Raw genomic sequence first — 99,489 nt, 5'->3', positions numbered from 1 at the left:
CTAGCGAAAGCATAAGCAAAAGTTTAGTATTTGTTTGAAATTAAGCACTTTAAATATACTAACTTTTGCTTTTTTGTACAATTATTTTTACGTATTTATTACGTGATTATATCGAACTCACGTTAAAATAGTTAATTGTAAGTAGGAAAAGTTGTGTTCTTAATTCGGAACTATAAAGCATAAAAAAACCTCGTTTTATCTCAAACTTAAATTGAGAAAAACGAGGTTTATTATTTTAAGAGAATTTATCTCTTTTAATTTATTCAGATATTATAAATCATATTTCAAAACAGCACCATTACTGGCATTGGTTACTAATGAACGGTATTGTCCTAACCATTTTGAGTTTAGTACTTTTTTAAGAGGAACAAATTCCGCTTTTCTTTTTGCGATTTCTTCATCACTTAAATTAACTGATAAGATGTATTGATCTACGTCAATATGGATTTCGTCACCATCTTTAAGTAATCCAATCATTCCGCCTTCGGCAGCTTCCGGAGATACGTGACCAATTGACGCTCCTCTTGTAGCACCACTAAAACGACCATCGGTAATTAATGCAACTGAATTTCCAAGTCCCATTCCCATGATTAATGAAGTTGGTGCCAACATTTCCTGCATTCCCGGACCTCCTTTAGGGCCTTCGTAACGAATAACAACTACATTACCCGCTTTTACTTTTCCTCCTAAAATACCTTCAATGGCTTCCGGTTGACCGTCAAAACAAACAGCCTTACCAGTGAATACTCGGTCTCCGGTAATACCAGCCGTTTTAATAACAGCACCTTGTTCGGCTAAATTACCATATAAAACAGCCAAACCACCTACTTGAGAATACGGATTGTCTATAGTGTGGATAATATTCGTGTCTTTAATATAGGCATCTTTGATTTTTTCTAATATTGTTTCTCCTGTAATAGTAAGGTTGTCTAATAGAATATCATCGCCTCTTTTAGTCATTTCTTTCATCACCGCATTTACACCACCAGCAGTATTGATGTCTTCCATGTGAACGGTTGATAAACTTGGAGAAATTTTAGCAATATGAGAAACTCTTTTTGATATTTTATTGATGTCTTCCAAGTTAAAATTAACATCTGCTTCTTTAGCAATAGCAAGCATGTGCAACACTGTATTCGAACTTCCACCCATTGCCATATCTACTGCAAAAGCATTTCTTACTGCATTTTCGTTAAGGATATTTCTCAGTTTGAATTTTTCTGTTTGTGCGCTGTCTTTTGCAATTTCGCAGATTCTTCTAGCCGCTTGTCTGTACAATTCTTCACGCTCTTTAGTTAATGCTAGAATAGTTCCGTTTCCAGGAAGTGCGATTCCCATAGCTTCCATTAAGGTATTCATGGAGTTTGCTGTAAACATTCCAGAACAGCTTCCTCCACTAGGACAGGCGTTACATTCAATGTCTTTTAATTCTTCATCGGTAATTTCGCCTAATTCGTGTTTTCCAACTGCTTCAAAAGCCGTAGCAAGGTCAATAGGAACTCCATCTTTAGTGTGTCCTTTTTTCATTGGTCCACCACTTACAAAAATGGTAGGAACATCTACTCTTAAAGCTCCCATAATCATTCCGGGAACAATTTTATCACAGTTAGGAATGGCAATCATTGCATCTAACTTATGAGCATTCATTACGGTTTCGATAGAGTTGGCAATAATTTCTCTTGAAGGCAAAGAAAAAAGCATTCCATCATGACCCATTGCAATACCGTCATCTACACCAATTGTATTGAATTCAAATGGCACACAACCATTGGCTTTAATTTCTTCTTTGATTACTCTTGATACTCTGTCCAGAAAAAAGTGTCCAGGAATAATTTCGATATAAGAATTGGCAACTCCAATAAATGGTTTATCAAAATCTTCATCAACTAATCCTGTTGCTCTAAACAATGATCTATGCGGGGTTCTTTGATGTCCTTTTTTTACTTCATCACTTCTCATGCTATGTCTTTTTGTATAATTAAAATTTTGGGCGCAAAGATAGGTATTCTTATACTTTATTAAAAAGTATGTTAGATTATATCGGATAAGAAATACTACCATTTACATTTTATCGGAAGTAAAAAAATAGAGGCTTACTAATTTTCTTTTTTGCTTGATCAAAAAAGAAACAAAAAAATATTCATTAGTTATTATTGTTTTTTGGTATTCATGAATCTTCGATTTCAAGTCTTACGCTTCCTCGTCGGTCAAATTAGTTTTCGAATACTGAAAGAAAAGAACTCGCTACGCTCAAACAGCTTTTCTTTCTACGTATTCTTCAAACATTTGACACTCGATTGCGGAAGCTAAGGACAGTTGAGTCTCGGAAATAACAGTATTTTGATTTATAGTTGATGCAAAAATAAACGTGATTTGATGTTCCTTTTTTTGTAAAAAATTATCATCAAAAACTAATTATATCTAACACATTCATTTTAATAATTTATTGATAATCCTGTGCCAAATCCCATATCACTGTCGTAATGGGTACGAATGCCGATATTTTTGTTAATGATATAGCGCAAATCCAACATGTATTCTTTATCGGTATTTACCATAAAGCCCGCTCTTAATCTCTTAGAAACAGGAATGTCTTCACGCATTAAGGATAAGCGTATAATTCCGTCCTGGTATACCTCTGTTTGGAAGTTAATTAACATCGGAAGTGTGTACATAACCCCCAGACTTATAGCGCTTCGATTGTCTTTTTTGTTGACTTGTTTAAATAAATTGGTTTCTTGTTCGTCGATTCCCATTTTGCGGTAACGCCAGTCAAAACCTATGAAAGGCATTAACCACTGCATTTTTCCAATGTATCTCCCCAGATGTGTTTCTACTTCATAACCATGCATTTTGTTGTAACCCAAACGCCATTCGGTACCTAGACTCCATCGTGATTTTTGGAGCATTGCTTCGCCGTCGATACCATTGTTTGCAAAATCACTAGTTGCCATTAAGTGAGGCATGTCACTTTCTTTTTGAAGCATTTTATAGGCTTCTTTTTTGTTGGTCAATAGTGGATTTTTGTAATCGCCCACTTCAAATACTCTGTTCATTCCGGCCATCATGTGATACAAAATGTGACAATGAAAGAACCAATCGCCTTCTTCATTTGCCAGAAATTCGATAGTATCCGTTTCCATTGGCATGATGTCCAGTACATTTTTGAGTGGTGCGTTTTCTCCATGACCATTTAAAAGTCTGAAATCAAAACCGTGTAAATGTATGGGATGGCGCATCATCGAGTTGTTGTAGAGCGTAATGCGGAGTATTTCGTCTTTTTTTACAGGAATCTTATCAGTCTCAGAAAGTATTTTATTATCCATACTCCAAACGTATCGGTTCATGTTTCCCGTAAGAGTAAATTTCAATTCTTTTACCGCAGCCGATTTTGGTAGTGTAGTGTTTTGAGGAGATTGAAGCATGGCATAGTTTAATGTCACTGTTTTTCCTAAGGCATTTGCATTGTATCGATTGGAATTATCGTCCGATTCTTCAGCCGGTGTTTTCTTTTTTTGCTTGGCTGTTTCCCCTGTTATTTCGGGATACATAACCACATTCATATCCATTTTGTTGAGACTCATATTCATTCCCATGTCATCAAGATCTCCGTTCATTTTCATCATGTCATTCATCATCTTCATCCCTTCAAAGTATTTGAGGTGAGGCAAAGCTCCAACGGACTCTTTAATTCCGTTTCCTATAAAGTAACTGGCTGAGTTGGTACGGTCTTCGGTGGTAGCCATAAATTCATAGGACTTCCCATCTTCGGGAATGCTTACAACTACATCATAAGTTTCTGAAACCGCAATAAGCAATCGGTCAACTTCAACGGGTTCCACATCATTTCCATCATTGGCAACCACAGTTATTTTTCCACCGGCATAGCGAAGCCAGAAATAAGAAGAAGCGCCTCCATTAGCAATGCGTAACCTCACTTTATCACCGGCTTTAAGAGGTTTTCCGTTGATGGTTTTTAGAAAAATTTCAGGACTACCGTTCATCAATATTTTTTCGTAGTACACATCACTTACGTCCATGGCTAACATTCGTTTCCATTCGTTGGTTAGTTTTGTTTTAAAATGTCCTCCGCTGATGGCTTCGGCATAACTTTGTGTAGCTCCTTTTTTGATTGCAGCCCAGTCATTGGCATTGCGTAACATTCTCTGAATATTATCCGGTTTTAGGTTTGTCCATTCGCTTAGGATTATCGGAACAGCTGGTAAATCGTCAATAGCTTTTCGGAAGGTTTTATCATCTGCTTTTTTCAGCATTATAAAATTTCCATATAGACCTATTTGTTCCTGAAATCCGGAATGGGAATGGTACCAATGTGTTCCGTTTTGGATAATAGGGAAGCGGTAAGTATGCGTTTCACCGGGTTTAATAGGCATTTGGGTAAGATAAGGAACACCGTCTTCTTTATTTGGCAAAAATACACCGTGCCAATGCAAGGAGGTATTTTCTTTTAGCTGGTTATGGACAACAATTTCGGCAGTGTCTCCTTCGGTAAAAGTCAGAGTAGGCATGGGAATTTGTCCATTTACAGCAATAGCTTTTTTGTTTTTCCCGGCATAGTTTACGATGGTGTCTTTTACATTCAGCTCATAGCGAACTACTTTTTGGGAAAAGGCCAATTGTATTGTAAACAATAGTAACACTGTTATAAAGAGCTGTTTTTGTAAAGAATAAATGGTGTTCATAATCTTGTTTTAATAGAATTGATATGCCAATTAGGATTATATTTTAGTTTCATTTTTCTTTTTTGCTTGATCAAAAAAGAAACAAAAAAATCAAGTCTTCGCTTCCTCGTCGGTCAAATTAGTTTTCGAATGCTAAAAGAAAAGAACTCGCTACGCTCAAACAGCTTTTCTTTTTACGCATTCTTCAAACATTTGACACTCGACTGCGAAAGCTAAGGACATTTGAAGCCGGGAAATAATAGTAATTTGTTTTTTATAAAATTATAAGCTTTGAACCGGCTAAAGTTATTATCAAAATGAGGTCAAATTATTTTGTTTCTACAACTGAACCACAGCTCAGCATAGCCGCACCGTAATAGGGATTTTCGATTTCTTTTTCAGTGCTTAACCAATAGGCTTTTTTCATAGGACAGTATTGATAGTAAACCGTTTTGTTGATTTTTTTAGTGTTTTTAACGATGTCCCATAATGTGGTTGATACTTCATTAAAGACCGCTCTTTGTTTTTCAATGTTAGATGCTTTAAGCAGCTTTTCAGTAGATTTTAGCAATGTTTCTTTCTGTTTAAAATTGCCATCTTCTTTAATACTTTGGTATAATGAGCTGATTGCCTGGTTAGCCAATTTAGTATTGCTGTTTACCAGGGCGTTTTTCACACTGATGTAATTATTCAAAAGTGTATTTGTATTTTGAGCAAAGACTGAATATCCAAACAGTAACATTGCTAATAGTGATAAGTTCTTTTTCATGGTTTTTGAGTTTAAGAGTTTAAAGGTTCAATTTTAAAGCCTGCTTTTTGGACTGTTTCTATAATTTTTTGTTCGCTAAATTCCTCTGTTTTCACAGTCAGAATTTTGTCTTTGTTGGCGGTGTCTACTTCCCAGTGATATAGGCCTTCTATTTCGTTTAGAAAAGGAGTTACTGTTGCTACACAACCCCCACAATTAATGTTCGTTTTGAACTTGAGTGTTTTATGTTTGTTTTCCATTTGGTTTAAAAATTAAATGTGATTTACTTATACAAAGTTGGATAAATTAGCGTTCGTGTTTATTGCGCTATTTCCTGTTTTATTTGTGACATTTACGGTTTTTATTTTTTCCATTTCAGCCTTAGGCTGTTGCTTACCACACTTACGCTACTCATTGCCATTGCTGCTCCAGCAAGCATCGGATTGAGTAAAAATCCGTTTATGGGATAGAGAATTCCTGCGGCTATTGGGATTCCAATACAATTGTAAATGAATGCCCAAAAAAGGTTTTGTTTAATAGTAGCCACAGTTTGTTTAGACAATTTGATGGCCTGTGGAATTTTGATAAGGTCTGATGAAATTAGCGTCATTTTAGCAACGTCCATCGCAATATCGCTTCCTTTACCCATTGCAATACTTACATCGGCGGTTGCCAGAGCGGTACTGTCATTAATTCCGTCGCCTACCATGGCTACTATCTTTCCTTTGCTTTGTAATTCTTTTATAAAATCGGCTTTGTGTTGAGGTAAAACTTCTGCTTTATAATGCTGGATACCTGTTTGGGCTGCAATTGCTTTGGCAGTAGCTTCATTATCACCGGTAAGCATGTAGATTTCAATATCCATTTCTTTCAATTTTTGGATAGCGATAACCGATGTTTCTTTTATCTTGTCTGAAATGGCAATTACAGCTAATACTTTGTTGCTGTTTGCAAACCAAATTACTGTTTGGGACTCATTACTCCATTTATTGGCTTGTTGTTGTAATTCGTCAGCAATAGTGATATTGTTACTTTTTATTAAGTTTTTGTTCCCTACAAAATAAGTTTCATCAGCATAAGTAGCTTTGGCGCCTTTTCCTGTAATACTTTCGAAAGAATGAATTAGAATATTTTGTTCTTCAGTAAAATAATCTACAACTGCTTCTGCTGATGGATGTTCCGATTGTTTTTCGATGCTTAATAAAACTTGTTTGCTTGTAGTATCTTCTTTTAGCCATTTTATGTTTGTTACTTTGGGTTTGCCTTCGGTTATGGTTCCTGTTTTGTCTAATACGATGGCATTGATTTTTTTAGCGAGTTCGAGACTTTCGGCATCTTTAATCAAAATTCCCTGTTCGGCGGCTTTACCTACGCCTACCATAATAGCAGTAGGAGTGGCTAATCCCAAAGCACAGGGACAGGCAATTACTAATACTGTCACTGCGGCTAAAAGTCCATGAACGATGCCGTTATCGCCACCAAGTATTAGCCAAATTATAAAAGTGAGAATTGCAATTCCTATTACAATTGGCACAAAAATGCCGGCAATTTTATCGACTAATTTTTGCACAGGAGCCTTACTACCCTGGGCATCTTGTACCATTTTGATTATTTGGGCCAGCATGGTTTCTTTGCCTACTTTCAGGGCTTTAAACTGGAAGCTTCCTTTTTGATTGATAGTTCCTGCAAAGACTTTTTCGTTGGTCGTTTTTAATACAGGAATGGGTTCACCGCTTAGCATGCTTTCATCTACATAAGAATTGCCCGAGAGTACTATTCCATCAACAGCTATTTTCTCACCCGGTTTTACCAGAATTGTATCTCCAGCGTTGACTTCTTCTATGGCTATTTCTTTTTGCTGTCCATCCGGCAAGATTAAAACGACTGTTTTGGGTTGTAATCCCATTAGTTTTTTAATAGCAGATGAGGTGTTGCCTTTGGCTTTTTCTTCCAATAATTTCCCCAAAAGAATAAAAGCAATTACTACCGAAGCCGCTTCAAAATACACATGAGCGTGTAAACCTCTTTTGTGCCAGAAATCAGGGTAAAGCATATTTAGTACACTAAAAATATAAGCAATACCGGTGCTCAATGCCACAAGGGTATCCATGTTAGCCGAGCGGTGTTTTGCCTGTTTCCAGGCGTTGATGAAAAAATCTTTTCCTAACCAAAGCACCACTGGAGTAGTAAGCAGCCACATGATTTCATTGGCATAAGGAATATCCATGGCAAACATTCCAATTACAACCACAGGAAATGATAGTATAGTAGCCCATAGCGTTTTTTGTTTTAGCAGGTAGAACTTTTCCTCGTGAATGGCTTCGAGTGTTACCTGCTGTGTTGATTCGCTTTCTATCAATAAATCATAACCTATCGATTGTACTGCTTTTTGCAAAGCTAAAGGATTGGTCATATTAGGAAGGTATTCAACCGTTAGAGTTGCAGTGGCAAAATTGACGCTGGCATTTACAACGCCATCAATTGGTTTTACGATACTTTCGGCACTAACAGCGCAGGAAGCACAAGACATATTGAGTACAGGGATGTTTTTTTTCATGGTGGTCACACCATAGCCCAAATCTTTGATGACTTTTATAGCTTCGGAAACCACATCATTATTGCTAACTGTAATAACCGCTCTGTTATTGTTGAGTTCTACCTTATGGCTTTCAATACCTTTAATTTGGGCAAGACCTTTGTCTACAATTAGCGCACAATGTTCGCTTTCTACGTTTTCTAAGGGCAGGTATAGTATTGGTTTCGAATTTGTTGCCATGATGTGTAATTTAAATTATACATACAAAGTTGGCGATAAAATCAAAGAGGACTGTTGTGGAATTTTGGAATTGATTTGTAAGATTTACAATTGATCCAAAGGTTTTCTTTTGTCTTCCTTGATTTGTTTGAAATGACTAGGGGTAAGCCCGGTTACTTTTTTGAATTGGTTACTCAAATAAGCAACGCTCGAATAATTAAGTTGGAATGCAATTTCGCTTAAAGACAATTCATTATAGACTAATAATTCTTTTACCCGCTCTATTTTTTGAGTGATAAAATATTTTTCGATAGTAGTTCCTTCAATTTCCGAAAACAGATTGGATAAATAATTGTAATCGTGATGCAGTTCGCTGCTGAGTACTTCAGAGAGATTGTTTTTTAGTTCGTTATTCTGATGATGTACCAGCCTGATAATTGTGTTTTTTATTTTTTCAATAATCTGGCTCTTTTTGTCGTCAATGAGTTCGAATCCCAATGGGGATAAGGCTTTATCGATTGCTTTTTTTTGCTCTTCAGATAATTCATTTTCGAATACTACTTCTCCTAATTGAATATGTTTAACGCTTAGATTTAATTTATCCATTTCATTTTGAACCACCATGATACAGCGGTTGCAAACCATATTTTTAATAAAGAGTTTATTCATTTTTTGATTTTTTTTATGCAATCGAACAATTAGCACTGGAAAAACGAAGTTATGAAAATTAGAGTTTGTATTTACAGTAAAAGCGGAAATGGTTTGAAATGGTTGATGCTATTGTTTTTCCATTCAACAATTTTTACAGTTTCAGCGATTCTTTTTTTATTCAATTTTAGGAAAAGATATTTTGTACAAACTAAAACAACCTACATTCCAGGCCAATATAAAACATTAAACTTATGTCCGTCGGGATCAGAAAAACCAAAAGTGTATCCTTGTTCATAGTTTGTTGGTTCGAGGAAAATTGTTCCTCCTGCTTTTCTAACTTCAGCAGCCCAGTTGTCAACTTCTTCTTTGGTTTTTGCCGATAAACTAAATATAATTTCGTTTCCTTTGGATAAGTCAGCTATTCCGGGCATGAATTTTTCAAGCTGTTCTTTTATGAAGAAGTGTATAACAAAATTGTTATCACCAAAAAAGAAACTGCTCAGTTCTTCCGAATTGCCATTGGGTTTAAAACCCAATGTTGTGTAGAATTTAGTTGTTCGCTCAAGATCTTTTACAGCTAAATTTCCCCATATTTGATTCGTTTTCATAAGCTTTCTTTTGATGTTCTTATAAAATTAGGAATTTATTTTTGCATTAAATAATAGTCATTGTTCTTATAAATAGTTTTGATTCAGCTTTCTAGCGTTTTGTTTTCTGTTTAAGTGGGGACCTGATGCAATTTCTATAGGACTGTCATTAGAAAATTAATAAAATATTGGCATTTAAAAAAAAGATAATTTTTATTTTTAAGATACGGTTATTGTTAAAATATAATGTTTAAAGCTTTTTGTTTTACTACAATAATTTAGTTTAGTATTAATTAAATTTTTACAATTATGACAGAAGAATTCACAATCATTGAAAAAGAAGACATAGCTTCTCTTAAGTTTCCTGCAACAGATGTTCTGGAGGATACTGGCGAAATAAAAACGAGAATAAGTGAAATAAACCGGGCTTTGTCATTGGGGAATTTAGAGCATTCAAAAATTAAAATTTTCTTTGAAGACAATGAATCTAAGAAGATAGTTAATACTACCGTCTGGGCTGTTACCGACAAAAATGTTATTTTAAAACAAGGAGTAATGATCCCAATTCACAGAATATATAAGTTGTTTTAGTAACTTTTCCTTTTATCAGGAATTGATTTTTCTTTGTGTTCAAGGATAAAAAACGGCGCAAGTCTCTATAGAGTTTGCGCCGTTTTTTATTGGTTTTTATTTAAAAGCAAAATTATTCCATCCAGGATGTGTTAGTGAATTTTACTTTATAAGGGAAATTTTCGTCGTTGTCAGGCTTGTTATCCCATACATGGTTAAGGTGTTCAGTAGGAGCTCCAGTTACCACTAACCAAAGTTCTTTGGCATTTTCGGGTATTGTGATTATGGATCTGCCTTTTTTTGCTTTTTTCATGGTGCCATAAATGACTGTATCATTTTCTTTTATCACAAGCAAACCATAACGCCATCCTTCAATAGAAGACCATTGTCCTTTTAGACCTTCAAAATCAACAGTTACCTTAGTTTCTAATGCCGGAACATTAAGTTGTATTGCATTATAACCATAGATTTGAGGAGTTTGGGTGTCAGATATTTTATAATACCCATTATCTGCAACTTCCAGCGCAGTATGATGCCTGAATTTTTTTTGCTCAGCTATAGCTAAGTTTTTAATGAATGATTTATTGTAGATTCCTAAAGGATAATCCCAAGCGATATTTTTACAGGCATATTCAAAAAACTCATCATTTAACTGATTTTGATTAATTCCAGTAATTCTTTTATAGGTTTGTAGCGGATGTTCCGGAACGTTAGCTCCTCGCCAAAGTTTTCCTAAAAAATCTACTCCATGTTTTTGTTTCCAAAATTCCATTAAGTACATAGACTGATACCTGTAATCTTCATGCGAGAAATTTTTATGCACATTTTTTAAGAAATGAGGTATTTCATGAGTGAAACTGCTATTGTTTATTTGCCATGACATGTATTGTGCACATTGCTCCCAAAATTGGCCTACATAATTTTGATCTCTAAAACCATAATTTCCATCACAGGCTGTTTGATATTGAAAAGTATGTCCAAACTCATGAGCTAATGCCGAATCGGTTCTTGATGCCCAGGGATTAACCCATAAAGCCCCAATCACATTGTCATAGCCCGCTCCGGTGGCCAACCATTCTTCCTGATAACGGAGTATTATAATCATTCGGTATTGATCTGTTTTTGATTTTCCTTTTACCACAAATTTCATCGTGTCACGATAATAGGAATAATAATTTTCGGCTTTTGCCAATGTATTATTAATATCTACGCAAAGTTTCGGATTAGGGGCTTTGTCAGGATATTGCCCAAATCCTTTTGCCCAAAAAATAATGATATTATCGGAAGAAGCACTTCTTTGATAGCTCCATTCACTATCGTTAGAATTGAAATCATTATTCTTTAATTCAATTGGGATGTAAATTTCTTTTCCTCCGATGGGTTTTTCGCCAAAAGTATAGTTAAAATTTGCAGGAGCTGTTGTTTTTGAGTTAGAAGGGATGCTTACAGCAGCAGTACTAGAAAAACTTAAAGCAATATAAAATAAAAAGGCTTTGAAATATTTAAGTTGGTTCATGGTTGTATTAATGTTGATTGCTAATAGAGTAAACGTAATAGAGCAAAATCTTGTTATTACGAACTCGGTGAAATTAAGGTTTTTCTCCAACGGCTACAACCATTTCGCAGGGTCCGGTAAAACCTTTTTCAGATTCGAAGGTTTGAAGTTCTCTTTCAATTTCGTCCCAGACAGCTTCTCTTTCTGCGCTAGATAAATTACTCATCATTTGATGCAAGGCGCCAAATGATTCTTTTTCAAATCGCAAGCACTCACTTGCTGACGAAAGTTGTAAAGGCGAGTCTACAAGTTCTGATTTTACATTTATAAATCCAGCCTGCTCAAACGCTTTTTCAATAATACCTTCAGCACCTAAGCTAAAAGGGCCAGGCTGACCTGGTAGAGGTGGTGGCAGTTTTGCCCGATTGCGAATAATAGAAACAGGAATCGAGAAAAATTTGTTTTTTTCAGGAGTCGAATAAACAATGGCAGCAACTTTTCCGCCTGGCTTAAGTACCCGTAACATCTCTTTTAATGCCTGTTGTTGGTCAGGAAAATAGATTAGTCCAACTCTGGAAATAACGGCATCAAATGTTCCATCTTCAAGACTTAGGTTTTCACCATCCATTACTTTTGTTTTGATATTACTGCAGCCATTTTGTTCGGCCATTTTTTGGGCATATTCCAAAATATTTGAAGAAATGTCAGTAGCTAAGACCTCGCCTGAAGAACCCACTTTTTTAGCTGTGGTGATGGATTGTTCACCCGCTCCCGCAGCGATATCAAGAACGCGATATCCGGTGGTGATTCCAGCCATATCAAGCATTTTTTCAGTGGCATTACCAAGCCATTGGTTAAGTGTAGGACTCCAACGAAACCAAGCATCAGCTGTTTCTTGCCACTGGTCGCGAGTCGTATTTTTGTACTTAACAGGATCAAATTGAGGTGCTGTTGGTTCCATAAGCTTGATTTTGATGTTCTTATAAAGATAAGAATTTATTCTTGTATTAAATCATAGTCATTGCTGTTCTAAATAGTTTTGGTTTAGATTAATAGTGTTTGACTTTTTATCATAGAATGCACCAGTTTGGGTGTGAATACACCAGTTGGGGATATTCGATGAAATCGAGCCAGTGAGGGGTGCAATTACCTGAAAAATTAGGCAATTATTTTTGCTTGCTGTTATAACCAGTTTTAACTTAAATTTGAAACTTTTAAAATATTTGATTTTGGTAAATTTAAGCCATACTTGATTCTTAAAACCTCAGTAATAACATCAATTCTAGTTCCTATCCAACATTTTCGATTTTCTTTAGGCCAATCAGTCATGACGGCTACAAGTTGTTTTGAATTATTACCACTTACAATTTCTTTAGGATCTGAAAACCACAGTCCACATCCACTCATTCCATATGTATCAGGACCATTCGAAATTGTTGAGTTTGTGTGATTAAATACTCTGTTTTTATCATAATTAACTATTATGTTCGAATGGAAATCCCTGTTTAGTTGCGCGTAAAATTTTGCGTCAGTTGGCATTGTTGTATAGAAAAATGGTTTTGTAATAAATTTATCTTCTTTGTATTTTATTTTAGACTTTGAAGTGGGAAAGCCAACGGCTGAATACATTGGAAGATTCAAAAACTCATGACTTACTCCAAGTTGCGACTGAGATAGAAATTTATAAATTGGCGGTATTTTAGAAACTGTTTCGGGATATAATTTAAAGATTGCAATGTCAATTTTATCCTTTTCTCGGTTTTGTGTTAATGCCGTAAAAGTAACGTCTCCACCAGGTGAAAGCAAGTTGTGTTCCCCAACTGGAATAAATAGATTGTCGGTTTTATTGTCAATAACATGAGCAGCTGTTACAAGAAATTTTTCTGCATCAACTTCAATAAATATTCCAGTGCCATGAGATTTGGGGTTATCATCCTTAATAGTTATAAGTTGACAAGTACACGAATAAGCTTCAGCAATATCTTTAAGTTGTAAGTTTTTGTAATGGTTAAGGATTTCGTTCATAAAAATTAGCTATAACTTGTGTATACTACTGAAGTAGTCAGACTTATACCCGTATTTGGGAGGCTAAGTCAGACAAACGTCAGACTTTATTAGTTGTCAAATATATAAAAATAATCTTATTATTTTTGTAAAACACTACCATTCAAAAACAAAAAAATACCGCAAATTCACAAAATTTTAATTTGCGAATTTGCGGTATAATAAATTTTAATTGAAAGATAAACTATCGAATCGCTTTTACAAAATCTGCAATTTTTCCACTGCCGTTTTCTTTTAAGTGAGTAATAAACGCACTACCAATAATAGCGCCTTTGGCATATTGAGTAGCCTGGTTGAAGGTTTCGGTATTGTTGATTCCGAATCCTACGATTTGTGGATTTTTTAAATTCAAATTGGCAATGCGTTTGAAATAATCTTCCTGTACGTTGCCAAATCCTGCCTGCGAACCCGTAACACTTGCCGAGCTTACCATATAGATAAATCCGCTGGAAACGCTGTCTATAAAACGAATGCGCTCGTCAGAAGTTTGTGGTGTAATTAAAAACACGTTAATTAAACCGTATTTGTCAAAAGTAGCTTTGTATTGTTCAGCATACACATCTACCGGTAAATCAGGAATGATTAAACCATCAATACCAATTTCGGCACATTTAGCGCAAAAAGCATCTACGCCATATTGCAACATTGGGTTAAAATAGCCCATGATTACCAGTGGAATCGACACCGTTTTACGGATATCTTTTAGTTGGTCAAATAAAATTTGGGAGGTCATCCCGTTGTGTAAAGCAGTTGTAGAACTTGCCTGGATAATAGGGCCGTCGGCTAACGGATCGCTAAATGGCAAGCCAATTTCGATCATGTCAATACCGCTTTTTTCTAAGTCCTGGATAATTTGTACCGTATCGTTCAAGTTGGGATATCCCGCCGAAAAGTAGATGGAAAGTATCTTTTTGTCTTCTTGTAATTTTTGTTCGATTCTGTTCATTGTAAAGTTTCGATTTTTACCACAAATTGAGTTATCAATTTAAGCTTGTTTTTTGATGAACCATTAAGGAATTAAGATAAGTTAAGTCTAAATTCTCTTAATTTCTTAATGTTTAAAATATTTCAAATGGTAAATTTAAAAGTTAGTGCTATCAGTTTGTTTTTAATTGGTAACAATATATGCCCAGGCAGTTTGAAGGGATTCTAAGGTTACTTCGATGCGTCTGTAATGCAAACCTTCGTAGGTGTCGGCAAGATAAACGTCTTGTTCGGTGATGTCATATACTAATCCGGTAACAATGTCTTCGGGATTTCTGGTAGCAACAATAATAGGATATCTTTCTATGCCAAATTCCTCTTCAATTTCGATATAGTTAATTACAAAACCTACTAATCTGTCTGGAACTCCTTTTAGTGAGCGACCGAAAATGTTTTCTTGAATGTCTTTGTCTTTTAAAGTTCCGTAAGCGAATAACTTTTCCATTTGTACTGTTTTGAAATTAGACTTTCTTTATTGTTTGCGTTAGGGATGGTAGTGGAGCTCTTTTTTGAGGCATTTTTTTTGCCTCAAAAAAAGCGGGAACGTACAGCCCGACCCCGTCTCGTTTTTTTTGACGAGACGGGGTAACGCCCTATTAGTATTTAAAATAATCGATATAGGTATTTAGATCTTTATCGCCACGACCTGAAAGGCAAATAACCACCACATCTTCGGGTTTGAATTTTTTGTCGTTCAACACCGCCAAAGCGTGCGAAGATTCAATTGCAGGAATGATACCTTCGAGTTTGCAAAGTTCCAGACCGGCTTTCATAGCCTCATCATCGGTTACAGAGAAAAACTCGGCGCGACCTGATTCGGCTAAATGTGCGTGCATAGGTCCTACACCCGGATAATCCAATCCGGCCGAAATAGAATAAGGCTCGGTAATTTGTCCGTCAGGCGTTTGCATCAACAGGGTTTTACAACCGTGGATGATACCTACTTTCCCTAATTTGCTCGTTGCAGCACTGTGTCCTGAATTCACTCCTTTTCCGGCAGCTTCAACGGCTACGATGCCTACTTCAGGCTCATGTAAAAAGTGGTAAAAAGTACCGGCAGCATTACTACCACCTCCAATACAAGCCACTACATAATCAGGATTTTCACGTCCTTCTTTTTCTTTTAACTGCCATTTGATTTCCTCAGAAATAACGCTTTGAAAACGCGTTACCATATCAGGATAAGGATGTGGTCCAATGGCTGAGCCAATGATATAATGCGTATCAACAGGATTGTTAATCCAGTCGCGAATGGCCTCGTTAGTGGCGTCTTTTAGTGTTCTTGAACCAGAAAGCGCAGCACGAACTTCGGCACCCAGCATTTTCATTCTGGCCACGTTTGGTGCTTGACGTTTGATGTCGATTTCGCCCATATACACAATGCATTCCAGTCCCATTAAAGCACAAACTGTTGCCGTAGCCACACCGTGTTGACCGGCACCAGTTTCGGCAATAATACGTTTTTTGCCTAGTTTTTTTGCTACTAAAATCTGTCCAATAGTATTGTTGATTTTGTGTGCTCCGGTATGATTTAAATCTTCTCTTTTCAGATAGATTTTAGTATTGTATTTTTCAGAAAGTCTTTTTGCAAAATACAATGGGCTGGGACGTCCTACATAATCTTTTAGTAATTGGTCAAACTCAGCTTTAAATTCCGGTTCAGCTGTAATTTTTAGGTATTGTTGGCGTAACTCCTCCACATTAGGATATAACATTTCAGGAATGTAAGCTCCTCCAAACTGGCCATAATAGCCTTTTTCATCAACGTTGTATGACATTTTATATGTTTTAATTGGTATCAATGCGTTTTAGTGCATCTTTACATAATTGTACGTTTTTTAATCCCGGTTCTATTTCAAATCTACTGTTTACATCAATGGCATAAACGGGTAAATTGGTCTTTAATATTGCATTGACGGCATCCATTTCTTCTATTCCTATTCCGCCACTTAGGAAGAAAGGTTTGGTCGAAGGGTAGTTTTCTAAGACTTTCCAGTCAAATGTGGTTCCGTTTCCTCCGGGTAATTTTCCTTTGGTATCAAAAAGAAAATAATCACATACGGCTTCAAATGGTGCCAGCACTGAGAAATCAAAATCATCAGCAACCGAAAATACTTTTATGATTTCAATCTGAACTAATTTCAGATTCTGAAATTCAGTTTTCAAATTTAAACAAAATTCTACAGATTCTTTTCCGTGTAATTGTACGGCCTGTAAATCGTGTTTTTGAACTTTTTCGACAATATTCTCGACGGTTTCATTGACAAAAACCCCTACTTTTTTAATAGATTGAGGCAAATTAGGAATATAGCCGTCAAAAAATCGAGCCGATTTCTCCCAAAATATAAATCCCATATAATCGGGTAGGAGCGAGCCTACTTCGAGTATATTATCGGGATATTTCATGCCGCAGATTTTGGTTTTCATTTTGTTCTATTTTTTTTTTAACCACAAAGTGCACTAAGTAGGCGCAAAGTTCACAAAGCTTTGTGTTCTTTGTGCTTTCTCCGTGTTCTTTGTGTTTAAATTAATTTTGAAATAAATTCCGTCGCTGCTTTTCCGGCATTGTCGGTTTTCATAAAGTTTTCACCTATCAGGAAACCTTTGTAACCATAAGGTTTTAGTTCGTTGATAGCGTCAATTGAGCTGATTCCGCTTTCAGAAACTTTTACAAATTCATCCGGGATTTGGTGAGCCAATTGCTTGCTGAAATCCAGACTTACTTCGAAAGTTTTTAGGTTTCGATTATTTACTCCAATCATATCCAATGTAGGCATGATCGATTTTTCTAATTCTTCCTGGTTGTGAACTTCCAATAAAACTTCTAATCCAAGGCTTTTTGCAAATTCAGATAACGATTTGATTTCTTCGCGGGTTAAAACCGCTGCGATTAGCAAAATCAAATCGGCTCCATGTGCTTTGGCCTCTAAGATTTGATATTCATCTACAATGAATTCTTTTCGTAATAATGGAATATTTACCGATGCTCTGGCTAATAATAAATCGTCTAAAGAACCACCAAAGTATTTTCCGTCTGTTAGAACCGAAATCCCACAGGCACCGGCACTTTCGTAACCTTTTACCACTTCTTCTACCGTAAAACCATAATTGATTTCGGCTTTAGAAGGCGAACGACGTTTATGCTCGGCAATGATTCCAGAGTTGCTGTTTCTTAAATTGTTGCTTAAAGAAATGGTCTTTTTTCCAAAGAATACCGAAGCTTCCAGTTGGGAAACCGGAATGATTGATTTTTTAAGAATGACTTCTCTTTTTTTGTCAACTATGATTCTATCTAATATATTCATTTTTTTTAAAGATGCTAAGTTGCTAAGATACTGAGGTACTTAGTTTTTTATTTTAAAGAGATAACTCTTGTAATTTTTTCAAAGCTGTCAATCCTTTTCCGGAGAATAAACTTTCTTTGGCTTGTTCAAACCCTTCTAATGCTGTGCATCCTGTAACGGTAGCAATTGCCATAGCAGCATTGGCACAAACCACATTGTTTTGTGCTTCAGTACCTTTTCCGGAAATAATATTAAGAAACATTTGAGCCGATTCGGCAACGGTTTTTCCGCCTTCAATTTCGCTTTGTTGTATTAATCGAACACCAAAATCTTCTGGATTGATCATTCCTTCGGTACTATGAGTAATCACTTTTGTAGCCCCTGTTAAAGATACTTCGTCATAACCGTCTAATGCATGAACAATGGTGAAATTGCTATCGGTATTTTGATACAGATAAGCATACATTCTGGCCAGTTCAAGGTTGAAAACCCCTAACAATTGGTTTTTTGGAAATGACGGATTAATCATTGGCCCCAAAATATTGAAAATGGTTCTTACCCCTAATTCTTTTCGAATAGGTCCCACGTTTTTCATGGCAGGATGAAATAGTGGAGCGTGCAGAATACAAATTCCGGCCTGGTCCACACATTTCTTTAGAAAATCAGAATCATTACTGAATTTGATACCTAGACTTTCCATCACATTACTCGAACCCGTAATAGAAGAAACTCCATAATTTCCATGTTTGGTCACTTTTATTCCTGCTCCGGCAGTTATAAAAGAAGCTAAAGTAGAAATGTTGAAAGTATCCTTTCCATCTCCTCCGGTACCTACTAAATCAATAGTGTTGTAATCGGATAAATCAATACGAACACACAATTCCTGAAGCGCTTCCCTAAAACCGGACAGCTCATCAATGCTGATGCTTCGCATCATGTATACGGTTAAAAAAGCTGCAATTTGGCTTGGGTTGTAACTTCCGTTAGAAATATTAACCAAGACGTTTTTAGCCTCTTCTTTAGAAAGCAATTCGTTATTGATTAATCTGTTTAATATGTTTTTCATTATAAAGTTTTTTTGCCACAAGGGCATAAAGGCACAATGTTTTTTATAACTGATTACTGAAATCTGCTAACTGAATACTATGAATTTACCCAGTTCTCAAGCATTTTCTTTCCATTAGGAGTCAACACACTTTCCGGATGAAATTGTACCCCACGAACATCCAATGTTTTGTGACGTAAAGACATAACCTGACCATTTTCGTCAAAAGAAGTAGCTTCTAAAACATCTGGTAGAGTTGCATCAACAACCCATGAATGATAACGACCCACTTCGAATTCTTTTTCCAATCCTTGAAATAAAATTTCGTCGTCCACCACCGTTTTTACCAGGGTTGCCACTCCGTGATACACTTTGTCTAAGTTAGAAAGCGTTCCTCCATATACTTCTCCGATAGCCTGTTGACCAAGGCAAACACCAAAAATACTTTTGGTAGCACCATATTTTGCGATAACCGGTTTTAATAAACCAGCTTCGTCAGGAATTCCAGGTCCAGGAGAAAGAAGAATTTTGTCGAAATGAGCAATTTCGTCTAATTCAAATTCGTCGTTTCTATACACCGTTACTTCACAATTTAAATCTTCCAGATAATGCACCAGATTGTAAGTGAAGCTATCGTAATTATCTATAACTAATATTTTTTTCATTTTAATTAAAGTTGAGTGTTATGAGTTTTTTTGCTTAATATTTAACTCTTAACTTTTTCGCTGTTATTAATTCTAAATCGTTTCCGCCAAATCCAAAGCCGTATTCAAGGCTCTCAACTTGTTATACACTTCCTGCATTTCGCTTTCTTCATCTGAACTGGCTACAATTCCCGCTCCGGCCTGAGAGTGTAATTGATGATTTTTACTTAAGAAAGTACGAATCATGATGGCATGGTTAAAGTTGCCTTCAAAATCCATAAAACCGATGGCACCACCATAAAAATTACGATTTGTTTTTTCGTAATCTTCAATTAATTGCATTGCTCTGTGTTTTGGCGCACCACTTAACGTTCCGGCCGGGAAAGTATCGGCAACTACCTGCATAGTGGTAGCATCCTCATGTAAATGTCCGGTTACCTTAGAAACCAAATGGATAACGTGAGAGAAAAACTGAACTTCTCTGTATCTTTCCACATTAACATTGTGTCCATTTCTACTCAAATCATTTCGAGCCAAATCAACCAACATTACGTGTTCGCTATTTTCTTTTTTGTCTTCTGATAATTGTTTTGCCAAAACAGCATCTTTTTCATCATCACCTGTTCTTTTGAAAGTTCCTGCAATAGGATGAATTTCGGCTTTTCTGTTTTTTACGATAATTTGGGCTTCAGGCGAAGAACCAAATATTTTGAAATCACCATAATCAAAAAAGAATAGGTAAGGCGATGGATTGATGCTTCTCAATGCTCTGTACACATTGAATTCATCTCCTTTGAAACCCTGAGTGAATCGTCTGGAAAGTACTAATTGGAACACATCTCCGCGGAAACAATGTTTTTTAGCCAAGGCTACATTGTGCTTGAATTCTTCATCAGTCAAATTAGAGAAACCTTCTCCTTCTTTCGAAAATTTATAGGAAGGAATGTTTCGGGATTGCATCAATTGTTCGATTTCGGCAATGTTGTTTCTATCGTCTAAACTATGACAGAAAATATAAGCCTCATTTTTAAAATGATTGATGGCAATGATATTTTGGTAAACTGCATAATAGACATCAGGAATGGTATTGCTGTTTTCTTTTTTAGCGATGGTCACTTTTTCAAAATAACGAACGGCATCATAAGAAATGTATCCAAACAAACCATTATTGATGAATTTGAAATTGTTTTTCTCCGACTTGAATTGCCCTGAGAATTCCTGTATCACTTCAGGGATATTCGTTTGGGCATCGATAGCTATTGTTTCAGTACTTCCGTCAGGGAAATGTTTGAAAATAGTTTCATTTTCAATTTTAATTGAAGCAATAGGATTGCAACAGATGTAGGAGAAACTATTGTCGTTTCCGTGGTAATCACTACTTTCCAGCAATAGACTATTAGGGAATTTATCTCTTATTTTAAAATACACACTAACAGGAGTTATGGTGTCAGCCAGTATTTGCTTGAATTTTGTATTTAGTTTAAATTGTTTCAATTGGAATAAATTTAAAATTTGTATGCATTTATTTTAATCTCGTTTGGCATAAAAAAAGGCCTGTCGTGATGACAAGCCTTTTTATATTTATAGATAATAATACCATAGGAGCTTAGTTCACGACTATTGACGTAAATTGTTCCACCACCAAGTATTATTTGCAATTGTTTTCATATTGCAAATATATAAATGTAATTTGAGTTTACAAACCAATTTTATTTAAAATTTGATTTTAATTCATTTTTTGAAATAATGTTTTAGAAACTTATTCAGAAACGAATTATTTATTAGCCAATGCTACATTTTTGAATCTAAAATCGGGATAGTTTTTTATGTTTGGATTGATAAATAAATCGTTTATTGTCTTGTTAAAAAATTCCAATTTTCCGTCATTGGAGAACCAGTTTTTTAAATCAGTATTTAATTCGTTTTTTTCGCTAACAAAGGCATTGTCAATATTAGTGCTATTAATTAATACTTTTTCTAAAACTATTTTTTTTAAGTTTTCCGGATTGTTTCCAATTTTTGATCCTAATAAAGCAATGGTATTAAATCCTGAAATGATGCTGTTTTTTAAACTGATAGCACTATTTTCTTTGATATAAATGGACTCTCTGATTAATCCCTGATCGTTGTTTTCCATATTTACCAAGGTCATGTTTTCTGCTATGATGTTGGTCCCTTTTTGCGTGAAATCAGTGTTTTCTACTTTGTCATAAGAGTCGATTTCAAAACATCTGGACCCTGAAACATCTGAAGTATATGGATAACGAATAGCGATACTATTGTTGATATTGGCTTGAACACCTTGTGTGAAATCAAAATCATCATCGGTTGTGCGATATGATATTAGATGGTTTAAGTTTGTACTCCCACCATAACATTCAAATGAATCATCATTTGAATAGCTAATTTGAATATAATCCAGTGTTGTTTTGTTGCCAATCCCGGCCATAGAAAGACCATTTAATTCTTTTAAAGAATTGAGCTTCCTTCCGGCATATTCAATGCGTATGTATTTTAAAATTCCAGAATTGTCTTCCGGATTTTGCCCACCGTAAAAGCCATATTGCGGGTCTAAGTTAAAATCTAAAAATGATATTCCTCCCAATTTGTTTATTGGAGCATTTCCTAATAATAGAATTCCTCCCCAATCTCCGGGTCTTCTGGTTCCAATTTCTTTATTTGAGGTAAAAACAATAGGATCTGTTTCTGTTCCTTCAGCAATAATTTTGGCACCTTTGGTAATTACGAGTGTGCCACAAGTTTTATCGTCTCCTCTAATTACTGTTCCCGGTTCGATAGTTAGGGTAGCGTTTTGGGTTACGTAAACTACGCCTGTAAGAATGTAGGAGTTTCTTTTGAGTAGTTTGGTGTCTTTGTCTATTATGCCGTTTAGTATATAATTAGCCTCATTATAATTGGCTGAGGCAGGTTTGAAATTGGTCCAATTTGCCATCCAATTAGATGTCGATTCTATACCTTTGGCTTTTTGAGCAAAACTTATCATACTTATCAAAAAGTAGATAAATGTTAATGGTAATTTTTTTTTCATAATCTTCGTTTTTTTGTTAAGCAATTATTGATTTGGCGGCTGCTTTTTAAAATACAAATTTAGATACGAAGTGCTAAGCCAATAAACGAGAGAGGTTACGAGATTGTTACCTTTATGTTAACGGTTTTTTGTTTTTATTAATTTGTAATTTATAATAAAAAAGCCCGATAGAAGGAAGTTCTATCGGGCTTTAAGGTGTTTATGATGTTGTTAGAATTTCAAAGCTACAGCTAATTCAAATTCGTCATAAATGGTTTTGTCTCCTAAATCATCAAAATAACTTCCCGAACCATATTTGATATCATATTTTGTTCGGTCAATTTTTAAATTAGCAGTTGCTGTATTTCCTTTAATGTTTAAATCAAAAATTACAGGATTAGAAATACCTTTAATTATTAAGGTTGCAATTATGGTATAAGTATTATTTCCTTTGTAAGTGATATTTTTGAAAGTTAAAATAGAGGTTTTGAAATTGTTAATACCAAAAAAATCATCGGATTTTAAATGTCCTTCCAGTTTAGCTTTTGAACTGCCTGTTTGGTCAGTATTGTTTAAAGTTGTCATGTCAGCAACAAAATTTCCTCCAGTGATTTTGTTATCTTTAAAAATAAGTTCCCCTTCTTTAAACTTGATTGTCCCTTCATGCTCTCCCGTTATTTTTTTCCCTGTCCAGGTTATGAGACTTTTAGAAACATCTATTTTTTTAGATTGTGCTTCTGCTGCAGTAAAAGAGCATAAGAAAATAAAAGCCAGGAATAATAGTTTCAAATTTTTCATTTTATATATGGTTTAGGTTAATACTGTTTTTGGTTTATTATGCTTAAAAATAAACGTTCTTTATCTCAAAGTTACAATAAATGCATAAGATTTAGAAGCAAAAAAACAATAATAACATTGTAGTAAATGGAAAAAAATGAAAAAAAATAACCCCAACAAAAATGCTGGGGTTATAAAAGTAAAATGGGGATATGATTAGAATTTCAAAGCAACAGCTAATTCAAATTCGTCATTGATAGTTTTGTCTCCTAAACCTTGGAAGAAGTTTCCTGAACCGTATTTAATGTCATATTTAGTTCTGTCAACTTTGAATGCAGTTGTAGCAGTATTTCCTTTTACAGCAAGTTCAAAATTAATTGGTTTAGTGATTCCTTTGATAGTTAAATCAGCAGTTACAGCATAAACATCTTTAGCTTTTGCACCTATTTTTTTGATTACCAAAGTAGAGGTTGGGAATTTATCAGTTCCAAAGAAATCGTCAGCTTTCAAGTGACCATTCAATTTTCCTTGGTATTCTCCAGTTAAGTCAGTAGATGTTAAAGAAGTCATGTCAACAGTAAAAGTACCACCAACTAATTTTTTTCCTTTTAATACTACAGCTCCGTCTTTGAAGTTTACAGTTCCAGAGTGCTCTCCAGTTACTTTTTTACCTACCCATTTGATAGAAGATGCTTTTGTGTCAATTTTTTTAGTTTGTGCGTTTACTGAAATACCAGATGCTACTACGAATAATGCTATTGCAATTGTTTTTAAATTTTTCATTTTTGTTTGATTTAAATTTGATTAATAATTATAGAGTGATAAATAATTCGTCTTGTGATTTTCTAACTTTTTTATAATGTTGGGTGGCATCTTCCTCGTGTCTGTAACCTAAAGTTGCAATAAGCGAAGTGTTCAATCCCAATTTTTCTAATCCTAAAATTTCGTTTACCTGTTCAGGAACAAATCCTTCCATAGGGGTAACATCAATTTTTAATTCGGCAGCTGCATTCAACAAATTTCCTAAGGCTAAATAGGTTTGCTTGGCTGTCCAAATATTTTTAGTGTCTTCAGGAAGTGTAAGAATTTTTGATTTCATAAAATCAGAATATCCGGCTAATGAATCAACAGGGATGTTTCTGGTTTCACTAATATTGGCTATATAATCGTCAATGTGTTGTTCGTCAAGTTGGGTTTCATTTGCAAAAATGATAAGGTGAGAAGCTTCAACAATTTGCGATTGTCCCCAGGCAGCTGGTTGAATTTTAGCTCTTAATTCAGGATTCTCCACTATGATTACTTTGTAAGGTTGTAATCCATAAGAAGAAGAACTCAAGCGGATAGCTTCTTTTAAAGTGTTTAAATCTTCGTTTGAGATTTTTTTTGTAGCATCAAATTTCTTTGTTGCATATCTCCAGTTTTGGTGTTCTATAAATTTGCTCATGATATTATTTTTATTGTTGATTTCTGTATTTTTCTAATAAGTTGTTTAATTGTTCTAATTCTTCAGCGTTTAAATTGCTGGTTAAGGCATTTTCATGTTCAATTACTTTAGGATCTAATTCGCTTAAAACATTCAATCCTTTTTGTGTAATCAGCACTTCTATTTTTCTTCTGTTATCAGGACAGACATTTCGCGTTACTAATTCCTTTAATAATAATTTATCAACTAATCGAGTAGTATTGCTTGTTTTGGCAACCATCCGTTCCTGAATAACACACATATTGGCCGGATTCCCTTTTTGGCCTCTTAGAATTCGCAATACATTGTATTGTTCTCCTGATAGCTCATAAGGTTTTAAAACCTCGTTAAATTTCTCACTCAAAATATTCTGTGTATACATGATATTGAGAATAATTTTTTTAGAAAGGTTTAATTCAACCGTACTTTTTATTTCATCTTCAATTTTCATTCCACTACTTGTTTTGTTTGTTGGTACAAATGTAACACTTTTTTTATTTGTATATACAAATATTTCAAATGTTTTTTTAGAATGTTTTTCTTGGAACAGGGTGAATCCTTGTTTTTACTAGGGTTCGCATTGTTTTTATAAACAAAAAAAGTTGTGGTTTTTCTTTTAAAAACGATTTGAATTCAAAAAAGTATTTTTGGAAAGGTTAATTTCGGCCTTTGTTTTATCCAATACGTTCAAATCATTCAACCATTCTTCGCATAAATTAGTCCATAAATTGATAGATTTAGGATTGTTTTTCAGGGCAATCGAATGTCCGCCTTCAGGGAAAACGTGCAAACTCCCTGAAATATTATGTTCTAACATGGCCTGATAAAAGAGAATACCGTTAATAGGATTTACAACGGGATCATTTTGTGCCAAAACGATAAAAGTGGGTGGAGTGGTGGAAGTAACATGTTTTTCATTTGAAAAATAATCAATCAATTGCTCAGTAGGGTTATTGCCTAAAAAATTATTCAGACTGCCTTTATGCGCATATTTCCCCATGCTTATCACCGGCGAAATTAAAATCATAAAGTTGGGTTGGAATGAAAACTGGTCTACGGTATCATTAATGACCGAGTAATCTTCGGAGTGTGTTCCCAGGGTTGTGGCTAAGTGACCTCCTGCCGAAGCACCCATTACCCCAATCTTGGCAGTGTTGATGTTCCAGTTTACAGCATTGGAACGGATTATTTTCATGGCTCTTTGAGCATCCTGAATAGGTGCTTTTTCTCTTTCGACTAAATCAGGGGAAGTTGGCAAGCGATGAATTAAAACAAAAGCATTTATTCCCATGGTGTTTAGCCATTTGGCAAACTGAAATCCGGCAATAGTATAGGTTAATTTTGCATAACCACCCGGAGGACAAATTAACACGGCACTTCCATTATTTTCTTCTTTTGAGGTAAAGAAAGCATACATACCAGGCTGGGCAACCTGAGTAATTCGTTCTCTTTCTTCAATAAGTTCTAATTTCATTCCTTTAGTATTAGGCATTTTACCTACAGGCCATAAAGGAATAAATTGTTGCGATTGCATGCTGCTGAAATAGAAAAAGAATAGAATAAGCGCTTTAACTTTCATTTTGGTGTTTTTAAGTTTAATTCTTGTATTTTTTAGAAGTATCAATAGCTATTGTTTGTGCTGCTTTTTTAAAATTAATGTATTTGTTTAAGTCTTTTAAAGCAATTACTTTAAAATGATTTTTATCTAAATAATCAAGGTATTCTTTGAATAAATCAACAGGAGTGTTTACCCATGGATGTTCAATATCAGGAACTCCGTGAATAGTTAAGATTACAATTTTTCCGTTTTTGGCTTCCTGAAGAGCGGTGATAATTTGGTCTTTATTAGTAGCATTTGTAGCCCAACTAGGAATTAAAAACGGATTATCTTCTAAGGGATTATAGGTTCTGCTGCCTCCGGCACGGGCTAAAATATAGCCTTGTTCCTGTAATGTAGTAATGGCATTAACGCTGTAATCATAGCCAGGATAAGCAAAACTGAGAGGCTTTTTAATTTTAAGAGAATCACATTTGTTTTCGATATACTGTAATTGCTGGATAAATTTTTCCTTGGAAAGTTTGTTTACATGTGCATGCGATTGGGTGTGATTGCCAATTTCGAAACCCATTTGGTCTAATTTTTTAATTTGCTGCCAATTCATATATTTAGAATTGTCTCTGAAATTAGGCGGAAATTCGCAGACAAAAAAAGTCGCTTTAAAACCATATTTTTTTAATAATGGAGCCACAATGATGTAATGACTCACAGGAGCATCGTCAAAAGTTAGTACGACCAATTTATCAGGAATTGGTCGTTTTAAAATTTGGGCTGAAGCCAAAGAAAATGTCAAAAGAAAGAAAAACAAAACCATTGATTTTGATTTTATAATGTGGCTCGCTTTCCTTTCTTTTGACATTATGCTTTTGTTTTTTCGAAAATAAATTATCTCTCAAAATGATGTTCTCCTGAGCCAATTGCGTCAAGATAAAGATAGTTTCCTTCTTCGGTAGCGGTTACATCTTTATTATCCAATTTAATTGTGTTTCCTGTTTTTCCACATTTTGGAAGATACACTTTTGCGGTACAGTTAGCAGGAACAGTTATTTTTAAATGATAATTGTTGTTAGAGTAGTTCCAGTCTACTTTAATATCGCCTTTGTCTGTTGGATAAGTTCCTTTGGCATAGGTTAGTTTGTCTCCAAACCATAATGGTTTGATTTGGATTTTTTCGTGTTGTGGGGCTAAGGCTTTTATTCCTAAAATATAATTTTGTATAGCCAGTAAACCTACCGTTCCCCAAGGATGTGACATACTTTGATCGCTTACATTGGCATCCCAGGATTCCCAGGTAGCTGTCCCTCCAAGAGCAATGGTTTTAGCCCAGCCATCCCATTCGGTATTGGTATATAAATCGATTAGATGTTTTCCTTCATCAGCTAAACCAAGTGATTCTGGTAACCAGCGAAGACATACCATTCCAACACTCATTTTAAGTTTTTTAATTTCTTCAATTACCTGTTTTTTGTTGGTTTCAGGAACAATATTCAGTGCATAAGGAATAATGTTAGCATGTTGCGAAACATGGGGGCTCACATTTTGATTGTTGTTCATGCCATCAATATATACGCCATTTTGGTTAATTAGATGTGTATTGATAGCTTTTTTGATGGCTTCGGCTTTGTTTGTGTAAAGTGTTTTATCAGCAGTATTGCCCAGAAGATCGGCAATTTTTGCAATAATATTGTAGTCTTCAAAAGCGTAGGCATCAATAACAGTTCTGGAATCAACAGCAGTGTCGTAACCATAGCGCATGCTAGGTGGCCAATCGACAATACCATATTCATAAGGGCCTTTTCCACCTTTAAGTTGGTGAATTAATCCTGTGCTGTTGTTTTTATAAGCATCCACATAATCGGCTATTTTTTTCAAACGCAAATAGTTGGATTTCAGGAATTCGATATTTCCTGTTTGCGTGTAATAATCCCAAACCCAAAAAAGGTAGGCTTGTGTAAAATCAGGAATGTCCCTTCCGCCATCAACGTTTGGATATACAGCATTCAAGCGACCATCAGGCCAGTATTGATCTTGAGATTCTAAGAATTCGTTTAATGCACGCATGTTCATCGTTCGGTCATACATCACACTCATACAAGGAACGGCTTGTGCCCAGCTATCCAATAAGAAAGCTCCTTTTTCTCTGGTAGGTGTGTCTACAAAGTTTTCCTGTGCACCCAGAATTAGAGTATGAGCCATCAATTCCCAGGTTTTATTCAGCATTTCATTTGAAGATTCGAATGAAGAACGGGAAGGATCTAATTCGAAATGACGACTAATAAAACTAACATTGTTCTGATTCAATTCGTTCGGAGCATTGTCAATCTGTAAATAACGCATTCCGAGATACACATTAGGATTAAAAACAGAATTAGTACCATTAGGGATGAATTTGAAACTTAAATTGGTAGATTGTTTTATTTTGGATGAAACAGTACCGTCATCGTTTAAAACATATCCGCCAAGCATTTTAATGGTGTCTCCTGGAGTACGCTCATTAAATGCAATTTTAAAACTTCCGGCATATATTTTCCCTAAATCAATAACATATTTACCGTTTCCTAAGTTTTGTATGGATTTAGCTTTGATTTCTTTTTCGATAACTCTGGTAAGGTCAGATTGTAAGCTACCTGTCCAGGGAGCGGTAGGCTGTGGACCAATTTCGGTAGCGTTTTTCCAATTGGAGTCGTTTAAATTTGCCTTGTTCCAATCAGCAATGTTTTTTCGGCTATCAATAAATTCGATTCTTCCTATACCTTCGCCATTGCGTTGAGGTTGTCCTTGAATCCATTGTGCTGCCTGCGTTTGTTTCCAGGATTTGTCCGAAGCAATAACGGTTTGCGTGCCGTCATTATATTCGATTATGGTTTTTAGAATCATGCCGCGACTTCCTGTTGCGCGACCCTGACCACCGCCATACCAGTGCGTAAGACAGGCCAAAAGATTTTCGGAATTTTTATTTAAAAAAGCAGTAATATCCCAGGCGTTATAATAGCTGTATTGCGGATAATGGTGATTGAATCCTTTGCCAACGAATTTTCCGTTTACGTGCAATTCATAACTATGACAGGCAGAAATATAGGTGATTGCTTTTTTGATGGTTTTGTTAGGAAGATTGGCTTTTTTTCTAAAATAAGTATAATCGTCGTTGTCTTTAGATTCTCTTTTAATCCATTGTGCCGATGCCCAGTCTTTGTTAGTTAGTAAACCCGTGGTGAAATTTGCAGCAGCCGAATAAGAACTCGCATTTCCGTCTTTGTCCCAACAACGAACTTTCCAATAATAAGTAGTTGCTGCTTTAAGGGTAGCACCGTTTAAGTAAATATAATTTTGCTTTCTGGAATTGGTCTTTTTGCTATCCCAAATATCAGCTTTGTTTACTTTCAGATTAGCCAGACTTGAGGAAATAATGATTTGATAAGCCGATTGAATTTCGTTAGTATCGGGATCACTTAGATACCATCCAAAGTAGGGTTTGTCGTTTGTTCCAATAGGATTTTGTTTGTCAAAACTTCTTAAACTAAAAGGAGCATTTGGGTTGGCAGCATTGATTTGGGTAAACGAAAAAACTAGGAATAATAGAATCAAAGATTGTTTTATAGGTTTCATTAATAGCTGTTTGGTTATTTTTTAATTGGATGCCAAAATATAAAAAATAATCGATTTAGCTTTCCTGTTAACTTTCCTGCTTTTCGGGTTTTTTAGCTTGATTGGTTTGTTAAGACCAATTTAGTTTTCGTATAACAATAAACGGTTCCTAACATTGTGTAATTCTGTTTGTAAGGCATCTATTTTTTGAAGTAAATTAAGAACAATATCAATCCCTTCAATGTTTACATCCAGTTCTTTGTGCATGCGTACCATTTTTTCTATTTCATAAATAGAATCTTTATGTACATATTGAATGTTATCCACCAGCTGAATCTCGATTAAGTCATTTTCATTGAGATTATTGAAAAAACTAATTTCAAGTTTGTAATGCTGGCATAGCGTATTTATGGGAATGAAGTTTTCGGTATTCATGATGTTCTTAATTTAGATAGTTCGGTGAATAATTCAAGTTCTTTAGAAGAAAGCTTTGTTGGTATTTTTATTTGGAATGTAATGTATAAATCGCCAAAATGACCTTCTTCTTTGTAAACGGGAAAACCTTTTCCTTTAAGTTTCACTTTGGTGCCATTTTGCGTTCCCGGAGCTATGTTTAATTTTACTTTTCCATCAAAAGTATTTACTGTGATTTCGCCTCCTAATACTGCTTTGTATAAATCTATTGTCACGGTAGTGTATAGGTTGTTTTTATCTCTTTTAAAATCCGGATGGTTTTTTATGGAGAAAGTAATGTATAAATCGCCTTTAGGACCTCCACCGATGCCGTCTCCACCATGTCCGGCTATTTTAATGGTTTGTCCGTTTTCTATCCCAGCCGGAATTGTAAAACGAATATTGTGACCGTTGATAGTAACGGTGCGTTTATGAGTGGTGTACGCTTCCTGCAAATCCAGATTTAATTCGGTGCTGAAATCAGATCCTTTGTACTGATGTCTTTTGCTGTGACTTCGACTTCTGTTTCCAAAAAGGGACTCAAAAAAATCCGAATAATCATCGGCATCTCTTCCATAAGAGGTAAAATCTTCATGAGGCTGACTTTGATTGTAATAGGTTTGACCTTGATTGGCTTTTTCATATTCGGCTATGTGTTTCCAGTTTTCGCCATAAGCATCATATTTTTTTCTGTTTTCGGGATTACCAAGTACTTCATTAGCTTCGTTAATTTCTTTGAATTTTTTTTCTGCTTCCTTGTCATTCGGATTAACATCAGGATGGTACTTGCGGGCCAATTTGCGGAAAGCCTTTTTTATCTCGGCATCCGTGGCTTTTTTGTCTATTTCTAATACTTTGTAATAGTCTATAAATGCCATGTTGAATTGTTTTTTGAATTACTATTCCGTTAGTGCTATTATAGAATTCCCTATGGAAAATCTTAAGATAAAACGATGAGATTGTACTATCTTGATAGTATAAATATACTCAAATTTTAATTGAAAAAAGAGATATAAAGACTTTATTTTATAAGGTTTTAAAGTTGGTACTAAAAAAAATCAAGATAAAAAGACAAATTGTTTAAAGTTGATTTAATTTCGAATATGTGAGGGTTTAAAATCTAAAATAATATTTATGCCTTGAATAATTGGGCTATTAATTTTTTGTCTCCCACAATCCATAATAAATCATTTTTTTCTAAGATAATATTTGATTCGGGGTTGAGAATACGTTGTCCTTTTCGTTCAATTCCTACTAATAATCCATGTGTACGCTCTCTTAATTTAGATTGGCCTACGCTAAGACCAATAAAATCTTCATTGGTCAATTCGACCTGACGTAACATAATTTCGTTAGTTACTTTTTCAGGAACTTCAATATCATGTTGATTTAAAAAGTTCGAAAATTCTTTGACTTGTGCATCTGAACCAATAACGCAAATTTCATCACCAGGAAATAAACGTTCATTTTTATTGGGAATTTGGATTATGATTTCTCCACGTTTGATATAGGTGATATTTACGCCAACTAATTCCCTCATTTTTATTTCACGAAGCGTTTTCCCTACCAAATTAGATTCTTTTGAAATTTCAAAAGTAGTCATGTGTCCGTCCCAGGGATGTAAATTGGCATAACGTCGGTCTATTCTCTTTTCCTCTCTATCGTTGAGATTTGTCAGGAAATGATTTTCAATTTTATGGTATTGTTCGTGTAATTGTTTTGGAAATAACAAATAGATTACAATCGCCATTACTAAAGCAAACATGGCGATCAGAGGAGAGAAAAAGATATTCAATAAAAATCCAATATAAAACACGGCTAATCCCATACGGAAAAAGAATAGCATCAAAATAGGTCCCCGGTATTTTCGCTCTTCAAATAATTGATCCACTTCTTTTACTGCCACCCTGCGCAATGAAAGTGCCCATAAAAAAGGGGAAATAACAACCATAGTGATTAATGCTGCTATAGCATTTCCAAATTTAGAATCTGCAACCAATGGCAAAACAAATTTGGAAGACAACAAAATAACCGAAGTAATAATGATGGTATGGAGAAGAATCTGTAGTAAGTGTGCTCTAATAACGACCTGCCAGGTGCTTACTGAGCGAATAGCTTGGGCATTGGCACTATATCGGTCAATTCTTCGTATCCATTTTCGGGGTAATTTTTTTTCTAAATAACCAGAGAATGGAACCGCCATCTTGACCATGAAAGGAGTGGTAAATGTAGTTACTGCCGATACTGCAACAACTACAGGATATAGAAAATTACTCGTTACATTCATCGACATTCCTAAGGTTGCAATGATAAAAGAGAATTCACCTATTTGTGCCAAACTCATTCCTGTTTGTACCGATTGTTTTAAAGGTTGTCCCGAAATGATTGCACCAAGTGTAGAACTGATGGATTGCCCAAAAATAGTAACAAAGGTTAATATCATTACAGGAAGCGCATATTCGTATAAAGTATGAGGATTGATTAACATTCCAACAGATACAAAGAAAACCGCACCAAATAAATCTTTTACTGGTTTTACCAAATGTTCGATATGCTCTGCTTGGGTAGTTTCGGCAATAATAGACCCCATAATAAAGGCGCCTAAAGCAGGAGAAAAACCAGCATTGGACGCTAAAATTACCATCATCAAACACAAGGCTAATGATAGGATAAGCATCATTTCATCAGTAAGTAAGTGTTTGGTCTTTTTTAATAAGGTAGGAATGAAAAAGATTCCACCCACAAACCATGCAATCAGGAAAAAAACTAATTTAAGTACTGATAGCATCAATTCACTTCCTGAAAATTGCTGACTCACAGCCACTGTTGATAATAATACCATCATTAAAATAGCTATAATATCCTGAACGATAAGAGAGCCAATTACAATTCCGGCAAATTGCTGGGCTTTTACCCCCAATTCATCAAAGGTTTTAAGAATGATGGTTGTGGATGAAATGGAGAGAATAACACCTAAGAAAATACAATCCATGTTTTTCCATCCCATCCATTTACCTACCAGATAGCCCACGAGAACCATGGTTATAATTTGAGTGATGGCGGTTATTGACGCAGTGCCGCCCACTTTCATTAACTTTTTGAAACTGAATTCGAGTCCTAAACTGAATAATAAAATAATAACGCCTATTTCAGCCCAGATTTCAACACTATGGACATCTTTTACCGAAGGGAAAAAATCAAAATGGTTACCTGCCAAAAAGCCTGCAATTAAATACCCAAGTACCAGAGGCTGTTTTATTTTTTTAAACAGCAAAACAGCAATACCTGCTGTCATCAGGATTAATCCTAAATCACTAATTAAGGGCTTTAAATGTTGCGATACTTGTGCAACTTCGGCTACCGTACTCATATATTGTTTGTTGTTTTATTACAATTCTGCTAAATATACTAAAAGCACTTTTGATGTGCAATTTTCAGCTTTAATTAGGGAGTATTTATACAAAAAAAGCTATCGATTAGGATAGCTTTTTTTAAAATGATATGTAGTTGTTGAAACTATATTCCTAAAAAGTTGCTAGGAGTGATTTTTAATAACTCTGCTTTAATTTCAGCTGAAACTTCTAAAGTACCTATAAACTCATGTATTGATTTCTTAGTAATTGCTTCGTTAGTTCTTGTTAAACCTTTTAAAGCCTCATAAGGATTTGGATAAGCCTCACGACGTAAAATCGTTTGAATCGCCTCAGCTACTACAGCCCAGTTGTTTTCTAAATCTTCGTGGAATTTAGCTTCGTTCAATAACAATTTATTCAATCCTTTTAAAGTAGCTTCAAAAGCAATGATAGTATGTCCCATTGGAACACCAATATTTCTTAAAACAGTACTGTCAGTCAAATCACGTTGCAATCTTGAAATAGGCAATTTAGCTGATAAATGTTCGAAAATAGCGTTGGCAATTCCTAAGTTTCCTTCTGAGTTTTCAAAATCAATAGGGTTTACTTTATGTGGCATAGCCGATGAACCAATTTCTCCTGCTTTGATTTTTTGTTTGAAATATTCCATCGAAACATATGTCCAGATATCACGATCTAAATCGATGATGATGGTGTTGATTCTTTTTAAAGCATCAAAAAAAGCTGCAAAATGATCATAATGTTCAATTTGAGTAGTTGGGAACGAATGGTGTAATCCAAGATTTTCTTCTACGAATTTAGTTCCAAATTGTTTCCAGTCAATTTGTGGATAAGCCACGTGATGGGCATTGTAATTTCCAGTTGCACCACCAAACTTAGCTCCAAAAGGAATATTGAACAACAAACGCATTTGCTCTTCGATACGCTCCACAAAAACCGCAATTTCTTTTCCTAAACGGGTAGGAGAAGCCGGTTGTCCGTGGGTACGGGCTAACAATGGAATGTCTTTCCATTCTGTGCTTAATTCTTTTAATTTTGAAATTACAGAAATTAATGATGGCATGTATACTTTCTCAAAAGCTTCTTTTGTCGAAAGTGGAATAGCTGTATTATTGATATCCTGAGAAGTCAACCCAAAGTGGATGAACTCTTTGTATTCTGATAAACCTAATTTTTCAAAGGCATCTTTGATAAAATATTCAACGGCTTTAACATCGTGATTTGTTACTTTTTCAGTTTCTTTAATCCAAAGCGCATCTGCAGTAGAGAAATTTTTGTAGATGTCACGTAAGCTTTCGAACAGATTAGGGTTTACATTTTTTAATTGTGGCAAAGGCACTTCGCACAAAGCAATAAAATATTCGATTTCTACCAATACACGGTATTTGATTAAAGCTTCTTCAGAGAAAAAAGGGGCTAATGAAAGGGTTTTATTTCTATATCTTCCATCAATTGGAGAAATAGCATTCAATTCGTTTAAAGTCGTCATTGTGTTGTTATTTTTTCGAAAGGCACAAATATAGGCAGAATTTTAAGAATTTAGCATTCATTTTTGACTTCTTTTCGAATTTTTGACTACTGAAATTCGGCTAATAATCTATTTTTTAAAAATGGAATTCCCTCTGTGGCCTGCAAGGGAATTGTTTCCAGATGATTTCTTAAATTCGGAATTTGGATTGGGTTTGGATCAATATAAAAAATAGGAATGTTTGCGGGTACAAAATCCACTAAGCCGGCTGCGGGATATACTTGCAATGAAGTGCCAATAACGGCAAAATAATCGGCGGTTTTAGTTATGGCAATAGCTTCGTCAAAAGCAGGAACGGCCTCGCCAAACCACACAATATGAGGGCGTAATTGGTGTTTTTGACTATCTACGTCGCCTAATTTTAAATCGCCTTCCCATTCTAAAATGAATTTAGAGTTTTTAGTGCTTCTCACTTTTAAAAGTTCACCATGTAAGTGCAACACTTTTTTGCTGCCGGCACGTTCGTGTAAATCGTCTACATTTTGGGTAATGATATGAACGTCAAAATGAATTTGAAGCTGGGATAATTCTTTATGACCTAAATTAGGTTTTACTTCCTTGAGTTGGCGTCTTCTTTGATTGTAAAAATCCAAAACCAGTTCGGGATTTTTTCGCCATCCTTCCGGCGAAGCTACATCCATAACATCATGCCCTTCCCAGAGTCCATTGCTGTCTCTAAAAGTTTTTAAGCCACTTTCGGCACTGATTCCCGCTCCGGTTAAAACGACTAATTTTTTTTTCATTGTATTTATTTCAACATTAATTTCATAAGTAAATCGGTTTGTTCGTCATTGCCCAATCTAAAAATATGTTTGTCAAATTCTACAAAACCATTCTTTTTATAAAAATTTAAAGCTCTATGGTTTTCTTCCCAAACTCCTAACCAAAGATAATTTAAATCATGTTTTTTAGCTACTTGTAATGCTCGATCATATAACAATTGTCCAACTTTACTTCCGTGGAATTCCTTTAAAACATAAATACGTTCTATTTCTAATCCATTTTTATCTTTGAGTTCAGTTTGTTCTTCTCCAAAATTTAATTTTAGATACCCAAGAATTTCATTGCCGCGAATAGCAAAATAGAATTCAGAATTTGGATTTGTTAATTCAGATGTAAGTTTGTCATTCGAAAAATTAGTCTTTAAATATTTCTTCATGTTTTCTTCAGAATTTACTTCAGCAAAAGTTTCAAAAAATGTTTGTCTGCCTATTTGTTGCAGTTTTTCTATCTCTTCAACTCCTATTTTTTTAATTTCTACTGTTTCCATGTTCTGATATTTTTTACGAATTTAACCAAACTTTTTTTGATGACAGAAAGGATTCATTACTTTTAGTTGAAATAAAATAAAGGATAAAAAATGTATTTTTGCGAAAAATTACAAATAGAATGATTGATATTGATTACCTGAATTTCCTTGAAAATATATTGACTGATAATCGCAAAGAACGCTTTTTAGAAGTATTGGAAAAGCGAACCAAACATTTTACTGTAGCTGTTGAAGATGTTTTTCAATTGCATAATACCTCTGCGGTGATGCGTAGTTGCGAGGTTTTTGGAATTCAGGAATTGAATGTCATTGAACAACGTTTTGGAAAAAGAATCGATAAGCAAATTGCTATGGGAGCTCAAAAATGGGTCGATATTAACAGACATGATTCGGTTTCCGGTTGTATTGCTTCTTTGAAAGAGCAGGGCTACCAAATTATCGCCACAACCCCACATGAACAGGATTGTACTTTAGAAAAATTTGATATTTCAAAACCCAGTGCCATATTTTTTGGAACCGAAAAAGAGGGATTGTCAGAAGAAGTGATGCAAAAAGCGGATGGTTTTTTGAAGATTCCAATGGTTGGTTTTACCGAGAGTTTGAATATTTCAGTTTCGGCTGCGATTATCATTCAGGATTTAACCAATAGATTGAGACGCTCGGATATCGACTGGAAATTGACCGATACCGAAATTTTAGAGAAACGTTTGGATTGGACTCGAAAATCGATAAAAGATATTAAGCGAATTGAAGCGAGATACTACGAAGAAAACCCTAAAGTGTAGTTTTTTAAACAGCAAAGGTTACAAAGAAATAGCAAAGATTTAGAAGAAATAAATACCTCAAATTCGCAAATTTATTTAGCTCAAAAGACTAAAAAATAATTTGCGAATTTGCGGTAATTTTTAAGAAAACAGTTTTGTTTTTATTTTCTCAAAAACATAATTAATCCAAGTACACTAACGATTAAAATACAAAGTGCAGCCAAAACCATCGTCAAATCACGCACGTTTTTTCCTGCCCAGTCCATAAACAAAAATTTGTGTAAGATGGCAAAGGAATAACCTTCCACCATGTCTGAGTTTTTTACGATGGCGGCTAATCTTGAAGTAGCGGTTTCTATAAAATAAGTCGTTTTTTCAGGAGTGTCATAAGCCAGTTTTACCACAGGCAAGCGTTTGTTTACAAAACCGTATTCCCTGTTTTCAAAATTAGTAATCACTTTAGATTCTAATAATTTTACATTTTCTAAAGAAGTTTCAGCTTCTTCGGGAATTTCAGGACTCATCATTTCGCAACAAGGAGCTTTTGGAGCGCCATCAGTAAAATAATAGGCCAGGAATTCGGCGTATTGTAAATCCAGATTTGGTGTGGTTTTGTTAGTTGTAGCATTAATATAAACCACTTCCGATTTTGGGTCTTCTTTTTTATTCCATTTCGAATTCGAATCCGATTTTGGTTTTTTGAATTTCCCGGTTTCTTTTTCTTCTAATTGGCAACGGTAATAAGTGCTGTCATTAAAGCTTATAAGACTTGCATTTTGAAAACGATTCCAGTCTAAATCGAGTTTGTTATTCCCCAATCCAATTTCCTTGGTTTTAAAAGTAGGTTCGTACATCATTTGATCCAGAGTGTAAGGATTCCATTTGGTTGTAGCGTGATAAGCCCCACTAAAAGCAAAGGTCAGTGTGAATAATGAAATCCAAATCCCAATTTGGCGATGGTATTTCCTGATTCCTTTTTTAGGTTCTAAATCATCCGATTTTTTAAATTGTTTCCACAAAAAGCCATAAATCACAATGCCGCTAACGGCAGAAAATCCAATGATAGACAACAAGAAAATCATTGTGATGATGCGAATACTATTGTTGCTGATAGCGTCTATAAAAGACCAGTTGTGAAAAACATCAAAAAACCAGATGAAAAATTGTCTCGATGTTGGGTTGTAAGTCGCTAATTTACTGGATGAAGTTTCTACATAAACTTCCATAGTATCCGGACGGTCCAAAGTTACCTTGTAAACAGGCAAATAACGATTGACATATTTGTACTGATTGTCAAATTCGGTGATGATTTCGCTATTTTTTACACTGCTTTTTTGGTCGTCTAAGAAATAACGCGACAACCATTCGGCGTAAATTTTATCTCCGTTTTGGAGTTCTTTTCCGTTTGAAGTATCAAAATACAATAAATCGCCAACGATATTTTTTATCTGATAGAAAGTCGCATTGTTGAAAGAAACGATTCGGAAGTTTTTAAACTGCTGAATATCGTTTTTCTCCAAAACTTCCTGAATGGAAAGCGGTAATTGTTTTTGATTGACGGTGTTGATTTCCAGTTTTTCATGGGCAATTTCAGGTTTGAAAAAATGCGCCATAAACGGATGCATTAAGCCCGATAAAGTCCAGAAAATAACAGGAATGATGGTGATGACTCCAATGGTTCGATGCCATTGGTACATATTCTGTTTGATTTTCTTGACGAATTTCGAATCCTTCTTTTTGGTGTTTTTCTTGCTCATTTTTGAGAACTTAAGATTTTGCTTTTTTCACCATTAAGAAATTTAAGTTTGTTAAGCGCAAAACCTAAATTTCTTAATGGTTCAATTTTTTAAACTGTGGCTAAAATTATTTTTTTAAAGAAAGATTGTATTGTATTCCTAATAAAAAAGTTCTGGGAGCGGCAGCTAAATAGGTGGTTTGTGCGTTAGCGGCATTTCCTCTGGATAAATTATAAGCATATAATTTATCGGTCAGGTTCATCACATTTCCATAGATTTCGATGTTGTGGTATTTATAACCTACACGGGCATTAAAAATGTTATAACCGTCATATTTTACCGAATTGATTTGGTTTTGGTAATAACTCCCTACCGATTGCCATTCGACTGAGGTTCTAAAATTAGGCAGCCAATTTGGATAATAACTCAATTCTGAATTTCCTGACCATCTTGGTGCCTGCGGCATTTCGTAACCACCTAAATTTTGTAATACATCTGCTGAATTGTCTGATAGTTGAAAGTCAATATAACGGTGTTTTGCCACTGTTCCTCCCATGCGAATGTTCCATTGTGCATTTGGACGGTAATTGAAACCAAATTCTATTCCTTTGTGATTTGTTTCTCCTGCCGAACGATAATCGGTAGAGCTGTCTTCCAGACGAACATTTAGTAATTCGTTTTTTCCATCCATGTAATAAATGGCATAATCGAATATCAATTTATTCTCAAGTAAGCTAATCCATCCGCCGAATTCATAATTTTCGAATGTGGCAGGTTTTAGATTATAATAAAATTCAGCCGGGATTCCAGTATTTCCTCCTGTTCCTGTTCTGGCTCTGAAAATAGAAGTAATACTCGGTGGTGAAAAGCCTTGCGAATAGTTCGCATAAAATCCGGCGTTTTTTACAGGATTGTAATTAGCACCTACTTTAAAAGTGAATTTGTTGTAACTTTTATTTCCTGTCGAATTGTCTAAGGCATTGTTGTAGTCAATTTTCATAGCATCATATCGCCCGCCAACAGTAACAGTTAATTTGTCGATAGGAGTGAAACTTATTTGTTTAAAAACAGCAGTATTGTAAATGTCAGCGGTATAATCAGCCAGTTTAACTTCAGGGTGTTCGGCTACGATTTCGTATTTATTTACCGTTTGTGTTCCTGGATTACCCGGATTTAAAGTCGCTTTCAGGTTGATTAAATAAGCCCAATAAGTTACCGGAGAGTAATCGTATAAGGCACCACTGACCATGGTAGTGTTCCAAAAGTCAAATTTTTGGGTGTGTTGCCCGATAACGCCATAGCTTTTAAAATTGTTCGAATTGACCTCTCCCAGTGCTGTTGTCGGATTGTTTGTTGCGCTCCAACGAATTCCATAAGAAGGATTTTGCCCTAGCTTGTTGTCCCGGTGATATACTGTTAAATAACTACTTGCGTTTAGATTCCAGTCGTGTTCCAGAGTCAATCGGGTACGTAAAGCATCAGATTTTCTATAGGTAAAATCAGAACTGCTTTTGTAACTTCTGTTGTTAAAATCGCTTTCATTTACACCACCACTCATGTCCGAGTAATATTTTCCAATCATGGTATTGCTAATCAAACGGGTTTTGTCATTGATGGCATAATCCACTCTAACGTTCAGATTGTCTTTGGTATAATCAGAATAGGTCATCCAGGAGTTTTCCTGAATACTGGAAATACCCGAAATATGAAATCCTATTTTTCCAACTGTGGCACTACCGGCAGCCTGAATTCTTTTGTATCCCCATTGATCGGCCTGAACGCCAAACTTAAACTCAGGATAGAAAGATGGTTTTTGCGAAATTAAATTAATCGTTCCGCCCACAGCTTCCGGCCCATATAAAGAAGAAGTTGGTCCTTTTACCACTTCAATACTTTCCAAGTTGAACTGATTGATTTCTAATAAAGCATTGTGGTTGAAAATTCCTAATGGACGGATAGGCAATCCATCTTCAAGATATAAATAATAGGCATTAGTAGTCATGGGTTGGCGAATGGTCATCATGTTTTGCTCGTTGCCAAGGTTTACCATCAAAACACCTGGAGTTTTGTTGACAATTTCATACATGGCAACAGCCTTGCTTTCGTCGATAGTTTTAGCAGTTAATTTACTAATGGCAACAGGAGTTTCTTTACGTAAAGTGGCAGTACGATTGGCAGTTACAAAAACACTTTCAAGTTCGTGGATAGTAGTGGTGTCTTTTTGTGTTTTGTTTTGTTTATTTTGAGCTATAGCAAATTGGCTTATTATGGCTAAAGCCAAGAATATATTTTTCATTTTAATTTATATAAATTTTATAAATAGCGATGTTTCCTTGGTTAAAACCAAGAAAAAGCAATTCAATATCCATTGAAAAGCGATATTAGAATTTATATAAAATAGGAGGGTGGTCTAAAGGAAGAAAGAGCTACCGAAACGGTTTTCTTTTCTAAAATATAGAAATTAGGTTTTTCTATAGGTGCAACTGTGATTGCGTTGAAATCAGCGAAAACGGTATTTTGAATGAAAACTAAATCTACTTTGTTATCCAGATTGTTTTGCATCTTTTTTTCGTTGTCCTCGTATTTTTTAAGGCTTTTTTGAAGTTCGCATCGACCATTACAACTATTGTTTACCAATTTTCGTTGCACACAAATGGTTTTTGCAATTTCGTCCTGATTTAATTTGAATGAAGTATAAACAAAGAAACTACCAAAAGAAGGTAGTAATAAAAGTATAGAAAGTACTATGCTAAATAATGACTTCAAAAAGTGCTTTTTTGTTTTCGAATGCAAAAGTACAGATAAATATTTTTTTACTGCATTTTTTTAACAGAAAATCCTTGAGTGAAACAAACCGCTTGTTATGCTGCACTATTTGCTGCCGGCTTTATATTTTCGAATTCTTTTTTCTTGGAATTATTTTCTTCCTCTAAATCAAAATCATCTTGAAGACCAAGCCAGAATTTTGCGCTTGTTCCAAAATATTTTGACAACCTCAAAGCTGTATCGGCAGTGATTCTGCGGTTTCCTTTTAGGATTTCTCCAATTCTGGTTTGCGGAATAAAGGTTTCCTTGGACAAACGGTAAGCCGTAATTCCTAATGGTTCAAGAAATTCTTCTTTTAAAATTTCGCCTGGATGAATATTTTTTAAAGTTTCCATAATTCCCTTTTTAATGATAATCTATAATTTCTACTTCAGAAGCATTATCATTTTCCCATTTGAAAATTATTCGCCACTGATTATTAATTCGGATGCTATAAAATTCAGATAAATTCCCACTGAGTTTTTCTAAACGATTTGCTGGCGGAATTCTAAGATCATTAATATTTTGTGAATTGTTAATCATTCTTAGTTTTCGTCTGGCTACATTTTGAATATCTGACGGTAATTTTCTTGATTGAATACCATTCCAAATTTTCTCAGTTTCTTTATTTCCAAAATCTATTATCACGAACTAAATTTAGATACTAACGTCAAAGGTAAGTAGTTTTTTGAAGAATGCCAAATTATGGTGTTTTATCCTTTTTATGGAAGATAAGTTTTTGGATATTAGGTAATTAATGTGTTTGAAAAACCGCGTTGCAAACGCTACGATTTATCTTTTAATTTATGTAGGTACTCGTCGCAGACAAGCACCAGATGGTGTGCATAAACGAGGACGAGTAGGAGCTTTAACCTTTAAGTTTTAATAAATTTGATATACTTTCCACAAAATCATAAATTTTTGCAATCAATTTTTTAATTGATTCTTCGTCTATATTAACTTCTTCTCCTTCTTTTGTTTTACCATTTCTATGTACAAGATCGTGTCTTTGAGCAACGGCTTTTGAAAGTTCTTGAATATCAGGAAAATCAATTTTAAAAGTTGCTCTATACATATTTTCTACTTTATCAAGATTATGATAAATTACATCTAACATTTCTTTGCGTGCAATTTTATTTAATTTTTCAAAATGCTCATAGATCTGATTTAAATTCAACCTTTTGTTTGTAAAAACCGGAAAAGTTTCAACGAAATTACGCAAGTATGTTTCGTTTTCATTTGTTTGATTTACAAAAGTATCAGAAAGAAAAGTTTCAAGACAAGTAATAGCAGAAATATAGATTTGACGTTTTAGAATTTTATTCAAGTTGGTATCATCTAAATCAATTTTGTTGAGTTTTATAAGATTATTTATTTCGGTTTGAAAACTATCGTAGTAATGACTATTTGCAATAATTGTCTCAAAATAATCTTCATAGTTATCATTGTAATAATCTTCGTAATCATAGTTATGCTCTAAATAAACTTGATTGTCACCATCTAAACCAATAATTTTTTTTCTGATACGTTTAGGAATTTCTACAAAGTATATAATATTTCCATAAATAATACCTTCTTTACTTTCATCAGTTTCGATATGCCAATCAGTTTCCATTAGCTCATCGTAAGTAAGTCCTAGCCTTTTAGCAAGTTTTTTATTTGATTCTTCTTCTTGTTTTTCCATCCAAGAATTCTTAGTCATCCCCATATTTAGTCATTTAGTGCTCATTGCTCGCAGGTAACTAGTTTATTGGCGCATAAACTAAACTAGTTTTATTCTAAAATGGTATGTTATGCGCAAGTTTTATTAATTATTGATGCGTATTATATTTTTTCTCAAATGTATACAAATTATCTTAATAAAAATAAAAGTTTTAACTAGCCCCGATAGAGCCGATATCCTCGTAGTCCCGACCTTTCGGGACGAAGAGATAAAGGCGAAAGCGGGAGGAATGCTCATTGAAAACACAAAAAGTACTGCTCCTAAAATAGAAAAGATTCTGAAACAAATTCAGAATAAAAAAAATCCCCAACTACTTTCGTAATCGGGGACTCCTTTATTTCATACGTCTGCTAACTGCCGACTGAATACTGTAAACTGTTTACTCGTTAACAATAACCCATTCTCCAGTTGCTAATAAAGCTTCTGCTTTTTTGTATTTCATAGATTCCGTTTTTCCGGTAGCTATTTGTTGTACTGTTACGGTATCGTTGCGATTGATTTTTGGCATCTCTCTTACGATAGTTTCCGTTACCTGACGTTGTTGCGTTTCACCAGCTTCGCGGTTAGCGCTTTCGCTATTCGGAATTTCGTCTCTCGTTAGTTGTAATTTTTCTTTTGGACGAACTACTTCTCTCGCTTCTTCAATTTCAGGAACTGATTGTTGAGGTAAATCGCCTTTGAACAAGAATGAAATTACTTCTTTGTTGATTCCGTTCAACATGCTGTTGAATAAATTGAAAGCTTCGAATTTATAGATAAGCAATGGATCTTTTTGTTCGTGAACAGCTAATTGAACTGATTGTTTCAATTCGTCCATTTTACGTAAGTGTTTTTTCCAAGCTTCATCCACAATAGACAAAGTAATGTTTTTCTCGAAATCGGCCACTAATTGTCTTCCTTCAGTTTCGTAAGCTTTTTTCAAATCAGTCACTACACTTAGTGATTTTACACCATCGGTAAACGGAACTACAATGCGCTCAAACTGATTGTTTGGATCTTCGAAAATGTTTTTCACGATAGGGAAAGCTTCTCTGGCGCTACGCTCACATTTTTCGTTGTAGAATTTCAACGCTTCTTTATATACTTTTCCAGTTAATTCGATTTCTGTTAATTTGGCAAATTCAGCTTCAGTTACAGGAGAAGTGATAGAGAAATAACGGATTAAATCAAATTCGAAAGTTTTATAATCATTTGCGGCTTTAGTATTTTGAACAAAAAGTTCGCAAGTATCATACAACATATTAGCGATATCCAGTTTCAAACGCTCTCCGAACAAAGCATGACGACGACGTTTGTAAACTACTTCACGTTGCGCGTTCATTACGTCATCATATTCCAATAAACGTTTACGAACACCAAAGTTGTTTTCTTCTACTTTTTTCTGAGCACGTTCGATAGATTTAGTCATCATCGAATGTTGGATTACTTCACCTTCTTCAAGTCCCATTCTGTCCATTACTTTAGCTACTCTTTCAGAACCAAATAAACGCATCAGGTTATCTTCAAGAGAAACATAAAATTGAGAACTTCCCGGATCTCCCTGACGACCGGCACGACCACGTAACTGACGGTCTACACGACGAGAATCATGACGTTCTGTACCAACGATTGCTAAACCTCCTGCTGCTTTTACTTCGGCAGTTAATTTAATATCGGTACCACGACCAGCCATGTTGGTAGCAATTGTTACCACACCTGCTTTTCCTGCTTCTTCAACAATTTGAGCTTCCTGTTTGTGCATTTTAGCATTTAATACGTTGTGGGTTACACCACGCATTTTCAGCATTCGGCTTAATAATTCAGAAATCTCAACAGAAGTTGTTCCAATAAGAACCGGACGACCTGCTTTAGATAATTCAGTTACATCTTCGATAACGGCATTGAATTTCTCACGGGTCGTTTTGTAGATGAAATCTTCTTTATCATGTCTTGCAATTCCTCTGTTAGTAGGGATTTCAACAACATCTAATTTGTAGATTTCCCAAAGTTCTCCAGCTTCTGTAACTGCAGTACCGGTCATTCCACCCAGTTTGTTGTACATTCTGAAGTAGTTTTGCAAAGTTACCGTTGCAAAAGTTTGGGTAGCAGCCTCGATTTTTACATTTTCTTTGGCTTCAATAGCCTGGTGCAATCCGTCAGAATAACGACGACCATCCATGATACGTCCTGTTTGTTCATCGACAATCAAAATTTTGTTGTCCATGATCACATATTCTACATCTTTTTCGAATAAAGCATAGGCTTTTAAAAGTTGGGTCAGCGTATGGATACGCTCGCTTTTGATACCGAAATCCTGGAATAATCTTTCTTTTTCTTCAGCTTCAGCGTCTTTTTCCAGTTTTTTCTTTTCGATATTGGCAATTTCAGTTCCAATATCTGGTAAAATGAAAAAGTCAGCATCAGTATCTCCTGAAAGGAATTTGATTCCGTTATCAGTCAATTCTACCTGATTGTTTTTTTCTTCGATAACAAAATACAATGCTTCGTCAACCTTTGGCATTTCGCGGTTGTTGTCTTGCATATATTGGTTTTCAGTTTTTTGAAGTAATTGTTTGATTCCTTCTTCACTTAAAAACTTAATCAAAGCTTTGTTTTTAGGTAAACTTCTGTAAGCTCTTAAAAGCATGAATCCACCGTCTTTAGTGTTTCCTTCTTTGATTAATCTTTTAGCTTCAGTTAAGAAACCTGTTGCTAATTGACGTTGCAATCCAACAAGCGTTTCAATTTTTGGTTTTAATTCGTTGAACTCGTGACGATCTCCTTGCGGAACCGGACCAGAGATAATCAATGGTGTTCTGGCATCATCAATCAATACAGAATCCACCTCATCGACAATAGCGTAGTTGTGTTTTCTTTGTACCAAATCAGATGGCGAATGTGCCATGTTGTCTCTTAGGTAATCAAAACCAAATTCGTTATTAGTTCCATAAGTAATATCGGAATCATAGGCTTTTTTTCTGCCTTCAGAATTCGGTTGGTGATTGTCGATACAATCTACAGTCATACCGTGGAATTCAAATAAAGGCGCTTTCCATGTACTATCACGTTTAGCTAAGTAGTCATTCACGGTTACTAAATGCACTCCGTTTCCAGTTAAAGCGTTTAAGTAAAGAGGAAGTGTAGCAACCAAAGTTTTTCCTTCCCCTGTTTGCATTTCGGCAACTTTACCTTGGTGTAAAACCATACCACCAATTAATTGCACGTCATAGTGAATCATATCCCAGGTAATTTCTTTACCTGCAGCGTTCCATTTGTTTAACCAAATAGCCTTGTCTCCTTCAATAGATACATAGGTTTTTGTAGCCGAAAATTCACGATCTTTTGCAGTTGCAGCAACCGTGATTTCATTGTTTTCTTTGAAACGTCTTGCTGTTTCTTTTACCACAGCAAAAGCTTCAGGAAGAATATCCATTAAGGTTTTCTCTGAAATAGCATAGGCTTCTTTTTCAAGATTGTCAATCTCTACATAGATATCTTCTCTTTTGTCAATGTCTTCAATGCCTTCCACTTCAGCTTTTAAAGCTTCTATCTTAGTGTCGGCAGCAGCGCGGGCTTGCTTTATAGTTTCTTTAAAATAAGCTGTTCTTTCTCTAAGTTCATCGTGAGATAAAGCACTTAATTGACTTTCGAAAGTTTTTATTTTATTGATATAAGGTTGTAAAGCTTTAACATCTTTCTCCGATTTGTCTCCGACAAAAGCTTTAATAATGCTGTTTATAAAACTCATAATGGGTTTGTATTTCTAAATTAATTGTCTCTCTATGTTGAACCAAAAAAAAAGCCTCTTTTGAGACTTTTTCTTAGTTTTTTTAATATTCATCCTCATTCCAAAGATAATCTTCGTCAGTAGGGTAATCCGGCCAAATTTCTTCCATTGACTCATATATTTCGCCTTCATCTTCAATAGATTGTAGATTTTCTACTACTTCTAATGGAGCTCCTGCACGTATAGCGTAATCAATAAGTTCGTCTTTGTTAGCAGGCCATGGGGCATCACTAAGGTAGGATGCTAATTCTAATGTCCAATACATCTTTTGTCGATTTAGTTTTGTGCAAAAATAAATTTTTTACTGAAAAAGACAAGTAAAAAACCATTTATTTTTAGTTAAATTTAAGAACGTGTTTTTTTAATTCCAAAAAAGGAATAGTAAATCCCAATATTTAAATTCCAAATTCCAAAAATTGTCTTAGAAGGATTGGGATTTGGGATTTCAAAAAATTGGAATTTCAAGAAAGCTTTTACTTTCTGGGAATCCATTTTACCTCCTCGGCGTTTAAATCATGGGACAACTTTCGTGCCAACACAAAAAGATAGTCAGAAAGTCGGTTTAAATAGCTAATAACTATTTCGGAGACAGTCTCGTTATGACTTAAATGTACCGTTAGGCGTTCGGCACGGCGACAAATGCATCGTGCAATATGACAATGTGACACAGTAGGATGTCCTCCTGGCAAAACAAAATGAGTCATTTGAGGTAACTCCATTTCCATAGCGTCGATTTCTTTTTCCAGTAATTCGATATCAGTTGCTATAATTCCTAATTTTTGCAAACGGGGAGCACCATTTTTTAAAATTTCTTTTTCAGCCGGTGTGGCCAGAATAGCTCCAACTGTAAAAAGACGGTCTTGAATTTCAATCAGGATTTCTTTGTAATGAGCATTTATATCCTGGTCACGAATCAAACCTATATAAGAATTCAATTCGTCAACAGTTCCGTAGCTTTCTATTCGGATATCATCTTTAGGAACGCGGGTTCCTCCAAAAAGCGAGGTTGTTCCTTTGTCTCCTGTTTTAGTGTATATTTTCATTTTTTATGTTTTAGAAAATCAAATCAAATAATAATTATGCCAATTGCTACTTTTAAATAGATTAATTGTATTTTCTTTGTTTGATTGAATTCTGGAATAGGAAGTGATTCAATATTTGCAACAATATTATTGGTTTTTAAAATCAAGTCAATTAATTCAGAATCTTTAGATAGAAAAAAGTATCTAAAATTTATAATACTCTTTTCATCTCTATAATAATCAATGTTTTTATTGATTAATTCATTTTCAAAAATAATATTGTCTTTGAATTCAATATATAATTTGAAATTATTTTGTGTTAATATTTCAGTTTTATTTGACATAGAACTTTGTTTTGGTTTTAAAAGGACCAACAGCTTTCTAATTATGCTGACTGACTACTGCCTTCTGAACACTGCTTACTTCGTATTGTCGCTTTCAATCAATCCGTCACGCAAACGAATAACTCTGTGCGCATAGGCAGCAATTTCTTCTTCGTGGGTTACTAAAATTACCGTATTTCCATTGGCATGAATCTCATTAAAAAGTTTCATGATTTCCACTGATGTTTTACTGTCTAAATTTCCTGTGGGCTCATCGGCAAGGATAATCGAAGGTCTGTTGACTAAAGCTCTGGCTACGGCCACACGCTGGCGTTGTCCACCTGAAAGTTGGTTGGGCTGGTGATCCATTCGGTCAGCAAGATTCACTTGTTCCAAGACTTCAACAGCTCTTTTATTGCGTTCCGGTTTTGGATATCCGGCATAAATCATCGGTAATGCCACATTGTCTAAGGCAGTGGTTCGGGGTAATAAATTGAAAGTTTGAAAAACAAAACCAATTTCTTTATTGCGAATTTCGGCCAGTTCGTCATCTCTCATTTTGCTGACATCTTTTCCGTTTAAGATATAAGTCCCTGAAGTGGGAGTGTCCAAACAGCCTAAAAGATTCATCAATGTAGATTTTCCGGAACCAGAAGGTCCCATCAATGCTACATATTCGCCTTTGTTGATTTCTAAATTAATTCCTTTTAAAACATAAACAATTTCGTTTCCCAGCACAAAATCCCGTTTTATATCCGATATTTTTATCAATGGCTTGCTCATAATTTATGATTCGGTTTTAGAATTTATTTTCGAAAAACCAAAGCTAAAAAATCCTTTACTAATAAGTAGGTATTATTGTGAAAATCTTATGATTTAGAGTTCAAAAATGAGCTAAAAAATGGTGTTATACGCGAATGATAAAATGCTCTTTGGGTTGTTCTCTTCTAAAGAAAACGAATCCCAACTGGAAAGTATCAATGGTTACGGAAACTTTTGGGTGTTTTTTAATGATTTCCCAGGCTTCTTGCATTTCGGCTGACCAATGAATATCGTCAAAAATCCAAACCGAATCGTTGGTAATTGTGGGTAATAAAAGTTCGAAATAATCTAAAGTAGCAGTTTTGGAGTGATTGCCGTCGAAGTAGATTAAGTCGTGAGTTGTGAGTTGTGAGTTATGAGTTGTGAGATATTCTGAAAATTCAGTTGTAATGCATTCTACATTATTGATATTGTCCCTCGACTCCGCTCGGGATGACAGTTTTGTTAATTGCAATTGATTTTTTGCAATTGCCATTGTATTCGGACAACCTTCTAATGTTGTGATGGCAGCTTTTGGGTTGCCCAACGCCAGGGCAGAAGTAGCTAATCCCAGCGAAGTGCCTAATTCTAAAATGTTTGCCGGTTGAAAATAATGAGTAATCCGGTAAAGCAATCGGGAGCGTTTGGGTGAAATCCCCGCTGTTTTTGCTATTTGGGCAATTACTCTGGTGTTTGATTTGAAAACTTTAGAGCCTGCTCCAAAATCAGTGACTTCAATACTGTTTTTATTCTTTAATAGTGCATTGCGATACTCTTGTAAAAGAGAATATTCAGGCTTTGATTTTTTGTCATAAAAGCATTTAGTAATCAAAGTGAATACAAAAGGGGAGTGTACCGCATGTTCGTTTTTAGAATGCCAAAGGAATTTTAGATAAGCTTTAATTTGGAAAAACATAGATTAATAAAGGATTTTGCTTTTTTGCTTTTAAAAAATTAGCCACAGATTATAAGATTTACACAGATTAATCCGTGCTAATCTTTTAATCTGTGGCAAAAATAAAAGAATTTAAATCGTGTAAACTTTTAGTCAGCTAATTAAATCTATTATTTAGACTTTTTAATATTTACTTTTCTAAAATCGATTGGGAAACCTTCGTATTGCAATAGAATTCTACCTTCAAGAACGGTAGATTCGATGCCTTGGTTAACTAGTTTTCCGTTTAGTTTTTGGGTGATTTTGCCATTTCTTGAAATCACTACTATTTTATTCCATTCTCCAATAGGTTTTTCAGCATCTAAAAAACGTTTGGAAACGACACTTTTTCCTGCTTCTGTTTTCTTTCCGTTGATGTTTAAGGTTACTTCCTGAAGAAAAACGAAATCGCCGGTAGCACCTTCTTTTATTTGAAACTGAATTCCCTTTGGCCATAAAACATCAGGAGTTTCTGCTGGCACAAGGTACATTACACCGCTATTTTTGCTGTTGTTTTTTTTGACAAAATTAGCATCGGTATTCCATCGGTATTCTACTGTTAGTTCAAAATTACGAAACGATTGTTCCGACATCAGGTAGCCCGCTTTGGCTCCGTACATTCGAATCATATTATTTTCTACCGAAAAAAGCTCAGCTGCATTGTTGTGTTTACCTGCTTCTTCACCAAAGGCATACCATCCTTTTAAATCTTTTTGGTTAAAAAGAGCAATGCGTTTTTGAGCGTTATTGTTTTGGGAAAATAAAAATAGAACGATAATTAGTAAACGATAAATAGTATTCATAGGACGATTATTTTATTTGTAAAACTTTGGGATTATAAAAATTCTTCACGTAACGGAGTAAAGCTATCCACCAGTTTTACATATTCGGTTAGGGTTTGAATGCTGTGATTCAGGTTTGATTGTACTTTAAATACATCTCCTTCGTTTAAAAGATATTCACGGTCTTCAATAAAAAACTTCAACGAACCTGCAGCGACATAGGTAATTTGTTCGTGAACATGTTTATGCGGAGGATCGGGAGTTTCCATTGGTCCGTTAAGGAATTCCATTATGGTAACCATCAAATGGTCAAGATGGACTACTTTTCGCATTAGAGAAGGATTTGAATTTACAGCTTCAAAGCCTTCGTTATTTTTAATTACTTCCATGATTATTCTAAAATTGGATTCAAAGTACTTAAATAAATTTTTATTACACAATTCATCTGGTCTTTATGTGTAACCTTTTTGGTTTATGAATCGAAATAGTAATTATTTAATATGAACATTTTTAGTGTCTTCCTGAATTAACCAAGGTCTTTTATCTTCGGATTTTGCAGTTATTTTACAACTTGTAAAAGTAATAGAATCGGCATGTCTCACAAAAAAGCCAAACGCATTCGTATTCCCAAAATAACTGCCTTCTGGATATTTACCATCGTATTCCATAACAGTTTGATTGGTTGTTTGAATTCCTCCTTTCAATTCGAAATTTAGATTTTCAAAAGTTACATTCTGGATGTTATGTCCTTTTATTCCTGTAATAATGGAAGGATATTGTTGGGTGAAATTAGTTCCATTTATATTTTTAAAATAAATATTTGAAATGGTTCCAATACGGGGTTTTCTATTAGGAACCGTTCTTTTTCTATCAGCTAAAAGGATAAAAATGGCTTGTCCACAATTTGAAATTTGGCAATCGCGAAAATTTAAATTATCAATTACCGCTCCATCCATGGATTCTATACAGAAAGCTGAATTTTGATATGCATTTTTTAGCGTTAGTTCAGAAACATCAAAATTCATAAAACTACCTAAACCATCGGTACCTAATTTAAAGCAATTTCCAGCTTTTACATTCAGTTTGTCTAAGGTACATCGTCTTACAATGATGTCTTTACAGCCGTATTCGCTACCGCTTTTAAAACAAATCCCATCGTCCTCTGATTCAATATAGCTGTCTTCAATAAGTACTTTATGACAATCAACAATGTCTATACCGTCACGATTAGGAGTAAGTTGTCCTGTGTTTACTTTTATTTTTTGAATAATAATATTTTCAGATTCAATATAAACCTGAGTCCAACAAGCAGGTTTAATAAGAGTTACATTGGATACAGTAATGGTATTACAACCTACAAAGGCCAGAATAGAAGGACGGTCTTTTTCGGTACCTATTTCTTTTACATGCATCCAGGGTTCAAAATCACCTTGCCCGTTAATAGTTCCACCTCCGCTTATTGTTACATTCTGAACTTTGTTACCATAAATTAATCTTCTTTGACAATCTTCGAGCATTCTATTAGGATATTTTGTGCCAATAAGATGATGTGGGTAATCTTTTTCATCATCCGATTTTATACCTAAAATAGTTGCTGAAGTATCAATCTTTAACGTTAAATCGTTTACTAATAGCAGTTGTCCAGTTAAAAAAACACCTTTTTCTAAAAGCACTGTACCTCCTGTTTTTTTGCAGGCATCTATGGCTTTTTGGATGGCAGCTTGATCATTTGTTATTCCGTCTCCTTTTGCACCAAAAGCATAAACATTATATACTGATTTGTTGCTTTGTGAATAGATGAATATGAAAGAGAGTAAAAATAAAAGTGTTATGCTGTTTTTTTTCATGGTTTATAGAAATAGAGGTAATGATTTTAAGAAAATAAAAAAAAGGAGTCAGTTATTTAGGGCCGTCATAATTGTAATGAAAAAAATTAAATGCTGCAGAACCTCCATCATTTAATTCATTATAACTAAATAATGCTACCCGACTGCCTTTCCAATAGCCAAATTCGGCATTGAAATCAGGTCCAATAGCTTTGAAATTTTTATTATCCATACTATAAAAGAAATGATTTTTTTGCTGTATCAAGTCAAGTTTCAGTTTAAAGTAAATAGTTTTATTGGGAATGATAACTTCTTCGTACTTTTTGTCTTTTCCTTCAAAAAACACATATAATTTTCCTTGATGATTTTTAACTCCCACTGAATTGTAAACTTTAGACATACTGCTTAAACCTGCTTTTTGTCCAGAAATCATATCTTTTATATCCATTTGAACCGTAACTTCTCCAGTATTTCCCATTACTTTTTGAGTTAAAGTATTGTAAGCTTCCATGATATTCGATGCTTTTTTAGCTTTTAATACCAAGTATCCTTTTTTATCGGTTAAAGACCAATGCGAATCTATTGGATTATGATTCCATTGCCATTGAAGGCTTAAGTTTTTTGTGTTAAATTCATCATCCGATTGTGGAGCAATTATTGGAAATGTGCTGCCTATATTAGGTTTTTTCCACACCGATACAGGTTCACCAATACCATTTCGATCAATGTCAATTCCAATAACAGGCCAGTCATCATACCAAAACATAGGTTGTAAATGTAATACACGACCTAAAGCACCTGCTGATTGAAAATGATAAAACCACCATTCACCATTTGGAGTATCTACAATTGATCCTTGGTGTGGACCATTAATATTCGTGCTTCCTTTTTCTAAAACTACTTTTTTCTCATAAGGTCCATAAATGTTTTTTGAACGTAAAATAGTCTGCCATCCTTCGGAAACGCCACCTTCAGGTATACTTATGTAATAATAGTTATTGCGTTTGTATATTTTAGTTCCTTCGGCGACAGGCCCTGTATAAACTGTTTTGCCTTCATCAAGTAATTTTGTTCCGTCAGCGCTCATTTTGTGAATAATGATGGGACCAGCACCATGTACACTATGTCCCAAATAAGTTTGACCATCATCATCCCAAAAAGGACAAGGATCTTCCCATTTTTCAATGTTTTTTACGAGTAGGAGTGGAGACCACGGTCCTTCAGGATTACTTGCACTGGTCATAAATAAACCTTCATTGATAGTACAAAAATAAATCCAAAATTTATTTTCGTGAAAACGAATTGCTGGAGCCCAACTGCCTCCAGCATATCTTTTAAAACTATCATAAGCTGGGAAGTCTAATCGATTGTATATTCGCCCAATAATTTTCCAATTAACCATATCCTCTGATTCTTGAATAGTCATACCCATGTAATGAAATTCAGAGCAAATCATATAGTATTTATTTCCAACCCGAATCACATCCGGGTCGGAATAATCAGCATTTATAATGGGATTAATATATGTGCCATTTCCCTGATCTCCCCAAGAACCTCTTTTTTGACAATAGGTTAGTGTTGAAATAAGTATAATGAAATATAAAGCAAGTATGTTGTTTCGCATTTATTAGAACGTTATTTCATTCTGTTAGGCATCGGTGTCAAATCGGTTAAATCCTCAATTTTAATTGGTTTTCCTGATTCAATACTATTTCGGGCTGCGATACCGATTAGAACAGACATAGCACCGTCCCTGCTTCCGGCAGATCTTTCAAATGGATCAGCGGTACCAGCTGTTCGGAATATTTTATCATGTAGGCGTTGATCTCCTCCTCCGTGTCCGCCTTTCTCTGTTGGGACAGTCACTTTTTCAAAATCTTTCCAAAGTTTATGCACTATAATGGTTTCATGGTTTGCTTCTTCTAAAGCAGATTGTTCCATTTCTTTGGCATGCATTTCAGCCTGATCAACCTTTGTTTTTTTATCGTACGGAATATCTAAAGAGGCTTCAATTCGTCCTTCGGTACCGTTAAAGGCTAATCTCCAGCCTTCAAAAGGGGAATAAGTGGTAAGCGAATAGTTTACAGTGGCGTTGTTGGCATATTTTATTTGAGCCGACATTTTATCATAAATATCAATTTCTTCTCTGAAAAGGCAGTTGTCCCGGATGTAACCATCGTATTTTTCATTGGCTACATAAAGATCCATTAATTGTTGGTCTTTAGTGATGTCAAAATAGTAATTGCAAGTTGTTTTATGATCGCAATTTCTACAGTTTTCACCTCTAAAAGGATTGTTTTTTCCATAATGTTCTAAATCACCAAGGGCAAAAACTTCCACAGGATCTGAATCAAGCCACCAATTGAGAAGATCAAAATGGTGTGTAGCTTTGTGTACCCAAAGTGAACCTCCACTTTCTTTTAGACCATGCCATCTTCTGAAATAGGAAGCGCCATGATAGGTGTTTAGATACCAATGGAAATCAACAGAAGTGATTTTTCCAATTGTATTATTGGCTAATAGTTCTTTTATTTTGGTGCTATAAGGACTCCATCTGTAATTAAAGCCTACAATCAAATTTTTACCTGATTTTTTTTCGGCATTTAGAATTTCCTGGCATTTATTTTCGTCGGTAGTAAGTGGTTTTTCGGTAAGTACATCATAACCTGATTCTAATCCTTTGATGATGAAATGATGGTGTGTTGAATCTTTTGTGGTAACAATAATTAAATCAGGTTTGGTCTTTTTTAGCATATCGTCAAAATTCGCAAATGTAGGACAGTTAACACCTATGAATTTTTTTGCATATTCTAATCTTCCCGGATTAATGTCGCTGAGACCTACAAATTCAAGAATGTCTGAATATTCCTGCACTAATCTTTTTCCCCAGAAACTAATGCCCCTGACTCCGGTTCCAACAAGGACAATTCGAAGTTTTTTAGTGTTATCAAAATCAAAAGAACTGAGAGGAAATGCTGTATAAGCTGCAAGCATGCTTATAGACGTTAAAAATTTTCTTCTTGTGACATCCATAAATTTTGGTTTTAATTAAGGTTGGTTAATAGATTTGATTTGTGTTTTTTTTAAAGGTTTTTAAATATAATCAATTTATAGTTAAAGTCTTATGAAGTATTCTTGATTTTCTTTTAGAATTAAAAAATCATCTTGTATAAAATAACCCGTCTTGTTCTGAAACGAGACGGGTTATTATACTTATAAATGTTTTTTAATTAATTATTGGTTTGGAAAACCATAATTGTTAGAGACATTTCCTCCTGAAGCCTGAATAGTTGCAGCAGGGATGGCAATTAAATATAGAGGAGAATAATTAGCTGTATAATCAGCCGGAAGATAACCTCCAAATACTCCATTGGTATTTACTTCCCAAGGTTTAGAAACATCATTTATAAGATCAATACCATAAGCTACTTTTGCATAACCGGCTGTTGTGGCTGCAGTGATTTCTGGAGCTGTTAATGGTTTAAATAATCCTTTTATAGCTAACATTGATTTTTTTAAGGTAACGGTAGCTGGAGCAACCCAATCAGTAGCAGTACCTCTCCAGGCTGGAAATAATAAAGGATACAATGGATCTGATTCAGTAACATAATTATTACCTGTTAAGATGTCATTTAAACCTAAAGCTTGTGCTTGTGCAAGAGTATAGGTTTTAGTGTAAATATAGCTGGAAATTACGTTGCCATTTGGAAAAGTGTAAGAACCAGTAGCACGAAGCGCATCTGCCATTAAAGTCATTTGCATTTGAAGTTCATTTACTTTTTTTCCTAATAATCCCCAACGTACTAAATCCATTTTACGTTGTCCTTCCCCACCTAGCTCAAATGCACGTTCATCTTGAATAGCAGCTAAAAGAGAAGCTCCTGATTTACTATTGACATAAGTTGTAGTTTTTAAAGCATATTCAGAATCACCAGGGTTAAAGGCACGTTGACGAATTTTTAATAATTCAGTTCTGGCATTAGTATCATCTCCAAGGACTGAGTAAGTTTCGGCTAATAATAATATCATGTCTCCCATACGCATTACAGGTGCATTGATACCTGCTACTCTTTGTACGGTTGCATATTTTTTATCTGACATACGTGAATAATCCCATTTGTTTAAAGCAAGTCCTCCCGATGTAGTACTTCCTTTTTTAAATAGAAGCATTTTTTCGTCAGCAACACCACCTAGTCCTGTTGTGGTAACAGTAACATCACGTCTTAAGTCTTTATTGTCAAACATACCAAAATAGTAGGTTGGAAAAAAACGTATTTGTCCATAAGCTTTTGGAGGGTAAGCCGTGCTACCTCCACCAGAAGGACGACCAAAAGCATAAGGGCGTTCTGTCGAACTTCCTGCAGTCTGACTAACCTCAAAAATCATTTCAGGACTTATTTTATAGTCCATTCCGTTTTGGAAAATAGATTGAAAAGGGTTGCTGAATTTTTGTACAGGTGTTCTTGTATCTGTCGTTACCAATTTTGCATTTCCTTCATATACTAACTTTTTTAAATAGGTGTTTGCCAACGTGTAATACTTTAAATAATCGGCTCTACGCACCATTTTTCCTCTAGTACTATGTGATTGAATGACATCTCCGTCACCTGTATAGCTAGGAGGTCTAAGTGCATAACCTCCTCTTATTAAGGCTAAACGTCCTATTAATCCCTGAACATATTCTTTAGTCATACGAACAGCTGTGGTAGCATTACCTCCTGAATTTAATCGAAACATTAATGGTTCTACCTTAATTAGATTGTCTAATTCTGATTCCTGAATAGTATTTCTATCAGTTAAAGTTGCATTTTTATAATCGGCCTCGGATAAAATTGGTTTTGTAAAATAAATTACTTCACCCCAGTTTCTTGTTAATTCAAAATACATTGTGGCACGAATGGCAACTGCTTCACCATACAAATGAGTTAGTGTTGAGGCTTTTGTTTTATCGGTAGCAATATAAGCCGCGTTTTTTTCGAAAGCCGCAATAATAACATTACAACGGTTAATTGTTTTGTACATTCCATTCCAGGCATCAGGTGTATAGTCGGATAATACAGGTGTTTTATAATATAAATTTTGCCCATTATAACGTCCGGTATTAGACACGTATTCAGGCCCTAACTCGATGTCTGAACCAACAGATGTTACATCATAAAATAATCTAAGGGAATGTATTCCAGATTCGGAACTTACTAATTGATAGGCTCCTAATAATGCTTTATCTGCTTCAGATGGGGATTGAAATACAAATTCAGAGTCAAAATTGGAATCCGATTGGGTTTCAAGATATTCCTGACATGAGGTAAACATCAAGGCAGATAAAAGTCCTAAGTATATTATTTTTCTTTTCATTTTTATATATTTTAATTATTACCAACTTAGAATTTAGCACTTAATCCAAGAGTAAAAGTACGTGCTTTAGGATATGCTCCAAAGTCCATTCCAGGAGTAGGGTAAGTGTTGTTTCTACCATTACCAGCGTCAACCTCAGGATCGTATCCAGAGTATTTGGTCCAGATCCAGGCATTTACAACAGTTGCATATACTCTTAAGTTTTGAATAGCTACTTTTTTTGATATTTCTGTTGGCAGAGTATATCCTAAAGTTACATTGTTTAATCTTAGAAATGATCCGTCTTCAATTCCGCCTGAATGTATCACTGCAATTTCATGAAATGGCATATAAGTCTTAGCATTTGCATTTAATGCATTTAATGCAGCTGGATCGTAGATTCTTACTAAATCACCACTTGAATTTACATCAAATAGGGTATAGGCATTTTGTACAGATGTGTTGAAATTTCGAAATGGCAATTTGTTTCCATAAGAATTTCCTAATTTATTAGCATTGTATATGTCATTACCGTAAGAACCATTAAATCCTAACAATAAATCAAAAGCTTTATAAGAGGCATTAATATTGAATCCTCCTGTAAATTTAGCATTAGTATTACCAATGATGGTAGCATCATCTGTTTCGTTAATTTTAGTAGTACTAATTGTTGAATCTACTTTTGAAAGTTTTATTGTACCAGGATAAGGTGAGTTAGCCGGAAGACCAGGGAAAGTTCCCAGAACTCCACTTGAATCAGCTATTCCTGATTTAAGGGTATATGTTTTTGTGGTAGCGTTATAATCAAAATCATCAGTGGTATAGAATCCGTCGTATTTATAACCACGAATCAATCCTACAGGATCTCCTACTTTAAAAGCATAATCTCCACCAATAGGTGCAAATTGGGTTGATGCCCATCCGCTGGTGTAATAATTGTAATTTATTCCTTCTGAAAGTGATTCAACCTTATTTCTATTGAAAGAAATATTCATATTAGCAGATAATTTAAAATCTCCATCTCTAAGGATATCTCCTCCCAAAGAAAGCTCAAGACCAATATTACGTGTTTGACCAATATTATCCATTTGATTTAAATAACCTGTGTAAGGAGGTAGGTTTTTTGGTAATAAAAGATCTTTGGTTGTATTCCAATAGGCATCAACAGTTCCGTATAATCTATTGTCAAATAATCCATAATCAACACCAAAATTTCTTGTTATGGTTGTTTCCCATTTTAAATCAGGATTTATTAGCATAGAAGTGGAAGGGATGTAGATACCATTGTTAACTTCATTATATGCATATCCGGTACTTCCTGTCCAATTTTCTTTCCATAGACCAGAAGAGATTTGATCATTACCTACTTGTCCGTAACTTAAACGAAATTTAAGATTATTAATTACTTTTGAATTTTGTAAGAATGATTCATCTGATGCTCTCCAGGCAAAGGCTGCTGCCGGAAAATACCCCCATCTGTTAGCAGGTGCAAAGTTACTAGAGCCATCTGCACGCAATGTTGCGGTAAATATATATTTCTCTTTAAAAGCATAGTTTACACGTCCAAAGAATGAGGCTAAGTGCCCTGGAACATCATAAGTATTCTCAATTTTTATATTAGCTTGATCTCCATATTGACTCATTAAAGCAAATGCTCTTTCAGCATCAAATGAAATCGGATAATTAGTACCGGACATTTTTGTGTTTTCACTTTCTTTACTGTTTATCTCTTGTCCTATTAATACATTTAAACTATGATTGTCTCCTAGTTTTAAGAATTTATAATTAAGAGTATTTACTAAACGATATCCTGTATCATAAGTTTTGCTAATTGTAGCATCACCACCCTGGACCCCCACTGTGTTTTTAGCAACTGCTCCGGTAAATTGATAGCGTGTACTGTAATTTTTAGTTGCACCATAATCAGTTCGTAAAGTTAAGGCATCATTAATTTTCCAATTTAAGGCAAGGTTGGCTCTGTATTTTTGACGGTCTGTTTTGTCGTAAATATCCTTGATAATTGGAATTGGGTCATACTGTGGTTTAACATAGGTTTCAAAAAGCCCAAGATCAGTGGTAGGATCTCCTAAAGGAGTAACAGGAGTATAGCGTGAAGCATTAGTTAATCGGGACCCTATTGAACTAGTTTGTGATTCACTTCCAAAAACTTCTTGATTACTGTAATATATATCACCTTCAAAATCAAGGTTTTTTGCTATTTCGCTTTTTATTTTTGCTAATACATTTGTTCTTTTATAATAAGACTCGATTTTTAAACCATTATCGTCTAGTTTATCAAAAGAAACACTGTATTTAGTTTTGTCATTACCACCACTTATGGTAATATTATGATTTTGTGCTGTTGTACTTCTGACAACTTCTCTTTCCAGATCTCTGTATGCAGCAGTTTTGTATGCATTTATACCAGCTGGATTTAAGCTGCTGTTTGCAGTTCCAAGCCCATATTCACTTGCCCAGGCAGTAGCATTACCGAAGAGAGTTGCATAGTCCCAATTTAGTTTTACAAAATCATAGCCATCTAATGCTCCCAGATATTTTGCAGGAGATTTAATTTGCGTACTACCAGTGTAAGTAACGCTAACTTTTCCGCTGGTTGGCGCTTTTGTTGTAACAAGAATAACTCCATTAGCACCACGAGCTCCATAAATAGCTGTTGAAGAGGCGTCTTTTAATACATCGATACTTGCAATTTGAGATGCAGGAATATCATTGATATTACTTACAGGAAAACCATCAACAATAAATAATGGATCGTTACTTTGTGTGATAGAACCACCACCACGTACTCTGATTGAAACTTTAGAATCTGGACGACCATCTAAAGCTGTTACAGTAACTCCGGGCATTTTTCCTTGCATGGCTGAAGCAACGTTTGCTACCGGATAAGCTGCAAGGTCTTTACCTTTTACTGATACAACTGATCCCGTAAGGTCTTTTCTTTTTGCAGTACCATATCCAACAACTACAATTTCTTCAAGCTGGTTGCTTTCTTCGTTTAAACTAATGTTGATTGTGTTTTTTCCATTTACTGATAATTCTGTTGTTTTGTAACCAATATAACTAAATTGTAGAGTCCCTTTAGAATCAACATTGATGTTATATTTTCCGTCGAAATCGGTAGAAGTACCTTTAGTCGTACTTTTAATAAGTACAGTAACTCCCGGTAAAGGTATTCCGGTTTTAGCGTCTTTGACAACACCTTTGATGTTTGTTTGTTGTCCAAACATTGGTAAATAAAATAGTATTCCAAGTAGAATGAAGTAATACTTCCTGTTTATTGTATCCATATTTTTTTGGTAGTTGAAATTTTTAATTTAATGAGTAATTAGTGAGTGATGTAATTTTTTAGTTTTTCTGCATATTGTTTTAATTTTTGGTTAGTAAAAATTTTCATTTGTAATAATAAGATGTTTAGGTAATCGATTACATTGGTTGAGAAATTTTTTTGCTGTTTTTTAGAAATCGATTACATTTTTAAAGTTAGGGGTTAGTAAAATTTTTATTAGGGAATAATAAGATATTTAGGTAATCGATTACATTGTTTAGTAAATTTTTTTCGCTGTTTTTTAGAAATCGATTACATTTTTAAAGTTAGGGGTTAGTAAAAATTTTTATTAGTGAATAATAAGATATTTAGGTAATCGATTACATTGGTTAGTAAATTTTTTTCGCTGTTTACTAGGTAATCGATTACATTTTTAGTTAAGGGTTAAGGGATTTAACATTAAGAACAAGGCTAAAGTAATAAAAAGAAATTAATATCAAAATAAATTTTAGTTAAAAATAATTTTATTAATATAAAAAGCAAATTATAAATGCATATAATATAAAAAATAGTATTTATTTTTTTGTTATTCTTAAAAGTGGATTTTTGCTTGGAATTGTTAGTTTAAAGTTAAAATTTAACAATTTTCAAGTGCTTAAAATTGTAATTAATTGATTTTATTAAAAAAAAATAAAAAATTTAAAAGAGGAGAGAGTATTGCTTTTAAATAAGATAAAAGTTTGCTTCGGAAAAGGTTTATAAAAGAGATTTTGCAAAAAAAAAAAATCATCTGATATTTTGAAATAATACCAGATGATTTTTTGTATCAGCAGAAATGAGAACTTCTTTAGGAGCTAACTAAACTAGTTTGCGTTGTTTCCTCAACCTCTGCTTTTTTTCTCCAATAATTGGCTAATAAAGAACCTGAAACATTCATCCAAGGACTAAAAACAGCAGATGCCAAACCTACGGTGGCTAATTTTCCCATGGCGCCGGCTAATCCGGAAGCCATTCCTCCGTTTTGTAAACCTACTTCGAAGGCAATGGTGCGGCTGCTGTTTTTGTCTAAACCGCAAATACGACTTAGATAATAACCAAAGAAATAACCCGCTCCATTGTGGAGAATTGCTACTATGAAAAGCAAAAATCCTATCTGTAATAAATTATCTCTACCAGCAGCAGTGGTTACTAAGGTGAAATAAATGATTCCAAACATCGAAAAATACGGCATTAGGCTGTCGATTTTAGGGTAAGCCTTATAAGCTAAATGATATAATTTACCCACTAAAAAAGCTCCGGCTATGAAACAACTGATTTCGATTAAATGACCAACAGCACTATCGTTTTCATAGCTAAATGAATTGCTGAAAAAGAATACCGTCACTAACCAAATTGCTGACAGTATAGTTAAGAGATCAATCCTTTTTCGGGCTGTTTCCCCGTAGTTTTTAAGAACATCATGAATCATGGCTGCCGATAACGGAACCAGTACAATCTTGATAATTTCCATCATCATATTAAAAAACTGCACTTCGACCATAGTTCCGGCAAAGATTTTCATTAAAAACGGAGTCATAATAGGAGCTGCCAAGGTAGAAATAGCAGTTACTGTAACGGATAAAACCAGGTTTCCTTTGGCAATATAAGTCATTACATTCGAAGCTAAACCGCTGCTGCAAGAACCAATAAGTATGATTCCTGCTGCAATTTCGGGTTCAAAATGGAAGGTTTTTGCCAGGATAAAACCGGTAATGGGCATAATCGTAAAATGACCTAAAAGGCCAATGATGACTCCTTTTCCTGATTTTCGAATGCCTGTAAAATCCTCAATACTCATTTGGGTTCCCATCCCAAACATTACCAACTGGATGATGATTAGGATGAGCCATTTGTTGCGTAAATCTATCGAACCAATATGTAAAAAGGTTTGCGGGTAAATCAATCCTGCACAAACCGCAGTAATAATCCAAAAAGTGTATTGGTAACCACTCAACAGTTTGCTGTGTCCAATACCAATGGCTAAACTCGAAAAAGCAGTAATTAAACTAATTTTCCAAATGCTGTCCATTTGTAAAGACCAACCAATAGCAGCAAGGATAAATAAGATAGGACTGGCCCAAAGAAAAAATTTACACATATAGAATGGTATTAAAAGTAAATTTCGGCTAATTTTTTCATCGCAATTCCCGGACTGGCTAAGATAGGAACTACTTTTTCAGCATCACTTAAACCATCAACCACACGAGCCATTGAAGCCTGTGCCAAAACAATAACACCTACTTCCTGCATCAGTTCTTTTAAGGCTTTGGCAACCATTTCGTCATGTTTTGCCGCATCACCACTCATCAGGGCTTCGAAAGCGCCATCGCATAATTTAGAAACAATAGTTACATTTTTTCCTGCTGCCAAGGCTCTTCTGCGTACCAAATCACTCGTTGGTTCCAGTGTAGTAGGCAAGGTCGCAATTACACCTATCTTATCACTTATTTGTACGGCTTCGTCAGCCATGGCCTGATCTACTCTAATTACAGGAACAGTACATAAAGTAGCTGCAGTTTCTATGGCTACGCCAATGGAAGAACAGGTTACTAAAATCACATCGGCTCCCGCTTCTTCGGCTGCTTTTACGTGGTTCACCACTCTGGCTGCCGTATTAGGCATTAGTTTTCCTTTTTTGATTACATCTTTAATCAGGCTGTCATCTACTATGTTGAAGGTTTCTACGCCACTTAAATGCTCCGAACTCAGTTGTTGAAATAAGGGTACTAATGTTGCTGAGGTGTGGACGAATCCTAATGTTTTTGCTTTCATGTATAGCTGTTCTTTTATTTGAGTTATATTAATTTTTCTCCTTTTAATACTTTTATAAAATAGTCTGAGGCGCCTACCTGGCCTCCTTTAAAATTTAATTCTAATCCGTTTACGTGTTCATCTTCCGAAATGGCTTTGCAAAGCGGTGCTCCGGGTGCTAATGGCGCAATCATTTCTAAGGCAAAAATTCCTAATTCGGATGCGGCATAACTCGAAGTATCGCCACCGGCAAAAAGGATTCTTTGCACTTTTACAGACTTTAAAACTTCTTTGATAATCTGTCCTAAAACACGACCGTAGATTTTACTGCTTTGTTTTTGGATTTCTTTATGGTTAAGCCCGCTGTGTTTTAAATAATCTTCGGTTTCAGCAATTCTGGGGTCATTAGTTCCAATACTGGTATGTAAAATGGTATTTCGACCTTCTTTTAGTTTGCCAATAATTGCTGCCGCTACATCGGCAATGCTTTGTTCCTGATGGTCGTGATGCATGACTTTGCTTTCTAAGGCAATGCCTTCAAAACCATTTGTCAGGGCATATTCTATTTGGCTTCCGGTTACAGGCGAACAACTACCCGAAATAACAAGTAGGGGAGCGGCCTCACCGGGATGCTTGAATTCAAATTGCTTATTAATTATTTTTTCATCTTTCCAGGCTAATCCTAATGCCATTTCGACTCCCGATGAACCTACAGAAAAAACGGTTTTTTCTTTCGCTAAGTGATGAAAAACTTCCCCAATGGTTTTTAAATGTCCTTGATTCAATCCATCAAAAAACAGAATCTCTTTTTCTTCTTTGTTTTTAATTTCGTCTAAAATAGCTGCTGTACCCGCCTCAATGGTGTTGAGGTTGATAAGGTCTATGGTTTTCGAAGTTTGCTTTGCCAAATGCAATCTCAGGTCAGCTTCATCAGCAGGCGTAACAGGATGCTTACTCATCGAAGGGTGACAGTCAATGCGATGGATTTCGCCATTTCCGGTGGTTCCCATTCGGGCAAATAAATTTCCAAAAGCACAATACCTTCCTAAATGCGGTGCAGAAGGAGAAATGAAAGTTGTTTTTTGATTAAAAACCTCGCTTCCTATTTCGATGGCCTTACCAATATTCCCAACGTGTGGTGCCGAGTCAAAAGTCGAGCAAACCTTGTAATGTACCTGTTCCGGGAAAAAGTCTTTTAGTGTTTCGAATGCAGGATACAATTCGCCTTCCATTTCTAACGGAGACATCGAACGGCTTTTTCCTGCCAAACCAATGGCTTGCACTCCCGGAAAAAGCGCTAAATCATGATGATTTGGAGACCGGAGAAAAAGAACGGTTTTTATACCGGCTAATGTCAGGAATTCCAAAGCATCCGTGGAGCCTGTGAAATCATCTCCATAGTATGCCAATAATAAAGGATGTTCTTTCATTATTTCGAGAATTTTTTTACTGATGCTGCAAATTCAGGATATTGTAATGCGGCTTCTTCTACAGATAAACCATCAACGGCAGCTTTCCACGCCTGTTGTAGTGCGTTTACACCCGCTGTTGCTCCCATAGGATGTGCTAAAATTCCGCCACCTGCCATATACAATAAATCGGTGGTTTGGGTTCTTCTGTAAGTTTCCGGTGCCTGTCCGCCCCATTGTCCTGAAGAGACAACAGGTAAAGGATTGTTTTCGCCAATAAATGGTTTTAAGCACGATTGTATAGAAGTCACCACTGAATCATCGGATTCCCAGAATTTATTCTGGATTCCGTTAACGTGCATTTGGTCAACACCGGCCATGCGCCATATTTTTTGATAGGCTGGAAATTCAATTCCCAGTAACGGATGACGGTTTAACATTCCCCAACCATTTCTGTGTCCGTGGATAACCAAATCACCCTGGTCACAAATTTTCTTGGTAGCACTTAATCCCACGCTATTGATGCTAATCATCGCGCAAGTTCCTTCGTGTTTTTTGATTAAATCGTATTTTCGTTGCATTTCGTCAATTTCGTCGCTGATATTGAACGCATACATTACTTTCTTGCCCGTTTTTTGCGCATGATTGTTAATTACCTTCATGATAACGTTTACACGGTCGTCAAAAAGAGAGTTTGCCGTAGATCCCATCAATTCATCATCCTTGATAAAATCGATACCAGCGTCAATTAATGTTTGTACCAATGCCGCAGTTTCGTCCACACCCATACCAACACTTGGTTTGATAATAGTTCCAATCATTGGTCTGTCACTTACACCGCAAGATAATTTAGAACCTTTGATTCCAAATTGTGGTCCTCTGTATTTATTTTTAAAAGAATCAGGAACATCAAAATCCATTAGTTTTAAACCTGTAAACTGACTGATTTCGTATAGATTTCCTTGTAAAGTACTAATAAGCACAGGCAAATTATAACCGAAATTCTCAATCGACCAGCTCACCTTAACTTTAGCTCTTTGGTATTTTTTTCCTGGAATGCTGTTTCCCGGAATCGAAGGTTCATCAGCCGAATCTAATATTTCAATATTTTCTACGCGGGCAGCAAAGCGTTGTTTGAGCTCGGCGGTTTCTCCCGGAACGGATACAAAAGTTCCCGAAGATTGTTCGCCAGCCAATACTGCTGCGGCTTGTTCTACTGCATAAGGGGTTTCGATGTAGTATTCTGCAAAAATTCTTTCCATTGGGTATTTATAAAATCTTATTTTTTATATTGATAAAACGTCTTTGTAATGGTCTAAAAATTAAACCAATTCTATTCAAACGGCATTATGTAAAAATAAGACTTAAAATTATAAATACAAGCGAATTTCAGTATTTTCGAAAAAAATAAATAATATTCGAAAATAATAGAAAGTAATACAAATAAAAAACAACCCGATGAATGAGTTGCTTAGTAGTTAATATTGAATAGAATTGAATTCGGTTTTTAATGGTTAGAGGAACTAATAAAACCGAAACCTATTTTAAAAAAATAAACACCGCAAATTCGCAAATTTTAAAGCAATTCAATATTGTGATAATTTGCGAATTTGCGGTAATTCTTTTAATGTTCTTTATTCCCAAAAGGTTTTATGATATTCCTGTCCCGATAGCTATCGGGATTGTTATTTTTCACAAAGTTCTTTCAGCTTATCGAGTGCTTTTGGGAAGTGCTGGTTCATATAATCTACAAAATCTTCAGAGGTGTCTAAGTCAACAGTAACGGTTGTACCCCGATAGCCATCGGGGCTATTGTTTTCTTCGAAGCTATAGTTTTCAAATCCGTTTGCCCATTTTTCTACTTCCGGTCCTGCTGTAATTTCTTTGTCAGCTTTAACAAGACCATAATGTTGAATCGAAACAAATTGGTTGGGAATGTTTTCAGCTATCCTTGAAACCATACCTCCCTTTTCGCCTTTTTCATCTACTCCAATAAATAGGATTTTATTTCCCTTGTCCCAACTTCCTTCATAGGTTGATGTTGGGTTAAACAAAGAAGTCCATTGCTCATAAGTTGATTTATTGTTGATGCCAAGCATAAAATCATAAATCCTGGCCGCAGGGGCATTGATGCTTACTTTGAATTGTAACTTTTTCATAATATTAATATTGGTTTAAAATTATCATCGGGAGTTGCTTTTTACTTAATTTAAAAATTAGGAGATTTCGAACGCGAAAGGATTCGCGCACGAGCGGGGGGGAATTTTTTTAATGCTCTTTTTTATTTCGCAAAATTGTCATGCTGACGAAGGAAGCATCTCAGTGAGATACCCCAATCTCGCCAAACGGCTGTTAGTGGCTGCCTTTTATTCTTTTTCGAAGTGCTTTTTCCATGAAGCATAAAACACTTTTCTAATTGTTGTTCCAACATCTTTTAACTCTTCTGTGGATATATTATCTGTTTCTACACTTTTTAGTTTGATATAGTCATTGAAAACTTGCTCGACTTCAGCAATCCCTGCGAAAGAAGCATTTTTAAACTTTTCAAGTACTTCCAAGCGTAAATCATTACCTATTTTTTCTTTTACCTTATCAAATATTTCGATAGCTGTTTTAATTAATTCGTTGCTAAGTTCTATAGAAGCTTGTTTGAGTTTTTCTTCACGACTCAAATTATCAGGTTGTGGATATTGAGATAAAATATATTTTTCTTTTCCTTCTAAATTTTCGAAACAACTGACAAAGTCATCTGCGCCAAGATTATGCATGAATTGATTTCTAATTTCCATAAAGGTTAAAAATTTGGCTTTTTCTTTTTTTGCTAAAGCGTCCATGTCTATCAGTAATTCTATCTTCTGATTGAATGAGATATTTCCGCTCTTGTTTCCAAAAGATTTGGTTTTTTTATAATCCTTTATTCCTAGTAATTGTGCAAGAAAAACAGAAGTCAAATTTTCTAATAACAACGATGCAGTTAAAATTGTCCCTCTATTATCTAATCCAATATTGTTATCCATGATTTGTGCTTAAGGTTGCCACTAAGGTTAAGCCAGCTAAAAGACTAAAAGAAGTGCCTTCTTTCAGTGGCTTTTCAAATATATTTAAAATTTCTTACAGAACTTAAATAATTTGTGGTTATTTCCGGATTATTTCTCTTAAGGTTTCGAGCTGGATTTCCAGTTTTTGAATATGAGCGTTTTTTTCAGCCAGTTCTTCTTTGAGGGCTTTTTCACGAATAGTTTCAAAACGGTAGGGCAGGTATTCGCCCAGTTGTGCAATGAAATTGTGTTTGAGTACCAGGCTTAACTTCCATAAAACGGCAAATTGTAATGTATCTCTTTTAAAATAATTACCCAGTCCTTTAGGGAGTATGCCCAATGCTTTAGCAATGTCCGTTTTAGTTTCGGGCTGCTGCATAATGTGGTAATGAATAAAATTACCTACCAGTGGGTATTGGTCGCCCCGGTTTTGGCTGTGTTTTGTCTTGTTATTGGTCATAAGGCTTTGTGTTTTTTATCACTATAATTAAAATACCAGTCAAATCTCCCCGTTTAGCACCTGTTACCTCCTGTAAATAGGTAGTTCTGTTCCTGAAAACAGGAGTAGCACTCCCTTTATTAGTCAGTAGTCATACCTAAAAACATGAGTATTTGCACCCTAAAAGGGTAGGTGTACACCTTTAAATAGGGAGCTAACATACTCTAAAGGGGAGCAATTCCCCCTTTAAGAGACCCTGGTACTCCCTTAAATAGTCCTAATGTGCCTTTTTAGTGTCAGATTTGAGGTGTAAAAAAAGCCTCATAGTTAGAATGAGGCTGGATAGATTCGTATTTTCTTATTGTAAGGGTGCAGGAGGTTCAGTAACAGTGGTAGATTTACCATTGCTTGCAAAACGTTGTTTGAGTTGGTCGACAATGCTGTCAGCCCCTACAACTCCCGCATCGGCAGCTGAACCAAAAGATTTGTACAATGACAAAGCCACATTGTAAGCCTCGCTACCAGCAAGCATTTTAGTATCATCAATGCGTTCACACAGTTGGTTTGCCAGTCCTGAGATTTCGTCCATTTGAGTAAAAAGGGTCAGGTCATTTTGCATATTCGGCACCGAAAGATAGGCAGGAACCAGTGTAGGATTGTTTACAGCGGCATTGAGGGCGTCTTCAGCAAAAGCTTTGTTAATTGACATCAATAGCATTTAAAGATTTCTTTTCTTCGGCTGTAAGTCCTACCAGAAATGGAAGGTTAGTTAAAATAGTTTGAAATGCGGCTTTTACTGCCGTTAACTGTGCCGCTGTTGCAGTGGCATTCACACGATTGTTCAGTAAGTTTGACATAAAGAGTTGTTTTTAATGGTTGGTAAATAAGAGACTATACTTACAAATATAAAATATTTTTTAATTGTTTTGTAGTATTTTTCATTTTTTTAAAGCCGTTGGGTGAAATTATCAAAAACGTCAGTTCGAGTGTTTTTTGCGCAATGAAATGAAGCAAAAAACGTATCGAGAACCGTTTTTGATTGTAAATTTTCTTGTTCTCGATACAATCCCGTCCAAAAGCGGGATTACTACCAATGAGGTTTTCATTAAATGTGAAATTATGGTTTACTAATTTTCTTTTTTGCTTGATCAAAAAAGAAACAAAAAAATCAAGTCTTGCGCTTCCTCGTCGGTCAAATTAGTTTTCGAATGCTAAAAGAAAAGAACTCGCTACGCTCAAACAGCTTTTCTTTTTACGCATTCTTCAAACATTTGACACTCGACTGCGGAAGCTAAGGACAACCTGAACACTAGAAACAATGATAATTTAATTCATAATTGACAAAACATAAACGTTATTTTATATTGCTTTTTTTAGAATAAAATTAGACCTCGAACTGACGAAAATTTATTATCAAAAACAATTTTACCCAACGGGTTTTTTAAATTTGAATATGAAAGCGATTTTTATTAAGGTTTCTAGCTAGTATTCTTTATTAAAAAAGGGGGGGAACCACCCCGCCCGCTAAAGTGGGCACCTCCCGAAACAAGTTCGGGACAGGCCCTCCAGCGGAGGGGAAGTCACGTAATTTCCCCTCCGCTGGAGGGGTACCCGGAAGGCGGGGTGGCTTTTCTATATTCAGGAGCTTAGCCTTTTTAACAGAATTAGTTATTAATTTAAAGACATTGAACGAGTGCCAGAGAGCAGCTTAATGTACAAGCAATCTGTACGCTATTGATAGCAGGATTTGCGTTAAGGATGGAAGCGGCATCCTTTTTATTTTTGCTCCCTGAGCTTGTCGAAGGGAGCAAAATAAAAAGATACAGCGAACAGCCTGACCTCGTTGAAAAAATCCAGACTTTAATAATCAATTTTTTCAACGAGGTAACGCCCAAAAAAAACAACCTCTTTTAAAAGGATAAAAGAGGTTGTTATAAAAAGTAATTAAAACACCCCCCTAACCCCTCTCAAGAGGGGAATTGGGTTGTGTAAATTAATGTTCTTTATTCCCAAAAGGCTTTATGATAATGCCCAGGCTGAAAATAAATCCGTCGGTAGGGGCATAAATTTCAGGGAAGCCGGGATTGTCATGCGTAGGCAAAACCAAAGGAGAAAAACGGCTTTGTCTTCTATCTGTAAAATTTTCAAAATTACCAAAGATGGATCCCCATTTGAAATTTCGCATCAGCAAAAATCCCATAGTGGTATAATCACGGGTTTTAGTAGCATTCGATAAAAGTTGTTTTCCTGTATAATAGGTTTCAAAACCCATGCGCCAGCTTTCGTTTTCATACATGATTACACTGCCCGTATTGTGTCTTGGAGTCAGTGGTTTTTGTGGGTTTCCTGCCAGATAATGCAAACGGGTATCAATAAAAGCATAGTTTAAAAACCATTTAAAGTCCTTGTAATTAAACTTGATGTTGGTTTCGGCACCTTTGCTCAGAATAATTTCAGCCGCATTTTCAAATTTGAAATTAGTATTAGAACTATTTAACAACAGTGCATTTTTAATGGCAGTAACATAAAAAAGCTGGTTTGCCGAGAATCCAATTTCGCCCAGTCGGGTTTGGAAATTCAGATCATAATTCGCACCATAAGAACGTTCGGCTTTTAAATTGTCTTTGTCAATGCCGAGAATATTTTCGAAATGGATGGATTCGGCTTCTTCGGTAAAAATATCAGGAATTTTATAGCCTAATCCACCACCAATCCGGCTCGAAAAACCATTTTCATTTTTGTACAGCAAAGAGATTCTTGGCAAAGGGAAAAATCCCCAATCGGGATTGTAATCGGTACGTAAACCCGTTTCTAAAATCCAGTTTTTGCTAATATCAAAAATGCTATTGGCAAACAAACCATAGGTAAGTTCTTTTTGATCGCGTTGCAATGTGGCTTCATCTGCTTCGTCAAAATTCACCGAATACGCATTCGCACCTAAAATCCAATCGGTTTTAGCAGCGGCTCTTTCGTAACTTACTTCGGTAAAACTATTGATTTGCTTTCCGCTAAAGCTAAAATCAGGAACTTTGAGTGTGCGGTCAAAATAAGAAATACTATTCTTGATATTGAAGTTGCTTATAGAATCCAGCTGGGTTTTATACACGGCCTGAGTGCTGAGACGCTTGGAAACGTTGTCCTCAGTGTATTGATGCATTGCTGTTTGACCGTGTTTAATTTTGGTCATATCACCTCCAATCCGGTCATCGTAAGTTCCGTTGACACCCAGCCAAAAAGTAGTTTTTTCGGAAGGATAATAAAAGAATTTTGGGTTGAAGGAAATGGATTTTGTTTGCGGTAAATTGCTAAAATCGTCGTCTTCCGGGTCATAGGCTTTCTGGTAATGTGCCGAGCCGTAAAGAGTTGTCCCGAATTTTTCATTTCGCTTGCTGTAAAAAACATTGGCAGTACTTCCCAAGGCATGGGTTTGGGTCAGCATGATGTCCAAATCAGCATCTTCATCAGGAGTTTTTGAAACCATGTTGACTAATCCTGCAATGGCGCCACCGCCATAAAGTGTGGATGAACTTCCTTTGATAATCTCGAATTGTTTTAGGTCTAAAGGCGGAATTTGCATAATGCTCAATCCGCTGGAAAAACCGGAATACAAAGGAAAACCATCTCTTAAAAGTTGGGTATAACGCCCGTCAAGCCCCTGGATTTTAATGTTCGAATTTCCGCTGCTTAGCGAAGTTTGTTGCATTTGGATTCCTGTACTTTCGCGCAATACCATCGAAATATTCGTTGGGTTCATCGTGGCTTTTTCTTCTAATTCCTCGCCATCAATAAATTCAATTCGTGTCGGGATTTTTTTAACCGTTCTGCTGGTTCGCGAAGTTTGTAAAACTACTTCTTCAAGCTCGTTTTCATTGGGTTCTAAATGAAAGACAAAAACGGTTTGGCTGGGAATCTGAATTGTTTTTTTCAGGGTTTCGAAGCCCAAAAAAGTAATTATGATGGTTTGTTTTCCATTGGAAATATTTGAAAAATGGGCTTTCCCCTCAGCATCGGTAACAGCTGATTTTTTGTCTGATTCGAGATAAATATTGGCGCCAATTACGGCTTCGTTTTCTGAAACTACCTGTATTTGGATATCGCTTTTTTGTGCCTTAACACCAAGGCATGATAATAGTATGAGCATGATGCTCATTATAAATTTGTTCATTTGAAATGAAATTTAATTAATTAAAATAGGACGAATTGTCTTGATTTTTTAACTAATTAATTGAGGAGGTTGCCAAATAGCAGCAACAGAATCAAATTGATAATTTGATTGATAAGAAGAGATTAATACATTAGAAATAGCAGTGTTCACTCTAAAAGTATAGATTTTAATACTTTCGAAAGTAATTGACATTCCGCAGCAACTGCAAATACAAGTCACAGGACAGGAATCATCATGATCTTCCTGATGATTGTGCTTAAGACTAATGTTATCTTTTTTCAGATCTTCCGAATTATGTCCGTCGGAGCAGGGTTTTAAAGATAAAACAAGTATTAAAATGGATAATATGAATGTACTTATTTTCATTGCGGCAACGAAGTTAAAAAATCTATCCCATATTTTGATTTAAATCCTAAAAAAGGATTTTTTCGAAGCGTTATTTCCTTTTGTAAAAGATATAATCAGTATTGATGGGTTCGATACCATTTGCTGCCAAATCACTTGCAATTTGTGCCCGATGATAAGTAGAATGATTGATCACATGAAAAATAATATCCTGAACCGTATTTGAAAACACGATTCCTTTGGAGTTTTTATATTCTATTTTTTTGCTTAATTCGATGCTGCTTAAAATACTTAGACTTTGGTTGTAATTGGTTTCATTATGGTTTTTCAAATTTTCTAAAGGTCGAATTTCCCAAACATCCACAGAAATGTCTTGATTCAGAATTCGGGCATTCCAAATTTCCTGGGCATTAATCAAGTGGTTCAATAATTTGATGGATTTTTCGGGAATGATTTGTTTCTCCTTTTCGAATAGCTGAATGAGTTCCTGGTTGAAATGATAATTGTATTCGAAAGTATCTTTAAAAAAGTCGTTGGTTTCCATTAGATGAATAAGTTGTTTTTAGTTAAAGTTTGATTATCCAATGGAATTTTTGTTGTTGTATTTATTTTCGAAACCAATTTTCAATTTTAATTCCATCAATGTTTTCGAAATCTTTTCCATTGTCAGTGACTAAGGTTAATTTGTTTTCAACCGAAGTTACGCCAATTAGTAAGTCAAATTCATCATTTATAGGTTTTCCTATTTTACGTAATCGGACTTTTTCTTTTGCATATTTCTTGATAGAACCAAAAATTGGAATTACAGATATTCCATTTACAAATAGGTCTACAGCTTTGTGAGATTTAGCAGGATTTTCACTGTTTTCAGCACCAAAACGGAGTTCAAAAACAGTTATTTCGGAAATAAAACAGTTTTCTTTTCCTTTTTTACGTATAATTTCGTCTAAATTTAATTTTCCACGAAGAAAGAAAATACAAATATTTGTGTCTAATAAATATTGCATTATAATTTAATTTCTTTGTTACGAAAACTTCTACTAGCTTTAATTTCTGTAATTATTTCTTCGGCAGATTTTTCTGAGCCAAATGCACCAAAAGAGTCAAAAAAATGGTCTTTTTTAGCCTTTTTTTCTCTTTTTAAAGACTTCGTTAAACTTTCAATTAACTCAATTTTCGTTAATGAATTTAGCCCTTCAAATAACATTGAATAATTTTCAATAATATGTTTATCAGTATAGCTCATAATAAAAATCTTTTTGTAAAGTTATGAATTCTTTTTTGTCTAATAAATTTTTGTATCAGGATAAAAGTTAATGCTTTAAAAATTAAAAGATCTTAAAGCTGTATTTCTCTTTTAATATTTATTTGTTCTAAAAAATAGTCATCGTGAGAAACTACTATTAATGTGCCTTGATATTCGTTGATTGCACGGGTTAAAATTTCGATATTTTGAATGTCTAAATTATTTGTTGGTTCGTCCAGAATGATAACATCAGGCGATTGATTATTTATGGTTAAGCAACATAACATCAATCGCATTCTTTCGCCACCACTTAGGCTGGAACAAACTTTATCCCAACTTTGGTTTGAAAACAAAAAGCGATTGAGCATCATTTTTATATCGTGTTCTAACAAAGCCGAGTTGTTAAAAGTCTGGGCTTGCTCATACACTTTTAGGTTATTATTGATTAACGAATAATCCTGGTCAATATAAACCGATTTGCTTTCGGCTCTATAAATGCTGCCTGACTGCGTTTCTAAATTAGCTAAAATAAGTTTGATTAAGGTAGTTTTTCCGGAACCATTGGTGCCTTTTAAGGCAATGCGTTCGCCGCTGCTAATTTTAAAGTCTAAATTTTCCTTCCAGAGATTTTTACCGTCGTAACTGAAATTAATTGCTGTTGCCGTAAACAAAATTTTCCCTTTGTGTAAGCTTGAATTATCGAAACTCCCGCTTTTTCCTGTTTTCCTTTTCCGCGGGAATCCAGTTTTTGTTGTCTTTCCAGTGTTTCCCGTTCTTTTTCCTTGGCTTTTCGCAACGCTTTTTCTTTACTGTGAATGTCGTGATGTAAAGCAGCAGTTTCAACTTGTTTTTGTTCCAGATAAAAATCGTAATTTCCACCATAGACTGATATGCCGCTTGAACTCAATTCGCAAACCGTATCTAAATGATTGAGTAATTTTCGATCGTGGCTGACTATAATCAAAGTACTTTTAGAAGATTGGATAAAATCATATAGCAAGGTTCTACTTTTGCTATCCAAATGATTACTCGGTTCATCCAGCAAAATCAATTCAGGCTGATGAATGGAAATTCCGGCGAGGAAAACTTTCGTTTTTTGTCCGCCACTTAAACTTTCCATTTTCTGATTTAAATCTAAATCGTTTAGTTGCCAATATTTTAAAGCTTCCAAACAGCGATCTTCAATAGTCCAATCGTCGTTTAATAGATTGAAGTTTACTTCTGAAGTGTTTCCATTTAAAATTTCGTGTAAAGCTTGTAGTTTTTTATCAATACCCAAGGCTTCTGCAATGGTCAGATGGTTGTATTGCCCCACAATTTGCGGAATATAATAGGGTTTTGTCTCTGTTTTTAATTGTCCCTCAGAAGCTTGAATTTCCTGGGCAATTATTTTTAATAAAGTTGATTTTCCGACACCATTGTTGCCAATTAGAGCAATTTTATGGTGTTGATTTACAGTTAAATTGATGTTGCTGAACAACAAATCTTTATTAGGATGTATGTATCTAATGTTTTGTAAAATAAGCATAATTTCTTTCTTTAAAGAGTAATAGAGGAGGCAAACCCGTTGAGGTTTGTGTCTTTAAATAGCCTGAAAGAAATTAGTTATCACATTTATATGTAGTATTTTGAGTTGGCAAATATACAATTTTTTGTTTTTTGAAAATAGTTTTAAATCCAAAGAGCTGCTAATTCCGATTTAGTTTGAACAAGCTTTTAAAAAACTTACTTTTGCAATTCTTGGAAAAAGTCCACTAATTGTCTGGCTTTAATATTATAATCTTCCACAAAAGAATGAAACAGTATTTTAACTTATTTGATTTTTCGCAAAAAGTAAATTATAGAACCGAAATATTAGCGGGATTAACGGTCGCTATGACCATGATTCCGGAGTCGCTTTCTTTTGCAATTTTGGCAGGATTTCCGCCTTTGGTTGGATTGTATGCTGCTTTTATCATGGGATTGGTAACGGCTGTTTTTGGAGGACGTCCGGGATTGGTTTCCGGAGGGGCGGGAGCAACCGTAATTGTGTTGATAGCCTTAATGAAATCGCATGGTTTGGATTATGTTTTTGCCGCTGTGGCATTGGCAGGAGTAATTCAAATTTTGATAGGTTTGTTTAAATTGGGAAAGTTCATTCGATTAGTGCCTCAGCCCGTGATGTTTGGTTTTGTAAATGGTTTGGCGGTAGTAATATTTATGTCGCAACTCGAACAGTTTAAGACAATAGTGAATGGCGAAAGTGTTTGGTTGTCCGGAAGTCCGTTGTATATTATGTTGGGTTTGGTAGCTTTGACAATAGGAATTGTGTTGTTGTTTCCAAAAATCACCAAAGCTATTCCGGCTTCTTTAGTGGCGATTATGGTAGTTTTTGCGTTGGTTTTAGGTTTTGGAATCCAAACTAAAACTGTTGCCGATATCGCATCGGTAAGTGGAGGATTTCCGCCTTTTCATATCCCTAATATTCCTCTGAATTTAGAAACTTTGCAATTAATTCTTCCGTATGGTTTGATTATGGCTTGTGTGGGATTGACCGAAGGTTTGTTGACTTTAAATTTAGTGGATGAAATTACTGGGACAAAAGGAAACGGAAACAGAGAATGTGTGGCTCAGGGAAGTGCCAATATTTTAAATGGTTTTTTCTTTGGGATGGGTGGTTGTCCTATGATTGCGCAAACTTTAGTGAATTTATCAGCAGGTTCCAGAGCGCGTTTATCCGGGATTGTTGCAGCCTTAACGATACTTTGTATTGTATTATTTGGTGCGCCAGTAATTGAAAAATTGCCAATGGCAGCCTTAGTCGGCGTAATGTTTATGGTGTCGATAGGTACCTTTGAATGGATTAGTTTTCGAATCATCAACAAAATGCCAAAACACGATATTTTTGTAGGTGTTACAGTAGCACTCATCACTATTGTGTTGCACAATTTGGCTTTGGCGGTATTGATTGGAGTTATCATTTCGGCACTGGTTTTTGCCTGGGAAAGTGCCAAACGCATTCGTGCCAAAAAATATATCGACGAGAATGGAGTGAAGCATTATGAAATATTTGGTCCTTTGTTTTTTGCATCAACGACTACATTTGCTGAGAAATTTGACGTACTAAATGATCCAAATGAAGTGATTATTGATTTTAAAGAAAGTAAAATTGCCGATATGAGTGCTATTGATGCCGTGCACAAAATTACCGAGCGTTATGCTAAAATAGGGAAGACGGTTTATTTGCATCATTTAAGCGAAGATTGTCGTCAATTGTTGCAGAATGCTCAAGGAATTATTGAGGTAAATATTATCGAAGATCCTACTTATAAAGTGGTTTCTAACTAGTATTTAAGTTGAATGGAATATTTCGATTGTCAGTTCGAGCGAAGTCGAGAACGAATCCCCCGACTTCGCTCGGGAAGACATCCCAATATTATTTACTCGCATAATCATGATAAATTTCATCAATCGGAATGCTGTTGGCATTGCCGTCGTGGATGATTAATCGGTAGCGCAACACAGTTGGTTTTTTATTCGATAGCGGAACTGCTTTTGCTCCGGGAAACGGATAGACTGCATTTTGCATACTTTTTTTAGCCCGTAAAATCCAGGGATTTTTAGCTCCCGGGTTTTTAGGATTACATAAAATAGTAAGTCCGGATTTATTTCCATTTTTTCCTAAAGAACCCGAAATATCCATCCACTCGCTGGCGGGGATTGGAAGGTTAGTGGGTGTGATTTTTCCGCTTAGATCAGTAAACAGAATGTCATCACTAAGGCGAATTCGAGGAGAAAAACCACCATAACCTTTTTCGTCTTCTGAGCCACCAATTTTCATATTGGGTTCAAGTGCTAATAATGCAATCTCAATATCAATTAAGCGATAATGCGATTGTTTTGGATAGACTTGGATAGTAGTCATTTCTTTCACAAAGGCTTTTTCGTTGCCTTTTTTGTCAGACCACAAAGGGGACTTCCAAAGAACGGTAGTTTGTATGGCCTTGCTGGCGTCTTTTTGTTTTTTCTCTTTTACAGAAGTGACTTCCCATTTAAAATTTTGTATTTCCCAGCCGTCGCCAATTCTTTTGTCGCCAATATACAATTGATGCCAAGTCCAGAAAATTCCCCGATGATGCAAATGATCTACAGGGAAATCTTCGGTTAAAACGGTACCATCCAAAGTATATAATGGATGAATATAATTTGAACGGATGTATTTCCTATTAATCGACTTTTCTGAGGCTTGGTAGGTTAAAATACTGTCTTTGCCTTCGGTAAAGTGGCTTTGATTCTTTTCGATTTTTAAATTGACCTGACCAAAATTGATTTGGCTACAAAGAATAATTGTTACTACCAGACGGGCTTTTTTGGATAGAATCATTTAGTTACTTCGTTTAAATAGTCATCAAGATTGCCTAATGCCATTGTGAATCCTTCCTGGAATCCCATAGCAATGATTTGTTCCAAATCTTCTAGTTTTTCATATTGAGCCACAATGTTTACTGTTGTAGTTTCTCCGTTTTCAGTAAAAGTATTGTTCCAAACTGTACGTGGAAAGTCGTTGTTTGTAGTGCCGTTTTCATCACAAAACGCATCCAAACCAGAAAAGCTTTTTAATAGTTCAATTTTTTTATAATCGTTTTTACACCAGTGTATAGCTCCTTCAGGACTTTCCATGTAATACAACCAAGTGCCACCTTCTCTAAAATCCATCGATTTTGTTTTGGTTTGATAAGGTTTTGGTGCCCACCATAAATCCAATATTTCAGGCTTAGTCCAGGCATCCCAAACCAATGGAAGCTTGGCCGCAAATTTTCTTGTTACGTTTACGGTTTTGTTTTCTTTATTGACAATGAAGTCAAATTGTAGATTCGTTTTCATCTGTTTTGTTTTTAAGGTTTGCTAATATGTTATCAAGTTCGTTAAATCTATTTTCCCAAATGGCTTTAAATTGTGCTAACCATTGGTCTATTTCTTTCAGTTTATTGAGTTCAAGTTGGTAATAAATTTCCCGTCCTTTTTGCTCCTGTTGGATTAATTCACATTCCGAAAGAATTCGCAAATGTTTAGAAATGGCTTGTCTGCTGGTTTCAAAATGTTCCGCAATGGTATTAGGTGTCATAGCCTGAACGGCAATGAGACCTATGATGGCTCTTCTTGTAGGATCGGCAATGGCTTGGAATATATCTCTTCTCATTTTTATTTTAAATTAAGAAACCAATTAGTTGCAAATTTAAATGCAATTAATTGGTTGCGCAATTTTTTGAAGCATTTTTTTAATATTTCTAATAAAAAAATGTCTCAGAGGAATATTTAAATATTATTTTTCTCCATAAATAACGAATGCACTTGAAGGGATTGAAACATTACCATCGGGAAATTTTTCATTGATTAATTCAGAAACTTCTTTTTTAATTTTTGCCCTCATGCTGTCATCGGCTTTGCTCAGCGCAGCCACAAATGGAGCTGCAATCTCAGTCATCATGGACCAATATGTTTCGGCAGTTCCGCAATTTACCGCTCCTAATACTTCTGATTCCGAGATGTTTTTTAGACCTGCTTCTTTAAACATGTTGGAAATAAATCCCGGTTTGGCACAGCGAAACATACCAGGAGCACCTTCAGGAGGAGCTTCAAGCCCCATGTTTTTGTTTATAGTTCCGCCAATGGCAGTGACCCAGAAGTTTTTTTCAGGACCAGTCCACACCGAAGTTGTAATTCGTCCTCCGGGTTTCAGTACTCTGGCTAATTCTTTGGCGGCCATTTGCATATCAGGAAAAAACATAAAACCCAGACGACAGCTAATAATATCAAAACTGTTGTCAGCAAATGGAAGTTCAGAAACATCGCAAACCTGGGTTTCAAAATTTGGGATTCCTGCTTTACGAGCGTTTTCCTCAGCTATTTCAAGCATGCCTGCAGCTAGATCGGTGAATATTATTTTACCGTTTCCTATTTTTCGGGCAATGCTAATTCCCGGTTCCCCGGTTCCTGATGCAACATCCAGTACGGTTTCATTTTCTCTTGGGTTTAGAAGTTTTATCATTTCATCACCTATGGGTTGTAAGAATTCCATAATCAGGCTGTCCCATTTTTTCCAACCAGGTGAAAATTTGTTCCAGGAGTCTTTTTGTTGCTCCCGAATTTGTTCAAGTTGTGCTTCCATGTCTTTTTTGTTTTAGTTGTAAATAGATTTTAAACCTTATTTTAATGTGTGTTTTTTGTTAGTTGGTAACAAAGTTCAGTACTAATTTTTATGGTAATTGTTTAAAATAAATTTACGAAAAAATATTTCCACTTGTTTTAAATTAGGGACGTTTGTTTTGATTAAAACACTGAAACTTAGTTGTTTGTGTGTGTTTCTTGTTTGTTGTGAGAAAAAAATAAAGCAAGTTGTAAGTTTTTAGAAATAAAGACAACTAATGTATCAAAATCAAAACCTATGAAAACAATTATTATGATGCTACTTTTTATGGTAGTGGCTTGTGGAAAAGAATCATCTCCAGAGGGAAGATCAAAAATTAGAGATAAAAATCTTCAGGAACAGATTGATAGTTTAAAACTTCAAAATGAAGAAATTAAGGAAGATATTCGTTTGATAAAGAAAGAATTAAATATGGAAAAGCGATGATGGTAAAATTAGAATTTACGTATCTTAGTTTGTATTCGAAAATGAAATAATACGAAATGGAATCAATTGAAAAAGATTTTTTAACCACACTGTCTCAGTACAATGCTATGATTCATAAGCTTTGTAGCTTGTATCGGGATGGTGTTGAAGATCGTGAAGATTTGTTTCAAGAAATTGTTTTTCAGCTTTGGAAATCCTATCCCAATTATAGAGGAGATGCAAAAATAAGTACCTGGATGTACCGCATTGCTTTGAATACTGCGATAGCTTCTTTTAGAAAGAAAACCACCAGTATTAATTATTTGAATCAATTACCTGATTTTGCCGAAGAGCAGCCAAATGATGAACCCGGATTAAGGCAAGAACGATTATTTGCAGTTTTGAAATTATTGGATGATAGCGAAAAAGCCTTGATAGCCTTGTATTTTGAAGAGTTGTCCTATCAGCAAATAGCCGAAATTACAGGAATCAATGAAAATTATGTTGGGGTAAAACTCAATAGAATTAAAACAAAAATTAAAACCTTATTAAATAAATAGCTCATGGAAATAGATAATTTAAAATCCGATTGGAAAGCCATACGGCCCATTCCCAAAAGTGAGGAGACATTATTATTGATGTTGCAGGAAAATACACATCCCGTTTTAAAATCAATTCGAAAACAAATTGTGATTGAAGTTACGGCTTGGTCACTTTTCTTGATGCTTTATTATTCGATGTTTGATGGAGCGACAAAATCTTTTTGGGTTAATTTGGTTTTGATAATAGCCCTTTTAATGCCAATATTCCATAGTTTTTATGGTTATCATTATAATAAGTATTTAGCTGATGGATCGAATGTTAAAATGGCTTTGGAACAGCTGTATAATAGGTTAAAAAAATATGCTTTGATAGCCATTATAGCCAGAGTGGGTTTTGTTAGTGGTTTGTTGTTATTCTTTTGCTATAATATTCATTTTACAACAACTAAGTATTTTTTATTAAGCTTAATTCTGCTTGTTTTTCTAATTCAATTGTTCGCTTTATATCAAATTTGGGTTAAGCGTTTGAATACTCTAAAAAGTGTAATTATAACGTTTTTTGATTCAGAGTAAGATAATCCTTCGTTTTTTATTAATTTCTTGCTAAAAAATCACTAAAAGTGGGTATTGCCGTAAAAAGCGAATTCCTATACTTTTATTTCGAATTAAAAGAGTAGAAAAAATTAATAATTAACCATAGACAAGATGACAAATTCAGAGAAAATTAAAAAAGTAAATGAATTGATTATTGAAGTAATCAAAGACGAAGAGCATCAAGTTGAAAGTTCTTTCAGTGGGTTAAAAGATGTTGTTTTGAGTATTCTTGCTGAGTACTGGCGTACCGAAAGAGAGCCGGAAATCTTCATGGAAAATGTTCTTGTAGAAATAGATTAATATATAATATAAAAAATAGAATTTGTCATTTTAGGGTTTGATGAATTTTTATAGATAGCCACTTTAGTTTTTAAAGTGGCTTTTCTTTTTTATATAAACAGATTCCCAATCAGGTAACATGCAGCATATCCGCTGATGCGAACTCTGTTTTCTAATAATTCACAATCTAAATAGCCTTTTCTTTCCGAAAGTTGGATAGCTGACAAGCTAGTTTTATTCAGTTCTTTTGCCCAATAAGGAATAAGAGTTGTATGTGCTGAACCCGTAACCGGATCCTCATTGACACCAGATTGTGGCGCAAAAAAGCGGGAAACAAAATCAGAGTTATCACCTTGGGCAGTTACAATTACGCCACGAACGTTCAGTTTTGAAATTTTTTCGAAATTGGGTTTTAAATTCAGTATTTCTTCTTCATTATTAAAAACGAGCATATAATCGGTTTTTCCTTTAAAAGCCAATTGGGGTTTGCTGTCAAAGGCATCCAAGATTTCATTTGTCAAAGGAATTGGTTCCAATTTATCAACTGGAAAGTTTAACGAAAGTAAATCTCCTTCCTTGGTTACTGTCAAATCGCCGCTTCTGGGTGATTGAAATGTAATTACAGAATCGCTATGATTTTCATAATGAAATAGAACGTAAGCAGCCGCCAGAGTTGCGTGCCCGCAAAGGTCAACTTCAACTTTTGGTGTAAACCATCTGATTTCATATTTATCGCCATTTTTTACATAAAAAGCAGTCTCAGCCAGATTGTTTTCGGCGGCTATTTTTAGCATGATTTCATCGCTTATCCATTCCTCAAGCGGACAAACAGCAGCCGGATTTCCGGAAAAAACACTTTTAGTAAAGGCATCAATTTGGTATATTTTCATTTTATAGTTGTTGTTTGATTAATGAACCCAGCCTTTTGAGGCTGTGTTCGACTTTTTCATCCCATTTTATGGCAAAATTCAATCGCATACAATTGTTGTATTGATTGTGTTGGGTAAACATTCTGCCAGGGGCAAAACCTATTTTTTGTTGTATGGCAATATCATATAAGGCTGCGGTATCAATTTTTGGGTCTAGCTCTAACCACAATACAAATCCGCCTTGGGGTTTTGAAATCTTGGTATTTTCAGGAAAATAGGCTTCAATTGTTCGTTGAAAATGCAAATAATTGGAATATAAAGTATTTCGTAACCCTCTTAAATGATGTTCGTATCGGCCATGCTCCATAAAATCGGCAACCACTTCCTGATACAATGGCGGACTGGACATAGTATGTAATAGTTTTTTTCGAATAGTTTTTTCTTTGAATTTACCCGGAGCAACCCAGCCCACGCGATAACCCGGAGCTAAGGTTTTAGATACCGAACCACACCACATGACAATTCCGGCTTCGTCAAAAGCTTTACAAGGTTTTGGTCGGCTGGTGCCAAAGAAAATATCGCCATACAAATCGTCTTCTATCAAAGGGATATTGTGTAGCGTAAGCAAGCGAACCACTTCTTTTTTATTTTCTTCAGGCATACAACTTCCCAAAGGATTGTTGAAATTGGTAACAAAACAACAAGCCTTAATTTTAGGCAGTACTTTTTTTAAATCTTCGATGGCCACACCTGTAACCGGATGTGTAGGAAGTTCAATAATATTTAATCCCAATGATTTTATCATTTGTAAAATACCAAAATAAACAGGACTTTCAATGGCAACAGTATCTCCGGGGTTAGTTACAGTTATTAAAGAATAAAAAAGCGCATTTAGCGCTCCGGAGGTAGTTACAATATCATCTTCTGTCAAATGACCATCCCAGGTAAAAGACCATTTGGCAATATTTCTCCTCAAATTGATATTTCCCTGTGCTGGTTCGTAGCCCGTTCCGCTGTCTTCTAAATTGCGCAACATTTTTACAATTCCTTTGTTGAGTTTAGCAATGGGCAGCATACTTTTATCCACAACTCCCAGTGAAAACTGTGTGAAATCTTTGTTGGTCAAGGTATTGAATACCTTACCGATTAAGTCTTCAGGAGTTTTTTCTTTGTCGGATAAATGGAGTTTGTTTATCGAAGGAAGTGCCAGTCGGGTATTGAAAGCCCTGCTGACATAATAACCTGATTTTGGTCGGGATTCTATTAAAGATTTGCTTTCTAATTCTAAAAAAGCCTGTTTTACCGTATTGATGCTGACATTGTAGATTTTTTGTACGGTACGAATTGACGGCAGCTTTTCTCCTGTTTTTAGGGTTCCAGCTGCAATTTGCTCTTCGATTATTTTTGCAATCTTTAAATATAAAATTTCTTTCGACATTTTATGATTGTGTTATTTGTGTCCTATAAAAGTAGTAAAAATTACAACTGTAACCGTTTGGGGCTTAGGAATTGGAATTGTTTAACCAATTAACCAATTGATTTATAGCTGTGGATAGATTTCTATAATGACCATTTTTCCATTCATTTTTGAAAAAATCAGCAGATTCCTGTGCTAAACTTTCGTTAACGGAAGCATTAAAAAATGGAGAATCAATATAGGTTTTTATCTGATAATTGTTTGAATTATATGCAGTTGCGCAAGAGTAACCAACTATTTTACTGTCCAATTCGGCTACATAAAAAGGTAGGCCAAACTGATTTGTTAATGCTGAATCTGATGTTGTTTTTTGTTCCTGATAAAGTCTTACAATTGAATTCATATCAGAGATTGTAACTGCTCTGAAGCTTAGATTTTGCTGTTGTTTGATAATTGTTTCCATACTTTGATATTTAGAAAGTAAAATTATCCATTCCAAAAGGATAAGTACAGATACAGAAATACTGTTGTTTACGGGTACAGTTTGTTGATTGTGTCCGTTTTTAAAAACATATAAGTCATATAAGTTTTTGGCTTTATCTTATATATCTAGTTTATAATTTTTATGGCTTAGAAATGAAGTTCATATAAGCCTCACTTTAGCTTCTAAAAATCATTACAAATTTTAAAAATATTTTTTTAAATCTGTGATAATCTGCTAGAATCAGCTTAACCTGCCTGTCGGCAGACAGGTCCGTGTTCCTGTTAAAGAGAGCATGGCAAAAAAAAAAAAATCCTCTTTTAAGACTAAGTTAAAAGAGGATTCTGTTTTGTAAATCAGTTTCAGGATTTTATAGCGCCGCTTTAATTTTTTCGATTATAGCATCGTATTCAGCGTCTGTAAGAGTTACTTTGTTTGGATTCATTTCGAAAACACTTCCAAAACCATAACCATCTTTGTATTTAGGTACTATATGGAAATGCAAATGTGATAAGGTATCAGAGAAAGCGCCATAATTAATTTTATCAGGATTAAAAGCCTTAGCAATGGCTTTAGCAGTGGTGGCTACATCATCCATAAATGCATTGCGTTGTTCGTCGCTTAGTTCATAAAATTCAACTCCGTGATCTTTGTAAACTACATTTAAACGGCCGGTGTATGATTGCTCTTTGAATAAGAACAATTGCGATACTTTCAGGTCGGTAATTTTAATCATTAAGTTGTGTAAGGTTTCGTTTTCCTGGCAATACAAACATTCAGAAACTGGTGATGGCATATTTTTTTATTTAATAAATTTATAAAATCCGTTTGATAGGCTTTGGCAAAGCTATCCATACTATTTTACTTTTCCAAATTGCCTTTTTCTTTAAGTTTAGCGTGGTATTTTTCTATAATTTGTTTTGCCCAGTTTTGTCCAGCAGTCATGGATTCGGTCATTATCTGAGGCATGGTACTAATCATTTTTTTCCCAATAGGAGAATTATAAAATGTAATTAATTGGTCAATGTCATTTTCAGTGTAATATTTATCATAAATAGGGATAATCATCTTTTCCAGATCTTCTGCTTTTACTTCGTTTTTAAAATCTTCCCAAAATTTGTCACCAGCTTTAGAATAGGAAGTTTTAAAACTAGTTGTAATCTGGTTTATCATTTGTATTGCCATTTTTCCCGAACCCGTTAATTCAAGGAGTTGATTTATTTTTTGGCTTTTTGAAGTGCTTTGTGCATTTGCTGAAAAGGAAAGAATACAGAAGCTTAGAATTAGTAGTGATTTTTTCATGGTTTGTTTAGTTTGTTTAATAAAGGTTTTAAAAGTAAGTATTTAAAATTGAGTAATAAAAATTATCTCACAAAAAAAGCGCTCTCTTTCGAGAACGCTTTAATTATTTAAAAACTAAAAATTAGTTATTTTCAATCCATTTTCTGGCGTTGACAAATGCTTCCTGCCAAGGTGTAACTTCGTCGTTTCTGTTGCTTGGATAATTAGCCCAGTTCCATTGGAAAACTGAACGTTCAATGTGTGGCATCGTTACCAGGTGACGTCCTGTAGCATCACACAACATGGCTGTATTGAAATCAGAACCATTAGGGTTTGCAGGATATCCTTCATAACCGTATTTACCAACGATGCTGTAATTTTCTTCACCCATTGGTAAATTAAATTTTCCTTCACCGTGAGAAACCCAAACTCCAAGAGTGGTACCAGCTAAACTAGATAACATTACTGAGTTGTTTTCCTGTACGGTTACCGATGTAAAGATACTTTCGTGTTTGTGGCTGTTGTTGTGCAACATTTTTCCGTGTACTTCGTGCTCTGGATTAATTACTTCCAATTCCATGAACAATTGGCAACCATTACAGATTCCAACAGATAAAGTGTCTTCTCTTTTGAAGAAGTTTTTCAAAGCTGTATTGGCTTTTTCGTTGTATTTGAATGCTCCGGCCCAACCTTTAGCAGAACCTAAAACATCTGAATTTGAGAATCCACCCACAGCTCCAATGAACTGAATGTCTTCTAAAGTCTCACGTCCCGAAATCAAATCGGTCATGTGAACGTCTTTTACATCAAAACCTGCTAAGTACATAGCGTTTGCCATTTCGCGTTCTGAATTACTTCCTTTTTCACGGATGATAGCAGCTTTTGGTCTTGGTTTAGAAGCATCAACTTCAGGTTTTTTTCCTGTAAAGTGAGCAGGGAAACTAAAGTCTAAGGCTTGGTTTTTATAGTTGTCGTAACGCTCTTGTGCAGTTCCGTTTTTAGATTGTTTTTGGTCTAATAAGAATGAAGTTTTAAACCAAATGTCTCTGTATTTAGTAATGTCTAATTTACATGGACCAAAGTCTAAAGTAGCTTCATTAGTTGCTGTTCCTAATTTGTAGAACGAAATTCCGTTAGCATTCAATTTGCTTTCTAAAACAGTATCTTCTTTCGCCTGAAATACAATTCCGATGTTTTCAGCAAATAAATATTTAATGATGTCTTTTTCTTCAAAAACAGAGAAATCAATTTTTGCTCCTAAGTTAACATCAGCAAAACACATTTCTAATAAAGTAGTGATTAAACCACCACTTCCAATATCGTGACCAGCTACAATTTGATTGTCTAGGATTAATTCCTGGATCGTGTTGAACGCATTTTTAAAGAAAGCAGCGTCTTTAATTGTAGGCGTTTCAGTTCCAATTGTGTTCAGGATTTGTGCAAATGAAGAACCTCCTAATTTGTATTCGTCCTGAGATAAATTGATATAATAAATAGAACCACCGTCTTTTTGTAAAACAGGTTCTACCACTTTTCTAATGTCAGTACAGTTACCACCTGCCGAAATAATTACCGTTCCCGGTGCAATTACTTCATCATTTGGATATTTTTGTTTCATCGAAAGCGAATCTTTTCCTGTTGGAATATTGATTCCTAATTCGATGGCAAAGTCAGAACATCCTTCAACGGCAGCATACAAACGAGCGTCTTCACCTTCGTTTTTACAAGCCCACATCCAGTTGGCCGAAAGAGAAATTCCTTTCAATCCGTCTTTAATTGGAGCCCAAACAATATTCGATAGTGATTCGGCAATCGCGTTACGGCTACCTGCAACAGGATCAATTAAAGCTGAGATAGGAGCGTGACCTATAGAAGTTGCAATTCCCTCTTTTCCTAAATAATCCAAAGCTACTACACCACAGTTGTTCAAAGGCAATTGTAATGGTCCGGCACATTGTTGTTTAGCTACTTTTCCACCCACGCAACGGTCCACTTTATTGGTCAACCAGTCTTTACAAGCAACTGCTTCCAGTTGTAAAACTTGTTCTAAGTAAGTAGCTATGTTTTTTATGTTGTAATCTAAATTAGTGTAGTTGTAATCAACAGTTTTGTCTGTCATTACCGTTTTTGGAGAACTACCAAAGAAGTCTTCCAAAGCGTAATCCATTGGTTTTTCACCAGTAGTTTTTGATTCGAAAGTAAAACGGTGGTCAGCAGTTACATCACCCACCTGATACATTGGCGAACGCTCTCTGTCGGCAATTCTTTGTAAGGTGTCAATGTCTTTTTGACCAATAACTAATCCCATTCTTTCTTGAGATTCGTTACCAATGATTTCTTTTGCCGATAGGGTAGGGTCACCCACTGGCAATTTGTCTAAATCAATTAAACCTCCTGTATCTTCCACTAATTCCGAAAGGCAGTTTAAGTGTCCACCGGCACCGTGATCGTGAATAGAAACAATTGGGTTATTATCGCTTTCTACTAAACCACGGATGGCATTAGCAGCACGTTTTTGCATTTCCGGATTCGAACGTTGGATAGCATTTAATTCAATTCCTGAACCGAAAGCTCCTGTGTCTGCCGAAGAAACAGCAGCACCACCCATTCCGATTCTATAATTTTCTCCACCAAGAATAACGATTTTATCGCCTTCTTGTGGTTTGTTTTTGATAGCTTGATCTAATTTTCCAAAACCAATTCCTCCCGCCTGCATGATTACTTTATCGTAACCTAATTTACGGTCATTTTCCTGGTGTTCGAATGTTAAAAGAGAACCTGTAATTAAAGGTTGTCCAAATTTATTTCCAAAATCAGAAGCTCCGTTAGATGCCTTGATTAAAATATCCATTGGTGTTTGATACAACCATTTTCTTTCTGCAACGCCGTTTTCCCAAGGTCTGTTTTCTTCCAATCTTGAGTAAGAAGTCATATAAACTGCAGTTCCTGCCATTGGTAATGAACCTTGACCTCCAGCCAAACGGTCACGAATTTCTCCTCCTGAACCTGTTGCAGCACCGTTGAAAGGTTCCACAGTAGTAGGGAAATTGTGTGTTTCAGCTTTTAATGAGATAACAGAATCAAATTCTTTTACTTCATAAAAGTCTGGTTTGTCTGCAGTTTTTGGAGCAAATTGTTGTACTCTTGGACCTTTTACAAAAGCCACATTGTCTTTGTAAGCCGAAACAATATCGTTAGGATTTTCCTGAGATGTTTTCTTGATTAATTTGAAAAGAGAAGTTTCTTTTTCGATACCATCAATAACAAAAGTTCCGTTGAAAATCTTGTGACGACAGTGCTCTGAATTCGCCTGTGAGAAAGCAAAAATTTCAGAATCAGTTAGTTTTCTTCCTAATTTGGTTGCCAAATTATCTAAATATTCTACTTCTTCTGAGCTTAAAGCCAAACCTTCCTGTTTGTTGTAAGCGTCAATATCATCAATATTCAAAATAGCTTCCGGTTGCACATTGATGGTAAAAATATCTTGATTTAATTCGGTATATTTTTGAGAAAGCATTGGGTCGAAATCAGTGAAATCTTCCTTTGCTTTATAAAATTCTTCGATACGAATGATTCCAGAAATCCCCATGTTTTGGGTAATTTCTACGGCATTGGTACTCCAAGGCGTAATCATAGTGGCGCGAGGACCAACAAAAAAATCCGTCAATACGGATTTCTCTATTTTATTTGCATTGGCAAAAAGCCAGTTCAGTTTAGAAATATCTTGAGCCGAAATTTCGCCTTGTGTTTGTACGGCAAAAATTGCGTTGCTTTGGTTTTCAAAGAAATGAATCATTATTTTGTATTTGATGAATTGCGATGCAAATTTAGGTTAAAAAAACAGTACGGACAAGTGTAAAAAAGACTTTTTAAAGTAGTCGAAATCAGTGTTCAGTATTCAGTTTGCAGAAGGCAGAATTTAGAACACAGATTTAAGAAATCGAAGAAATATTCACAGATTAGGAAAAAAATAATCTATGGTAAAAAATGGAAATTATGAAAACAGATGAAAATTATTTTAATTTCTCATATTTTTTAAATCTGTGTTGCTAAATGAATGATATTAGAAAGCAGATTTCGGTTTTTAAAAACTAAGGACTGTTTTGTATTCTTTGTGAGAGCTTTGTGCTCTTTGTGTTTAAAATCAATTTTATTTCGGAAACGCTATACTTTGGTAAGCTCCCAGATCAGGAGGCAAAGTTCTGGTTTTTCCGTTGATGTCCAGCGGGATTAAATAAGCTGGATTTCCTTTTGCAAAAGCAGCAGAAGTATTGTCAATATTGAGTTTGTTTTTTGCAATATCAAAAAAACGAGGGTTTTGATTCATAATTATGTTTTTGTAATGTGTTGCATCACCTAAGAAATTGTACAAAGGATTCGAGTTGCTGGCATCAGATTTTAACAGGCAATTATTGAATTGGTATTCAAATAGGGCCGCATTGTTTTTATCCAAATTCAATTCGTTTGAATACGCGCCATAAATGATGCAATTGTTAAAAGTGGCTTTGGTTAAATCTTGGACTTCAGGATTTGCGCCTAATTTGGAATTGCTTATCGCTAAAGCCAATTGGGTTGCGTTACTCCAATTATTGTTAAAAGTACAATGTGTAAACTCGTAATTTCCACCATAAGTACAGTTTAAAGCAGTTTGTCCCGCGGTATTGATTACGATGTTTTCGCCTTTTATCCGGGCGTTTTGAGCTAAAATTCCATAGTTAGAGCTATTGTAAATTTGGCTATTCTTAATCGAAATGGTGGTGTTGTCATGATTGTCAATTCGCAAACCAATAGTCGCATTTTTTATCGTGAGGTGATTGATTTTGTGAGCTGTGCTGCCATTACGTAACCAGATGGTCGACCATTGTCCTGGAACATTGGCATAATCCGCTTCAAGTCGATCGCCTTCAAAAACGATTTCTTTTTCCTGTTTGTTAGTGTTTGAAACGTTTCCGTTACATTGTAAAGTAGCTCCTTGTGGTACAATTAAGCCCGAATTAGTATGAAAATAAACCCGGGCTCCCGCATCAAAAACAGCTGTTTTTCCTTCGGGAACGCTGGCGTAGCCGTAAATTACATAAGCTTTTTGATTGGTAAAATGCAATTCGTTGCCATTGGTAGCATCATTTTCGTCTAAATAAAAACCGTTTAGTTTTGTGTTGTCAAAAGTTACGGTTTCGGTGGTGCCATCGTTGAAGCGTTTTGGATACAGAAAAACAGCATCTTTCACTAAAGTAAGTAAGGCTACTTTTTGTAAATTAGTACCACTGTCAAATTCAATGTTGTCAGTATATAAAAAATCGACAGGATTCGCATCTGAACTATTCGGAGTGGTTTCGATAAAGACATAGAGGCTGTCTTTGGCTAATAGAGTTACATTATTGAAGATTTTATTGTTTTCGCCCTGCATGCCGTCAACTGTCATGCGGTATTTAGAGTTTAAACCTTTACCAAATTTAATCGTTGGAATGCTAATGTCATTTTTGCTGTGATTGTATACTTTCAATAAGTAAGTACTCGAACTGATAGTCGAAAAAACAGTGTCTAAAAAAACGGTATCTCTTGAAAAACCTAATTTTCCATCACTGGGTACAGTAGAAAAATCGGTGCGACAGGAACAGATTGTTATTAGAATTGTAAAGATAAAAAGTAGCGAAAAGGGACGCATGGGTTTTGTTTTTTTGTAAAAATAGAAAAAATCTTATTTGTTGAGACTTAATTTTAAAATCGATTGCAGAATATGCTCCGTATTTGATACATAGTCTCTATTCTTTTCTTTATTTTTACAATCGATTAAAATAAAATTCATGACATTCGATAAAGAAAAGATACTGGAATACTGTAATCGTATTTCAAAAAATACTTTAATGGAAACCTTAAATATTGAATATATTGATGCTGGTGAAGGTTTTTTAGTAGCTAAAATGCCTGTAAATCCAAGTGTTCATCAGCCAATGGGCTTGTTGCACGGAGGTGCTACGGTAGCTTTGGCAGAGAGTGTAGGCAGTGCCGCTTCATTTATATTCATCAATCCCGAAGTTAGCGAAGTACGCGGTATAGAAATTTCGGCAAATCATTTAAAATCCAAGCGCGAGGGCGTAGTTACTGCAACGGCAAGAATCATTCACCAAGGGGCAAGCATACATTTATGGGAAATTCGTATTGTAGACGAAAGAGATAATTTGGTATCGCTTTGCAAACTGACCAATATGGTTTTACCAAAAAGAAAGAAAAAACACTAGATTTTTTGAAGAAGAACAAACCTTTAATAAATTAATATATGATTGATTTTTTTATAAAAGTAAAGCAACAAGAAGCCCAGAAATTACCTTTTGTTATTTATAGAAAACCTTATAAGACAGAGGTTAGAGGTTTTTTTCAAAAAAATGATCATTTGTATTTTGCGGAAACCTTAGACGAAACGGGCTTTGTTTTTGCTCCTTTCAACGGCAATCAGATGATATTGATTCCAAAAAATCAATCTGTAATTTGGGAATCGGAAATTGATACTTTTGATGAAAATCATTCTACTGGTTTAGTTAATTCAGAAAATCAACAGGAAAAAGAACAGTTTGAAAATCTAATTCAAAAGGCAGTTAAGGCTATTGAAAATGGAGAGTTTGCTAAGGTTGTTTTGTCCCGAAAAGAAATCCTGGAAGTACCCGATTTTGATTTGGTCACTGTTTTTACAAGACTGATTCATCGTTTTCCAGCGGTTTTTTGTTATTGTTGGTATCATCCCAAAATAGGTTTGTGGATGGGGGCAACTCCTGAGCGATTGTTAAAAGCAAGCCGAAAAAAGTTTTGTACGATGGCATTAGCCGGAACACAGAATTTTAATGGGACGACTGATGTGCTTTGGGAGCCAAAAGAAATAGAAGAACAGCAATTTGTTACCGATTTTATATTAGAAAACCTGAAAGGATTGACTTCTGAGGTTGCAATCTCCAGTCCGTATACCGTTCAGGCAGGAAATGTGTTGCATATAAAAACCGATATTGAAGGGGTTATTAATAAAACGTCCAAATTGAATCAGGTAGTCTCTGTTTTACATCCAACACCTGCTGTTTGTGGTTTGCCAAAAGAGCTTGCGAAGGAATTTATCCTGGAAAATGAAGGCTATGACAGGAAATATTATACGGGTTTTTTAGGCGAACTGAATAAAAAGGATTTTGCCGAGAAGAAACAAAAATCCGATTTGTATGTTAATTTGCGTTGCATGCAGATAAAAGAAAAAAAGGCGCATTTGTATATGGGTTGTGGTATCACCAAAGAAAGTATTCCGCAAAAAGAATGGAATGAAAGTGTCAATAAATCCATGACGATGAAAAATGTTCTTTAAAGTTAGAGGTTAGAGGTTAGAAGTGGGAAGTTAGAAGTTGGGAGTGGGAAGATGGAGGTTCGGAGTTAAAGGTTAGAAGGTAGAATTTAAAACTTTGTGAACTCAACTTATCATCCTGAGCTTGTCGAAGGACTTCTTTTCTTAGCGGTTAAAAAACAGATTTCGAATGCAGAAATTAGAATATAAAGAATAACACAATAAAACTCCGTACAGTCTGCCCCTCCTTCGGAGGGGGCGGGGGGAGGAAAAAAGAAAAAATGAAACTAGATATATTAGCTTTTGGAGCGCATCCCGATGATGTGGAATTAGGTTGTTCGGGAACTATTTTAAAAGAGGTTTCCTTGGGGAAGAAAGTAGGTGTTATAGACTTAACCCGAGGGGAATTAGGAACCCGTGGTTCGGCGGAAATTAGAGATGAAGAAGCTGTTGCTGCCGCCAAGATATTAGGAGTTTCGGTACGAGAGAATTTAAACATGAGAGATGGTTTTTTTGTCAATGACGAAAAACACCAATTGGAAATCATTAAAATGATTCGCAAATACCGACCTGAAATTGTTTTATGCAACGCCATAGACGATCGTCATATTGATCATGCAAAGGGAAGTAAACTGGTTTCTGACGCTTGTTTTTTATCAGGTCTGATGAAAATTGAAACCGAGCTGGAAGGAGAGCCGCAAAAAGCCTGGCGGCCTAAATTAGTATATCATTATATTCAGTGGAAAAACATCGAACCTGACTTTGTGGTAGACATTACAGGATTCACCGATAAGAAAATCGAGGCTATTTTAGCGTATCGTTCGCAATTTTATGATCCCAATTCGACAGAACCGGAGTCGCCAATTACTTCAAAAAACTTCTTTGAAAGCTTAAATTACCGCTCCAGAGACTTAGGAAGGCTGGTAGGGGTAGATTATGCCGAAGGATTTACAGTTGAAAGATGTTTGGCTGTCAATAGCTTAGCTGATTTGCTGTAAAATTCTTGATTTTTTTTGAAAAAATAGTTTGCAGAAGTCAATAAACGTTGTATATTTGCAACCGCAAAGCAAATGGTGGTTGTAGCTCAGCTGGTTAGAGCATCGGTTTGTGGTGCCGAGGGTCGCCGGTTCGAACCCGGTCATCCACCCAAAATGCAAAAGCCTCTTCGAAAGAAGAGGCTTTTTTTGTATGTTGAATTTTTTTAGAAAAATTTCATTCCCATTCTACATTTATTTCATTTATCATTGTCGGCGAACCTCCATTATAAAGGATACCAAATCCGCCCCAATTATTAGGATTTATGGTTGCTTTTAAGAAAATTTCGGGAGGAACCCCATCTGAATTTACGGTATTAGTGTTTGAATCAGCATTAGCCGCTTTTGCGATTAGCTGATTTGCGATAACTTCGATACTAATTGCACATGTTCCTTTAAAACAATTTGTTGTTATAGGAGTACTTATTTCAGTTGGAATTCCATTTTTGTATTCTAATAAAATGCAATCTACTGCATCATGGTATTTGGTTGTTCTAATGAAGCGCAGGGAGTATCCGCTGCCGGTTTTGGCATCGTATTTTATAAGTACATCCATATATAGGTGAGCTACACTAAAACCTTGACCCGCAGTTTTAAAAGGAGTAACGCTAAGGTTGAGCTTCATGTTGGTATATTTTTTTTCAATAGGTGTATAAAGAAGCGAGGCACTACGTCCTGTTGGTAAAAGCCCAACCTGATTGGCAGCACCATCAATGCCTTCGCCATAATACCAGGCATCTTTAAGAGTTACATTGTTTTTTTCTTCTTGTTCGAATGGTTGAAATGTCCAGAAACCCGGGATAATTTCGAATTGGTTTTTAGTCGAACTATTTTTGAAATTAGTTGAAAGTAAATTTTTATTGGAAACAATATCTTTTATTGTAATTGGTTTTTTGCTAACTACTGTAAAAGCTTTTCCAGCATCACTTCGAATGTGTTTAGGTGCAACCGAAGCCATGATATAATAGTTCACATCAGCAATGGTTAGCGGATATTCAATTAAGGGAATATTATTTCTTGATACTGCAATTTCAATGGGATGACTCCCTTTGTTGTCAGTACAGCGATACCAACTTATTTGGGTTTGGTCTTTAAAAGAACTGTCAATCAGGTAGTCTGATTTAATTGTTCCCTGGTTAATTTTGAAAAGTTGAGGTGTTCGGATAAATATAGGGCTATCTAATTTTTGCGGAGCTACATAAACTACTGAAGCGGCTTCCAAGTCTGAAGTAGTTTTTGCGGTGATAATTACGCTGCTAATTTCGTCATTGGGATTGTGAGGTATTAATTCGCATTCGCTTCCGTCTTCATTTGGCTTTAAGCTTAGAATGGTTTTGTTTTTAGCATCTATAGACCAGGTTATCTTTTCACCTTTTAACTCATAATTACCAAAACGATTCACTGTAGCTTTTAAAAGTGCTTTGTCTTTATTGGTTTCTATCGAAATTTGGGATGGACTAATTAGTAGTTGGGTAGGGAGCAGGCTGTATTTTTGGTGTTGCTCTTTTTCGGCAGCCAGTACCGTATTTCTAATTTGCATAGGATCCCAATCGTCATTGCCAGCTAAGAGATTGTAGGTGTTGTAGATGGTTTTTCCATTGTAATTAAATCGGTAGGCATTTAGAATGCTTAAATTGCTCATGTCTATGGTGGATGCCGGATTGTTTTTTTCTATTAAAACAGCTTTGTTATTGAGGCTGACCTGATATTGATAATTACGTGTCTCTTTAGGAAGATTGTCATTCCATCCTAAGTAAATATTGTTTGCGGCTGAAAATCGGGTGTCAATAATGGCTAGTTGTCCATTGGCTTTAGTGAAAAATTGATTGCCATTAGTATAGGATTTAATGTCACAATTCAGGAAAACAGCTCCTGTTCCTTTTGTCGAATAAAAAGGTTTGGAACTATAAAAATCCAGAGTACAGTTGAGGTAAACGGCTGTTCCGCATAAGGCATCGTCTGTTGATTCGAAGTGGCAACGGTCAAAAAGAACACGCTTACCACCCACAAACGGACAAAGATTTAGACGACTGATGAATCGGGTATTGCGAGCCACAATTTTATCTCCATCGCAATGAATGAGTTGAGCCTGAACAATTGCAGAGGCACGTTTTACTCTGTTTAGTTCAGGTTTTAGGGTATAGTTGAGATCTACATTGCAATAATTTCCAAAAGTGATATTCTCGGAGCTTGTGCCTTGTCCTGAGAATTTAAAAAGGGTAAAATTACCAACTGCTCCAATGGTTTGCCCACGATTAGCAGCCAGTACCACATTTTCAGGATTATCGGTGAGTCCGTAAAATCGCAACCATTCACATTTTATAATTAAACCATAAGGAAGGTTGCCATTGTCTTGAGGTTTACGAATTTCGGGATCATCAGGATTGTCAATCCAATAGACATTCGGGGCAATATATAAAGTCATTGGGGCAGTTTCAGTGCCATCAGTAAGATGTTTGCTCGCCTCGTTTATTGAATTAAAAACATAGGGATTTTTGGCAATTTGAGTATTGCTCAATTGGCGGTCTATAAAAAAAGCTTTTGGACCTAACAGAATTGTTTTTCCCTTATAGATAATTGTTTTTCCGTTAAATTCAATAGGATTGTTGGGGTCAAGAGAATGATAGGGAATTTTTTCTTGTGCTTTGGAAAGTAAACAAAGAAGTAAAAGTAGTGTACTAAAAAATATTTTTCTCATAATTCACTATTTGATGGATAGTAAATATAGTTGATTTTTAGTTAGATTGAAGAATTGTCAATTTAGAAATTATGTGGTGATGAATCGTTTATTTCACTTAATTCTTTACATAAAAAAATCCCATTTTGAACTTCTGTCCAAAATGGGATTTTTTAATATTGTGAAATAATTTTATTTAAAAAGTTTTTCCCAAGGATTGTCGCTTCTAAAAGGAACGGCTGGAAGTCCTTCTTTATTAATAAAATTAGACTGGGCGGTTTCATTCCAGCCAAAACGTACCGAATAGGGATGCTGGACTTGGGGAGCAGAAACGATTACTTTATTGCCGTTTATTTCCGCTTTTGCGGGTACAAATTTACCATCTGCTCCAGCAATAGTAAACCAGCTTAGCGGTTTTCCATTACGGCTGTTTAAACCACTTCCTGTATTTGAAAAAGTAACTTCAATGCTGTTGTTTACAATTTTCATTTTTTGATAAGTAGGTCCGGACCAGACTACATTGGTTTGTCCGTAAGCCTTATTTGCAGCAAGCAGACTTAAACGACGGCCTACTTCCCATTTGTATCCGGGATGTAAATCAACGATACTGTCTACTAAATCAGTAATTGCAATCGTATTTGTGTTTTTTAAATGCAATGCCAGTTTTTGTGCTTCCCAGAATTCAGGAAGTTGTTCGGTGGTGAGTGGTCTGTCTTTTGACGCCGAATAGTTATAAGGAGCTATTTGGACAAAATAAAAAGGCATTTTTTTATCTTTCCAGTCGTTACGCCAACTTTTTATCAATGTTTTAAGTTTGTAAGCATAACGGATGTTTTCGCTCAAAAAACAATTGGATTCGCCCTGATACCATAGCATTCCTTTCAATGTAAAAGGGATGAGAGGTTGTATCATGGTGTTGTAAAATTTACCGGTATCACCATCGTCAGCTTTTAATTTGTCCAGAATTTTTCCGTTTTTGAGTTTAGGTTCTATTTCCAGTTTAGAAGCCTGAATCCATGGCTCAATGCGACTACCGGGAACCGCTGCCGAAATCATTCCAATAGGTACATGTAATTTTGTATATAAATCTTTTGCAAAATAATAGCCAACAACTGAAAAATCTACCAGTGGTTTTCCTATGGCAGCATCCCAACCAAGATGTTCCGGACTAGGCTCCATGTATTTTCGACGATCTAAAAAAATGCGGATATTGGTATTATTAGCAGTGTTTAAATCATCCTCTGGAGGTTTGTTGCCTTTTACAGCTGTCTGGTATTTACTGTATTTGCGCATTGCATATTCCATATTCGACTGACCGGAACAAAGCCAA

Annotated in this window: 88 protein-coding genes, 1 tRNA gene and 1 pseudogene (1 of these 90 cut by a window edge); 11 read left to right on the top strand and 79 right to left on the bottom strand. The window is 35.3% G+C overall.

Annotated elements, in window-relative coordinates; translation table 11 throughout:
• Nucleotides 1–270: 270 nt before the first annotated feature.
• The 7 genes from ilvD to EOD40_RS09645 all read right to left on the bottom strand — a co-directional run bounded on the left by ilvD (nt 271) and on the right by EOD40_RS09645 (nt 9,444).
• Entirely contained in the window at nt 271–1,959 is a 1,689-nt protein-coding gene (gene ilvD / locus EOD40_RS09675) for a dihydroxy-acid dehydratase (protein ID WP_128194997.1), read from the bottom strand.
• A 476-nt stretch (nt 1,960–2,435) separates the two neighbouring features.
• On the bottom strand, nt 2,436–4,703 hold the full coding sequence (locus EOD40_RS09670; protein WP_128194995.1) for a multicopper oxidase family protein: 2,268 nt from the start codon (nt 4,701–4,703) through the stop codon (nt 2,436–2,438).
• Nucleotides 4,704–5,010: 307 nt separating this feature from the next.
• A complete protein-coding gene (locus EOD40_RS09665) occupies nt 5,011–5,451 on the bottom strand; it encodes a DUF3347 domain-containing protein (RefSeq protein WP_128194993.1) in 441 nt (146 codons plus the stop codon).
• Between the two features lie 11 nt (nt 5,452–5,462).
• A complete protein-coding gene (locus EOD40_RS09660) occupies nt 5,463–5,690 on the bottom strand; it encodes a heavy-metal-associated domain-containing protein (protein WP_128194991.1) in 228 nt (75 codons plus the stop codon).
• Between the two features lie 101 nt (nt 5,691–5,791).
• Nucleotides 5,792–8,206 carry a heavy metal translocating P-type ATPase gene (locus EOD40_RS09655; protein ID WP_128194989.1) on the bottom strand — a complete coding sequence of 805 codons (2,415 nt, stop codon included), beginning with the start codon at nt 8,204–8,206 and terminating at the stop codon, nt 5,792–5,794.
• An 84-nt stretch (nt 8,207–8,290) separates the two neighbouring features.
• Complete coding sequence (locus EOD40_RS09650; RefSeq protein WP_128194987.1) at nt 8,291–8,854, bottom strand: helix-turn-helix domain-containing protein; 564 nt, start codon at nt 8,852–8,854, stop codon at nt 8,291–8,293.
• A gap of 200 nt (nt 8,855–9,054) precedes the next feature.
• Nucleotides 9,055–9,444, bottom strand: coding sequence for a VOC family protein (locus tag EOD40_RS09645; protein WP_128194985.1), 390 nt, complete (start codon nt 9,442–9,444; stop codon nt 9,055–9,057).
• Nucleotides 9,445–9,732: 288 nt separating this feature from the next.
• Between EOD40_RS09645 and EOD40_RS09640 the strand changes: the two genes are divergently transcribed.
• Complete coding sequence (locus tag EOD40_RS09640; RefSeq protein ID WP_128194983.1) at nt 9,733–10,014, top strand: hypothetical protein; 282 nt, start codon at nt 9,733–9,735, stop codon at nt 10,012–10,014.
• 112 nt (nt 10,015–10,126) lie between these two features.
• On the opposite strand, the gene EOD40_RS09635 is transcribed toward EOD40_RS09640, so the two are convergent.
• The 25 genes from EOD40_RS09635 to EOD40_RS09515 form a co-directional block, all read right to left on the bottom strand.
• Nucleotides 10,127–11,509 (bottom strand): DUF6055 domain-containing protein, encoded by a 1,383-nt coding sequence (locus EOD40_RS09635; protein ID WP_128194981.1) that lies wholly within the window; start codon nt 11,507–11,509, stop codon nt 10,127–10,129.
• 73 nt (nt 11,510–11,582) lie between these two features.
• Nucleotides 11,583–12,449 carry a class I SAM-dependent methyltransferase gene (locus EOD40_RS09630; RefSeq protein ID WP_128194979.1) on the bottom strand — a complete coding sequence of 289 codons (867 nt, stop codon included), beginning with the start codon at nt 12,447–12,449 and terminating at the stop codon, nt 11,583–11,585.
• A 233-nt stretch (nt 12,450–12,682) separates the two neighbouring features.
• Entirely contained in the window at nt 12,683–13,513 is an 831-nt protein-coding gene (locus EOD40_RS09625) for a serine protease family protein (RefSeq protein ID WP_128194977.1), read from the bottom strand.
• Nucleotides 13,514–13,736: 223 nt separating this feature from the next.
• Complete coding sequence (gene trpA / locus EOD40_RS09620) at nt 13,737–14,498, bottom strand: tryptophan synthase subunit alpha (RefSeq protein ID WP_128194975.1); 762 nt, start codon at nt 14,496–14,498, stop codon at nt 13,737–13,739.
• Between the two features lie 162 nt (nt 14,499–14,660).
• Nucleotides 14,661–14,981, bottom strand: a complete 321-nt coding sequence (locus EOD40_RS09615; RefSeq protein WP_128194973.1) for a gamma-glutamylcyclotransferase family protein — start codon at nt 14,979–14,981, stop codon at nt 14,661–14,663.
• Nucleotides 14,982–15,132: 151 nt separating this feature from the next.
• On the bottom strand, nt 15,133–16,314 hold the full coding sequence (trpB, locus tag EOD40_RS09610) for a tryptophan synthase subunit beta (RefSeq protein WP_128194972.1): 1,182 nt from the start codon (nt 16,312–16,314) through the stop codon (nt 15,133–15,135).
• A gap of 10 nt (nt 16,315–16,324) precedes the next feature.
• The gene (locus EOD40_RS09605) at nt 16,325–16,963 is read right to left on the bottom strand and encodes a phosphoribosylanthranilate isomerase (protein WP_128194970.1); all 639 of its coding nucleotides are present in this window, start codon (nt 16,961–16,963) and stop codon (nt 16,325–16,327) included.
• Between the two features lie 95 nt (nt 16,964–17,058).
• Nucleotides 17,059–17,841 (bottom strand): indole-3-glycerol phosphate synthase TrpC, encoded by a 783-nt coding sequence (gene trpC / locus EOD40_RS09600; protein ID WP_128194968.1) that lies wholly within the window; start codon nt 17,839–17,841, stop codon nt 17,059–17,061.
• 52 nt (nt 17,842–17,893) lie between these two features.
• Nucleotides 17,894–18,886: an anthranilate phosphoribosyltransferase gene (gene trpD / locus EOD40_RS09595; RefSeq protein ID WP_128194966.1), complete on the bottom strand. Its 993-nt coding sequence runs from the start codon at nt 18,884–18,886 to the stop codon at nt 17,894–17,896.
• Nucleotides 18,887–18,963: 77 nt separating this feature from the next.
• Complete coding sequence (locus tag EOD40_RS09590; RefSeq protein ID WP_128194964.1) at nt 18,964–19,530, bottom strand: anthranilate synthase component II; 567 nt, start codon at nt 19,528–19,530, stop codon at nt 18,964–18,966.
• A gap of 72 nt (nt 19,531–19,602) precedes the next feature.
• Nucleotides 19,603–21,003 carry an anthranilate synthase component I family protein gene (locus tag EOD40_RS09585; RefSeq protein ID WP_128194962.1) on the bottom strand — a complete coding sequence of 467 codons (1,401 nt, stop codon included), beginning with the start codon at nt 21,001–21,003 and terminating at the stop codon, nt 19,603–19,605.
• A gap of 280 nt (nt 21,004–21,283) precedes the next feature.
• The gene (locus EOD40_RS09580) at nt 21,284–22,558 is read right to left on the bottom strand and encodes a hypothetical protein (protein ID WP_128194960.1); all 1,275 of its coding nucleotides are present in this window, start codon (nt 22,556–22,558) and stop codon (nt 21,284–21,286) included.
• Between the two features lie 210 nt (nt 22,559–22,768).
• Nucleotides 22,769–23,335 carry a YceI family protein gene (locus tag EOD40_RS09575; protein ID WP_128194958.1) on the bottom strand — a complete coding sequence of 189 codons (567 nt, stop codon included), beginning with the start codon at nt 23,333–23,335 and terminating at the stop codon, nt 22,769–22,771.
• Between the two features lie 195 nt (nt 23,336–23,530).
• Nucleotides 23,531–24,097, bottom strand: a complete 567-nt coding sequence (locus EOD40_RS09570; protein ID WP_128194956.1) for a YceI family protein — start codon at nt 24,095–24,097, stop codon at nt 23,531–23,533.
• A gap of 28 nt (nt 24,098–24,125) precedes the next feature.
• On the bottom strand, nt 24,126–24,758 hold the full coding sequence (locus tag EOD40_RS09565; RefSeq protein WP_128194955.1) for an NAD(P)H-dependent oxidoreductase: 633 nt from the start codon (nt 24,756–24,758) through the stop codon (nt 24,126–24,128).
• Nucleotides 24,759–24,768: 10 nt separating this feature from the next.
• On the bottom strand, nt 24,769–25,227 hold the full coding sequence (locus EOD40_RS09560) for a MarR family winged helix-turn-helix transcriptional regulator (protein WP_128194953.1): 459 nt from the start codon (nt 25,225–25,227) through the stop codon (nt 24,769–24,771).
• 165 nt (nt 25,228–25,392) lie between these two features.
• Nucleotides 25,393–26,355 carry an alpha/beta hydrolase gene (locus tag EOD40_RS09555; RefSeq protein WP_128194951.1) on the bottom strand — a complete coding sequence of 321 codons (963 nt, stop codon included), beginning with the start codon at nt 26,353–26,355 and terminating at the stop codon, nt 25,393–25,395.
• 16 nt (nt 26,356–26,371) lie between these two features.
• Entirely contained in the window at nt 26,372–27,193 is an 822-nt protein-coding gene (locus EOD40_RS09550; protein ID WP_196781429.1) for a polysaccharide deacetylase family protein, read from the bottom strand.
• Nucleotides 27,194–27,219: 26 nt separating this feature from the next.
• Nucleotides 27,220–29,940, bottom strand: a complete 2,721-nt coding sequence (locus EOD40_RS09545; RefSeq protein WP_128194949.1) for a family 78 glycoside hydrolase catalytic domain — start codon at nt 29,938–29,940, stop codon at nt 27,220–27,222.
• A 120-nt stretch (nt 29,941–30,060) separates the two neighbouring features.
• On the bottom strand, nt 30,061–30,354 hold the full coding sequence (locus tag EOD40_RS09540; protein ID WP_196781428.1) for a chaperone modulator CbpM: 294 nt from the start codon (nt 30,352–30,354) through the stop codon (nt 30,061–30,063).
• Nucleotides 30,351–31,250, bottom strand: coding sequence for a DnaJ C-terminal domain-containing protein (locus tag EOD40_RS09535; protein WP_128194945.1), 900 nt, complete (start codon nt 31,248–31,250; stop codon nt 30,351–30,353). The genes EOD40_RS09540 and EOD40_RS09535 overlap by 4 nt, the downstream gene beginning before the upstream one ends.
• 254 nt (nt 31,251–31,504) lie before the next feature.
• Nucleotides 31,505–33,742, bottom strand: a complete 2,238-nt coding sequence (locus EOD40_RS09530) for a cation:proton antiporter domain-containing protein (RefSeq protein ID WP_128194944.1) — start codon at nt 33,740–33,742, stop codon at nt 31,505–31,507.
• A gap of 146 nt (nt 33,743–33,888) precedes the next feature.
• Complete coding sequence (purB, locus tag EOD40_RS09525) at nt 33,889–35,235, bottom strand: adenylosuccinate lyase (protein WP_128194942.1); 1,347 nt, start codon at nt 35,233–35,235, stop codon at nt 33,889–33,891.
• Nucleotides 35,236–35,321: 86 nt separating this feature from the next.
• Nucleotides 35,322–36,017 (bottom strand): SIR2 family NAD-dependent protein deacylase, encoded by a 696-nt coding sequence (locus tag EOD40_RS09520; protein WP_128194940.1) that lies wholly within the window; start codon nt 36,015–36,017, stop codon nt 35,322–35,324.
• Nucleotides 36,018–36,022: 5 nt separating this feature from the next.
• A complete protein-coding gene (locus EOD40_RS09515; protein WP_128194938.1) occupies nt 36,023–36,544 on the bottom strand; it encodes a GNAT family N-acetyltransferase in 522 nt (173 codons plus the stop codon).
• A 119-nt stretch (nt 36,545–36,663) separates the two neighbouring features.
• Between EOD40_RS09515 and EOD40_RS09510 the strand changes: the two genes are divergently transcribed.
• Nucleotides 36,664–37,329 (top strand): TrmH family RNA methyltransferase, encoded by a 666-nt coding sequence (locus EOD40_RS09510; RefSeq protein WP_128195023.1) that lies wholly within the window; start codon nt 36,664–36,666, stop codon nt 37,327–37,329.
• Between the two features lie 140 nt (nt 37,330–37,469).
• Here EOD40_RS09510 and EOD40_RS09505 read toward each other — a convergent pair whose 3' ends face one another.
• From EOD40_RS09505 to EOD40_RS09345, 34 genes and pseudogenes are all read right to left on the bottom strand, one after another.
• Complete coding sequence (locus EOD40_RS09505) at nt 37,470–39,065, bottom strand: PepSY-associated TM helix domain-containing protein (RefSeq protein ID WP_128194936.1); 1,596 nt, start codon at nt 39,063–39,065, stop codon at nt 37,470–37,472.
• Between the two features lie 106 nt (nt 39,066–39,171).
• Nucleotides 39,172–41,340: a TonB-dependent receptor gene (locus tag EOD40_RS09500; protein WP_128194934.1), complete on the bottom strand. Its 2,169-nt coding sequence runs from the start codon at nt 41,338–41,340 to the stop codon at nt 39,172–39,174.
• A gap of 92 nt (nt 41,341–41,432) precedes the next feature.
• Nucleotides 41,433–41,810, bottom strand: coding sequence for a hypothetical protein (locus tag EOD40_RS09495; protein WP_231129606.1), 378 nt, complete (start codon nt 41,808–41,810; stop codon nt 41,433–41,435).
• 95 nt (nt 41,811–41,905) lie between these two features.
• Nucleotides 41,906–42,205 carry a HigA family addiction module antitoxin gene (locus EOD40_RS09490; protein ID WP_128194930.1) on the bottom strand — a complete coding sequence of 100 codons (300 nt, stop codon included), beginning with the start codon at nt 42,203–42,205 and terminating at the stop codon, nt 41,906–41,908.
• A gap of 10 nt (nt 42,206–42,215) precedes the next feature.
• Nucleotides 42,216–42,497, bottom strand: coding sequence for a type II toxin-antitoxin system RelE/ParE family toxin (locus EOD40_RS09485; protein ID WP_128194929.1), 282 nt, complete (start codon nt 42,495–42,497; stop codon nt 42,216–42,218).
• Nucleotides 42,498–42,717: 220 nt separating this feature from the next.
• Nucleotides 42,718–43,533, bottom strand: coding sequence for a HEPN domain-containing protein (locus EOD40_RS09480; RefSeq protein WP_128194927.1), 816 nt, complete (start codon nt 43,531–43,533; stop codon nt 42,718–42,720).
• 418 nt (nt 43,534–43,951) lie between these two features.
• Nucleotides 43,952–47,299 carry a preprotein translocase subunit SecA gene (gene secA, locus EOD40_RS09475; protein WP_128194925.1) on the bottom strand — a complete coding sequence of 1,116 codons (3,348 nt, stop codon included), beginning with the start codon at nt 47,297–47,299 and terminating at the stop codon, nt 43,952–43,954.
• An 82-nt stretch (nt 47,300–47,381) separates the two neighbouring features.
• Nucleotides 47,382–47,603 carry a DUF2795 domain-containing protein gene (locus EOD40_RS09470; protein WP_007138072.1) on the bottom strand — a complete coding sequence of 74 codons (222 nt, stop codon included), beginning with the start codon at nt 47,601–47,603 and terminating at the stop codon, nt 47,382–47,384.
• A gap of 208 nt (nt 47,604–47,811) precedes the next feature.
• Complete coding sequence (locus tag EOD40_RS09465) at nt 47,812–48,381, bottom strand: cob(I)yrinic acid a,c-diamide adenosyltransferase (RefSeq protein WP_128194923.1); 570 nt, start codon at nt 48,379–48,381, stop codon at nt 47,812–47,814.
• A gap of 23 nt (nt 48,382–48,404) precedes the next feature.
• Entirely contained in the window at nt 48,405–48,704 is a 300-nt protein-coding gene (locus tag EOD40_RS09460) for a hypothetical protein (protein ID WP_128194921.1), read from the bottom strand.
• A gap of 75 nt (nt 48,705–48,779) precedes the next feature.
• Nucleotides 48,780–49,466, bottom strand: coding sequence for an ABC transporter ATP-binding protein (locus tag EOD40_RS09455; RefSeq protein WP_128194919.1), 687 nt, complete (start codon nt 49,464–49,466; stop codon nt 48,780–48,782).
• Nucleotides 49,467–49,590: 124 nt separating this feature from the next.
• Complete coding sequence (locus EOD40_RS09450) at nt 49,591–50,400, bottom strand: O-methyltransferase (RefSeq protein WP_128194917.1); 810 nt, start codon at nt 50,398–50,400, stop codon at nt 49,591–49,593.
• Nucleotides 50,401–50,549: 149 nt separating this feature from the next.
• Entirely contained in the window at nt 50,550–51,221 is a 672-nt protein-coding gene (locus EOD40_RS09445) for a 3-keto-disaccharide hydrolase (protein ID WP_128194915.1), read from the bottom strand.
• A 32-nt stretch (nt 51,222–51,253) separates the two neighbouring features.
• Entirely contained in the window at nt 51,254–51,589 is a 336-nt protein-coding gene (locus tag EOD40_RS09440) for a cupin domain-containing protein (protein WP_128194913.1), read from the bottom strand.
• 102 nt (nt 51,590–51,691) lie between these two features.
• Nucleotides 51,692–53,047 carry a glycoside hydrolase family 28 protein gene (locus EOD40_RS09435; RefSeq protein ID WP_128194911.1) on the bottom strand — a complete coding sequence of 452 codons (1,356 nt, stop codon included), beginning with the start codon at nt 53,045–53,047 and terminating at the stop codon, nt 51,692–51,694.
• 52 nt (nt 53,048–53,099) lie between these two features.
• Entirely contained in the window at nt 53,100–54,650 is a 1,551-nt protein-coding gene (locus EOD40_RS09430; RefSeq protein WP_128194909.1) for a glycoside hydrolase family 43 protein, read from the bottom strand.
• An 11-nt stretch (nt 54,651–54,661) separates the two neighbouring features.
• Nucleotides 54,662–56,059, bottom strand: a complete 1,398-nt coding sequence (locus EOD40_RS09425) for a Gfo/Idh/MocA family protein (RefSeq protein ID WP_128194907.1) — start codon at nt 56,057–56,059, stop codon at nt 54,662–54,664.
• Between the two features lie 201 nt (nt 56,060–56,260).
• On the bottom strand, nt 56,261–58,381 hold the full coding sequence (locus EOD40_RS09420; RefSeq protein ID WP_128194906.1) for a RagB/SusD family nutrient uptake outer membrane protein: 2,121 nt from the start codon (nt 58,379–58,381) through the stop codon (nt 56,261–56,263).
• 26 nt (nt 58,382–58,407) lie between these two features.
• Nucleotides 58,408–61,668, bottom strand: coding sequence for a SusC/RagA family TonB-linked outer membrane protein (locus tag EOD40_RS09415; protein WP_128194904.1), 3,261 nt, complete (start codon nt 61,666–61,668; stop codon nt 58,408–58,410).
• An 825-nt stretch (nt 61,669–62,493) separates the two neighbouring features.
• Nucleotides 62,494–63,783: a bile acid:sodium symporter family protein gene (locus tag EOD40_RS09410; protein ID WP_128194902.1), complete on the bottom strand. Its 1,290-nt coding sequence runs from the start codon at nt 63,781–63,783 to the stop codon at nt 62,494–62,496.
• Between the two features lie 11 nt (nt 63,784–63,794).
• Nucleotides 63,795–64,457, bottom strand: coding sequence for an aspartate/glutamate racemase family protein (locus tag EOD40_RS09405; RefSeq protein ID WP_128194900.1), 663 nt, complete (start codon nt 64,455–64,457; stop codon nt 63,795–63,797).
• A gap of 23 nt (nt 64,458–64,480) precedes the next feature.
• Entirely contained in the window at nt 64,481–65,866 is a 1,386-nt protein-coding gene (locus tag EOD40_RS09400; RefSeq protein WP_128194898.1) for a four-carbon acid sugar kinase family protein, read from the bottom strand.
• Nucleotides 65,866–67,107, bottom strand: a complete 1,242-nt coding sequence (locus EOD40_RS09395; protein WP_128194897.1) for a ribulose-bisphosphate carboxylase large subunit family protein — start codon at nt 67,105–67,107, stop codon at nt 65,866–65,868. Before EOD40_RS09395 ends, EOD40_RS09400 begins: the two co-directional genes overlap by 1 nt.
• A 423-nt stretch (nt 67,108–67,530) precedes the next feature.
• Nucleotides 67,531–68,004: an SRPBCC family protein gene (locus EOD40_RS09390; protein ID WP_128194895.1), complete on the bottom strand. Its 474-nt coding sequence runs from the start codon at nt 68,002–68,004 to the stop codon at nt 67,531–67,533.
• A gap of 207 nt (nt 68,005–68,211) precedes the next feature.
• Nucleotides 68,212–68,862 (bottom strand): hypothetical protein, encoded by a 651-nt coding sequence (locus EOD40_RS09385; protein ID WP_128194893.1) that lies wholly within the window; start codon nt 68,860–68,862, stop codon nt 68,212–68,214.
• Between the two features lie 118 nt (nt 68,863–68,980).
• A complete protein-coding gene (locus EOD40_RS09380; RefSeq protein ID WP_128194891.1) occupies nt 68,981–69,343 on the bottom strand; it encodes a transcriptional regulator in 363 nt (120 codons plus the stop codon).
• Between the two features lie 337 nt (nt 69,344–69,680).
• A complete protein-coding gene (locus tag EOD40_RS09375) occupies nt 69,681–70,031 on the bottom strand; it encodes a hypothetical protein (RefSeq protein WP_128194889.1) in 351 nt (116 codons plus the stop codon).
• The gene (locus tag EOD40_RS17945) at nt 70,021–70,179 is read right to left on the bottom strand and encodes a hypothetical protein (RefSeq protein WP_164905464.1); all 159 of its coding nucleotides are present in this window, start codon (nt 70,177–70,179) and stop codon (nt 70,021–70,023) included. Before EOD40_RS17945 ends, EOD40_RS09375 begins: the two co-directional genes overlap by 11 nt.
• Nucleotides 70,180–71,315: 1,136 nt before the next feature.
• Complete coding sequence (locus EOD40_RS09370; protein WP_128194887.1) at nt 71,316–73,487, bottom strand: TonB-dependent receptor; 2,172 nt, start codon at nt 73,485–73,487, stop codon at nt 71,316–71,318.
• 48 nt (nt 73,488–73,535) lie between these two features.
• Nucleotides 73,536–73,853, bottom strand: coding sequence for a DUF6660 family protein (locus tag EOD40_RS09365; RefSeq protein WP_128194885.1), 318 nt, complete (start codon nt 73,851–73,853; stop codon nt 73,536–73,538).
• Between the two features lie 70 nt (nt 73,854–73,923).
• Nucleotides 73,924–74,376, bottom strand: coding sequence for a DinB family protein (locus EOD40_RS09360; RefSeq protein WP_128194883.1), 453 nt, complete (start codon nt 74,374–74,376; stop codon nt 73,924–73,926).
• Nucleotides 74,377–74,437: 61 nt separating this feature from the next.
• Nucleotides 74,438–74,839, bottom strand: a complete 402-nt coding sequence (locus EOD40_RS09355; protein ID WP_128194881.1) for a type II toxin-antitoxin system VapC family toxin — start codon at nt 74,837–74,839, stop codon at nt 74,438–74,440.
• On the bottom strand, nt 74,839–75,078 hold the full coding sequence (locus EOD40_RS09350; protein ID WP_128194879.1) for a hypothetical protein: 240 nt from the start codon (nt 75,076–75,078) through the stop codon (nt 74,839–74,841). Before EOD40_RS09350 ends, EOD40_RS09355 begins: the two co-directional genes overlap by 1 nt.
• 92 nt (nt 75,079–75,170) lie before the next feature.
• Nucleotides 75,171–76,606: pseudogene (locus EOD40_RS09345) on the bottom strand (ABC-F family ATP-binding cassette domain-containing protein).
• A gap of 266 nt (nt 76,607–76,872) precedes the next feature.
• Here EOD40_RS09345 and EOD40_RS09340 point away from each other — a divergent pair.
• A complete protein-coding gene (locus tag EOD40_RS09340; protein ID WP_128194877.1) occupies nt 76,873–78,405 on the top strand; it encodes a SulP family inorganic anion transporter in 1,533 nt (510 codons plus the stop codon).
• 88 nt (nt 78,406–78,493) lie between these two features.
• On the opposite strand, the gene EOD40_RS09335 is transcribed toward EOD40_RS09340, so the two are convergent.
• The 4 genes from EOD40_RS09335 to EOD40_RS09320 all read right to left on the bottom strand — a co-directional run bounded on the left by EOD40_RS09335 (nt 78,494) and on the right by EOD40_RS09320 (nt 81,226).
• Complete coding sequence (locus EOD40_RS09335) at nt 78,494–79,441, bottom strand: DUF6807 family protein (protein ID WP_128194875.1); 948 nt, start codon at nt 79,439–79,441, stop codon at nt 78,494–78,496.
• On the bottom strand, nt 79,438–79,941 hold the full coding sequence (locus EOD40_RS09330; RefSeq protein WP_128194873.1) for an SRPBCC family protein: 504 nt from the start codon (nt 79,939–79,941) through the stop codon (nt 79,438–79,440). The genes EOD40_RS09335 and EOD40_RS09330 overlap by 4 nt, the downstream gene beginning before the upstream one ends.
• Entirely contained in the window at nt 79,919–80,257 is a 339-nt protein-coding gene (locus EOD40_RS09325; RefSeq protein ID WP_128194872.1) for an ArsR/SmtB family transcription factor, read from the bottom strand. The genes EOD40_RS09330 and EOD40_RS09325 overlap by 23 nt, the downstream gene beginning before the upstream one ends.
• Nucleotides 80,258–80,380: 123 nt before the next feature.
• Nucleotides 80,381–81,226 carry a class I SAM-dependent methyltransferase gene (locus EOD40_RS09320; RefSeq protein ID WP_128194870.1) on the bottom strand — a complete coding sequence of 282 codons (846 nt, stop codon included), beginning with the start codon at nt 81,224–81,226 and terminating at the stop codon, nt 80,381–80,383.
• Between the two features lie 276 nt (nt 81,227–81,502).
• On the opposite strand from EOD40_RS09320, the gene EOD40_RS09315 reads away from it, so the two are divergent.
• The 4 genes from EOD40_RS09315 (at nt 81,503) to EOD40_RS09300 (ending at nt 83,106) form a co-directional block, all read left to right on the top strand.
• Nucleotides 81,503–81,691 (top strand): hypothetical protein, encoded by a 189-nt coding sequence (locus tag EOD40_RS09315; RefSeq protein WP_128194868.1) that lies wholly within the window; start codon nt 81,503–81,505, stop codon nt 81,689–81,691.
• A 56-nt stretch (nt 81,692–81,747) separates the two neighbouring features.
• A complete protein-coding gene (locus EOD40_RS09310; protein ID WP_128194866.1) occupies nt 81,748–82,230 on the top strand; it encodes an RNA polymerase sigma factor in 483 nt (160 codons plus the stop codon).
• A 3-nt stretch (nt 82,231–82,233) separates the two neighbouring features.
• Nucleotides 82,234–82,785: a hypothetical protein gene (locus tag EOD40_RS09305; protein WP_128194864.1), complete on the top strand. Its 552-nt coding sequence runs from the start codon at nt 82,234–82,236 to the stop codon at nt 82,783–82,785.
• 132 nt (nt 82,786–82,917) lie between these two features.
• A complete protein-coding gene (locus tag EOD40_RS09300) occupies nt 82,918–83,106 on the top strand; it encodes a hypothetical protein (RefSeq protein WP_128194862.1) in 189 nt (62 codons plus the stop codon).
• A gap of 89 nt (nt 83,107–83,195) precedes the next feature.
• On the opposite strand, the gene EOD40_RS09295 is transcribed toward EOD40_RS09300, so the two are convergent.
• From EOD40_RS09295 to EOD40_RS09265, 7 genes are all read right to left on the bottom strand, one after another.
• Nucleotides 83,196–83,975 (bottom strand): PhzF family phenazine biosynthesis protein, encoded by a 780-nt coding sequence (locus tag EOD40_RS09295; RefSeq protein ID WP_128194860.1) that lies wholly within the window; start codon nt 83,973–83,975, stop codon nt 83,196–83,198.
• 1 nt (nt 83,976) lies between these two features.
• Nucleotides 83,977–85,392, bottom strand: a complete 1,416-nt coding sequence (locus tag EOD40_RS09290) for an aminotransferase-like domain-containing protein (RefSeq protein ID WP_128194858.1) — start codon at nt 85,390–85,392, stop codon at nt 83,977–83,979.
• A gap of 64 nt (nt 85,393–85,456) precedes the next feature.
• Nucleotides 85,457–85,834: a GNAT family N-acetyltransferase gene (locus EOD40_RS09285; RefSeq protein ID WP_128194856.1), complete on the bottom strand. Its 378-nt coding sequence runs from the start codon at nt 85,832–85,834 to the stop codon at nt 85,457–85,459.
• 388 nt (nt 85,835–86,222) lie between these two features.
• Nucleotides 86,223–86,648: an HIT family protein gene (locus EOD40_RS09280; RefSeq protein ID WP_128194854.1), complete on the bottom strand. Its 426-nt coding sequence runs from the start codon at nt 86,646–86,648 to the stop codon at nt 86,223–86,225.
• A gap of 65 nt (nt 86,649–86,713) precedes the next feature.
• Complete coding sequence (locus EOD40_RS09275; protein WP_128194852.1) at nt 86,714–87,154, bottom strand: DUF2059 domain-containing protein; 441 nt, start codon at nt 87,152–87,154, stop codon at nt 86,714–86,716.
• A gap of 121 nt (nt 87,155–87,275) precedes the next feature.
• Nucleotides 87,276–90,929: a phosphoribosylformylglycinamidine synthase gene (gene purL, locus EOD40_RS09270; RefSeq protein ID WP_128194850.1), complete on the bottom strand. Its 3,654-nt coding sequence runs from the start codon at nt 90,927–90,929 to the stop codon at nt 87,276–87,278.
• 354 nt (nt 90,930–91,283) lie between these two features.
• Nucleotides 91,284–92,798 (bottom strand): hypothetical protein, encoded by a 1,515-nt coding sequence (locus EOD40_RS09265; protein ID WP_128194848.1) that lies wholly within the window; start codon nt 92,796–92,798, stop codon nt 91,284–91,286.
• A 139-nt stretch (nt 92,799–92,937) separates the two neighbouring features.
• Between EOD40_RS09265 and EOD40_RS09260 the strand changes: the two genes are divergently transcribed.
• From EOD40_RS09260 to EOD40_RS09245, 4 genes are all read left to right on the top strand, one after another.
• Nucleotides 92,938–93,372, top strand: coding sequence for a PaaI family thioesterase (locus EOD40_RS09260; RefSeq protein WP_128194846.1), 435 nt, complete (start codon nt 92,938–92,940; stop codon nt 93,370–93,372).
• 38 nt (nt 93,373–93,410) lie between these two features.
• Nucleotides 93,411–94,472, top strand: coding sequence for a chorismate-binding protein (locus EOD40_RS09255; protein WP_128194844.1), 1,062 nt, complete (start codon nt 93,411–93,413; stop codon nt 94,470–94,472).
• 257 nt (nt 94,473–94,729) lie between these two features.
• Complete coding sequence (bshB1, locus tag EOD40_RS09250) at nt 94,730–95,446, top strand: bacillithiol biosynthesis deacetylase BshB1 (RefSeq protein WP_128194842.1); 717 nt, start codon at nt 94,730–94,732, stop codon at nt 95,444–95,446.
• A gap of 75 nt (nt 95,447–95,521) precedes the next feature.
• A tRNA-His gene (locus EOD40_RS09245) sits at nt 95,522–95,595 on the top strand.
• Nucleotides 95,596–95,660: 65 nt separating this feature from the next.
• Here EOD40_RS09245 and EOD40_RS09240 read toward each other — a convergent pair.
• On the bottom strand, nt 95,661–98,180 hold the full coding sequence (locus EOD40_RS09240) for a PemB family protein (RefSeq protein WP_128194840.1): 2,520 nt from the start codon (nt 98,178–98,180) through the stop codon (nt 95,661–95,663).
• A gap of 171 nt (nt 98,181–98,351) precedes the next feature.
• Nucleotides 98,352–99,489 carry the 3' portion of a sialate O-acetylesterase gene (locus tag EOD40_RS09235; RefSeq protein ID WP_196781427.1) on the bottom strand. 320 nt of this gene lie beyond the right edge of the window, so only the last 1,138 of its 1,458 coding nucleotides appear in the window; the start codon falls outside the window, past its right edge; its stop codon occupies nt 98,352–98,354.

Source organism: Flavobacterium sufflavum, from assembly GCF_004016525.1.
GTDB lineage: Bacteria > Bacteroidota > Bacteroidia > Flavobacteriales > Flavobacteriaceae > Flavobacterium > Flavobacterium sufflavum.
Note: the sequence above shows the minus strand (reverse complement) of the source record. Positions and strands in the feature narration are given on the sequence as shown.

What these genes read in the sequence shown, in the direction of transcription:
- ilvD (WP_128194997.1), bottom strand. Translation starts at nt 1,959, where the DNA reads ATGAGAAGTGATGAAGTAAAAAAAGGACATCAAAGAACCCCGCATAGA.
- EOD40_RS09670 (WP_128194995.1), bottom strand. Translation starts at nt 4,703, where the DNA reads ATGAACACCATTTATTCTTTACAAAAACAGCTCTTTATAACAGTGTTA.
- EOD40_RS09665 (WP_128194993.1), bottom strand. Translation starts at nt 5,451, where the DNA reads ATGAAAAAGAACTTATCACTATTAGCAATGTTACTGTTTGGATATTCA.
- EOD40_RS09660 (WP_128194991.1), bottom strand. Translation starts at nt 5,690, where the DNA reads ATGGAAAACAAACATAAAACACTCAAGTTCAAAACGAACATTAATTGT.
- EOD40_RS09655 (WP_128194989.1), bottom strand. Translation starts at nt 8,206, where the DNA reads ATGGCAACAAATTCGAAACCAATACTATACCTGCCCTTAGAAAACGTA.
- EOD40_RS09650 (WP_128194987.1), bottom strand. Translation starts at nt 8,854, where the DNA reads ATGAATAAACTCTTTATTAAAAATATGGTTTGCAACCGCTGTATCATG.
- EOD40_RS09645 (WP_128194985.1), bottom strand. Translation starts at nt 9,444, where the DNA reads ATGAAAACGAATCAAATATGGGGAAATTTAGCTGTAAAAGATCTTGAG.
- EOD40_RS09640 (WP_128194983.1), top strand. Translation starts at nt 9,733, where the DNA reads ATGACAGAAGAATTCACAATCATTGAAAAAGAAGACATAGCTTCTCTT.
- EOD40_RS09635 (WP_128194981.1), bottom strand. Translation starts at nt 11,509, where the DNA reads ATGAACCAACTTAAATATTTCAAAGCCTTTTTATTTTATATTGCTTTA.
- EOD40_RS09630 (WP_128194979.1), bottom strand. Translation starts at nt 12,449, where the DNA reads ATGGAACCAACAGCACCTCAATTTGATCCTGTTAAGTACAAAAATACG.
- EOD40_RS09625 (WP_128194977.1), bottom strand. Translation starts at nt 13,513, where the DNA reads ATGAACGAAATCCTTAACCATTACAAAAACTTACAACTTAAAGATATT.
- trpA (WP_128194975.1), bottom strand. Translation starts at nt 14,498, where the DNA reads ATGAACAGAATCGAACAAAAATTACAAGAAGACAAAAAGATACTTTCC.
- EOD40_RS09615 (WP_128194973.1), bottom strand. Translation starts at nt 14,981, where the DNA reads ATGGAAAAGTTATTCGCTTACGGAACTTTAAAAGACAAAGACATTCAA.
- trpB (WP_128194972.1), bottom strand. Translation starts at nt 16,314, where the DNA reads ATGTCATACAACGTTGATGAAAAAGGCTATTATGGCCAGTTTGGAGGA.
- EOD40_RS09605 (WP_128194970.1), bottom strand. Translation starts at nt 16,963, where the DNA reads ATGAAAACCAAAATCTGCGGCATGAAATATCCCGATAATATACTCGAA.
- trpC (WP_128194968.1), bottom strand. Translation starts at nt 17,841, where the DNA reads ATGAATATATTAGATAGAATCATAGTTGACAAAAAAAGAGAAGTCATT.
- trpD (WP_128194966.1), bottom strand. Translation starts at nt 18,886, where the DNA reads ATGAAAAACATATTAAACAGATTAATCAATAACGAATTGCTTTCTAAA.
- EOD40_RS09590 (WP_128194964.1), bottom strand. Translation starts at nt 19,530, where the DNA reads ATGAAAAAAATATTAGTTATAGATAATTACGATAGCTTCACTTACAAT.
- EOD40_RS09580 (WP_128194960.1), bottom strand. Translation starts at nt 22,558, where the DNA reads ATGAAAAAAAAATTACCATTAACATTTATCTACTTTTTGATAAGTATG.
- EOD40_RS09575 (WP_128194958.1), bottom strand. Translation starts at nt 23,335, where the DNA reads ATGAAAAATTTGAAACTATTATTCCTGGCTTTTATTTTCTTATGCTCT.
- EOD40_RS09570 (WP_128194956.1), bottom strand. Translation starts at nt 24,097, where the DNA reads ATGAAAAATTTAAAAACAATTGCAATAGCATTATTCGTAGTAGCATCT.
- EOD40_RS09565 (WP_128194955.1), bottom strand. Translation starts at nt 24,758, where the DNA reads ATGAGCAAATTTATAGAACACCAAAACTGGAGATATGCAACAAAGAAA.
- EOD40_RS09560 (WP_128194953.1), bottom strand. Translation starts at nt 25,227, where the DNA reads ATGAAAATTGAAGATGAAATAAAAAGTACGGTTGAATTAAACCTTTCT.
- EOD40_RS09555 (WP_128194951.1), bottom strand. Translation starts at nt 26,355, where the DNA reads ATGAAAGTTAAAGCGCTTATTCTATTCTTTTTCTATTTCAGCAGCATG.
- EOD40_RS09550 (WP_196781429.1), bottom strand. Translation starts at nt 27,193, where the DNA reads ATGTCAAAAGAAAGGAAAGCGAGCCACATTATAAAATCAAAATCAATG.
- EOD40_RS09545 (WP_128194949.1), bottom strand. Translation starts at nt 29,940, where the DNA reads ATGAAACCTATAAAACAATCTTTGATTCTATTATTCCTAGTTTTTTCG.
- EOD40_RS09540 (WP_196781428.1), bottom strand. Translation starts at nt 30,354, where the DNA reads ATGAATACCGAAAACTTCATTCCCATAAATACGCTATGCCAGCATTAC.
- EOD40_RS09535 (WP_128194945.1), bottom strand. Translation starts at nt 31,250, where the DNA reads ATGGCATTTATAGACTATTACAAAGTATTAGAAATAGACAAAAAAGCC.
- EOD40_RS09530 (WP_128194944.1), bottom strand. Translation starts at nt 33,742, where the DNA reads ATGAGTACGGTAGCCGAAGTTGCACAAGTATCGCAACATTTAAAGCCC.
- purB (WP_128194942.1), bottom strand. Translation starts at nt 35,235, where the DNA reads ATGACGACTTTAAACGAATTGAATGCTATTTCTCCAATTGATGGAAGA.
- EOD40_RS09520 (WP_128194940.1), bottom strand. Translation starts at nt 36,017, where the DNA reads ATGAAAAAAAAATTAGTCGTTTTAACCGGAGCGGGAATCAGTGCCGAA.
- EOD40_RS09515 (WP_128194938.1), bottom strand. Translation starts at nt 36,544, where the DNA reads ATGGAAACAGTAGAAATTAAAAAAATAGGAGTTGAAGAGATAGAAAAA.
- EOD40_RS09510 (WP_128195023.1), top strand. Translation starts at nt 36,664, where the DNA reads ATGATTGATATTGATTACCTGAATTTCCTTGAAAATATATTGACTGAT.
- EOD40_RS09505 (WP_128194936.1), bottom strand. Translation starts at nt 39,065, where the DNA reads ATGAGCAAGAAAAACACCAAAAAGAAGGATTCGAAATTCGTCAAGAAA.
- EOD40_RS09500 (WP_128194934.1), bottom strand. Translation starts at nt 41,340, where the DNA reads ATGAAAAATATATTCTTGGCTTTAGCCATAATAAGCCAATTTGCTATA.
- EOD40_RS09490 (WP_128194930.1), bottom strand. Translation starts at nt 42,205, where the DNA reads ATGGAAACTTTAAAAAATATTCATCCAGGCGAAATTTTAAAAGAAGAA.
- EOD40_RS09480 (WP_128194927.1), bottom strand. Translation starts at nt 43,533, where the DNA reads ATGGAAAAACAAGAAGAAGAATCAAATAAAAAACTTGCTAAAAGGCTA.
- secA (WP_128194925.1), bottom strand. Translation starts at nt 47,299, where the DNA reads ATGAGTTTTATAAACAGCATTATTAAAGCTTTTGTCGGAGACAAATCG.
- EOD40_RS09470 (WP_007138072.1), bottom strand. Translation starts at nt 47,603, where the DNA reads ATGTATTGGACATTAGAATTAGCATCCTACCTTAGTGATGCCCCATGG.
- EOD40_RS09465 (WP_128194923.1), bottom strand. Translation starts at nt 48,381, where the DNA reads ATGAAAATATACACTAAAACAGGAGACAAAGGAACAACCTCGCTTTTT.
- EOD40_RS09460 (WP_128194921.1), bottom strand. Translation starts at nt 48,704, where the DNA reads ATGTCAAATAAAACTGAAATATTAACACAAAATAATTTCAAATTATAT.
- EOD40_RS09455 (WP_128194919.1), bottom strand. Translation starts at nt 49,466, where the DNA reads ATGAGCAAGCCATTGATAAAAATATCGGATATAAAACGGGATTTTGTG.
- EOD40_RS09450 (WP_128194917.1), bottom strand. Translation starts at nt 50,400, where the DNA reads ATGTTTTTCCAAATTAAAGCTTATCTAAAATTCCTTTGGCATTCTAAA.
- EOD40_RS09445 (WP_128194915.1), bottom strand. Translation starts at nt 51,221, where the DNA reads ATGAATACTATTTATCGTTTACTAATTATCGTTCTATTTTTATTTTCC.
- EOD40_RS09440 (WP_128194913.1), bottom strand. Translation starts at nt 51,589, where the DNA reads ATGGAAGTAATTAAAAATAACGAAGGCTTTGAAGCTGTAAATTCAAAT.
- EOD40_RS09435 (WP_128194911.1), bottom strand. Translation starts at nt 53,047, where the DNA reads ATGAAAAAAAACAGCATAACACTTTTATTTTTACTCTCTTTCATATTC.
- EOD40_RS09430 (WP_128194909.1), bottom strand. Translation starts at nt 54,650, where the DNA reads ATGCGAAACAACATACTTGCTTTATATTTCATTATACTTATTTCAACA.
- EOD40_RS09425 (WP_128194907.1), bottom strand. Translation starts at nt 56,059, where the DNA reads ATGGATGTCACAAGAAGAAAATTTTTAACGTCTATAAGCATGCTTGCA.
- EOD40_RS09420 (WP_128194906.1), bottom strand. Translation starts at nt 58,381, where the DNA reads ATGAAAAGAAAAATAATATACTTAGGACTTTTATCTGCCTTGATGTTT.
- EOD40_RS09415 (WP_128194904.1), bottom strand. Translation starts at nt 61,668, where the DNA reads ATGGATACAATAAACAGGAAGTATTACTTCATTCTACTTGGAATACTA.
- EOD40_RS09410 (WP_128194902.1), bottom strand. Translation starts at nt 63,783, where the DNA reads ATGTGTAAATTTTTTCTTTGGGCCAGTCCTATCTTATTTATCCTTGCT.
- EOD40_RS09405 (WP_128194900.1), bottom strand. Translation starts at nt 64,457, where the DNA reads ATGAAAGCAAAAACATTAGGATTCGTCCACACCTCAGCAACATTAGTA.
- EOD40_RS09400 (WP_128194898.1), bottom strand. Translation starts at nt 65,866, where the DNA reads ATGAAAGAACATCCTTTATTATTGGCATACTATGGAGATGATTTCACA.
- EOD40_RS09395 (WP_128194897.1), bottom strand. Translation starts at nt 67,107, where the DNA reads ATGGAAAGAATTTTTGCAGAATACTACATCGAAACCCCTTATGCAGTA.
- EOD40_RS09390 (WP_128194895.1), bottom strand. Translation starts at nt 68,004, where the DNA reads ATGAAAAAGTTACAATTCAAAGTAAGCATCAATGCCCCTGCGGCCAGG.
- EOD40_RS09385 (WP_128194893.1), bottom strand. Translation starts at nt 68,862, where the DNA reads ATGGATAACAATATTGGATTAGATAATAGAGGGACAATTTTAACTGCA.
- EOD40_RS09380 (WP_128194891.1), bottom strand. Translation starts at nt 69,343, where the DNA reads ATGACCAATAACAAGACAAAACACAGCCAAAACCGGGGCGACCAATAC.
- EOD40_RS09375 (WP_128194889.1), bottom strand. Translation starts at nt 70,031, where the DNA reads ATGTCAATTAACAAAGCTTTTGCTGAAGACGCCCTCAATGCCGCTGTA.
- EOD40_RS17945 (WP_164905464.1), bottom strand. Translation starts at nt 70,179, where the DNA reads ATGTCAAACTTACTGAACAATCGTGTGAATGCCACTGCAACAGCGGCA.
- EOD40_RS09370 (WP_128194887.1), bottom strand. Translation starts at nt 73,487, where the DNA reads ATGAACAAATTTATAATGAGCATCATGCTCATACTATTATCATGCCTT.
- EOD40_RS09365 (WP_128194885.1), bottom strand. Translation starts at nt 73,853, where the DNA reads ATGAAAATAAGTACATTCATATTATCCATTTTAATACTTGTTTTATCT.
- EOD40_RS09360 (WP_128194883.1), bottom strand. Translation starts at nt 74,376, where the DNA reads ATGGAAACCAACGACTTTTTTAAAGATACTTTCGAATACAATTATCAT.
- EOD40_RS09355 (WP_128194881.1), bottom strand. Translation starts at nt 74,839, where the DNA reads ATGCAATATTTATTAGACACAAATATTTGTATTTTCTTTCTTCGTGGA.
- EOD40_RS09350 (WP_128194879.1), bottom strand. Translation starts at nt 75,078, where the DNA reads ATGAGCTATACTGATAAACATATTATTGAAAATTATTCAATGTTATTT.
- EOD40_RS09340 (WP_128194877.1), top strand. Translation starts at nt 76,873, where the DNA reads ATGAAACAGTATTTTAACTTATTTGATTTTTCGCAAAAAGTAAATTAT.
- EOD40_RS09335 (WP_128194875.1), bottom strand. Translation starts at nt 79,441, where the DNA reads ATGATTCTATCCAAAAAAGCCCGTCTGGTAGTAACAATTATTCTTTGT.
- EOD40_RS09330 (WP_128194873.1), bottom strand. Translation starts at nt 79,941, where the DNA reads ATGAAAACGAATCTACAATTTGACTTCATTGTCAATAAAGAAAACAAA.
- EOD40_RS09325 (WP_128194872.1), bottom strand. Translation starts at nt 80,257, where the DNA reads ATGAGAAGAGATATATTCCAAGCCATTGCCGATCCTACAAGAAGAGCC.
- EOD40_RS09320 (WP_128194870.1), bottom strand. Translation starts at nt 81,226, where the DNA reads ATGGAAGCACAACTTGAACAAATTCGGGAGCAACAAAAAGACTCCTGG.
- EOD40_RS09315 (WP_128194868.1), top strand. Translation starts at nt 81,503, where the DNA reads ATGAAAACAATTATTATGATGCTACTTTTTATGGTAGTGGCTTGTGGA.
- EOD40_RS09310 (WP_128194866.1), top strand. Translation starts at nt 81,748, where the DNA reads ATGGAATCAATTGAAAAAGATTTTTTAACCACACTGTCTCAGTACAAT.
- EOD40_RS09305 (WP_128194864.1), top strand. Translation starts at nt 82,234, where the DNA reads ATGGAAATAGATAATTTAAAATCCGATTGGAAAGCCATACGGCCCATT.
- EOD40_RS09300 (WP_128194862.1), top strand. Translation starts at nt 82,918, where the DNA reads ATGACAAATTCAGAGAAAATTAAAAAAGTAAATGAATTGATTATTGAA.
- EOD40_RS09295 (WP_128194860.1), bottom strand. Translation starts at nt 83,975, where the DNA reads ATGAAAATATACCAAATTGATGCCTTTACTAAAAGTGTTTTTTCCGGA.
- EOD40_RS09290 (WP_128194858.1), bottom strand. Translation starts at nt 85,392, where the DNA reads ATGTCGAAAGAAATTTTATATTTAAAGATTGCAAAAATAATCGAAGAG.
- EOD40_RS09285 (WP_128194856.1), bottom strand. Translation starts at nt 85,834, where the DNA reads ATGGAAACAATTATCAAACAACAGCAAAATCTAAGCTTCAGAGCAGTT.
- EOD40_RS09280 (WP_128194854.1), bottom strand. Translation starts at nt 86,648, where the DNA reads ATGCCATCACCAGTTTCTGAATGTTTGTATTGCCAGGAAAACGAAACC.
- EOD40_RS09275 (WP_128194852.1), bottom strand. Translation starts at nt 87,154, where the DNA reads ATGAAAAAATCACTACTAATTCTAAGCTTCTGTATTCTTTCCTTTTCA.
- purL (WP_128194850.1), bottom strand. Translation starts at nt 90,929, where the DNA reads ATGATTCATTTCTTTGAAAACCAAAGCAACGCAATTTTTGCCGTACAA.
- EOD40_RS09265 (WP_128194848.1), bottom strand. Translation starts at nt 92,798, where the DNA reads ATGCGTCCCTTTTCGCTACTTTTTATCTTTACAATTCTAATAACAATC.
- EOD40_RS09260 (WP_128194846.1), top strand. Translation starts at nt 92,938, where the DNA reads ATGACATTCGATAAAGAAAAGATACTGGAATACTGTAATCGTATTTCA.
- EOD40_RS09255 (WP_128194844.1), top strand. Translation starts at nt 93,411, where the DNA reads ATGATTGATTTTTTTATAAAAGTAAAGCAACAAGAAGCCCAGAAATTA.
- bshB1 (WP_128194842.1), top strand. Translation starts at nt 94,730, where the DNA reads ATGAAACTAGATATATTAGCTTTTGGAGCGCATCCCGATGATGTGGAA.
- EOD40_RS09240 (WP_128194840.1), bottom strand. Translation starts at nt 98,180, where the DNA reads ATGAGAAAAATATTTTTTAGTACACTACTTTTACTTCTTTGTTTACTT.